General features: G+C 71.4%; 97 protein-coding genes, 1 tRNA gene and 5 pseudogenes (1 of these 103 running past the window's edge). 52 read left to right on the forward strand and 51 right to left on the reverse strand.

The annotated features are described in order from the left end of the window. The 4 genes from ABUL08_RS03680 to ABUL08_RS03695 all read left to right on the forward strand — a co-directional run. Positions 1-1,690, forward strand: the 3' portion of a protein-coding gene (locus ABUL08_RS03680; protein WP_350934516.1) for an MGH1-like glycoside hydrolase domain-containing protein. Its footprint begins 1,013 nt before the window's first position; the window shows 1,690 of its 2,703 coding nt (coding positions 1,014-2,703); its start codon lies beyond the left edge, outside the window; it ends in the stop codon at positions 1,688-1,690. Positions 1,691-1,764: 74 nt separating this feature from the next. Beyond that, the gene (locus ABUL08_RS03685) at positions 1,765-2,463 is read left to right on the forward strand and encodes an HAD family hydrolase (RefSeq protein WP_350934517.1); all 699 of its coding nucleotides are present in this window, start codon (positions 1,765-1,767) and stop codon (positions 2,461-2,463) included. Between the two features lie 22 nt (positions 2,464-2,485). Next, positions 2,486-3,277, forward strand: coding sequence for a DUF4184 family protein (locus ABUL08_RS03690; RefSeq protein ID WP_350934519.1), 792 nt, complete (start codon positions 2,486-2,488; stop codon positions 3,275-3,277). 400 nt (positions 3,278-3,677) lie between these two features. Next, positions 3,678-4,397: an AMIN-like domain-containing (lipo)protein gene (locus ABUL08_RS03695; protein WP_350934520.1), complete on the forward strand. Its 720-nt coding sequence runs from the start codon at positions 3,678-3,680 to the stop codon at positions 4,395-4,397. Between the two features lie 58 nt (positions 4,398-4,455). Here the strand turns inward: ABUL08_RS03695 and ABUL08_RS03700 are convergent, their stop codons facing one another. The 4 genes from ABUL08_RS03700 to ABUL08_RS03715 all read right to left on the reverse strand — a co-directional run bounded on the left by ABUL08_RS03700 (position 4,456) and on the right by ABUL08_RS03715 (position 6,733). Further along, the gene (locus tag ABUL08_RS03700) at positions 4,456-4,731 is read right to left on the reverse strand and encodes a hypothetical protein (protein ID WP_350934523.1); all 276 of its coding nucleotides are present in this window, start codon (positions 4,729-4,731) and stop codon (positions 4,456-4,458) included. A 47-nt stretch (positions 4,732-4,778) separates the two neighbouring features. Then, on the reverse strand, positions 4,779-5,210 hold the full coding sequence (locus ABUL08_RS03705; protein WP_350934525.1) for a RusA family crossover junction endodeoxyribonuclease: 432 nt from the start codon (positions 5,208-5,210) through the stop codon (positions 4,779-4,781). A gap of 185 nt (positions 5,211-5,395) precedes the next feature. After that, complete coding sequence (locus ABUL08_RS03710) at positions 5,396-6,100, reverse strand: VOC family protein (protein ID WP_350934527.1); 705 nt, start codon at positions 6,098-6,100, stop codon at positions 5,396-5,398. 54 nt (positions 6,101-6,154) lie between these two features. Continuing rightward, positions 6,155-6,733, reverse strand: a complete 579-nt coding sequence (locus tag ABUL08_RS03715) for a DsbA family protein (RefSeq protein ID WP_350934528.1) — start codon at positions 6,731-6,733, stop codon at positions 6,155-6,157. Between the two features lie 220 nt (positions 6,734-6,953). Here ABUL08_RS03715 and ABUL08_RS03720 point away from each other — a divergent pair, with 220 nt between their 5' ends. From ABUL08_RS03720 to ABUL08_RS03735, 4 genes are read left to right on the forward strand one after another with little or no spacing between them, the layout of a single operon-like run. Continuing rightward, complete coding sequence (locus ABUL08_RS03720; protein ID WP_350934531.1) at positions 6,954-8,243, forward strand: ABC transporter substrate-binding protein; 1,290 nt, start codon at positions 6,954-6,956, stop codon at positions 8,241-8,243. Beyond that, positions 8,240-9,241 carry a carbohydrate ABC transporter permease gene (locus ABUL08_RS03725; protein ID WP_350934532.1) on the forward strand — a complete coding sequence of 334 codons (1,002 nt, stop codon included), beginning with the start codon at positions 8,240-8,242 and terminating at the stop codon, positions 9,239-9,241. The genes ABUL08_RS03720 and ABUL08_RS03725 overlap by 4 nt, the downstream gene beginning before the upstream one ends. Before the next feature lies 1 nt (position 9,242). Further along, positions 9,243-10,079 carry a carbohydrate ABC transporter permease gene (locus ABUL08_RS03730; RefSeq protein WP_350934534.1) on the forward strand — a complete coding sequence of 279 codons (837 nt, stop codon included), beginning with the start codon at positions 9,243-9,245 and terminating at the stop codon, positions 10,077-10,079. A gap of 9 nt (positions 10,080-10,088) precedes the next feature. Continuing rightward, entirely contained in the window at positions 10,089-11,294 is a 1,206-nt protein-coding gene (locus tag ABUL08_RS03735; RefSeq protein WP_350934536.1) for an ABC transporter ATP-binding protein, read from the forward strand. Between the two features lie 365 nt (positions 11,295-11,659). Here the strand turns inward: ABUL08_RS03735 and ABUL08_RS03740 are convergent, their stop codons facing one another. Beyond that, positions 11,660-12,763: a winged helix DNA-binding domain-containing protein gene (locus ABUL08_RS03740; RefSeq protein ID WP_350934538.1), complete on the reverse strand. Its 1,104-nt coding sequence runs from the start codon at positions 12,761-12,763 to the stop codon at positions 11,660-11,662. A gap of 125 nt (positions 12,764-12,888) precedes the next feature. Then, positions 12,889-13,623 (reverse strand): YsnF/AvaK domain-containing protein, encoded by a 735-nt coding sequence (locus tag ABUL08_RS03745; protein WP_350934540.1) that lies wholly within the window; start codon positions 13,621-13,623, stop codon positions 12,889-12,891. 449 nt (positions 13,624-14,072) lie between these two features. Between ABUL08_RS03745 and wrbA the strand changes: the two genes are divergently transcribed. Beyond that, positions 14,073-14,690, forward strand: coding sequence for an NAD(P)H:quinone oxidoreductase (gene wrbA / locus ABUL08_RS03750; protein ID WP_350934541.1), 618 nt, complete (start codon positions 14,073-14,075; stop codon positions 14,688-14,690). 69 nt (positions 14,691-14,759) lie between these two features. Here wrbA and ABUL08_RS03755 read toward each other — a convergent pair whose 3' ends face one another. Further along, positions 14,760-16,688: a chorismate-binding protein gene (locus ABUL08_RS03755; protein ID WP_350934542.1), complete on the reverse strand. Its 1,929-nt coding sequence runs from the start codon at positions 16,686-16,688 to the stop codon at positions 14,760-14,762. A gap of 260 nt (positions 16,689-16,948) precedes the next feature. On the opposite strand from ABUL08_RS03755, the gene ABUL08_RS03760 reads away from it, so the two are divergent. The 3 genes from ABUL08_RS03760 (at position 16,949) to ABUL08_RS03770 (ending at position 21,556) form a co-directional block, all read left to right on the forward strand. After that, positions 16,949-18,346 carry an FGGY family carbohydrate kinase gene (locus ABUL08_RS03760; RefSeq protein ID WP_350934543.1) on the forward strand — a complete coding sequence of 466 codons (1,398 nt, stop codon included), beginning with the start codon at positions 16,949-16,951 and terminating at the stop codon, positions 18,344-18,346. 106 nt (positions 18,347-18,452) lie between these two features. Further along, positions 18,453-21,137 carry a sensor histidine kinase gene (locus tag ABUL08_RS03765; RefSeq protein ID WP_350934545.1) on the forward strand — a complete coding sequence of 895 codons (2,685 nt, stop codon included), beginning with the start codon at positions 18,453-18,455 and terminating at the stop codon, positions 21,135-21,137. After that, positions 21,134-21,556, forward strand: coding sequence for a roadblock/LC7 domain-containing protein (locus tag ABUL08_RS03770; protein ID WP_449288900.1), 423 nt, complete (start codon positions 21,134-21,136; stop codon positions 21,554-21,556). The genes ABUL08_RS03765 and ABUL08_RS03770 overlap by 4 nt, the downstream gene beginning before the upstream one ends. Before the next feature lie 47 nt (positions 21,557-21,603). Here the strand turns inward: ABUL08_RS03770 and ABUL08_RS03775 are convergent, their stop codons facing one another. Further along, a complete protein-coding gene (locus tag ABUL08_RS03775; RefSeq protein WP_350934546.1) occupies positions 21,604-23,100 on the reverse strand; it encodes a GH1 family beta-glucosidase in 1,497 nt (498 codons plus the stop codon). An 848-nt stretch (positions 23,101-23,948) separates the two neighbouring features. On the opposite strand from ABUL08_RS03775, the gene ABUL08_RS03780 reads away from it, so the two are divergent. Then, entirely contained in the window at positions 23,949-26,846 is a 2,898-nt protein-coding gene (locus ABUL08_RS03780; protein ID WP_350938473.1) for a glycoside hydrolase family 48 protein, read from the forward strand. 285 nt (positions 26,847-27,131) lie between these two features. On the opposite strand, the gene ABUL08_RS03785 is transcribed toward ABUL08_RS03780, so the two are convergent. From ABUL08_RS03785 to ABUL08_RS03795, 4 genes and pseudogenes are all read right to left on the reverse strand, one after another. After that, on the reverse strand, positions 27,132-27,821 hold the full coding sequence (locus ABUL08_RS03785; RefSeq protein WP_350934548.1) for a DUF3159 domain-containing protein: 690 nt from the start codon (positions 27,819-27,821) through the stop codon (positions 27,132-27,134). Between the two features lie 314 nt (positions 27,822-28,135). After that, the gene (locus ABUL08_RS03790; protein WP_377521728.1) at positions 28,136-28,783 is read right to left on the reverse strand and encodes a polysaccharide lyase family 7 protein; all 648 of its coding nucleotides are present in this window, start codon (positions 28,781-28,783) and stop codon (positions 28,136-28,138) included. 60 nt (positions 28,784-28,843) lie between these two features. Further along, a pseudogene (locus ABUL08_RS30585) lies at positions 28,844-29,089 on the reverse strand (discoidin domain-containing protein); the annotation flags it as partial. A gap of 21 nt (positions 29,090-29,110) precedes the next feature. Continuing rightward, on the reverse strand, positions 29,111-29,281 hold the full coding sequence (locus tag ABUL08_RS03795) for a hypothetical protein (protein WP_350934550.1): 171 nt from the start codon (positions 29,279-29,281) through the stop codon (positions 29,111-29,113). Positions 29,282-29,458: 177 nt separating this feature from the next. Between ABUL08_RS03795 and ABUL08_RS03800 the strand changes: the two genes are divergently transcribed. Next, entirely contained in the window at positions 29,459-30,346 is an 888-nt protein-coding gene (locus ABUL08_RS03800) for a phosphatase PAP2 family protein (RefSeq protein WP_350934552.1), read from the forward strand. Between the two features lie 48 nt (positions 30,347-30,394). Here ABUL08_RS03800 and ABUL08_RS03805 read toward each other — a convergent pair whose 3' ends face one another. The 3 genes from ABUL08_RS03805 to ABUL08_RS03815 form a co-directional block, all read right to left on the reverse strand. Beyond that, positions 30,395-30,976 carry a YbhB/YbcL family Raf kinase inhibitor-like protein gene (locus ABUL08_RS03805; protein WP_350934553.1) on the reverse strand — a complete coding sequence of 194 codons (582 nt, stop codon included), beginning with the start codon at positions 30,974-30,976 and terminating at the stop codon, positions 30,395-30,397. A gap of 354 nt (positions 30,977-31,330) precedes the next feature. Then, positions 31,331-32,185, reverse strand: coding sequence for a DUF1028 domain-containing protein (locus tag ABUL08_RS03810; RefSeq protein WP_350934555.1), 855 nt, complete (start codon positions 32,183-32,185; stop codon positions 31,331-31,333). Between the two features lie 142 nt (positions 32,186-32,327). After that, positions 32,328-33,539 (reverse strand): low temperature requirement protein A, encoded by a 1,212-nt coding sequence (locus ABUL08_RS03815; RefSeq protein WP_350934557.1) that lies wholly within the window; start codon positions 33,537-33,539, stop codon positions 32,328-32,330. 159 nt (positions 33,540-33,698) lie between these two features. On the opposite strand from ABUL08_RS03815, the gene ABUL08_RS03820 reads away from it, so the two are divergent. Further along, on the forward strand, positions 33,699-34,685 hold the full coding sequence (locus tag ABUL08_RS03820; RefSeq protein ID WP_350938476.1) for an LLM class F420-dependent oxidoreductase: 987 nt from the start codon (positions 33,699-33,701) through the stop codon (positions 34,683-34,685). 1 nt (position 34,686) lies between these two features. Further along, the gene (locus ABUL08_RS03825) at positions 34,687-35,487 is read left to right on the forward strand and encodes an SDR family oxidoreductase (protein WP_350934559.1); all 801 of its coding nucleotides are present in this window, start codon (positions 34,687-34,689) and stop codon (positions 35,485-35,487) included. Between the two features lie 413 nt (positions 35,488-35,900). Here the strand turns inward: ABUL08_RS03825 and ABUL08_RS03830 are convergent, their stop codons facing one another. The 7 genes from ABUL08_RS03830 to ABUL08_RS03860 form a co-directional block, all read right to left on the reverse strand. After that, positions 35,901-36,260: a hypothetical protein gene (locus ABUL08_RS03830; protein WP_350934562.1), complete on the reverse strand. Its 360-nt coding sequence runs from the start codon at positions 36,258-36,260 to the stop codon at positions 35,901-35,903. Between the two features lie 562 nt (positions 36,261-36,822). Continuing rightward, complete coding sequence (locus tag ABUL08_RS03835; RefSeq protein ID WP_350934564.1) at positions 36,823-37,197, reverse strand: hypothetical protein; 375 nt, start codon at positions 37,195-37,197, stop codon at positions 36,823-36,825. Between the two features lie 333 nt (positions 37,198-37,530). Next, positions 37,531-39,843: a DUF3488 and transglutaminase-like domain-containing protein gene (locus ABUL08_RS03840; RefSeq protein WP_350934566.1), complete on the reverse strand. Its 2,313-nt coding sequence runs from the start codon at positions 39,841-39,843 to the stop codon at positions 37,531-37,533. Continuing rightward, a complete protein-coding gene (locus ABUL08_RS03845; RefSeq protein WP_350934568.1) occupies positions 39,819-40,973 on the reverse strand; it encodes a DUF58 domain-containing protein in 1,155 nt (384 codons plus the stop codon). The genes ABUL08_RS03840 and ABUL08_RS03845 overlap by 25 nt, the downstream gene beginning before the upstream one ends. 3 nt (positions 40,974-40,976) lie before the next feature. Next, complete coding sequence (locus tag ABUL08_RS03850; protein WP_350934570.1) at positions 40,977-41,972, reverse strand: AAA family ATPase; 996 nt, start codon at positions 41,970-41,972, stop codon at positions 40,977-40,979. Positions 41,973-42,007: 35 nt separating this feature from the next. Next, complete coding sequence (locus ABUL08_RS03855; protein ID WP_377521717.1) at positions 42,008-44,641, reverse strand: fibronectin type III domain-containing protein; 2,634 nt, start codon at positions 44,639-44,641, stop codon at positions 42,008-42,010. Between the two features lie 151 nt (positions 44,642-44,792). Further along, entirely contained in the window at positions 44,793-47,039 is a 2,247-nt protein-coding gene (locus ABUL08_RS03860; RefSeq protein ID WP_350934571.1) for a fibronectin type III domain-containing protein, read from the reverse strand. Positions 47,040-47,283: 244 nt separating this feature from the next. Between ABUL08_RS03860 and ABUL08_RS03865 the strand changes: the two genes are divergently transcribed. The 5 genes from ABUL08_RS03865 to ABUL08_RS03885 all read left to right on the forward strand — a co-directional run bounded on the left by ABUL08_RS03865 (position 47,284) and on the right by ABUL08_RS03885 (position 52,519). Next, positions 47,284-47,370: transfer RNA gene (locus ABUL08_RS03865), tRNA-Leu, on the forward strand. Between the two features lie 257 nt (positions 47,371-47,627). Next, on the forward strand, positions 47,628-47,963 hold the full coding sequence (locus ABUL08_RS03870; RefSeq protein ID WP_350938479.1) for an AbrB/MazE/SpoVT family DNA-binding domain-containing protein: 336 nt from the start codon (positions 47,628-47,630) through the stop codon (positions 47,961-47,963). Next, positions 47,960-48,979, forward strand: coding sequence for a tyrosine-type recombinase/integrase (locus ABUL08_RS03875; RefSeq protein ID WP_350934573.1), 1,020 nt, complete (start codon positions 47,960-47,962; stop codon positions 48,977-48,979). Before ABUL08_RS03870 ends, ABUL08_RS03875 begins: the two co-directional genes overlap by 4 nt. A 989-nt stretch (positions 48,980-49,968) precedes the next feature. Further along, a complete protein-coding gene (locus ABUL08_RS03880; RefSeq protein WP_350934575.1) occupies positions 49,969-51,822 on the forward strand; it encodes a hypothetical protein in 1,854 nt (617 codons plus the stop codon). Between the two features lie 562 nt (positions 51,823-52,384). Then, positions 52,385-52,519, forward strand: a complete 135-nt coding sequence (locus ABUL08_RS03885; RefSeq protein WP_350934578.1) for a hypothetical protein — start codon at positions 52,385-52,387, stop codon at positions 52,517-52,519. A 264-nt stretch (positions 52,520-52,783) separates the two neighbouring features. On the opposite strand, the gene ABUL08_RS03890 is transcribed toward ABUL08_RS03885, so the two are convergent. Next, positions 52,784-54,067, reverse strand: coding sequence for an MFS transporter (locus tag ABUL08_RS03890; protein WP_350934579.1), 1,284 nt, complete (start codon positions 54,065-54,067; stop codon positions 52,784-52,786). A gap of 131 nt (positions 54,068-54,198) precedes the next feature. Between ABUL08_RS03890 and ABUL08_RS03895 the strand changes: the two genes are divergently transcribed. From ABUL08_RS03895 to ABUL08_RS03910, 4 genes are all read left to right on the forward strand, one after another. Then, positions 54,199-54,954, forward strand: coding sequence for a DeoR/GlpR family DNA-binding transcription regulator (locus ABUL08_RS03895; RefSeq protein WP_350934581.1), 756 nt, complete (start codon positions 54,199-54,201; stop codon positions 54,952-54,954). Positions 54,955-54,959: 5 nt separating this feature from the next. Further along, a complete protein-coding gene (locus ABUL08_RS03900; protein WP_350934583.1) occupies positions 54,960-55,691 on the forward strand; it encodes an HAD family hydrolase in 732 nt (243 codons plus the stop codon). Beyond that, positions 55,688-56,824: an ROK family transcriptional regulator gene (locus tag ABUL08_RS03905; protein ID WP_350934585.1), complete on the forward strand. Its 1,137-nt coding sequence runs from the start codon at positions 55,688-55,690 to the stop codon at positions 56,822-56,824. The genes ABUL08_RS03900 and ABUL08_RS03905 overlap by 4 nt, the downstream gene beginning before the upstream one ends. Before the next feature lie 653 nt (positions 56,825-57,477). Further along, a complete protein-coding gene (locus tag ABUL08_RS03910) occupies positions 57,478-58,068 on the forward strand; it encodes a hypothetical protein (protein ID WP_350934587.1) in 591 nt (196 codons plus the stop codon). A gap of 97 nt (positions 58,069-58,165) precedes the next feature. Here ABUL08_RS03910 and ABUL08_RS03915 read toward each other — a convergent pair whose 3' ends face one another. After that, positions 58,166-58,687, reverse strand: coding sequence for a phosphatase PAP2 family protein (locus tag ABUL08_RS03915; protein ID WP_350938480.1), 522 nt, complete (start codon positions 58,685-58,687; stop codon positions 58,166-58,168). 971 nt (positions 58,688-59,658) lie between these two features. Here ABUL08_RS03915 and ABUL08_RS03920 point away from each other — a divergent pair. Beyond that, positions 59,659-59,991, forward strand: a complete 333-nt coding sequence (locus ABUL08_RS03920; protein ID WP_350934589.1) for an SbtR family transcriptional regulator — start codon at positions 59,659-59,661, stop codon at positions 59,989-59,991. Positions 59,992-60,174: 183 nt separating this feature from the next. Here the strand turns inward: ABUL08_RS03920 and ABUL08_RS03925 are convergent, their stop codons facing one another. The 5 genes from ABUL08_RS03925 to ABUL08_RS03945 all read right to left on the reverse strand — a co-directional run bounded on the left by ABUL08_RS03925 (position 60,175) and on the right by ABUL08_RS03945 (position 66,705). After that, the gene (locus tag ABUL08_RS03925) at positions 60,175-61,875 is read right to left on the reverse strand and encodes an ABC transporter ATP-binding protein (RefSeq protein WP_350934590.1); all 1,701 of its coding nucleotides are present in this window, start codon (positions 61,873-61,875) and stop codon (positions 60,175-60,177) included. After that, complete coding sequence (locus ABUL08_RS03930; RefSeq protein WP_350934592.1) at positions 61,875-63,542, reverse strand: ABC transporter substrate-binding protein; 1,668 nt, start codon at positions 63,540-63,542, stop codon at positions 61,875-61,877. Before ABUL08_RS03930 ends, ABUL08_RS03925 begins: the two co-directional genes overlap by 1 nt. A 29-nt stretch (positions 63,543-63,571) precedes the next feature. Further along, positions 63,572-64,564 (reverse strand): ABC transporter permease, encoded by a 993-nt coding sequence (locus tag ABUL08_RS03935; RefSeq protein ID WP_350934593.1) that lies wholly within the window; start codon positions 64,562-64,564, stop codon positions 63,572-63,574. Further along, on the reverse strand, positions 64,561-65,493 hold the full coding sequence (locus tag ABUL08_RS03940) for an ABC transporter permease (protein WP_350934596.1): 933 nt from the start codon (positions 65,491-65,493) through the stop codon (positions 64,561-64,563). The genes ABUL08_RS03935 and ABUL08_RS03940 overlap by 4 nt, the downstream gene beginning before the upstream one ends. Positions 65,494-65,700: 207 nt before the next feature. Continuing rightward, the gene (locus ABUL08_RS03945; RefSeq protein WP_350934598.1) at positions 65,701-66,705 is read right to left on the reverse strand and encodes an LLM class flavin-dependent oxidoreductase; all 1,005 of its coding nucleotides are present in this window, start codon (positions 66,703-66,705) and stop codon (positions 65,701-65,703) included. Positions 66,706-67,293: 588 nt separating this feature from the next. Between ABUL08_RS03945 and ABUL08_RS03950 the strand changes: the two genes are divergently transcribed. From ABUL08_RS03950 to ABUL08_RS04030, 17 genes are all read left to right on the forward strand, one after another. After that, the gene (locus ABUL08_RS03950; protein WP_350934600.1) at positions 67,294-68,910 is read left to right on the forward strand and encodes an FAD-binding protein; all 1,617 of its coding nucleotides are present in this window, start codon (positions 67,294-67,296) and stop codon (positions 68,908-68,910) included. Continuing rightward, positions 68,907-69,263, forward strand: a complete 357-nt coding sequence (locus ABUL08_RS03955) for a ferredoxin family protein (protein ID WP_350934602.1) — start codon at positions 68,907-68,909, stop codon at positions 69,261-69,263. The genes ABUL08_RS03950 and ABUL08_RS03955 overlap by 4 nt, the downstream gene beginning before the upstream one ends. A gap of 278 nt (positions 69,264-69,541) precedes the next feature. Further along, positions 69,542-70,360 (forward strand): DUF1684 domain-containing protein, encoded by an 819-nt coding sequence (locus ABUL08_RS03960; protein WP_350934604.1) that lies wholly within the window; start codon positions 69,542-69,544, stop codon positions 70,358-70,360. A 32-nt stretch (positions 70,361-70,392) separates the two neighbouring features. Continuing rightward, a complete protein-coding gene (locus tag ABUL08_RS03965; protein WP_350934606.1) occupies positions 70,393-70,923 on the forward strand; it encodes a flavin reductase family protein in 531 nt (176 codons plus the stop codon). A gap of 483 nt (positions 70,924-71,406) precedes the next feature. After that, entirely contained in the window at positions 71,407-73,050 is a 1,644-nt protein-coding gene (locus tag ABUL08_RS03970) for an ABC transporter substrate-binding protein (protein WP_350934608.1), read from the forward strand. Between the two features lies 1 nt (position 73,051). Beyond that, complete coding sequence (locus ABUL08_RS03975) at positions 73,052-73,987, forward strand: ABC transporter permease (protein ID WP_350934611.1); 936 nt, start codon at positions 73,052-73,054, stop codon at positions 73,985-73,987. Positions 73,988-73,989: 2 nt separating this feature from the next. Next, positions 73,990-74,883 (forward strand): ABC transporter permease, encoded by an 894-nt coding sequence (locus ABUL08_RS03980; protein WP_350934613.1) that lies wholly within the window; start codon positions 73,990-73,992, stop codon positions 74,881-74,883. Beyond that, a complete protein-coding gene (locus ABUL08_RS03985) occupies positions 74,880-76,550 on the forward strand; it encodes an ABC transporter ATP-binding protein (protein WP_350934615.1) in 1,671 nt (556 codons plus the stop codon). Before ABUL08_RS03980 ends, ABUL08_RS03985 begins: the two co-directional genes overlap by 4 nt. Before the next feature lie 12 nt (positions 76,551-76,562). Further along, positions 76,563-77,768, forward strand: a complete 1,206-nt coding sequence (locus ABUL08_RS03990; RefSeq protein WP_350934617.1) for an LLM class flavin-dependent oxidoreductase — start codon at positions 76,563-76,565, stop codon at positions 77,766-77,768. A 14-nt stretch (positions 77,769-77,782) separates the two neighbouring features. Next, positions 77,783-79,141, forward strand: a complete 1,359-nt coding sequence (locus tag ABUL08_RS03995) for an NtaA/DmoA family FMN-dependent monooxygenase (RefSeq protein ID WP_350934619.1) — start codon at positions 77,783-77,785, stop codon at positions 79,139-79,141. Then, positions 79,138-79,680 carry a GNAT family N-acetyltransferase gene (locus ABUL08_RS04000; RefSeq protein ID WP_350934621.1) on the forward strand — a complete coding sequence of 181 codons (543 nt, stop codon included), beginning with the start codon at positions 79,138-79,140 and terminating at the stop codon, positions 79,678-79,680. The genes ABUL08_RS03995 and ABUL08_RS04000 overlap by 4 nt, the downstream gene beginning before the upstream one ends. Beyond that, complete coding sequence (locus tag ABUL08_RS04005; RefSeq protein WP_350934623.1) at positions 79,677-80,741, forward strand: LLM class flavin-dependent oxidoreductase; 1,065 nt, start codon at positions 79,677-79,679, stop codon at positions 80,739-80,741. Before ABUL08_RS04000 ends, ABUL08_RS04005 begins: the two co-directional genes overlap by 4 nt. Positions 80,742-80,763: 22 nt before the next feature. Next, positions 80,764-81,888 (forward strand): LLM class flavin-dependent oxidoreductase, encoded by a 1,125-nt coding sequence (locus tag ABUL08_RS04010; protein WP_350934625.1) that lies wholly within the window; start codon positions 80,764-80,766, stop codon positions 81,886-81,888. Positions 81,889-81,936: 48 nt separating this feature from the next. Next, positions 81,937-82,869 carry an amino acid ABC transporter permease gene (locus tag ABUL08_RS04015; RefSeq protein WP_350934627.1) on the forward strand — a complete coding sequence of 311 codons (933 nt, stop codon included), beginning with the start codon at positions 81,937-81,939 and terminating at the stop codon, positions 82,867-82,869. A 5-nt stretch (positions 82,870-82,874) separates the two neighbouring features. Then, a complete protein-coding gene (locus tag ABUL08_RS04020) occupies positions 82,875-83,630 on the forward strand; it encodes an amino acid ABC transporter ATP-binding protein (protein WP_350938482.1) in 756 nt (251 codons plus the stop codon). A gap of 11 nt (positions 83,631-83,641) precedes the next feature. Beyond that, positions 83,642-84,613 carry an ABC transporter substrate-binding protein gene (locus ABUL08_RS04025; protein WP_350934629.1) on the forward strand — a complete coding sequence of 324 codons (972 nt, stop codon included), beginning with the start codon at positions 83,642-83,644 and terminating at the stop codon, positions 84,611-84,613. Next, positions 84,610-85,326 (forward strand): GNAT family N-acetyltransferase, encoded by a 717-nt coding sequence (locus ABUL08_RS04030; protein ID WP_350934632.1) that lies wholly within the window; start codon positions 84,610-84,612, stop codon positions 85,324-85,326. The genes ABUL08_RS04025 and ABUL08_RS04030 overlap by 4 nt, the downstream gene beginning before the upstream one ends. Positions 85,327-85,367: 41 nt before the next feature. On the opposite strand, the gene ABUL08_RS04035 is transcribed toward ABUL08_RS04030, so the two are convergent. Genes ABUL08_RS04035 through ABUL08_RS04045 form a run of 3 tightly spaced genes read right to left on the reverse strand, consistent with a single transcriptional unit; the run spans position 85,368 to position 86,551 of the window. Continuing rightward, positions 85,368-86,183, reverse strand: a complete 816-nt coding sequence (locus ABUL08_RS04035; protein WP_350934634.1) for a carbohydrate ABC transporter permease — start codon at positions 86,181-86,183, stop codon at positions 85,368-85,370. Between the two features lie 9 nt (positions 86,184-86,192). Continuing rightward, entirely contained in the window at positions 86,193-86,441 is a 249-nt protein-coding gene (locus tag ABUL08_RS04040) for a hypothetical protein (RefSeq protein WP_350934636.1), read from the reverse strand. Next, on the reverse strand, positions 86,372-86,551 hold the full coding sequence (locus tag ABUL08_RS04045) for a hypothetical protein (protein ID WP_350934639.1): 180 nt from the start codon (positions 86,549-86,551) through the stop codon (positions 86,372-86,374). The genes ABUL08_RS04040 and ABUL08_RS04045 overlap by 70 nt, the downstream gene beginning before the upstream one ends. A 90-nt stretch (positions 86,552-86,641) precedes the next feature. Between ABUL08_RS04045 and ABUL08_RS04050 the strand changes: the two genes are divergently transcribed. After that, positions 86,642-87,355 (forward strand): hypothetical protein, encoded by a 714-nt coding sequence (locus ABUL08_RS04050; RefSeq protein ID WP_350934641.1) that lies wholly within the window; start codon positions 86,642-86,644, stop codon positions 87,353-87,355. Positions 87,356-87,449: 94 nt separating this feature from the next. On the opposite strand, the gene ABUL08_RS04055 is transcribed toward ABUL08_RS04050, so the two are convergent. Then, a complete protein-coding gene (locus ABUL08_RS04055) occupies positions 87,450-87,818 on the reverse strand; it encodes a winged helix-turn-helix transcriptional regulator (RefSeq protein ID WP_350934643.1) in 369 nt (122 codons plus the stop codon). Between the two features lie 70 nt (positions 87,819-87,888). Between ABUL08_RS04055 and ABUL08_RS04060 the strand changes: the two genes are divergently transcribed. Then, the gene (locus ABUL08_RS04060; protein WP_350934646.1) at positions 87,889-88,281 is read left to right on the forward strand and encodes a VOC family protein; all 393 of its coding nucleotides are present in this window, start codon (positions 87,889-87,891) and stop codon (positions 88,279-88,281) included. 30 nt (positions 88,282-88,311) lie between these two features. Here the strand turns inward: ABUL08_RS04060 and ABUL08_RS04065 are convergent. Next, positions 88,312-89,555, reverse strand: a pseudogene (locus tag ABUL08_RS04065) (IS256 family transposase). 49 nt (positions 89,556-89,604) lie between these two features. Here ABUL08_RS04065 and ABUL08_RS04070 point away from each other — a divergent pair. Beyond that, positions 89,605-90,156: a zinc ribbon domain-containing protein gene (locus ABUL08_RS04070; protein ID WP_350934648.1), complete on the forward strand. Its 552-nt coding sequence runs from the start codon at positions 89,605-89,607 to the stop codon at positions 90,154-90,156. Here ABUL08_RS04070 and ABUL08_RS04075 read toward each other — a convergent pair. Beyond that, positions 90,153-90,761: a flavodoxin family protein gene (locus ABUL08_RS04075; RefSeq protein WP_350934650.1), complete on the reverse strand. Its 609-nt coding sequence runs from the start codon at positions 90,759-90,761 to the stop codon at positions 90,153-90,155. The two genes, ABUL08_RS04070 and ABUL08_RS04075, sit on opposite strands and share 4 nt — an antisense overlap. An 84-nt stretch (positions 90,762-90,845) precedes the next feature. Here ABUL08_RS04075 and ABUL08_RS04080 point away from each other — a divergent pair. Further along, positions 90,846-91,562, forward strand: a pseudogene (locus ABUL08_RS04080) (SAM-dependent methyltransferase); the annotation flags it as partial. 233 nt (positions 91,563-91,795) lie between these two features. On the opposite strand, the gene ABUL08_RS04085 reads toward ABUL08_RS04080, so the two are convergent. The 9 genes and pseudogenes from ABUL08_RS04085 to ABUL08_RS04125 all read right to left on the reverse strand — a co-directional run. Beyond that, positions 91,796-94,567, reverse strand: a complete 2,772-nt coding sequence (locus tag ABUL08_RS04085; RefSeq protein WP_350934653.1) for a bifunctional YncE family protein/alkaline phosphatase family protein — start codon at positions 94,565-94,567, stop codon at positions 91,796-91,798. 35 nt (positions 94,568-94,602) lie between these two features. Further along, entirely contained in the window at positions 94,603-95,958 is a 1,356-nt protein-coding gene (locus tag ABUL08_RS04090) for an ABC transporter permease (RefSeq protein ID WP_350934655.1), read from the reverse strand. Next, positions 95,955-96,962 (reverse strand): ABC transporter ATP-binding protein, encoded by a 1,008-nt coding sequence (locus tag ABUL08_RS04095; RefSeq protein ID WP_350934657.1) that lies wholly within the window; start codon positions 96,960-96,962, stop codon positions 95,955-95,957. The genes ABUL08_RS04090 and ABUL08_RS04095 overlap by 4 nt, the downstream gene beginning before the upstream one ends. Positions 96,963-97,646: 684 nt before the next feature. Then, on the reverse strand, positions 97,647-99,002 hold the full coding sequence (locus ABUL08_RS04100) for a DUF2252 domain-containing protein (protein WP_350934659.1): 1,356 nt from the start codon (positions 99,000-99,002) through the stop codon (positions 97,647-97,649). A 591-nt stretch (positions 99,003-99,593) separates the two neighbouring features. Then, positions 99,594-99,887, reverse strand: a pseudogene (locus ABUL08_RS04105) (hypothetical protein); the annotation flags it as partial. A 248-nt stretch (positions 99,888-100,135) separates the two neighbouring features. Then, the gene (locus tag ABUL08_RS04110; RefSeq protein WP_350934661.1) at positions 100,136-100,951 is read right to left on the reverse strand and encodes a mechanosensitive ion channel family protein; all 816 of its coding nucleotides are present in this window, start codon (positions 100,949-100,951) and stop codon (positions 100,136-100,138) included. Positions 100,952-101,101: 150 nt separating this feature from the next. After that, entirely contained in the window at positions 101,102-101,908 is an 807-nt protein-coding gene (locus ABUL08_RS04115) for a PRC and DUF2382 domain-containing protein (RefSeq protein ID WP_350934662.1), read from the reverse strand. A 168-nt stretch (positions 101,909-102,076) separates the two neighbouring features. After that, on the reverse strand, positions 102,077-102,463 hold the full coding sequence (locus ABUL08_RS04120) for a ferredoxin reductase domain-containing protein (RefSeq protein WP_350938484.1): 387 nt from the start codon (positions 102,461-102,463) through the stop codon (positions 102,077-102,079). Beyond that, a pseudogene (locus ABUL08_RS04125) lies at positions 102,461-102,616 on the reverse strand (FAD-binding oxidoreductase); the annotation flags it as partial. The pseudogene ABUL08_RS04125 and the gene ABUL08_RS04120, both read right to left, overlap by 3 nt. A 160-nt stretch (positions 102,617-102,776) precedes the next feature. On the opposite strand from ABUL08_RS04125, the gene ABUL08_RS04130 reads away from it, so the two are divergent. After that, on the forward strand, positions 102,777-103,136 hold the full coding sequence (locus tag ABUL08_RS04130) for a hypothetical protein (RefSeq protein ID WP_350934664.1): 360 nt from the start codon (positions 102,777-102,779) through the stop codon (positions 103,134-103,136). Positions 103,137-103,138: 2 nt separating this feature from the next. Here the strand turns inward: ABUL08_RS04130 and ABUL08_RS04135 are convergent, their stop codons facing one another. From ABUL08_RS04135 to ABUL08_RS04150, 4 genes are all read right to left on the reverse strand, one after another. Beyond that, entirely contained in the window at positions 103,139-103,954 is an 816-nt protein-coding gene (locus tag ABUL08_RS04135; RefSeq protein WP_350934665.1) for an N-acetyltransferase, read from the reverse strand. Between the two features lie 29 nt (positions 103,955-103,983). Continuing rightward, on the reverse strand, positions 103,984-104,685 hold the full coding sequence (locus ABUL08_RS04140; protein ID WP_377521721.1) for a GOLPH3/VPS74 family protein: 702 nt from the start codon (positions 104,683-104,685) through the stop codon (positions 103,984-103,986). Further along, positions 104,682-105,626, reverse strand: a complete 945-nt coding sequence (locus ABUL08_RS04145) for an acetamidase/formamidase family protein (RefSeq protein ID WP_377521730.1) — start codon at positions 105,624-105,626, stop codon at positions 104,682-104,684. Before ABUL08_RS04145 ends, ABUL08_RS04140 begins: the two co-directional genes overlap by 4 nt. 65 nt (positions 105,627-105,691) lie before the next feature. Beyond that, positions 105,692-107,098, reverse strand: a complete 1,407-nt coding sequence (locus ABUL08_RS04150; protein WP_350934667.1) for an APC family permease — start codon at positions 107,096-107,098, stop codon at positions 105,692-105,694. Positions 107,099-107,565: 467 nt separating this feature from the next. Here ABUL08_RS04150 and ABUL08_RS04155 point away from each other — a divergent pair, with 467 nt between their 5' ends. Further along, on the forward strand, positions 107,566-108,177 hold the full coding sequence (locus ABUL08_RS04155; RefSeq protein ID WP_350934668.1) for a hypothetical protein: 612 nt from the start codon (positions 107,566-107,568) through the stop codon (positions 108,175-108,177). Here ABUL08_RS04155 and ABUL08_RS04160 read toward each other — a convergent pair. After that, positions 108,167-108,613 carry a hypothetical protein gene (locus tag ABUL08_RS04160; RefSeq protein WP_350934669.1) on the reverse strand — a complete coding sequence of 149 codons (447 nt, stop codon included), beginning with the start codon at positions 108,611-108,613 and terminating at the stop codon, positions 108,167-108,169. The genes ABUL08_RS04155 and ABUL08_RS04160 overlap by 11 nt on opposite strands. An 81-nt stretch (positions 108,614-108,694) precedes the next feature. Between ABUL08_RS04160 and ABUL08_RS04165 the strand changes: the two genes are divergently transcribed. The 3 genes from ABUL08_RS04165 to ABUL08_RS04175 all read left to right on the forward strand — a co-directional run bounded on the left by ABUL08_RS04165 (position 108,695) and on the right by ABUL08_RS04175 (position 111,632). Beyond that, positions 108,695-109,234 carry an HD domain-containing protein gene (locus ABUL08_RS04165; protein WP_350934671.1) on the forward strand — a complete coding sequence of 180 codons (540 nt, stop codon included), beginning with the start codon at positions 108,695-108,697 and terminating at the stop codon, positions 109,232-109,234. After that, positions 109,234-110,280, forward strand: coding sequence for a phosphotransferase family protein (locus tag ABUL08_RS04170; protein ID WP_350934673.1), 1,047 nt, complete (start codon positions 109,234-109,236; stop codon positions 110,278-110,280). The genes ABUL08_RS04165 and ABUL08_RS04170 overlap by 1 nt, the downstream gene beginning before the upstream one ends. 83 nt (positions 110,281-110,363) lie before the next feature. After that, positions 110,364-111,632: a helix-turn-helix domain-containing protein gene (locus tag ABUL08_RS04175; RefSeq protein WP_350934675.1), complete on the forward strand. Its 1,269-nt coding sequence runs from the start codon at positions 110,364-110,366 to the stop codon at positions 111,630-111,632. 11 nt (positions 111,633-111,643) lie between these two features. Here ABUL08_RS04175 and ABUL08_RS04180 read toward each other — a convergent pair whose 3' ends face one another. Both ABUL08_RS04180 and ABUL08_RS04185 read right to left on the reverse strand, forming a co-directional pair. Continuing rightward, positions 111,644-112,363: an HAD family hydrolase gene (locus ABUL08_RS04180; RefSeq protein ID WP_350934677.1), complete on the reverse strand. Its 720-nt coding sequence runs from the start codon at positions 112,361-112,363 to the stop codon at positions 111,644-111,646. Between the two features lie 934 nt (positions 112,364-113,297). Then, the gene (locus ABUL08_RS04185; protein ID WP_350934678.1) at positions 113,298-115,007 is read right to left on the reverse strand and encodes a hypothetical protein; all 1,710 of its coding nucleotides are present in this window, start codon (positions 115,005-115,007) and stop codon (positions 113,298-113,300) included. Positions 115,008-115,343 lie beyond the last annotated feature (336 nt).

Here is a 115,343-nt window from a genome sequence, read left to right on the forward strand (position 1 = left end):
GCTGACCCGGACCGCCCCGCCGCCCGGCAGCGCGCCGCCGCCGGGCGCCGACCTCGGCGACGGCTTCGACGCGGTGCTCTGGGCCCGGCGGGCCGAGGCCAACCGCTTCTTCGCCGGGGTCATCCCGGCCGCCGCCACCGCCGACGAGGCGCTGGTGGCCCGGACGGCGATCGCCGGGCTGATGTGGGGCAAGCAGTTCTACCACTTCGACGTCAAGCGCTGGCTGGAGGGCGATCCGGGCTCCGCGCCGCCGCCGCCCGGGCGCCGGCACGGCCGCAACAGCGCCTGGTGGCACATGACCAGCTTCGACGTGATCTCCATGCCGGACCCCTGGGAATATCCCTGGTACGCGGCCTGGGACCTGGCCTTCCACTGCGTCAGCATCGCCCGGGTCGACCCGGGCTTCGCCAAGGAGCAGCTGCTGCTCCTGCTCCGCGAGTGGTACCTGCACCCCAACGGGCAGATCCCGGCGTACGAGTGGGCGTTCGGCGACGTCAACCCGCCGGTGCACGCCTGGGCCGCGCTGAAGGTCTTCGAGATCGACGGCTCCCGTGACCACGAGTTCCTCGCCCGGGTGATGCACAAGCTGCTGCTCAACTTCACCTGGTGGGTGAACCGCAAGGACACCGGCGGCAACAACGTCTTCGAGGGCGGCTTCCTCGGGCTGGACAACGTCGGCCCGTTCGACCGCTCCGCCGCGCTGCCGGTGGCCGGGGTGCTCGAACAGTCCGACGGCACCGGCTGGATGGCCATGTACGCCCTCAACATGCTGGACATGGCGATCGTGCTGGCCGAGCACGACCGGGCGTACGTGGACACCGCGACGAAGTTCTTCGAGCACTTCGCGTACATCGCCGCCGCCGCGTACGACCAGGGGCTCTGGGACGACGAGGACGCCTTCTTCTACGACGTGCTGCGGCTGGCCGACGGCAGTCAGGTGCCGCTGAAGGTCCGCTCGGTGGTGGGACTGCTGCCGCTCGCGGCGACCACCCGGCTCACCGCGCGGACCCTGCACCGGCTGCCCGAGCTGGGTGCCCGGCTGCGCTGGTTCCTCACCAACCGCCCCGAGTACGCCGACGTGATCGGCGCCCGCCGGCTCGGGCCGGACGGGCGGCAGCAGCGGCTGCTGTCCATGGTCGGCCCCGAGCAGGTGGTCCGGCTGCTCGCCCGGATGCTGGACACCGACGAGTTCCTCTCCGAGTACGGCCTCCGTACGCTCAGCCGCGCGCACCTGGACAAGCCCTTCACGGTGACCCTCGGCGGTCAGGAGTTCAGCGTCGGCTACGAGCCGGCCGAGTCCACCAGCGGACTCTTCGGCGGCAACTCCAACTGGCGTGGACCGATCTGGATGCCCACGAACTTCCTGCTGGTCAGCGCGCTGCGCGACTACGCCGCCTTCTTCGGCGACGACCTCCAGGTCGAGTACCCGACCCGGTCCGGACAGAAGCGGACCCTGGACGAGATCGCCGACGACCTCTCCGCCCGGCTGATCTCGCTCTTCACCCGGGACGGCTGGGGCCGGCGCCCCATCTACGGCGCGGCCCAGCTCTTCCAGACCCACCCGGACTGGCGGGACCTGATCTGCTTCCCGGAGTACTTCCACGGCGACAACGGCGCCGGCCTGGGCGCCTGGCACCAGACCGGCTGGACGGCGCTGGTCGCCGACCTGATCCTGACCCTGCGCCGCTGACGGAAACCCGGATGTCGCCGCCCGCCCGTCGGCGGTAGCGTCTCCGGCGATCGCACGACGGGGAGGGGACCGGGATGGCGCCGCGCCGGGAGGGTCGGGTGCTCGTCTTCGACGCCGACGACACGCTCTGGGAGAACAACGTCCTCTTCGAGCGGGTGATCGACGACTTCCTGGACTGGCTGGCCCACCCCACCCTCGACCGGGCCGAGATCCGGGCCGTGCTGGACGACATCGAACGGGCCAACGCGGTCGCGCACGGCTACGGCAGCAAGGTCTTCCTGCGCAGCCTCGGCGAGTGCCTGGAGAAGCTGCGCGAGCGGCCGGCCACCGAGCGGGAAAGCCGGGAGATCGACGAGCTGGCCGCGGCGCTGGTCGGGCACACCGTCGAGCTGATGCCGGGGGTGGCGGCGACGCTGGACGACCTCGCCACCCGGCACGAGCTGCTGCTGCTGACCAAGGGGGAGCACCAGGAGCAGCAGCGCAAGCTCGACGCCTGCGGGCTGCTGCACCACTTCCGCGCCGCGCACATCGTCCGGGAGAAGGACGTCGACACCTACCGGTGGCTGGCCCGCGAGCACGACTTCGCGCCGGCCGACGCGTGGATGATCGGCAACTCCCCGCGGTCGGACATCCTGCCGGCCCGCGCCGCCGGCATGAACGCGGTCTTCATCCCGAACGAGAACACCTGGGTGCTGGAGCACGACGAGCTGGACCCGGGGGACCGGGGGGTGCTCCGGCTGGCAGCGTTCCCCGATCTGCTCCGGCACTTCTGACCGGCCCGGTAACGTCCGGATCATGCCCCTGACGTTCCCGTCGCACCTCGCGCCGGTGCTGCCGCTGAAGCTGTGGCGACCGCGCTGGTTCGACGGCGTCGCGCTGGTCACCGGGGCGGTCGCGCCGGACGCCGGCTACCTGTTCACCGGCACCCGCCTCGACGTGGGGCTGCGCACCCACACCCTGGCCGGGCTGCTCTGGTGGTGCCTGCCGGTCGCCCTCGGCTACGCCTGGATCGTCCGGCGCACGATGGCCGGCATCGCCGTCCACCTGCCCGGGCAGCGGGCGTTCGGCTGGCCGGACCACGCCGCGCTGGGCGGGGTGCGCCATCCCTGGCAGGTCACCGTCTGCTCGGCGCTGATCGGCGCGTTCAGCCACGTCGCCTGGGACCGGGTCGCGCACAGCCAGCGCTGGTGGCGCATGCTCGGGATCGACAACTTCCACTCGGTGGCCGGCGTGCACTGGCCGATCGTCACCGACCTGGTCAACAGCACGGTCGGCGCGCTGGTCGTGGTGGGGCTGGCGCTCCGCGCGGCCCGCCGGCATGAGATCTTTGACGGGGTACGACCACCCGCGCCGCCGGCCCGGCCCGCCCGGTTCTGGGGGGCGGCGCTGCCGGTCGTCGCCGTCGGGGCGACGGTCCTGCCCGGTCTGCCGGCCAGCACCGTGCCGGCCCCCGCCGGGGTACGACTGCTCCACCTCGGCGCGCTCGCGCTGATCGCCGGGGCAGCCGCGGCGGGCGGCCTCTCCACCGGTCGTCCGAGCGCCGAACGGACCGGTCGCTCCGAGGAGAAACAGCGCCAGCTCGACTGACCGTGTTACGCCGACATGCCGTATTTCAACGTTGGTATCAATCACATTCCCCCGGGCTCGGAAAAGCTTGTCCGAGCTGCGGCGGACTGCCTAACCTGAGCCCGCGTTCACGGCTCTTCGGGGTGAGTCGGAACGCACCGAAGTCCGGTAGTTGGGCACCGTGGAGCTGAGTGCATGCGGGCCGGCTCGCCGTGTTGAGCCCGGCGTGGGCGGCGTGCCACGCCCGCCGCGCTCGCAACGGCGAATTCCGCTACCACGCCGGACGGCTGGGGGTCAGGATCGGGGAGTTGCGGACCCGGTCCTGACCCGCCCCCGGTTCTGCCGACCGGATTCCGACAATGACAGTGAGCAGGGACGATCGCCTCTTTTCCGGGTGGGCGGTCGAGCGCCACACTGAGTCATGACACCTCAGCGCGTACCACTGCTCGCCAGCCTGGTCGTGCTGCTCGCGGCGGCCTGCACCACGACCGACCACGACGGCGCGACGTCAGCGCCCTCGACGGCACCCGCGCCCAGCGCGACCGCCGCCTCCACCCCGTCCCCGACCGCGGTGCCCACCACGGCCCCCGCACCCACCAGCCCCGCACCCACCACCGGCCGGCCGCCGGCCGCCTCCGACTGGCGGGTGACCTACGGCTGGGCGGTCCCCACCGCGCCGGCCCGGGTCAGCCACGCCGTGCGGGTCCCGGTCACCCCGGCACCCGGCGAACCGCTGCCCGTCCTGGTCGACATCCGGATCGGCGACCACCCGAGCGAGGGTTGGACCCGGGTCACCTTCGCCTTCCGCGGCCCGACCCCCGGCTACCAGGTCGCCCTCGTCGACCGCGTCGACTCCGACGGCAGCGGCGACCCGATCGACCTGCCCGGCAACGCGTACCTCTCGGTCCGCTTCGACCCGGCCCAGGGGCACCTCACCAGCGGCCGGATCAGCTTCACCGCGCCGGCCCGGGCCGTCGACCTGCCGACCCTGCGCGGCTGGGCGCCGGCGGGCGACTTCGAGGGACACCTCGGATTCGGCCTCGGGCTGCGCACCACGGGCACCCCGCTGCCGGTCCGGCTGGGCGAGTCCACCCGGCCCGACGGCCTGCACGTGGTCTCGGTCGACGTACGCCGCGGCTGAACCGGCGCGCAGACACGACCGCGCCGGCACGGGGCCGGCGCGGTCGGGTCAGCGTGCCTCAGGAGACCCCGCCCCGGACGATCGCCACGGCCACCCGACAGAACTCGTCCATGTCGGGGTTGAAGCCGGCGGCGATGTCCGGGTGCAGGCCCGCCCGGGTCTCGTCCAGCAGCCGACGACAGACGTCCTCGACCGGTTCGCCCGCGTAACTCGCACGGACCCGCTCGGTGGCCGCCTGCAGGGCCGAGGTCAGCTGATCCTCCAGCGGGCCGCGCAGCTTCTGCTGCACAGGATCGAGCCCGCTCGGGTCGAGCGTGACATGTGGCTCCGACATCGGCGCTCCCTTCGTCGGCGTCCGCGGTACCCCACCGCGGCCGTCGGTCAAACCACGGTGGGTACGGCGGCCACCCTGACCTGGTACGAGAAGTCCTCCGCCGGCTCCTCCGCGTACGACAACCGGCGGATCTGCCGGTCGTCGTCGTAGAGCGCGACGTCGACGAGGACGCCGAGGTGGGCCAGCCCGATGTTGGCCACCCGCTTCTTGTCCTGGAGCACCGCGCACACCCCGCCCAGCAGGGTGCTGGCGTCGGAGGTGCGGTGCCCGGGCGGACAGCGCAGGGTCAGGTCCACCTCGATCGGCCCGGCGAGCGGGGTCCAGCCGGTGCGCTGGGCCGCCGCGCAGGCCGCCTGGAGCAGGGCGCGGACCCTCGTCGCCTGCCGATGCCCGGCGGCGAAGATGGACAGGGCCTCGGTCTTGACCGGGGGCAGGCCGCTCACCTCGAACGTCAGGGCGAGAGCGCGGGTGTCCTGCACGACAACCTCCTCGTTGGGGACGATCCTGCCCAACCGGTGAACCGGCAGAAGGGGGTTCCCGCGATTACCAACCGTTCGGGCGGGCTGGGGGTCGGCCGGAGGCGTATCGACTTCGACGGCGACGCGCTGGCTGCGGAGCTACGGAAACGCTAGACCACCCGACGGACGCTGCACACCCTCGGTGTTCACTGGGTGGGACGCGGCGGGAAGGCGCAGAACTCGTTGCCCTCCGGATCGGCCAGCACCCACCAGGCGGTCCGTTCAGTGGGCTCCCGCAGCAGCGTCGCCCCGGCGGCGATCAGCGCGGTGGCGTCCGGACCGGTGAGGTCGACGTCCCAGTGCACCCGGTTCTTCACCCGCTTGCGCTCCGGCACCGGGTCGAAGACCCAGTGGTCCCAGGGGAACCCGGCCGCCCCGACGATCGAGACGACCCCCTCGTCGGTGGTCTCCACCCGGCCGCCGACCACCCCCGCCCACCAGCGCGCCTGGGCGGCCGGGTCGGCGCTGTCCACCACCAGCTCGAAGACGCCGGGGCGGGCGTCCCTGCGGGGCGCGAAGGCGCAGAAGTGGTTGCCCTCCGGGTCGGCCAGCACCCACCAGGTGATCTCCGCGTCCGGCTCGCGCACCAGCCGGGCCCCGGCCGCCAGCAACGCGGCCGGCTCCGGCCCGGCGAGCCGGAGGTCCAGGTGGACGCGGGTCTTGCCGGTCCGCGGTTCGGGCACCGTGTTCACCCAGATCGACTCGGCGCGCGACCGGGCGGCGCGGGGATCGACCCGGGTGTCGCCGTCCCCGGTGTCGACCAGTTCCCCGTCGAGGATGCCGGCCCAGAAGGCGCCGAGCCGGTGGGCGTCGGCGGCGTCCATGCAGAGGTCCTTGAAGCATGCGATCACCCGGCCATCATGCCGACCCGGTGCGACGGTTCCGGGCGACCACCGCCGGCCCGGTCAGCGGCGACCGCGCTTGATCTCGTGGAAGGTGGTCAGCCGCAGCAGCGGCACCAGCGAGTCCCAGATGGTCAGGGCGTCGTCCGGGTCGGGGACCTCGGTGACGATCGGCCCGTGGATGCCCCGCTCGGCGCCGGGCACCATCAGCACCGGCGAGCCGATGTCCGGGCCCGCCGAGGCGTACGACAGGGCGTGCGACTCGTGCACGGCGCGGTCCCAGCGTTCGTCGTCGAGGGCCGGCGCGGCCTCGGCGAGGCCGGCCGCCTCGACGGCGGCGGTCACCACCTGGTCGGACATCGGGTTGCCGGCGTCGTGGGTGCGGACCCCCAGTTCGGTGTAGAAGCGGCCGGCGTCGTCGTGGCGCCCCTCGGCGCGCAGCGCCTCCACCAGGCGCAGGGCCCGGCCGGACGCGGCCATCGCGTCGGCGTACTCGGGGGCGATCCGACCCTCGTTGAGGATGGCCAGGCTGAACGCCCGCCACTCGACGCCCAGGCCGCGCGCCTCCGCGACGGCGACCAGCCAGCGCGAGGTGCGCCAGGTCCACGGGCAGACGGGATCGAAGAAGAAGGTGGCGTCCATCCGCCGAGCGTACGGCCGGCCGGGCCGGCCCGCAGCGTGGTGGCCTGCCGCTGTCGGGCCGGTCGCAGGGCGGCCAGGTTTCGCGATGTCGCAGGTCGGGCACTGTCTGCGCACGAAACGTCCGGGGTCTCGTCCGACCGCAGCCGGAGGCCCCGACCGTCTCGCCGTGCACCGGGGCGCGGGCGACCTCCCCGGTTCTCGAACACTGAGGGGGAGGGCGATGACGACAGACCCCGACGGGGCCGTGAACCGGCGGCGACCACTGTTCCGCGCGGCGGCGACAGCCGCCGCGTTGACGTTGGTGGCACCGCTGGCCGCCTGCGGCTCCGGCGACACCGGTGGCCCACCGACGATCAACCTGTACTACCCGCCGGAGCAGAACCTGCAGAAGGTGGTCGACGACTGCAACTCGCAGGCCCAGGGACGCTACAAGATCGTCTATCGGGTGCTGCCCCGGCAGGCCGACGACCAGCGGGTGCAGATGGTGCGCCGGCTCGCCGCCCAGGACACCGGGATGGACGTGCTCGGTCTCGACGTCACCTGGACCCAGGAGTTCGCCAGCGCCGACTGGATCCGCGAGTGGACCGGCCAGGACAAGGCGGAGGCCGAGCAGGGCACCCTCGCGGGCCCGCTGGACACCGCCCGCTACGAGGACAAGCTCTACGCCGCGCCGAAGAACACCAACGTCCAGCTGCTCTGGTACCGCACCGACCTGGTCCAGCAGCCGCCGAAGACCTGGGACGAGATGATCTCCGCGGCCGAGCAGCTCAAGCAGCAGGGCAAGCCCTACCAGGTGCTCACCATGGGCGCGCAGTACGAGGGTCTGGTCGTCCTCTACAACACCCTCGCCGAGAGCGCCGGCGGCAAGATCCTCAGCGACGACGGCAAGAAGGCCGTCATGGACGCCGGCACCGTGAAGGCGCTCGACCAGCTCAAGAAGTTCGCCACGTCGGGCGTGACCTCGCCGTCGTTCAGCAACGCCACCGAGGACCCGGTCCGGCTGGAGTTCCAGTCCGGCCAGGGCGCCTTCCAGGTCAACTGGCCGTTCGTCTATCCGGCGATGCAGGAGGCCAACCCGGACCTAGCGAAGAAGGTCAAGTGGGCGCGGGTGCCGGGGATCGACGCGGGCACCCCGAGCAAGGTCACCATCGGTGGCGTCAACATGGCCGTCAGCGCCTACTCGAAGCACCCGACGGAGTCGTTCGAGGCGGCGAAGTGCATCCGTAACGCCGAGCACCAGAAGTTCTCCGCCGTCAACGACGGGGTGCCGCCAACCATCGAGAAGGTCTACGACGACCCGGAGATGGACAAGGCGTACCCGATGAAGGACACCATCCTGGAGGAGCTGAAGGAGCCGGCGGTCCGCCCGCTGACCCCCGCCTACCAGAGCATCTCCACGGTGATGTCGGCGCTGCTGTCGCCGCCGTCCGGGATCCAGCCCGAGCAGACCGCCGACGAGCTGCGCAAGGCCATCGCCGACGCGCTCGAATCGAAGGGGGTGCTCCCGTGAGCATCAACGCCACCCCGACGGGCGCGGACGTCGCCGCCGACGAGACGGCCGCCGCCACCGGACGGCACGCCGCCGTACCGGCCCAGCGGGCCACCCGCCGGTCGGCGAAGGCGCCGCTGAGCGAGAACAAGAAGGCCGAACGGAAGCTCGGCTGGCTGCTCTGCGCGCCGGCCGCACTCGTCATGGTGCTGGTCACCGCGTACCCGATCATCTATTCGATCTGGCTGTCGTTGCAGCGGTTCGACCTGCGCTTCCCCGACGAGCGGAAGTTCATCGGGCTGGAGAACTACGTCACCGTGCTGAGCAACCAGTTCTGGTGGACCGCGTTCGGGGTCACCGCGCTGATCACCGTGGTCACCGTGGCGGTCGAGCTGGTGCTCGGCATGGGGCTCGCGCTGATCATGCACCGGACCCTGGTCGGTCGGGGCATCGTCCGGACCGCGGCGCTGATCCCGTACGGGATCGTCACCGTCGTCGCCGCCTTCTCCTGGCGGTACGCCTGGACGCCCGGCACCGGCTACCTGGCCAACCTCTTCGACGGCAGCGCGCCGTTGACCGAGCGGGCCAGCTCACTGGCGATCATCATGCTGGCGGAGATCTGGAAGACCACCCCGTTCATGGCGCTGCTGCTGATGGCCGGGCTGGCGCTGGTGCCGGAGGACCTGCTCAAGGCCGCCTCCACCGACGGGGCGACCTCGTGGCAGCGGTTCACCAAGGTGATGCTGCCGGTGATGAAGCCGGCGATCCTGGTCGCGCTGCTGTTCCGCACCCTGGACGCGTTCCGGGTCTTCGACAACATCTTCGTGCTCACCAACGGCGGCAACGAGACCTCGTCGGTGTCGATGCTCGCCTACAACAACCTGATCCGAGGTCTGAACCTCGGTATCGGCTCCACGATGTCGGTGCTGATCTTCATCACCGTGGCGATCATCGCCTTCCTCTTCGTGAAGCTGTTCGGCACCGCTGCCCCCGGCAGCGACGACGGGGAGAGGCGCTGACATGGCAGTCGAAACCACCACGCGGGCGAAGCTGCGCTGGGGTCTGCTCGACGTGATCGTCGTCGTGTTCGCGCTGGTCCCGGTGCTCTGGATCGCCTCGCTGTCGTTCAAGACGCCGGGCACCCTCACCGACGGCAAGTTCTGGCCCCGCGAGTGGACGCTGGACAACTACCGGACGATCTTCGACACCGACCAGTTCGTCCGGGCCCTGGTCAACTCGATCGGCATCGCGCTCATCGCCACCCTCATCGCGGTGGTCCTCGGCGCGATGGCCGCGTACGCCATCTCGCGGCTGGACTTCCCGGGCAAGAAGCTGCTGGTCGGTGTCTCCCTGCTGATCGCGATGTTCCCGCAGGTGTCGCTGGTGTCGCCGCTGTTCGAGATCGAGCGGCAGCTCGGGCTCTTCGACACCTGGCCGGGGCTGATCCTGCCGTACATCACCTTCGCGTTGCCGCTGTCGATCTACACGCTGTCGGCGTTCTTCAAGCAGATCCCGTGGGACCTGGAGAAGGCGGCGAAGATGGACGGCGCCACCCAGGGCCAGGCGTTCCGGCGGGTCATCGCCCCGCTGGCCGCGCCGGGGCTGTTCACCACGGCGATCCTGGTCTTCATCTTCTGCTGGAACGACTTCCTCTTCGCCATCACGCTCACCTCGACCGAGCGGGCCCGTACGGTCCCGGTGGCGCTGTCGTTCTTCACCGGCGAGTCGCAGTTCGAGGACCCCACCGGGGCGATCTGCGCCGCCGCCGTGGTGATCACCATTCCGATCATCCTCTTCGTGCTCTTCTTCCAGCGCCGCATCGTGTCCGGTCTGACCTCCGGCGCAGTCAAGGGATAGGTGGTAACAGTGGCTGACATCGTGCTGGACAAGGTGGGCAAGCGGTTCCCGGACGGGACCGTCGCGGTGCAGGACGTCGACCTGGAGATCGCCGACGGCGAGTTCGTGATCCTGGTCGGCCCCTCGGGCTGCGGGAAGTCCACCACCCTGAACATGATCGCCGGGCTGGAGGACATCAGCTCCGGTGAGCTGCGCATCGCGGGGGAGCGGGTCAACGACAAGGCCCCCCGGGACCGGGACATCGCCATGGTGTTCCAGTCGTACGCGCTCTATCCGAACATGACCGTCCGGGAGAACATGGCCTTTCCGCTGCGGCTGGCGAAGCTGGACAAGGCGGAGATCGACCGGAAGGTCGACGAGGCCGCGAAGGTGCTGGAGCTGACCCCGCTGCTGGACCGCAAGCCGGCGAACCTCTCCGGCGGCCAGCGGCAGCGGGTGGCGATGGGGCGGGCGATCGTCCGGCAGCCCAAGGCGTTCCTGATGGACGAGCCGCTGTCCAACCTGGACGCCAAGCTGCGGGTGCAGATGCGCACCGTGGTGTCCCGGCTGCAGAAGCAGCTCGGCACCACCACCGTCTACGTCACCCACGACCAGACCGAGGCGATGACCCTCGGCGACCGTGTGGTGATCATGCGGGGCGGCGCGGTGCAGCAGGTCGGGCCGCCCCAGGAGCTGTACGACCACCCCCGCAACCTCTTCGTCGCCGGGTTCATCGGCTCGCCGTCGATGAACTTCCTGCACGCCGCCGTCGAGGACGGCAAGCTGCGGACCGCGCTCGGTGACGTGCCGGTCGGCGAGCGGATCCGCCGGCAGCTCGAGGCCGGTGACGCGCCGCGCGAGCTGATCCTCGGTGTCCGGCCGGAGCACTTCGAGGACGCGGAACTGATCGACGACGACACCCGCCGCCGGGGCATGGAGTTCGAGGCGCCGGTGGACATCGTCGAGTCGATGGGCTCCGACAAGTACGTCTACTTCACCGTCGAGGGCGAACGGGCCAGCGCCGCCGAGCTGGAGGAGCTGGCCGCCGACGCCGGGGCGGCCGACTTCACCGGCGCCGGGTCGAGCCTGGTCACCCGGCTCTCGGCCGAGTCCCCGGTGCGGGAGGGGGAGAACCGGCGGGTCTGGTTCAACCTGGAGAAGATCCACCTGTTCGACCCGGCCACCGGCCGGAACCTCACCCTGCACGAGGGGCGGGCCGCCGGCGCGCTGGCCTGACCGACACCGGGGACGGGCCGGTGGCGTTTCTCGCCACCGGCCCGTCGCTCTTCCCCGATCGGGCGCCGAGGCGGACGACAAGGATGCCGGCGGTGCAGGATCCGGCCGATCACCAAGCGTGCTGGATCTGTGCCGGGCAGGCGGCACGATGTCGGCCCTTTGCTCTGCAGCCATCCGCGCAGCAGGCACCTTCCGTCACCCGATGCGTCGGTGGCTGCAGAGCAAAGGGGGAGCGGAGGGTGGGTACCAGGCGCGGCGCGGTACCGCGTTTGGGCAGCTCAGGGGAATTCAGCGATGATCGCCGCCAAGACGGGAGCAGCCCCGCATGATCACTCTCCGTTGGCCATGCGGTTGGCCCGAGGCGGTCACCAGGAGTTACGCAGCGGCAGTCCGAGGAAATGTCCGTACCGGGCCAGGCCGGCCTCCACCCGGGTGCGCAGCGCCTCGTCGAAGGGCGTCAGCTGGTGCACGGTGACCGTCACTCGAGCCCTGGTCTGGGCACGCTTCCAGGTGCCGACGACCCGCCCGGCGCGGACCACGGTGGCCTGGAAGACGCCGTTGTTACCGGGGACCACCGCCTGCTGGTGCGCCGGGTCGAGCATCAGCGTGCGGTCCTTGAAGCCGAGCAGGAACTCGTCGAAGCCGGGCAGCAGGTGCAGGTCGTCGACCGGTGCCCGGGGCGCGTCCAGCAGCGCCGCGTCGACCAGGGCCTCCGTGTCGTCCACCCGGACGGTGGCGAGGGCGGCACCGGCCACCGCGACGCCCCGCCGGGCGTCGGTCAGGGTCAGCCCGGTCCAGCCGGCGAAGTCCCGCACGGTGGTGGGGCCGTGACCGCGGAAGTAGCGCGCCGCGAGGATGCCGAGCGCCTCGTCGCGCTCGGGGCGGTGTGGGTCCGGCGCCCACTCGTCCAGCAGGACGAAGGTCTGCTCGGTGCCGACGTGCGGGGCGACGCAGGTGACCCCGCGCAGGCTGGCGTGCCAGAGCAGGTGGTAGCCGCGTTGCCCGGTGGTGTCGATGCCGGCCGCGGCGAGCGTGGCCAGGCACTGCGCGCGGGTGAGCCGCCCACCCCCGGCCAGCGCCGCGCCGAGCACGTCGGCCGCCCGGTCGGCGTCGGCGGCGGTCAGGCCGAGGGCCCGCCAGCGGGCCGCCGCGCCGGCCAGCGCCCGCACGCCCGTCACCGCCAGCATCCAGCGGGCGTCCCGCGAGGGTACGAGGTGGACCGTGCCCCGCATCGGCCAGGTGCGCAACGCCTCCCGCCGTTCCAGCGCCGCCAGCACGTCGGCGAGGGTCCGCCCCGGCAGGCGTACGCCCAGCGACCAGAGACCGCTCGCCACGTCCTGGGCCTGCATGGCCCCGAACCACTCGACCACCCCGGCCACGTCCGTCGGCCGGGCGACCGGGTGCGGGCGCAGCAACAGGCTGGTCATCCGCAGGGCGAGCGCCTCCGCGCCGGTGAGCCGCACGTCCACGCCGCACCCCTCCGTCGGTGATGGACGCCGAGCATAGGCGGCCGATCCGACACTGCGGGCCCGGACGCGACCGGGCGGGTGGGCTCTCGCCCACCCGCCCGGGGTGACCCGCGTCGTGCCGGGGGTCAGCGGTCGCGGCGTGCCCGGTCGGGTACGTCCGCGTCGACCAGCTCCCGCCGGACCTGCGCGTTGACGGGCTGCTCCTCGACCACCTCGTCCTTGTTCAGCCGCACCCGTTCCACGGGCACCTGCTCCTTGACGACCACCGGGTGCTCCGCGCGCAGCTCCATGTCGCGCTGCTCCTCACGGATGTCCGGCCGGGTGTCGCCGCGGTTCGCCGCGGTGATCGGCTCGCGGACCACGGACACCTCGTCGTGCTCGACCGGCACCGTGGTCTGCACGTTCTCGGTCACCACCCGCTTGCGCAGGTGGGCCGTGCCGGCGGGCTCGCTCTCGGTGCCGACCTGGATCCGCTCCTCCGAGCGGACCACCTCGGGGGCGCCCGGCATCCGCTGCGGCGGCTGCTGGGCCGGGCCCTGCTGCTGGAGCTGGTAGTGCTGGTACAGCTGGGCCAGCTGATCCGCGTTGAGGGGCTGGTCGGTGCCCGTCTCGACGCTCGGCGCGCTCCGTACGGTGGCCTTGTCGTACGGCACCTGGAGCCGGCCGTCGTTCTGCATCCGCGCCGCCTGGAGCGGGGCCATCGACTCGTGGTGGCCCATCACCCCGGTCTTCACGCTGACCCAGGTCGGCTCCCCGGCGGCGTCGGCCCAGACCTGGCCGACACTGCCGATCTTCGCGCCCGAGCGGTCCTGGACGTCCTGTCCGTACAGCGAACGGATCTGCTGCTCGGTCAGTCGCATGGTTCGTCCTTCCTCTCGTGGGTCACGACGTGGATCCCCACGGGGGCCGGGGAGCATTCCCCGGATCCGGGACGAACAGGAGGAGCAGGAGCAGCACCGCCGGAAGTGCACCCGCCTCGACGCATGACCATCCGGAGAGGGGGAATGCGAGGATCGGACGCAGGCGGCGGGCACCCCCTGATCGCGCTACGCCAGCGACGATGCCGGCGGAGCGCGATCCCCCGTTCAGGTTCGCCGGTGCGCCGGCGGCGGCAGGACACGCCGGCACCGGTGCGATCAGGATCCTGGGTGGCCGGGGTTCCGACACCGCCCCGGCGCGGAACTTGCGCAAATCTTGAGCCGGGTCGCCCGATCGACCCCGGCCGCTGACCGCCCGCACCAGGGCGGCGTTTGACGCCGCAACTAACGGGTAGTCGCCGGAGCTGACCCGAATCGAGGAGGAACGTCTGATGGATGGCCAGACCAAGGTCGCGGTGATCTACTACAGCGCGACCGGGATCACGTACCAGATGGCCCAGGCGGTGTGCGAGGCGGCGGGGGAGGCCGGGGCCGACGTCCGCCTCCGGAAGGTGCGTGAACTCGCCCCCGAGGAGGCGATCCGGTCCAACTCCGGCTGGCAGGCGCACCGCCTGGAGACCCAGGACGTGATGGAGGTGGAGCTCGACGACCTCTCCTGGGCCGACGTGGTGATCTTCGGGTCGCCCACCCGGTACGGCATGATCGCCGCCCAGCTCAAGCAGTTCATCGACACCACCGGCCCGCTCTGGGCACAGGGCGCGCTGGCCAACAAGGTCTACAGCGGCTTCACCTCGACGGCCACCTCGCACGGCGGCCAGGAGTCGACCCTGCTGTCGCTCTACACGATCTTCTACCACTGGGGCGGCGTCGTGGTCACCCCCGGCTACACCGAGCCGAGCCAGTTCACCGCCGGCAACCCGTACGGCGCCTCGCACACCAGCAACAACGGCGAGACCGCGCCCGACGACATCGCGCTCACCGCGTCCGCGCTGACCGCGAAGCGGGCCGTGCAGATCGGCACCGCCCTGAAGCGGGGCCTGGCCGGCTGACCCCGGACGAGGCGACCGGTGGTCGGGCGGGGGCTCTCGGCCCGCCCGGACCACCGGTCGTCCACAGCCCTACCCCCGTCCGGCCCGCCCATGCCCGGTCAGCGCCGGTCGTTCGAGCAGATGCCCGAGCAGGTCCGCCAGGACGGCCATCCCGTCCCGGCTGAGCACCGACTCCGGATGGAACTGCACCCCGGCGAAGCCCGGCCCGCGCAGCGCGTGCACCGCCCCGTCGCCGGCGTCCCGGGACAGCTCCACCGGCCCGTACGGGGTGGCGACCCGGTCGGCGTCGGCCAGGGCGGTGAAGCTGGCGTAGAAGCCCACCCGGCGGGTCGTGCCGAACACCGGGATGTCCCGCGGCAGGCCCTGGTAGGGCGCCTCGCGGCGGTGCAGCGGCAGCCCGAGCAGCCCGGCGAGCAACTGGTGCCCGAGGCAGACCGCCAGGGTGGGCCGGCCGGTGGCCAGCAGGTCGGCCAGCAGCTCCCGCAGCGCCGCCATCTTCGGGTCGGCGAGGTTGCGCGGGTCACCCGGACCCGGACCCACCACCACCAGGTCGTACGCCGCCACCGGCTCGGGTCGGCGCCAGTCGCAGCGGGCCACGGTCAGGCCGAGCGCGCCGAGCTGGTGGGCCAGCATCCCGGTGAAGGTGTCCTCACCGTCCACGATCAACGCGCGCCGGCCGGTCAGCCCGGGCAGCGCCGTCGCGCCCCGCTGGTCCAGCCAGAACCGGGCCAGCGGCGCGTTGCGGGCGGCCAGCGCGGCGCGTACCTCCGGGTCGTCGGCGAGGGACGGCGCCGGCTCCCGACCGGCGGTGGCGGGGTCGGCCCGTGGGGCGTCGGGGCCGAGGCCCAGCGCGGCCAGCACCCCGGCGGCCTTGGCGTGGGTCTCCGCCACCTCACCCGCGGCCGTCGAGTGCCGGACCAGGGTGGCGCCGACCGGCACCCGCAGCCCGCCGGTGGGGGAGAGTTCCGCGGTACGGATCAGGATCGGCGCGTCCAGGGTCTGCCGGCCGGCGGTGTCGTGCCCCAGCAGGGCCAGCACCCCGGCGTAGTAGCGGCGGCCGGTCCGCTCGTGCCGGGCGATGACCCGGCAGGCGTTCTCCATCGGGCTGCCGGTCACGGTCGGGGCGAACATGGTCTCCCGGAGCACCTCCCGGACGTCCAGCGAGCCGCGCCCGGCGAGCAGGTACTCGGTGTGCGCGAGGTGCGCCATCTCCTTGAGGTACGGCCCGACGACCTGCCCGCCGTGCTCGGCGACGCACGCCATCATCTTCAGTTCCTCGTCCAGCACCATGTACAGCTCCTCGACCTCCTTCGGGTCGCGGAGGAAGCGCAGCAGGGCGTCCCGGTCGGCCGCCGCGCCGGTGTGGCGGAAGGTGCCGCTGATCGGGTTCATGGTGACCAGGCCGTCGTCCACGCTGACGTGCCGCTCCGGGCTGGCGCCGACCAGGATCCGGTCCCCGGTGTGCACCAGGAACGTCCAGTACGCCCCGCGTTCGGCCAGCAGCAGGCGGCGCAGCGCGGTGGCCGCGGCGGCCAGCGGCGGCCCCTGCACGGTGGCGTGCAGGGTGCGGTGGATGACGAAGTTGGCTCCCTCGCCCCGGCCGATCTCCTCGTCGAGCACCCGGCCGACGGTGCGGGCGTACTCGTCGTCGGAGATGTCGAAGCCGGCGTCGCGGGTGACCACCGCGGCGTCCGGCAGCGCGGCGACCGCCTCGGCCAGGCCGATCCGCTGGTGCCCGGCGATCAGCAGGCACTCCAGCGGCACGCGATCGTCGACGTGGGCGAAGCCCCGCTCGCCGATCTGCCGGTACGGCACCAGGGCCAGCGTGCGCGGTCCGGGCGCGTCGTCGGGCAGCGGGATGTCGGCGAGCCGGTCGACGGTGCGTACCGTGCCGGTGAAGAGGTCGAGGTGGTCGGCGCCCTCGCGGCGGACGAGCGCGAAGGGGCCGGGGTCGACGCCGTCGGCGACGGCGGCGAGCAGGTCGAGCGGGCGGGTCATCGGGTCTCCTCGGTGGACCGGGAGCCGCCGTGGGGGCGACCCGGGTGCCGGGGAAGGACCGGCGGCCGCCTCGTCGGGCGGCCGCGTCGGAAAGCTACGCGCGGGGGTGGGCCGCCGGGTCGGCGGGCCACCAGCAGGACAGGTGCGCGAGCATGACGATCACTGTACGCGACCCGCCGCCCCCGCGGGCCCCCGAACGCCGGGCCGGCCCGGGCGGATCTTGGCTTTGCCGACCGTCCCGGCGGGTAGGTTGACCGGCGATGAACATTCTCGCTCTCGACCTGGGCACCTCCTCGGTACGGGCCCTCGTGCTGGACGCGGACGCCAACCCGCTGCCCGGCGCGCTGGCCCGGCGCAAGGTGCGGGTCGCCACCGGGGCCGACGGCAGCGGCACGCTCGACGGCCCCGGCTATCTCGCCTGCCTCGTCGAGTGCCTGGACGAGCTGGCCGCCGGCGGCCGGCTGCGCGACGTGGAACTGGTGGCGGCCTCCGCGCAGTGGCACTCGGTGCTGCCGCTGGACGCCGCCGGGGAGCCGCTCGGGCCGGTGCTGACCTGGCTCGACACCCGCCCGATGCCGGTCGCCTCGGCGGTCGGACCGGCCGACCCGGAGGCCTTCCACCAGCGCACCGGCACCTGGTTCCACCGGTGCTACTGGTCGGTCCGGCTGCCCTGGCTGCGCGCCCGCACCGCCACCCCGGTGGCCCGCTTCGTCGGGCTGGTCGACTACGTGCTGGGCGTGCTGCTCGACGAGGCGCCGATGTCGGTCTCGCTGGCCTCCGGCACCGGCCTGCTCGACCTGCACCGGATGGACTGGGACGCCGAGGCGTGCGAGCTGGCCGGGGTGCGACCGGCCGAGCTGCCGCCGCTGGCACCCACCGGCTGGCGCGGCCGGCTGCGCTCCGCGTACGCCCGGCGGTGGCCGCAGCTGGCGGGGTCGGCGTGGGCCGCGCCGGTGGGCGACGGGGCCGCGTCCAACGTCGGCTCCGGTTGCGTCGACGCCACCCGGGCCGCGGTGACCGTCGGCACCTCCGCCGCCGTCCGGCTGGTCCAGCCCGACGAGGCGGGCCTGGCGCCGCTCGCCGACGAGCTGTGGCGGTACCGGGTGGACCACGAGTACGTGGTGACCGGGGCCGCCTACTCCAGCGGCGGCAACCTCTTCGCCTGGGCCAACCGGGAGCTGCGCCTGCCCGACGGCGCGGAGCTGGAGGCCGCGCTGGCCCGGGTCGGGCCGGCCGGGCACCTCGCGGTGAATCCCCGTTTCGGCGGCGACCGCCCGCCCGGCCTGGTCCCCGCCGGCTCCGGCGAGCTGCGGGGGCTCGGCTTCGGCACCACCGCCGTGGACATCCTGGCCGGCCTGATGACGGCACTCTGCCGCCTGGTCGCCGACGACCTGGCGCTGCTGGAGTCCGGGGTGCGGGCCCCGGCCGAGGTGGTGCTCGGTGGCGGCGCGATGGCCGCCTCGCCGTGGTGGCGGCAGATGTTCGCCGCGACGCTGGCGCCCCGACCGGTCCGCCACCAGCACCACCCGGAGATCGGGGCGATGGGCGCGGCGCTGGTGGCGCTGGGCCGGATCCCCGACGCGGCGCACGTCGCCGGCATCGGCCGGACGGACGAGCCGGAGACACCGAACCCGGCAGCCGACGCCCGGCCGCGCTGACCTTCCTGACCGGCCGGTCGTCCAGGCCGTTGACAGGGCCGCCCGGCCTGGTTGGATGGACTGCGCTCCCCGACCCCGGTGGAGGCGAGGGACCGAGGAGGCATGTGTGGGCGCAGGTCCCGACGCGGGCGACGGCGCGGTCTCGAACCACCGCCGCAGCCGTTTCGACGTCCGGGTCGTACCGCACCGGCGTCGGTCACCGCTGCGGTTGCGGGACTGGCGGATGGGCACCAAGCTCGCCACCGTGCTGGTCATCCCCTCGCTGGCCTTCCTGGTGCTGGCCGGGGTGCAGACCCGGGGCCTGGTGGGCCAGACCACCGCGCTGAGCGACTTCGCCCAGCAGGTCGGCATCGGCCGGCAGATCACCACGGCGGTGGACCGGTTGCAGCAGGAACGGGACCGCACCGCGGGGGAGCTGGCCGCGCTGCGCCGGGCCGGTGGCGCGGCCGACCGGGACGCCGCGATCGCCGCGCTGAAGCCCCTGCACGCCGCCACCGACCAGGCGATGAGCGAGCTGCGCCGGTCCGCCGAACCGCTGGTCGACGCGGACGCCGCCTGGCGGGTCTCCTATTCGCAGGTGCTGGAGTCGTTCGACCAGGTCGTCTACATCCGCGCCACGGTGCCGGCGGCGGTGCTCAGCAACGACACCGTCCTCAGCAACTACCACCGGTCGATCGACGCCCTGCTCACCCTGCTCGCCGAGCCGTCCCCGGGGGACGACCAGCAGGCGCTCAGCGACGCGGTGCTGCGGTACGTCCAGCTCGCCCGGGTCAAGGAGTTCACCTCGCGGATCCGCGCGCAGCTCTACGCCGCCGCCCGCGCCGGTCGCTACGAGGTGAACGACCAGGTCAGCATCACCGACCTGCGGGCCCAGCAGCTCACCGCTCTGGGCGCGTTCCGGGTCGCGGCGACCCCCGAGCAGATCCGCCGCTACGACCGGACCTCGGTCGATCCGGCGTTCGTGGCCGCCACGAAGCTGGAGGAGAAGAGCCTGCCGACCGCCGCCGCCGATCCGGCCGTGCTGCCCGCCCCGCAGTGGTGGGCGGCCAGCGAGCAGCGGCAGGAGCTGCTCCGGCAGCTGGAGGGGGAGGTGCTCGACGACGCGGTGACCCGCGCCGAGGACGCCAGCTCCGCCCAGCTGCGGGACACCCTGCTGGTGGTCGGCGGCATCGTCGCGGTCCTCCTGGTCGCCGTGCTCATCTCGCTGCTCATCGGCCGGTCCATCGCCCGGTCGATGCGGTTGCTGCGCAGCCAGGCCCTGCGGATCGCGCAGGTCGAGCTGCCCGACGCGCTGGACCGGTTGCGGGCGGTGGACAGCCCGGTCACCGACATCGACGTGCCGCCGGCGGTGGTCCGGTCGCTGGACGAGATCGGCGAGCTGGCCGAGGCGTTCGTGGCGGTGCACCGCAGCGCGGTCAGCGTCGCCGTCGAGCAGGCGCTGATGCGCCGCAACGTCAACGCCATGTTCGTGAACCTGGCCCGGCGCAGCCAGGTGCTGGTCGAGCGGCAGCTGGAGCTGCTGGACGACCTGGAACGCGAGGAGAGCGACCCGGACCAGCTGGAGAACCTGTTCCGGTTGGACCATCTGGCCGCCCGGATGCGCCGCAACGACGAGAGCCTGCTGGTGCTGGCCGGTACGGAGTCCACCCGTCGGTGGAACCGGCCGGTCGGCCTGGGTGCGGTGCTGCTCGCGGCGAGCGCCGAGATCGAGCAGTACCAGCGGGTGCGCCACTCCTCGGCGGCGGAACTGCACGTCGTCGGGCACGCGGTCGGCGACCTGGTGCACCTGCTCGCCGAGCTGCTGGAGAACGCGACCGCGTTCTCCCGGCCGGACACGGTCGTCCGGGTGAGCACGCGGGCCGAGGGCTCCGGCGCGCTGGTGGAGATCGCCGACCAGGGGCTCGGGATGAGCCCCTCCGCGCTGGCCGAGGCGAACGCGCTGCTGGCGGAGCCGCCGGCGGCGGACGTGGCGGCCTCCGAGCGGATGGGTCTCTTCGTGGTCAGCCACCTCGGCGCCCGGCATCGCATCCGGGTGCGGCTGCGTGGCCGGCGCGAGGGTCTGGTCGCGGAGGTCCGGCTGCCGGCCGACCTGCTGGCGCCGGCTCCCGCCGCCGAGCTGGACCAGCCCGCCTCGCCGCGGATGCTCACCACCCAGCTCGGTGCGGCGACCGGGCCGGGCACCCCGCCCGTGGCGCCGCGCGGCGCGCTGCCGGTGGCCGGTCGCCGGCCGGCGCCCGCCGATCTGCCCGTCGCCGGCCGCGGGCCCAATACGGCGGAGCTGCCGGTGGCCGGTCGCCCGCCCGAGCCGGCCCCGCTGCCCGTCGCGGGCCGCCCCACGGCGGCGGAACTGCCGGTGGCGGGCCGCCCGCCGCAGCAGCCGACCGTCGACGTACGGGAGCAGCCGGCGCTGCCGCGGCAGGCCCCACCGGGGCCGGCCCGCGCCGGGAACGTGCTCGCCTCGGCGGCCGGACCGCCGTCGGGCAGCGGCTGGTTCTCGCGTCAGGGGCCGTCGTCGTCGACGCTGGGTGTGACACCGGCACCGGCCGCGACGCCGGTCACCGGAGGGACCAACGAGCGGGGCCTGCCGGTGCGGGTGCCGATGGCCCAGCTCGCCGCGGTGACCCAACCCGCCCGTCCGACCGAGCCGATGCCGCGCCACGAGCCGGACCCGGACGCGGTCGGCGGCATGCTCTCCCGTTTCTACGGGGGCGTGCGGCGGGCGGAGGCCGAGGAGACCACGGAGTTCGTCATGCCGCCGCCGGGCGGGCCGACTGAAGGGGGACAACGATGATGACGATGAGTCAGGAGGCCCGGGACCTGAGCTGGCTGGTGAACGCGTTCGCCGAGCGGGTTCCCGGGGTGGCGCACGCGGTGGTGGTCTCCTCCGACGGACTGCTGGTGGCGATCTCGGCCCACCTGCCGCGCGACCACGCCGACAAGCTGGCCGCCGTGACGTCGGGGCTGATGTCCATCACGGCCGGGGCGGCGCAGATGTTCGACGGGGACATCGTCAAGCAGACCGTGGTCGAGATGGGCCGGGGCTACTTCCTGGTGATGCAGATCCGGGACGGCTCGATCCTGGCCACCCTGGCCGGTGCCGATGCGGACATCGGCGTGGTGGGTTACGAGATGGCACGGCTGGCGAAGCAGGCCGGCGAGATGCTCACCCCGGCACTGCGCGCCGAGTTGCAGCAGGCGCTGCCCCGCTGAGGCGTACGGGCCGGCCGGGGTGGGTGTCCCGACCGGCCCGTGCCGGGTCAGAGGCCGTTGTTGCGGATGACGTCGCGGTACCAGTGGGCGCTGCGCTTGAGCACCCGGCGCTGCGTCGGGTAGTCCACGTAGATCAGGCCCCAGCGCTGGTCGTACCCCTCGGCCCACTCGAAGTTGTCCAGCAGCGACCAGACGTGGTAGCTCTCCAGCGGCACCCCGTCGGCGACGGCGCGGTGCGCGGCGGCGAAGTGGTCGCGGAGGAAACTGACCCGGCCGGCGTCGTCGACGGTGCCGTCGGCGCCGAGGGTGTCCGGGCAGGGCAGCCCGTTCTCGGTGATGGTGATCGGGATCCGGCCGTAGTCGCGGGTGACCCGGGTGAGGATGTCGTACATCCCCTCGGGGTGGATCTGCTGCCACTCCGCCTCGGAGGTGGGCCACTTCCGGACGGTGTCGCCCTGGCCGGTGACGTAGATCGGCGTGTAGTACTGCACGGCGAGCAGGTCGACCGGGCTGGCGATGACGTCGAGGTCGCCGTCGCGGATGCCCTTGACCATCCGGCTGTCCGGGCCGAGGTCGGCCAGCACGTCCTGCGGGTAGGCGCCGGTGAGGATCGGGTCGAGATAGAGGCGGTTCTCGTAGCCGTCGTAGAGGCGGGTCGCGGTGGCGGCCTCGGCGCTGTCGTCGGCCGGGTAGCAGGGGTGCAGGTTGAGCGCGGGGCCGATCCGGCCGGCCTGGCCGGTGGCCCGCAGGGCCCGGACGGCGAGGCCGTGGGCGAGCTGGAGGTGGTGGGCGACGAGGTACGCCGCCTGCGGGTCCTGCCGTCCGGGGGCGTGGTGTCCCCACAGGTAGCCGTTCTGCACCACGGTCTTGGGTTCGTTGATGGTGAGCCAGACCGGGACCTGGTCGCCGAGGCCCTGGAAGACCGCGTCGGCGTACTCGGCGAAGCGGTAGGCGGTGTCCCGGGACTCCCAGCCGCCGGCGTCCTGCAACGCCTGCGGCATGTCCCAGTGGAAGAGGGTGGCCATCGGGGCGATGCCGCGTTCGTGCAGCCCGTCGACCAGGCGGCGGTAGAAGTCGAGGCCGCGCTGGTTGGGTCTGCCCGCGCCGTCGGCCTGGATCCGGGGCCAGGAGATGGAGAACCGGTAGCTGCGCAGTCCGAGCTGGGCCATCAGGTCCAGGTCGTCGCGGTACCGGTGGTAGTGGTCGGCCGCGACGTCGCCGGTGTCGCCGTTGCGGGTGCGGCCGGGGGTGTGGCTGAAGGTGTCCCAGATCGACTCGCCCCGGCCGTCCTCCTTGGCCGCGCCCTCGATCTGGTACGCCGACGTGGCCGCGCCCCAGGCGAAGCCCGGCGGGAACCGCAGCGCGCCGTCCGGTTCGGGGCTGCTCTCCCGGTCCGCCTCGGGCGGGTTCTCGCAGCCGCCGAGGGCGGCGGCGCTGGCGACGGCGGCGGCCGTGCTGCCCGTGAGTCCGGCGCGGGCCGCGCCGGCGGCCGAGGCGGAGAGGGCGGCGCGGCGGAGCAGCCGCCGTCGGGTGAGTATCGACATGGGCGTTCTCCTCGGAGGATAGGGGGCCACCCGACGTCCGGGAGCGCTCCCATGATACGGCAGGCGGCGCCGGTCACCTTCCGGCGGGCGGACTGCGGCGGGGCGCGGTGCGACCGTCCCGGCGACCGGGCGGGGGTGGGGGCGTCGACCGGCGGCGCGGCGCGGGCCGCCGGATGGTGCCGATAGCGAGCGAGGCCGGCCGGGTGGCGCGTCGCGCCTGACCCGTCGGCCTCTTTTCCCGTCGACAACGGGGGTTTAGTGTGGGGACGGGGGAGGGCAACCCCCGTCCCCACCTGTGATGCAGACACGCACGTCCGAGATTGGCGTCCGATCGTGCATGTCGCGCGGGAGCCGGGCCACGCGAGTGGCTCTGGTTCCACCTCCCTCCGTGCCGGTGGGCGATGGCTGACGGCGGCGTCCGGGCTGGCCCGTCGTCAGCCTCTGGCTGGCGCGTTCCGGGCGCAGAACGCCTGGAACGATCTTCTTTGTGCATCTCGGTCGATGGAAGCGCTCCCATCGGCGATGCAGCGACTGTAACGCCCGTCACGGCTTTGTGAAAGCCCCTAAACGAGATCGAAACATGGACGTGTCTGAGCGGCGTCCTGCTTGTCGTGGGAGCGCTTCCATGGCACACTGTCGAATCAACGCAGCAGAGCCAGAACGCGCGAGCGTGGGCCGCCCAGGGCAACCGGTTCGTCCGGTGCGGCGCCCCATCCCCGGCACGGCCGGGTCGACCCCTTCCCCGGGCGCTTCCGTCCCCCCGCGTGCCTCGTCGACGCGTGGAGGCGCCCCGCCGGGACCCGTACGGTCCCGGCCTGGTCCGAGGAGACACCGCGCACATGAGACTCCTGGCAAGACGTCGCCGTACGGCGATGCTCGCCGCCACCACCCTCGCCATCGGCGGGATCGCCCTGCCGGCCGGTGCCGCGCAGGCCGCCCCCGCCTGCGACGTGGTGTACGCGACGAACGACTGGGGCGGCGGCTTCACCGCCAACGTCACCGTCAAGAACCTGGGCGACGCCGTGAACGCCTGGACCCTGAAGTTCACCTTCCCCAACAGCACCCAGCGGCTCACCCAGGGCTGGTCGGCCAAGTGGAGCCAGTCCGGCAGCGAGGTGACCGCCACCAACGAGTCGTGGAACGGCAGCCTCGGCACCGGCGCCTCCACCACGATCGGCTTCAACGGCGCCTACACCGGCAGCAACCCGAAGCCCACCGGGTTCACCCTCAACGGCGTGGCGTGCAACGGCACCCCGGCCAACCAGCCGCCGACGGTCTCCCTCGGCCTGCCGACCGGCCCGTTCCAGGCGCCGGCCGACGTGCCGCTGACGGCCACCGCCAGCGACCCGGACGGGACCATCAGCAAGGTCGAGTTCTACCGCAACGGCCTGCTGGTCAACACCGACACCACCGCGCCGTACGCCTACACCCTGCAGGGCCTGCCCGCCGGCAGCTACACCGTGCAGGCGAAGGCGTACGACAACGCCAACGGCGTGGCGGGGGACGAGAAGTCCTTCACCGTCAACCCGGCCTCCGGTCCGGTGCTGGTGGCCACCCCGTCGTCGGTCAGCGTGGCCGAGGGCGGCAGCTCGTCGGTCAACCTGAAGCTCAGCGCCGCGCCGACGGCCAACGTACCGGTGACGCTCACCCGCACCGGTGACACCGACATCACCGTCTCGCCGGCCTCGGTGACGCTCACCCCGACCAACTGGAACACCGGGGTCACCGTCACGGTCGCCGCCGCCGAGGACGCCGACACCCTGGGCGGCACCGCCACCATCACCGCCTCGGCCACCGGCGTCGCCCCGCTCGCGATCACCGCCACGGAGATCGACAACGACACCCCGGGCGGGGACAACGCGTACATCAAGAAGTTCCTCGACCAGTACGGCAAGATCAAGAACTCGGGGTACTTCAGCCCCGAGGGCGTGCCGTACCACTCGGTCGAGACGCTGATCGTCGAGGCCCCCGACCACGGCCACGAGACCACCTCGGAGGCGTTCAGCTTCTGGCTCTGGCTGGAGGCCCAGTACGGCCGGGTCACCCAGAACTGGGGCCCGTTCAACAACGCCTGGACGGTGATGGAGAAGTACATCATCCCGTCGCACGCCGACCAGCCCACCGCCGGCGCCCCGGGCACCGCCCAGTACGCCGCCGAGCACAACCTGCCCAGCCAGTACCCGTCGGCCCTGGAGCCGTCGGTGCCGGTCGGCCAGGACCCGCTGCGCGCCGAGCTCCAGTCCACCTACGGCACCGGCGACATCTACGGCATGCACTGGCTGATGGACGTCGACAACACGTACGGCTTCGGCCACTGCGGCGACGGCACCACCAAGCCGGCGTACATCAACACCTTCCAGCGCGGCACCCAGGAGTCGGTGTGGGAGACCGTGCCGCAGCCGTCCTGCGACACGTTCAAGCACGGCGGCCAGTACGGCTACCTCGACCTGTTCGTCAAGGAGTCCAACGCCCCGGCCAAGCAGTGGAAGTACACCGACGCGCCGGACGCCGACGCCCGCGCCGTGCAGGCCGCGTACTGGGCGCTGACCTGGGCCAAGGCGCAGGGCAAGGAGGCCGACGTCGCGGCGACCGTGGCCAAGGCCGCCAAGATGGGTGACTACCTGCGGTACGCGATGTTCGACAAGTACTTCAAGAAGATCGGCAACTGCGTCGGGCCGACCACCTGCCCGGCCGGCAGCGGCAAGGACTCGGCGCACTACCTGATGTCCTGGTACTACGCCTGGGGTGGCGCGTACGACCCGCAGCAGAACTGGTCGTGGCGGATCGGCTCCAGCCACAACCACTTCGGTTACCAGAACCCGCTCGCGGCCTGGGCGCTGACCAACGTGCCGGAACTCAAGCCCAAGTCGCCGACCGCGGTCGCCGACTGGCAGAAGAGCTTCGACCGGCAGCTGGAGTTCTACACCTGGCTCCAGTCCGCCGAGGGCGGCATCGCCGGTGGCGCCACCAACAGCTGGGACGGCGCGTACGCCCAGCCGCCGGCCGGCACCGCCACCTTCTACGGCATGTACTACGACGTCGACCCGGTCTACAACGACCCGCCGTCGAACCAGTGGTTCGGCATGCAGGCCTGGTCGATGCAGCGGATCGCCGAGCTGTACCTGCAGACCGGCAACGCGAAGGCCAAGGCGCTGCTGGACAAGTGGGTGCCGTGGGCGATCGCCAACACCACCGTCGGCGCCAACTGGTCCATTCCGTCGGACATGAAGTGGACCGGCCAGCCCAACAACTGGAACCCGACCAGCCCGCAGGCCAACACCAACCTGCACGTCGAGGTCACGGTGAAGGGCCAGGACGTCGGCGTCGCCGCCGCCTACGCCCGGACCCTGATCGCGTACGCCGCCAAATCCGGCAACGTGGCGGCCAAGGACACCGCCAAGGGCCTGCTGGACGCGCTCTCCGCGGCCAGCGACGCCAAGGGCGTGTCGACCACCGAGAAGCGCGGCGACTACAAGCGCTTCGACGACGTCTACAACGCCGCCGACGGCCAGGGCCTCTACGTCCCGGCCGGCTGGACCGGGAAGATGCCGAACGGTGACGCCATCGCCGCCGGCAAGAGCTTCCTGGACATCCGGTCCTTCTACAAGAACGACCCGGACTGGCCGAAGGTGGACGCCTACCTGAAGGGCGGCCCGGAGCCGGCCTTCAACTACCACCGGTTCTGGGCCCAGGCCGACGTCGCCATGGCGTACGCCGACTACGGCAACCTCTTCCCCAACGGCTGAGGCGACTCCTCCGGACGGGCGGGTGCCCCCGCCCGTCCGGGAGGCCGACCGGGCCTGGGGGAACGGAGGAGCCCGGTCGGTGGACGGCCTGACGCCCACGGTCAGGCCGGGTGGACCGGCCGTTCCGGCCGACGCAGCGGAACGGTCGGTCCACCACCGAAGTCCAGAATCGAGCGCGGCGCGAAAAAGCCGGGAAAATTTGGCCCGCCACGGGATCACACGTGGGGCGCGGACGGAGTAACGTCATTCACCGGAGAGGCCGCTCCCCCCGTGGCGGCCTCTCTCCTAATTTCCCGGTCCGCCGTCCGATCCGCCGGGCACGACCGGATGCCGCAGCCCCGGATGCCCGGCCGGCAGTGACCGTCGGATGACCAGCCAGCTCACCGCCAGGGCCGCCGCCACCAGCGGCCAGGTGAGCGCCACCCGAGCCACCACCAGCGGGACGACCTGCCCGGCCAGCCAGAGCGGCAGGAAGACCGCCACCCGCAGCAGATAGGTCGCCGCCCACACCCAGCTGCCCCGGGCGTACGCGCGCCGCAGCGCCGGGTCGCGCCGCCAGCGGCCCCGCTGCCCGAGCGCCGTGCCGACGACCACCCCGAGCAGTGGCCAGCGCACCACGATGCTGACGATCCAGGCCAGCGCGCTCGCCGCGTTCGACACCAGTTGCAGCAGGAAGAAGTCGCCGGCCCGGCCGGTGCGCAGGGCGACCAGCGCGGCCACGCAGACCGCGAGGAGGCCGAGCAGCACCGAGCGCGGCCGGTCCCCGCGCCGCAGCCGCCAGCCGGCGACCGCCGCGCCGGTCAGCACCGCCGCCACCACCCCGCCCCAGAGCCCGGCGGCGAGCCAGCCGACGGCGAACGCCACCGGCGGCACGGTCGCGTCGACGGCCCCACGTCTCCCGCCGAGCAGGTCCGCCAGGGACTCCGTGGTCGACTGGTCGGCGGGCGGTGTCCGTTCTGGTGCGGTGCCGGTCACGTCGCCTCCTGCCGATCCGGGAGTGGTCCCGGCTGCACGCTACCGAGCGGCGGCACCGTCGCGGCCGACCGACACCGCCCGCCTCCGGCCCGGGGTCGGCCGTCCGCTCTCCCTCCGCCGCGACGCGGATCAGCGGAGCCCCCCCCCGGAACGCCGGTCGGGCCGCTCCCGGTCTCCCACGGCCCTCCGCTTCCCTTTGCTCTGCAGCCACCGACGCAGCAGGCGACGCATGGTGCCTGCTGCGTGGATGGCTGCAGAGCAAAGGGTCCACAGCGGGGTGCCCGGGCCGGGCCGATCGGGTCGATCGGCTCGGCTCAGGAGTGGGTGACCGAGAGCGCGTAGATCAGCGTCTGGCCGTAGTTGGTCTCGCTGCACGGCGAGGAGTTGGTGCAGTTCGCCTGGGTGTACGCGCCGGCCTTGAAGTAGGCCCCGGAGAAGCTACGGGTGATGGTCGCCTGGAGTACGTCGTTGTAGTAGACCTTGACCTGCCCGCCGCTGACCACGAATTTGCCCCGGTAGCGGGTGCCCAGCTGGTAGCTGCTGGTGACCAGCTTGTAGTGGGCGTTGTCGCCGTTGGTGACGTAGAGGTCCGTGCCCTCCAGCCGGAACACCGTGATGTCGTCGTTGGCGTCGTGGATCTGCGCGCCGACCAGGTGCGGCTTGGTCGCCGGCAGGGCGGTGAACGCCTCCTCGAACGTCATCGTGTGGGTGCCGGAGGTGGAGGACCAACTCGCGTTACTGGCGCCGTTGGCGGTCATCTCGCGCAGCTCGGAGCGGGGGTAGCCGGAGCCGCTGGTGGTGGTGCCGTTGACCGGCGCCCGGAACTGCACGGCCGCGCAGGAGGCCGCGGTGACGAACCAGGGGGAGGAGCGGAAGCCGTCCAGCGTGGGCTGGGTGATCTCGTCCGGGTCCTCAGCCGGCCCGGTGGGCAGGGTGATCTTCCAGTTGGTCAGGTTCAGCACGTCGGCGGGGACGGCGCAGCCGCCGCCGTCCGCCCCGTAGACCCGGGTCTCGGTGATGCTGGTCCAGTCGTTGACCGTGTTGCCGTAGCCGACCACCCGCACGTACCGGGCCGTGCGGTCGGTGAAGTCGTAGGTCTCCAGTTGGAGGCTGGTGCCGCTGCTGTTGCGCTGGCCCACCACGGTGGTCCAGGAGGCGGCGTCGGGCGAGGTCTGCACGGCGAAGCTGCTGGTCCGTTCGTTGCCCTTGTACCAGGCCAGGGCGATCGAGCCGACCGTGGTGCTGGCGCCGAGGTCGTAGCGGATCCAGGAACCGGAGCCCTGGGCCGATCAGCGGGTGGCGAGATCACCGTCGAGGGTGTTCGCCGGGACGTTGCCGTCGTCCGAGCTGGCGATCACGCCGCCGACCGGCAGGCTGGTGGCGGCCGAGGCGGGAGGAGCGGCGGCCAGGCCGGCGGTGAGGAGCGCCAGCGGTACGGCGACTGCGAGGGTACGTCGCATCGGTGTCCTTCGCGGAGAAGTTCCTGTATGTGAGCCAGGTCGCACTGGCGTCGGGTGAACATAAGATCCGCCTTTGTCGCCGTCAATGCCTCGGAGGCAGAAAACATCCTGAGTGGCCGGTCAGTTCGGGAAGACGGCGGCCCGGCCCGAGCGGAACCGGTCGCACCCCGCTACGGTGTGCGGGTGCGGGAGACGGCAAGGGGTTGGACGGCAGTCTGGTTGGTCGTACTGGCCCTGGTCCAGACGGCTGCGTTCCTGGTGGTGTGGCGGTTCGCCCTGCACACCGAGCTGGGCCAGTGGCTCGACACGGTCGCGCTGACCGGCAACCGGATCGGGCAGGACACCATCGACGGGCCGGTGAACACGATCCTCAACGCCATGTCGGTGGTGTCGTTGCTGGTGGCCACCGCCGTGATCGGCTTCATCGCGCTGATCCGGGGTCGCAAGGCCCTCGCGGTCACCGCCACGCTGCTGATCGCCGGTGCCAACGTCAGCACCCAGCTGCTCAAGTACGTCCTCACCCGGCCCGACTTCGGGGTGGACCCGGAACGCGCGGCGGCCGGCAACAGCCTGCCCAGTGGGCACACCGCCATCGCCGCCTCGGTCGCGGTGGCGCTGATCCTCGTCCTGCCCCGCAAGGTGCGGGTGCTCGGCGCCTTCCTCGGCGTGGCGTACGCGGCGGCGGCCGGCGTGGCCACCCTCTCCGCCGGCTGGCACCGGCCCAGCGACGCCGTGGCGGCCTTCCTCGTGGTCGGGGTCTGGGCCGCGCTGGCCGGTCTGGTGCTCCTGGTCTTCCAGCGCGAGCGGGCCCAGTTCTCGTCGGCCGACTCGCACCGGGTCGCGGTCGCCGTGCTGGCCGTCGGCGGCCTGCTCGCCGTGGTCGCCTGCGGGCTCGCCCTGACGTGGCTGCTCGGCTACCGCGACATCGCCGCGGCCGAACTCGGCCGCCGGCCCCTCTTCGTCGGGTACGCGGGCAGCGCGGCCGGCATCGTCGGGACGATGGCGCTGGTGGCCGCGCTGGTCCTCACGTCGGTCCACCGCCTGGTGCCCCGCGTCAAGGGCTGAGCAGCGGTGGCCGGTCGGGTCTGACCGGCGGTGGCCGGTCGGGTCTGATCAGCGGTAGTAGGTGCCGACCGTGGTGCCGCTGGCGATCTCCCGCTCCTTGAGCGCCCGGTGCACGTCGGCCGCCTGCGGGGTCTCCGGCAGCTCCAGCGGCCGGTCCAGCGCATAGAGGCGGAAAAAGTAGCGGTGCGCCTCCTCGCCGCGCGGGGGCTGCGGCCCGCTCCAGCCCCGCTCGCCGAAGCTGTTCGGCCACTCCTGGCTGCCCGGCGGCGTGCTGCCCTCGGGGACCTCACCCGACTCGGGAGAGATGCCGGTGACCAACCAGTGCAGGAACGGTTCCCGGCCGGCGTCCGGGTCCTCGACGAGCAGGACCAGTTCCTCCGCCGAATCCGGTACGTCCGCCCACTGCAACGGCGGTGAGACGTTCCCGCCGTCCCGGGCGAAACGTCCGGGCAGCAGGTCGTGATCGGTGAACGCGGTGCTGCGCAGCATGATGCCCGCCATCTCGGCGCCCCCTTTCGTCGCCGGCCGCGTACCCGGTGCGCCGGCGAGGAAACGACCGGGGCCACCCAGCCGGACGGGCGAGGGCAGCGGAGGCGGCGCGAACGGCGCCATCGCGGAGACCAAGGGCATCAGTCGCGATATGACGCAGAGGCATAAATATGCCTAGGAGTCATATGGCTCCCCGGGCAAGGTGTGCCGCTGCGGCGGCCCGGTCAGGCCGGCTGGCCGACCAGGCCGGCGAGCTCAGGCACGCCGACACGGGCGACCGTGAGGCGTGCCGTGTACTGCCGTGTCACGCCGGGCGACCGTGAGGCGTGCCGTGTACTGCCGTGTCACGCCGGGCGACCGTGAGGCGTGCCTGCACTGCCGTGTCACGCCGGGCGACCGTGAGGCGTGCCGTGCGCTGCCGTGTCACGCCGGGTGGCCGTGAGGCGTGTCGTGCCGTGCCGTGCCGTGCCGAGTAACCGTCGGCCGTGCGCAGGGTCAGTCGCCCGCGCGGGCGGTCGGGGCGGTGCGGCGCAGGTGGTCGAGGACGATCGGGTCGATCCGGCCGGGCACGAGCCGCTCCTCCAGGTTCTCCACGCCGGCCCAGGAGCCGAGCGCGTCGTCCAGCCCGGCGGTCCCGACCGGGTGGCCGGCGGTGCCCAGCAGCGCGGCGACCTCGTCGGCGAGCGGGCCGGTCAGGTCGAGCAGGGCGGCCGGATCCGGCTTGCCGAAGAGCAGGGTGTGCGTGGCGAGCAGCCGGCCCAGCTCGGTCACCGGGTCGGGATGGTCGTCCACCCGCAGGTCGACCAGGGTGTCACCGGTGCCGGCGTACCCGCCGTGCCGCTCCACCACCAGCAGGCCGGCGCTCTGCCGGCCCCGCCGGTCGCCGCCGGCCCGGTCACCGGCGTGCAGCGCGGCCAGCAGCCGCTGCGGGAACGGCAGCTCCCCGCCGCCCAGCCACGCGTCGCGGACCGCGTCGACGACCTGCGGGCCGGCCAGGATGTTGCCCTGCACCGCCCAGCCGTCGCCGGCCTGACCGCCGGCCCACGGGTGGCAGCGCGGCCCGGTCCAGGTCGCGCCGTCGCCGGTCGCCGCGACCACCCCGAGCTGCCGGTCGTCCCGGCCCGGGTCGGCGGCGACCAGACCGGCCACCACGTCGGCGGCGGCAACGCCGGTCCGCAGCAGCGCCAGCCCCTGCGACCGGTACGCCAGGTTGACGTGCGCCTGGGTCGCGACGGCGCCCACCTGTGCCTCGGCGGCCGGGACGAGCGCACCGGCGGCGAGGAACTTGCTGGCCACGGCGACACCGTGCAGGAGCCCGTCCGCTGACCGGGCGACGATCGAGAAGGTCATTCGCGGATGCTAGTCCTGGGGTCGACCGGTCGGCACCCCCGGCGTGGCCCGGGGGTGTGGCCGGCGTGTCGGACCCCGCGTGGTGGCGGCGACGGGCCGGGACGGCGGGTCGACCGGGCCGGCGGGTCGATGGGGCCGGCGGTCAGAACGGTGGGGCGGCGGCCTCGGGCGGGCGGCCCCAGGCGCGGCGGGCGTCGGCCACCGCCACGGCGAGCAGTACCAGGGCGGCCGCCCACGCCGACGCCAGCGGCGCCACGTGGAGCAGCAGCGGAGTCAGCCCCAGCAGCACGAGGAACCCCACCCAGCGCGACGGGGAGACGCGGCCGAACACCTCGTACTCGAAGCGGGCCCGGCCGGCGAGGAAGATCGCCGGGCCGCCGAGGATCATGGCGATCCACGGGATCTCGCCGTGCCCCGTCGGGTGCTCGTTGACCAGTTCGTAGCCGATCGCGGTGGCGACCACGCCGACCACCATCACCAGGTGGGTGTCGGCGGCGGAGCGGCCGATCGTGGCGGGATGGGCGGCCCGGCTGACCGCCTCGCCGAGGATCTGTCCGGCCCGCTGGACGTAGATCCGCCAGAGCAGCACCGAGGTGACGACCGCGGCCGCGAAAGCCGCGGTCCTGGTCAGGCTGGTCGGGTCCCGGCTGTACGACACCCCGGCGACCAGGATGGTCTCGCCGAGGGCGACGAGGAAGAACTGCTGGTACCGCTCGGCCAGGTGCTCACCGTGGATGTCCCAGCGGGAGACGGTCGAGCGGCCCAGCCCCGGCACCGGCCAGCCGAACCGCTGCGCCAGATACTCCAGCACCAGCGCGGTCAGCCAGAGCACGACCCGGGGGTCGGTGGGCAGGAACGCCCCGACGATCCAGAGCACGCCGGTGGCGCAGAAGGTGATCAGCATGCGCTGCTTCAGCCGCCGGTACTGCGGGCGGTGCAGCGCCAGCAGCAGAATCCCCGGCCGGCTCACCTGCGCCACCACGTACGCGACCGCGAAGGGGAGCCCGGTCGCGCTGAACGCACGGGGGATCGCCACCCCCATCACCATGCTGCACACCAGCGCGGTGATCACGATCGTCTGCAACCAGATGTGGTACGGGTCGTAGCGGCTGGTGGTCCAGGCGGTGCCCTGCCAGAGCGCCCAGAGCGCGAGGAGCAGGATCAGGGTCTTGCCGCCGCCGGTGAGCGCCCGCCACACGCTCGCGTGCCCCGGCTCCAGGGCCAGGTCCTCGAAGGCGCGGGCGCCGATCCGGGTCAGCGCGAAGACGTACACCAGGTCGAAGAAGAGTTCCAGGAAGGTGGCCCGGCCCCCCTGGTCCTCGGGCAGCAGGGCGGCCGGCTCGGGGGTCCTCACCGTCGCCTCCCACTCTCGGTCCGGCCCACCTGGCAGTCGTAACACTCTTTCCGGGCGCAGCGGTGCACAACGCCCGGATCGGCGCGACCGGGACCGATCCGGATCTTGCTCCGGGCGGCGGCGAGCGGGCACGATCGACCGGTGACCAACCGATGGGGAATGACGGTGCCGCTGAGCGGGATCCCGCTCGCCGACCACGCCGCGGTCTACGCGGCCCTCGACCGGGCCGGCTTCACCGACGTCTGGTCCTCGGAGGTGGCCGGCACCGACGCGTTCACCCCGCTGACGCTCGCCGCGGCGTGGCAACCGAGACTCCGCCTCGGCACCGCGATCACCCCGGTCTTCACCCGGGGACCCGGGCTGCTGGCGATGACCGCCGCCGCCCTCGCCGAGACCGCCCCGGGCCGGTTCGCCCTCGGCATCGGCGCCTCCTCGCCGGTCGTCGTCCGGGACTGGAACGCGGTCCGCTTCGACGAGCCGTTCCGGCGTACCCGGGACGTGCTGCGGTTCCTCCGCGCGGCGCTGCGCGGCGAGACCGTCGACGAGGTCTACGACACCTTCACCGTGCGCCGGTTCACCCTGGAACGCCCGCCGGCCGTGCCGCCGCCGGTGCTGCTGGCCGCGCTGCGCCCCGGCATGCTCCGGCTGGCCGCCGCCGAGGCCGACGGGGTGATCCTCAACTGGCTCGCCGCGCAGGACGTGCCCCGGGCCGTCGCCGAACTCGGTGACCGCCGACCCGGCTTCGAGGTCGTCGCCCGGATCTTCGTCTGCCCGACCGAGGACGCCGGGCACGCCCGCGCGCTCGGCCGCCGGCTGATCGCCGGCTACCTCACCGTCCCGGCGTACGCCGCCTTCCACCGCTGGCTCGGCCGGGAGGCGTCACTCGGGCCGATGTGGGCCGCGTGGGCGGCCGGGGACCGGCGGGGCGCCGCCGCCGCGGTGCCCGACGAGGTGGTCGACGCGCTGGTGCTGCACGGTTCGCCCGAGCACTGCGCCGCGCAGGTCCGCCGCTACGCCGACGCCGGGGTGGACGTACCCGTGATGGCCCTGCTGCCCACGCCCGAACTGGCCACCGGCGGCGCGGCGGCCCTGGCCGCTCTGCTGCCCCGCCTCGGCGTCGCGGACACGGACGCGGACGGGAGCTGACATGAACCTCACCGACCGGGTGGCGGTGATCACCGGCGGCGCGGGCGGTATCGGCTCCGCCCTGGCCCGCCGGTTCGCCGCCGAGGGCGCCGCCGCCGTCGTGGTGGCCGACCTGGCCGCCGACGCGGCCCGCGCGGTGGCCGAGGGCATCGGACCGGTCGCCCACGGCGTCGGCCTCGATGTCACCGACCCGGAGCAGGTCCGCGCCCTGGTCGCGGAGACCGAGCAGCGGTACGGCCGGATCGACCTCTTCTGCGCCAACGCCGGCGTCGCCACCGGCGGGGGAGTGGACGCGCCCGACGCCGACTGGGAGCGCGCCTGGCAGGTCAACGTCCTCGCCCACGTGCACACCGCCCGGGCGGTGCTCCCCGGCATGCTCCGACGCGGCGCGGGACACCTGCTCTTCACCTGCTCGGCGGCCGGGGTGCTGACCGCCGTCGGCGACGCCCCGTACACCGCCACCAAGCACGCGGCGGTCGGCTTCGCCGAGTGGCTCGCCATCACCTACCGGGACGCCGGCATCCGGGTCAGCGCGCTCTGCCCGCAGGGCGTCGACACCCCGATGCTCGCCGACGGGCTCGCCGCCGGTCATCTGGGGGCGCGGGTGATCGCCGCCTCGGGCGCGGTGCTCACCCCCGACCAGGTCGCCGACGCCACGATCGCCGGGCTCGCCGAGGAGCGCTTCCTGATCCTGCCCCACCCGGAGGTCGCCGCGTACGCGCGCCGACGGGCCGAGGACCCCGACGGGTGGCAGGCTGGCGTGCGCAAACTCGTCCGCAGACTGCGTGCCGCCGGTCAGTAGGAGCTGTCTCCGTGACCGGCCGCGTCGCCGTAGGTGCTGTTCTCCACATCGCGGCGGAGTAGCGGTCGGTCGGATCGGTGCCACGTTCGAAGGTGTCGCGATGCGAACTGGCTGCATCGTGGTCTGGACGGGCTGCTGACTCGCTCGATGAGTACGACTGTCCAATATGCGGTGAGCCGCCTGACATAGTCCGCACGAGATGCTCAGGACCCTTGCGGTCGGCCGCATCCGCCTTCTGAGGCGACATACTGATGCCCCCGCCGGGGACCTACGCATTACGAGATCAAATTGCTCGCCCCACTGACCTGGGTTGCACAGGCCCCTAGCAGCGGAAACACCTCGCGCCGCTCCCTCGCCGTCGGCCAACCTCTGGCGGGCTAGATGCGGATCGCTCGTTGAACTGAAGGTCGGCGCTAGTACTCCGCCGGCAAGTCGTGAAACCACCGCCGAGACGATGCGGGCACCAGCAACAGGCCAACGATGACTGCTGCACCAAGGATCTGCAGCAGCCCTGAAGCATCGGCCTTAGTGATCGCGACAACGCCGTACACGACGCTGGCGGTCGCGAGAACGGTTGTCCAGAACCGGGCCCGCCCGCTACCACGCCACAAGCCGTAAGCCAACGCTAGGAGAAGAAGCACCCCTATTAGCTCGGTGGCGATGGATGGACCACTCCCAAACATCATCGACGCCGACAGCGCGGCTGCCACGAGCAAAATCACTGAGGCGGCGGCGACCGGCACAGGAACGCGTCGCTGACTCTGCTCGATCATCGGCTCATGGTAGGCATCGTTCGCCCGGTCCACTAGGCCACTGATCGTCGGCATCGACCAGGTGGTGAGTCGCGTGCCAACAGCGAGCCTGGCCCGCTTCGGACTTACCGGCTCTGCCGACGGCAGCAGGGGTAGCGGGTTCCGGGTCTTGGCGGATCTCCTCGTCGGGCAGTTGCAGACCGTCCGGGGAGGCTAGTAGCCCTTGCGGGGCCGACGAGGGGATCCGCAGCGGCATCTCTGAGGAGGGCCGAGGTTCGGGGCGGAGCCGCGAGGTCCTCAAAGGTCTTGTCGCCCGTCAGCCTGCCGGCCGGCCCGGCCGATGCCGGCCGAAGGCCGCCAGCAGGCCAGGGCCGGGCCGGCGCCGCCTTGATCTGATGAAGCGCAATTCGGCAACGCACACCGCGAAGGGCCTCTCCTCCGTCGGCTGATGTGCGACTTTCCGTCCGCCAACTGATCTGGGACGCCTCAGAACGCCGACCACGGCGGATCCGGGTCGCGGCCTCGCTCTTGCCAGTCGGGCCGGATCGGGTGCTGTGGTTTCCGGGCCGTTCGGCAGCTCGCGTCAGCGGTGCAGGTCGGGATTGTGCTTGTGCGGGACGGGATCTGGGTGCTCCCGTGCCCACTCCACCACCCGATCTGTCAGCCGGTCGTACGGCGCGTCGTCTGTCTCTGGCATGTCGACGTTCAGCAGTCTGGCGACGTCTCGATCGATCTGCTCAGCGATAGCCGGCGCGAAGAGGCCAGAGGCGACCAGGGTGTCTCGCAGAAAGCGGGCGAGAATCTCGTGACTGTCGTCCCAGTTCACGTTGCCGTTACGGTGTGCTTCGTCGCGCAGCTTCTCCACTGCCCGGATCAGCTCGCCTTGTACGGTCTTCGCCTGTCCACTGCGCGGCACGTACGTCTGCCAAAGATGGCGGGCCTCTTGGAAGTACTGCATGCTGGGAGGCTACTGACAGCGATGCGCCCGTGCGTACGTCGTCCGCTGGCCATTGCCGGGTGTCCTCCGCGTGGTGAATCTCGTAGATCTAGATAGGCGACCCAGCGACCTGCCCGAGTGGGCTCTTAGCAGCGGAAACGCCTCTCGACATCTCTCACCACTCCCCGCCTTCGCCGCCTCCGCCAGCCGTTCCGCACGGGTCACGGGTCGGCGGCGGCGACGGGACCGCGCGACCACGCCGGCCGTGGTCGTCGTCGCGAGGACGAGGGCGGCCAGCGCGGTGAGCAGCCAGCTCCCAATGGACGCCCGCATGGTGGGGGCGGCCAGCGGACGTCAGGGACGCCAGCGCAGTGGACCCGGATGTACCCGCCAGAGCAACCGTCGCCACCACGGGCGGGCCGAGCGCAGCACCGAGACGTACCCCTCGGCCACCGCTGCCGCCCGATCCGCCTGCGCCAAGGCGGCCGTGCCCGGAGCGAAGGCCACCTGGTTGAGCAACCCGGCCAGCTCGCCCACGTCGGCGGCCGGCCCGTCGGCCGGCCGGGTGCCGTCGGCGGCCAGCGTCGCCCGGGCCTCGGCGACGGTCCGGCGGGCCCGCTCGGCCACCTCGGCCGCGGCGAGGTCGTCGCCGACCGGATGGCCGGCCAGCCGGAGCGCGTCGGTGACCTCCCGCCACGCGCCGGCGATGCGCTCGCCGGGGTCACCCCGCTCCAGCCGGGCCCGGGTCAGGTTGCGGCGCAGCGTGCCCAGCACCAGCAGCAGCCCACCCACCACCAGCACCAGCCCACCCACCCCGCCACCCACCAGCACCGGCGTGGCGAGCCCGGCGTCGCGCCGCGTCGGGCCGGACGACGCCCCGGCCGGCGGCGTCGCCGTCGGCTCCACGGTCGGCTCCGGCACCTCCGACGGCGGCGGGTCGTCCGGGGTGGGCCGGAAGTCCTCCTCCACCGGCCGGGGTTCCTCGTCGGGCCGGGGCATCGGGTCGAACGGCACCCAACCGACCCCGTCGAAGAGCACCTCCGGCCAGGCGAACGCGTCCGCCGCCCGGACCGGACCGTCCCCCTTGGGCCGGAAACCCACCACCACCCGGGTCGGCAGGCCGGTGAGCCGGCCCAGCACCGCGAACGCCGCCGCGAACTGCTCCGACGTGCCCCGCTGCCCACCCCCGGCGCGCGGCCCGAACAGGAAGAACGCCAGGTTCGGGTACGCGTGCCCGCTCGGTGCGTCCGCGGTGACCCGGTAGTGCTCGGCGAGGAACTGCTCGATCGCGGCGGCCCGGGCGTACGGGGCGCCGTTGGACTCGGCGAGCTGGGCGGCCAGCCGGCGCAGCGGCTCCGGCACCCCGTCGGCGACCCGCAGCTCCCGGGCCACCGCGTCGCCGGCCGGCACGTTCGCGGTGGCCAGCAGGTTCCCGTCCGGACGTTCCCGCGCCGACGTCACCGCGTACCGCAGCCCCGCAGTGAGCCCCTCCGGTCGGATCAGCGTCCCGGTCGCCGGGTCGTACGCCGCCCGGGCGCCGGTCACCTCGCGCGGGGTGGCCACCGCCGGCAGTAGCCGCCCGGTCAGCTCCGCCACGGTGATCTCCTGCCGGACCGTGTCCACGGTGGTGCCCGGCGCGGGCTCCGACAGCGGCAGCACCCGCCCCGCGTTGCGGTACGTGGCGCCGACCCGCCAGGTCACCCCGTCGTAGTCGCTCAGCACCGCCAGCCGGATCCGGACGTCACCCCCGCCCCCTTCGGTGGTACGCACCTCCAGCAGCTTCTGGTCCGGGTTCAGCGCCCAGCCGGAGATCCGGATCAGCGGGTTCTCGTCCAGCGACTCCACCCGCGGCGGCTCCACGTAGCGGCGGGGATCCACCGGCCGCTCGTCCACCCGACCGGCCAGCGCCGGACCGAGCAGGGCGGCCAGCCCGACCACCACCGCCAGCCCGGCTGCGGTGGCCGCCGCCAGGCGCAGCCGCACCGCGGCGCGTACCGCCGGGGCGAGACCGGCCGTCGGGTCGACCGAGGCCGCGTCCTGCCGGCCCGGCACCGCCAGCCCCACCGCGGCGACCGCGGCGAAGGCCACCGCCGGCCAGACCGCCGGCTCGGCGTTCGGGCCCACCACGTAGAGCGCCCCGGCGAAGAGCAGCGCCGGCGGCAGGTAACCCAGCAGCACCCGGCCCGCCCGCAGTGCCACCTCCGCCCCGGCCAGCCCGGCCAGCCAGGCCGCCACCACCGGCACCAGCACCGTGTCCGGGGCCGGCTCGACCGGGATCATCGCGGTCAGCAGCCGGGGGACCGCGTTGCGCGCCGCGTCCCCGGCCACCCCGGCCAGGCTGCCGGGCAGCTCGGCGTGCGCGGCGGCCAGCCGCAGCGACAGCGCCGTCCACCCGGCCAGGGCGAGCACCGACAGCGGCGCGACCAGCCACGACGGCAGCCGCCGGGCGGCCACCCCGACCAGCACCGAGCCGACCGCCGCGCCGACCATCAGCCGGGTCAGCAGGTCATCGGCGTACACCCGGCCCAGCACCACGCCGGCCAGGGAGATCATCGTGACCAGGGCCAGCGGCACCGGGACCGCGCGCAGCGCGCCGAGGCCCCGCGCCCACGCCGCGCGGCCGGCGTTCGGTGCGGGCCCGGTCACCACCGGCGGATCCCGTCCCACTCGGCGGCGAACTCCGCGCCGTCGGTCGCGTCCAGCAGCACCAGACCCGCCCCGCCCGGCGGCGTCCGGTCGGTCGCGCCGAGGACCGCCACCACCACCGACGGGTACGTCCCCCGCAGCGCGCCCACGTACCCGAGGTCGGCCCGGCCACCCGGCCCGGTCAGGAAGACCAGCGTGTCGCCGAGCCGCTCCTGCCGCCATCGGTTCACCGCCGTCGGCAGCACGTCCTCGCCGCCGTCGGCGAGCCCGACCGCGGCCAGCCGGTCCAGCGGCGGGCCGCCGCCCGCCGGGTCGACCGGGTCCGGCGCCACCAGCAGCAGGGTCACCGGCAGGTCTTCCCGGACGGCGGCGGCGACCACCGAGGCGGCGGCTTCGCAGCCGGCCTCGAAGGACTCCGCCACCCCGGCCGTCCGGCCCGGGTGCGCGGCGGCGCGGTTGTCCAGCACCACCACCAGTCGGGGCAGGCTGGTGTCCACGTTCTCCCGGACCATCAGCTCACCGACGCGGGCGCTGGTCCGCCAGTGCACCCGGCGCAGCTCGTCGCCGACCACGTACTCCCGCAGCGAGTCGAAGGTGATCGACCCGTGCGGCACCGCGTCGGTGCGGCCGTCCAGGCTGCGTCCCGCGCCCGGCGGCACCGCGCCGAGCGGGTGGATGCGCGGATGCACCCAGACCGGCACGGTGTCCCCGTACGGGCGGGCCAGCGCCACCAGCCCGAGCGGGTCGCGCCGGGTGACCCGCAGCGGGCCGATCGGCACCACCCCGCGGCGGCGGGTCGGCACGTCGTAGCGGACCGTGGTGTCCCGGCCCGGCCGCAACCGCAGCAGCGGCACCGGCACGGCGACGGCGCCGCAGCGGTCCTCGGCGACCAGGTTCGCCGCCCGCAGCCGACCGGTGTTCCGCACCGTCAACGTCACCACGGCCGGCTCGCCCCGGGCCACCCGGTCCGGGTCGGCGCTGCGGGTCACCGCCAACCGGGGTCGCCAGGCGGCGGTGACCAGGGCGTATCCGACGGCGACCCCGGCCGCCGCGCCGAGCACGGTCAGCTCCGGGTACGCGAACCGGAACCCCGCGCCGAGCAGCACGACGGCGGCGACGAGCAGCCCGACGCCCCGGGCGGTGATCCTCACGGCTCAGCCGCGCACCGGGGCGGGCTGGCCGGACGGGAGCGGCACCGGCACCGACGCGATCGCCTGGCGCAGCACCTCGACGGCGGTCACCCCGCGCACCTGCGCGTCGGCGGTGAGCAGCAGCCGGTGCGCGAAGACCGGCTCGGCGAGGGCCTTCAGGTCCTCCGGCATGATCCAGCCCCGCCCGTCGATCAGCGCGTACGCGCAGGCCGCCCGGGTCAGCGCGATCACGCCGCGCGGGCTCACCCCGACCCGCACCTGCGGGTGGGTCCGGGTCGCGGCGGCCAGCCGGACCGCGTACGCGTAGAGCGGCTCGGCGATGTGCACCCGCCGGGCCATCTTCACCATCTCCCCGACGGTGGCGGTGTCGGTGACCGGGCTCAGCGAGTCGGGGGAGCGGAGCGTGGCGCCGCGCAGCACCTCCACCTCGACCGCCTCGTCAGGGTAGCCAACCGACAGCTTCACCAGGAACCGGTCGAGCTGGGCCTCCGGCAGGCGGTAGGTGCCGTCCATCTCGACCGGGTTCTGGGTGGCGACCACCAGGAACGGCTGCGGCACCGGGTGTCGTACGCCGTCCACGGTGACGGTCCGTTCCTCCATCACCTCCAGCAGCGCCGACTGGGTCTTCGGCGACGCCCGGTTGATCTCGTCGGCGATGACGATGTTGGCGAAGACCGGGCCGGGGTGAAACTCGAAGCCCCGGGTGGCCTGGTTGAAGATGGTCACCCCGGAGACGTCCGAGGGGAGCAGGTCCGGGGTGAACTGGATGCGCCGCCACTCGCCCTTCACCGTCGACGCGATGGCCCGGGCCAGGGTGGTCTTGCCGACCCCGGGCACGTCCTCCAGCAGCACGTGGCCCTGGGCGAAGAGCGCGGTCAGCGCCAGCCGGACCACCTGCGGCTTGCCCAGCACGACCGCGTTGACGTTCTCGGCCAGCCGGGCGGCGAGGGCGGTGAAGCCCTGCACCTCCGGCTGGGTGAGCGGTTCGTGGGTGTTCACGTGCTCCGGTGCTCCTCGACTGGGGTGGTGCGCCGTCAGCAGGTGGGCAGGACGGTGATGGTGTCGCCGCCCTCCAGGTTGAGCCAGGCCCAGGGGATGTAGTTCCGACCCGAGTACTCCACCCGCACCCACCAGGTGCTCTGCTTCTGATTGTTGTAGATCCAGGAGTCGACGTTCTCGCCCTGGATCCGGCAGTACGCCTTCAGCCGGGTGCCGGGCCTGGCCCAGCCCACCTGCTTCGGGTCGTCCTGCCGGGGCACCGAGAAGATCTCGTTGCCGTTGCGGCCGGAGACGTCCGCGTTGCAGTAGGTGCGCTGGTCGCCCGACGGCCCGTTGTTGCAGGTCGCGATGCCGTACAGCGGGTCGGTCGACTGGGTCCGGTCGGCGGTACCCTTGCCGGCCGCGTTCGTCGCCGTCACCGTCACCGCGTACGCCGTCCCCGGCGTCAGCCCGGTCACCCGCAGGCTCGCACAGCTGCCGGCGACGGTCTTCCCGCCGGCGGTCGCGGAGCAGGTGGCCTTCCCGCCGCCCGCGTCCACGGTGAACGTCACCGTCACCGACGTCGCGTCGGCGGACGAGCCGGTCACCGTCACCCGGGGCGCCGCCACGGTGCGGGCGGTGGTGGTGGCCTCCGGGCCGGGGCCGGCCTCGTTGACCGCCTTCACCTTCACCGCGACGCTCTGCCCGTCGCCGAGCCCGCCGACGGTGGCCCGGGTGTCGGTCACCTCGCTGGTCCGTCCGCCCACGTCGACCAGGTACTTCGTGACCGGGCGGCCGTTCTCCACCGCCGGTGCCCACTGCACCGCGCCGGTGCCCGGCCGGTCGGCCACCGTGGACGCCCGCAGCTCGGTCGGCGCGGCCGGCGGGGCGAACGGCACCACCGTGTTGCTGACCGGGGAGGCCGCCGACCCGGCGCCCTTGTCGTTGACGCTCACCACGGTGAAGGCGTACTGGGTGCCGTACTCCAGCTCGCCGGCGGCCACCACCAGCTCCGTCTTCGTGGACTCGCCGGCCGGGGCGTTGGTGCCGGCGGAGGTGGCGGTCACCGCGTACTTCGCGATGGTGTTGCCCTGGCCGTTGGCGGCCGGCCAGGTCACCCGCACCGTGCCGTCGGGGCGGGCCTCGGCGGTGACGGCGGCCGGCGGGTCGGGCACCGCCGCGGTCGGCGTGACCGGGTTGCTCCGGCGCGCCGGCCCGTCGCCCTTCGCGTTCACCGCGTGCACCGAGAACGTGTACGTTTCCCCGTTGGTCAGCCCGGTGATCTCCACCGCCCGCTGGTTGGCGCCCACCTCGTGCCGCTGGCCGGCGCCCTCCACCACGTACCGGCTGATCTCGGCACCGTTCGCGGCGGCGGGCCGCCAGCTCACCCGGGCCGAGGCGTTGCCCGCGGCGGCGGTGACCGCCCGCGGCGCGCCCGGCTTGCCCACCCGGGGCTTCTTCGGCGGGGGCGACGGGGCGACCGGCGGCGGATCGCCGCCGAGCACGTCGTTGGCGTACTTGTTGACCTCGCGGACCTGGTTGTGGTCGTCCACCACCCGGGCGGTCGCCGCGTTCGGGGCGTTGATGAACAGGTGGTTCTCCCGCACCTCCAGCTCCAGCGGGCCGGCGGAACCGGTGCCGGGGACGGTGTCCACCAGCTTCCCGTCGGCGTCGAACGAGTAGACCGTGCCGGTCGTCTCGTCCCCGCAGTAGAACCGCCCCGCCCAGGCCACCGCCGGGCTGAGCGCGGTGCCGCTGCCCGGCACGGTGAACTGCCGCACCTGGCCGTCCTCCGCGACGACGTGCACCCGCCGCTCACCGGGGACGGTGACCGGCACCCGCGGGCCGCTGGTGCGCGCCGGCAGGGTGCCGGGGCCGCTCATCGTCAGCTTCGCCCGCCGGGTCTGCCCGGCCCGCACCGTGACCAGCGAGGCCGAGGTGCGGTCGAGCACCGCCACGCCGTCGTCCATCGTGGAGAGCACCAGCTCGTGTGCGGGCTCCGCGACGTCGTACGTCTCGACCTGCTTCGGGCTCAGGCCCGCGCCGGGGGACGGCGCCGTGCCCGTCGTCCGGGCCGGGAGCGCGGCGGCGGTGATCGCGGAGACCGTCCCCTCGCTCGGCACCGCGATCCAGAGCCGACCCGCGCCGTCGAACGCGCCGCCGGTGATCCCCGGCGGGTAGCGGACCGGCTCACCCACCGGCGTCAGCGACCGGGGGTCGAGCTGCCGCACGATGCCCTGCACGGCGTCCACCACGAACGCCGTCTCCTCGTGCAGCACGACGTTGACCCCGAGACCGGGCGTGGTCGGCGTGGTCGCGGTGATCTGGAGGGTGGCCAGGTCCAGCGCGCTCACCCGACCGGTGTGCAGGTCCCGCAGGATCAGCAGCCGGTCGGTCTGGGTCACCTGCATCGGGTGCCGACGCGCGCCGGGCACCTCGACCCGGGTGTCGACCCGCGCGGTGACCCCGTTGACCCGGGCCAGCTCGCTGCGGCCGGTGCTCCACAACCAGGACGCGGCGTCGTAGTTGGCGACCGCGTTGTCGGCGGCGCCGAGGCCGAGGACGGTCAACCCCATGGCGGCCAGCAGCGCGGCGACCGTGCCGACGGTGACCATTCCGCCCCGCATCCGGGAGCGGCGGGGCGCGGCCGGCTCCGCGCCGGTGTGCGCGACGTCCTCGATGGTGGCCACAGCCGGCTGCCTCTCCGTCTCGGTGCGGGGAGACGGGCCGGGCGGCCGCGACCCTCCCCAGAGCCGGGAGACATCATATGGGCCGGTCCGGGGCGGGGGAACCCGCACCGTCCGCCTGTGGACACCCAGCGTGTCCGCTGTGGCGCAACGGTCAGCCCGGCGACCGGCGGCCCTCCCGCTGGGTGCAGACCTGTCCGGAGGTGGCGAAGCTGTCCGTGGAATAGACCGCCAGCACCGTGAAGCAGTAGTCCAGCCGGGCGTTCAGCCCGTTCACCGTGTAGCTGGTCTGCCCCGGGTCCACCGTGGCCATCACGCCCAGCCGCTGCCCGGCCCGACCGCCGGCCACCATGAACGGCACCCCGCCGCCGGTCGGGTCCGTCCAGGTGATGGTGATGGTGGTGCTGTCGTCGCGTAGCTTCACCTCGCCCGGGGGCGCGCCGGTCGCCTTCGGCGCCGCGCCGGTCGGTCCGGCCGCCGGGGCGGGCGCCGGGTCGTTCCCGCCCACCACCACCACGCCCGCGCCGACCACGGCGGCCACCGCGGCCACCGCGACACCGGCGGCGATGACCGCCCGGTTGCGGCCGCGCGGCGCGGGCTCCCCCGTCGGGTACGCCGGCTGCTGCGCGACCGTCGACCAGCCCGGGTACGTCGCCGCGCCGTCGAATGGTTCCTGCTGGTCGGACGCCGGCCAGCCGCCGTGCTGCCCGATCGGGCTCGGAGCAGCCCCGCTCCAGCCCGGCGTGGTCGAAGCCCACGACGAGGCCCCGCCGACCGGCGGCGACCCACCTGGCAGCCCGTCACCGAGGTGCGGCGGCACGCCCGGTTCGCCGCCGGGCACTCCGCTGGCCTGGTACGGCGCTGCCGGTGGTCCGCTGGTGGGGTACGGCGTCGCGGGTGGTCCGCTGACCTGGTACGGCGTCGCCGGTGGTCCGCTGGTGGGGTACGGCGTCGCGGGTGGTCCGCTGACGGACTGCGTCGCGGGTGGTCCGCTGGTCGGGTAGGGCGCTGCGGGTGGTCCGCTGGTGGGGTACGGCGTCGCGGGTGGTCCGCTGGTCGGGTAGGGCGCTGCGGGTGGTCCGCTGGTTGGGTACGGCGTCGCGGGTGGTCCGCTGGTGGGGTACGGCGTCGCGGGTGGTCCGCTGGTTGGGTACGGCGTCGCGGGTGGTCCGCTGACGGAGTGCGGCGCTGCCGGTGGTCCGCTGACGGGAGACGGGAAGGGCGGTCCGCTGGTCGGGGCTGCGCTGACGGGTGCCGCGTGTGGGAGCGGGGGCGCTGCCGGCGGCGGAGGGAGCGGCGGGTCCGGGCGTGGGCTGACCGGAGGAGGTGGGGGCAGCGGTGACGCGAGTGGGATCGCCGCCGGGGCGGTTGGTTCCGCCTCCTCCCGCAGCAGCGGGGCGATCTGCTGCACCGGGATCGTGGGCTTCGCCCAGCCCGGTGCGGGCTGACCTCCCTGCCCACCCGGCCTGCCCGGGCTCACCGGCGTCGTGGCCGGGACATCCGCCAAGGGGGCGGTCGTGGGCCCCGCCGCCGGCGGTGGAGGTGCGGTCGGCCGGACCGGCGTCGGCGCGGTGGCACCTGCGGGCGGAGGTGGGGCGGGGCTGACGGGTGGCGGTGCGGTGGGGCCTGCGGGTGACGGTGACGGGCCTGCCGGTGACGCGGATGCGGTGGGGCGGGGTGGGGGAGGGGCAGGGGTCGGCTCGGGGCTGCCGACGGTCGAGGGTGGGATCGTCGTGGCTGGCGGTGCCCAGGGCGACGGGTCGGGGACCGGCGCGGCGACCGGGGTCACCGGTGGTCGGGGCTGCGGCGGGACCGCGTACCCCGGGGGTGCCCATTCCGTGGCCGGCGGCGCGGGCCGGGGGGCGGGGACGACGGGTGAGGGTGGGGCCGGCGGGACGGTGTGCGGGGCACGGGGAGCGGGAACGGCCGGCAGGGACATGGTCGGCCCGGTCAGCTCCGCCTGCGCTCCGGGTGCGCTCTCGCCGAGGAAGTCGCGGGCGTTGCGTACGGCGGGATGCTCGGGACCGAGCACGGCGGGCCCGGCGGTGGCGACGCGGGTGTAGGCGCGGCGGGCCTCGTGCCGGTTGCCCAGTTCCTCCGCCACGACGGCCAGGTCGTAGCTGACCGCCAGCATCACCGGGTCGGCCTCGCCGCGCCGACGCTCCCCGGCGGCGTACGTCTCCTCCAGCACCCGGCGTGCGGCCGTCGGGTCGTCCGCCTCGTGGTGCAGCCGGGCCAGCAGGAGCGCGTTCTCCAACACCTCCTGGTGGTCCTCCCCGTACACCGGGCGGGCCGACTCGACCGCCGCTTCGAGCAGCTGGCGGGCGGTGGTCAGGTCACCGGCGGAGCGCAGGGCGAGCGCTTGCTGTTGGGCGACGCTCAGCGGGAAGGGGTCGGACACGTCAGCAATGCTGCCCGTAGTCGGTGGCCGGACGCTACCCACCGGCTGCGACGCTCCCGCCGGTCCATCGGTCGGTCCTGTCCATCACGCCGCTGACCTGCGGATATGCGCTGCAAGATCGACGCCGGTGCGGCGATGTGCATGATCCATCCGGGCCGTGTACAGTAATGCCCCGTGCGGCCCACCAGGGCGGCCGAGGGGCGGCGAGATCGCCTCCAGGCGACAGGGTAGGCTGGACGAGCAGGTCCGGGTGGCGGAATGGCAGACGCGCTAGCTTGAGGTGCTAGTGCCCGTATAGGGCGTGGGGGTTCAAGTCCCCCCTCGGACACCAAATTGCAGCATCCATGCTGTGTTTCGCGTACTGGTGGTCACGCACGCTTGACCACGCAACTCTCAGCTCAGCGACTCCCTCGATCGACCCTGTCTCGATCGGGGGCGATTGTCGTGGCTGATCGTTCCGTGGCTCCCGTCATCCCTCCCGTGAGACTGTCGGACCGGGAGTAGAGCCCGCATCGGCCACGTGGTGAAGGCGCCCGTCGCCCGCCATTGCCCCTGCCGGTACTACCGACGCCGCGCGCCAACACGTTGGTGTACGGGCTGGCTGCCATCGATAACAGCGGTCGAATCGCCGACCGTACGCTCATCCGGGCCCTCGGATGGGAGCCGGGCACGCGGCTGCACGTCCGCGAGGTCTCCAGCGTCATCGTCGTCCGGCTGGACCGGCAGGGCGTCTTCACCGTCACTGGACAAGGCCATCTCCACCTGCCGGCGGCTGTCCGGCACTGGTGCGGGCTGACCGCCGGTGACCGGGTGCTCCTGGCCGCCAACCCGGCTGACGGCCTACTGACGGTGCATCCTCCCGCCGCCCTGGATGCGATGGTCGTGGCGGCTCACGCAGACCTGCTGGGCGGTGGCCAGGCATGAGTGACACCACCGTTGGCCGGGCGGAACTCGATGCCGCGCGGTTGTTGCTGGCGCGGATGGGGATCTCGCCGGCTGACCTCGTTGATGCGGCGTCGGACCGTCCACCCGCGCCAACGTTCGCCGAGTACGTGCCGGTGGTAGCGGCGGCGGTCAGCGACGGTACGCGGCGGGCGTACGGCTCGTACTGGAAGCGGGTCCTGAAGCAGTGGGGGCAGCGGCGGCTTGATGAACCGACACCGTCGGAGATCGAGCAGCTCGCCGAGTACACCAAGGCGCACGTCGTGGCCCGGCGCAACGCCCGAGGCGGACGAAGCGCCGCGGAGCACCTGATCGCCGCGCTGCGGTGCCTGTGCAGGCGGGCGGTCGCCGATGTGAACGTCGCTGCGGCCGATAACCCTGCTCTCAAGGTGGCCAAGCCGCGGCGTCTGCCCAGCACCAGACGTGCCGTTGCCGACAGCAGCTTGGCGGAGATCAACGCCGTCGCTGCCAGTACGGGCGATGACCCGGCGCTGGACAGTCTGCTGCTGCGGCTGCACACCGAGACGGCGTGCCGCCGGGGCGGTGCGCTGGCTCTGCGGCCGGTCGACCTGGACCCGGACCAGTGCCTCATCCTGCTGCGGGAGAAGGGCGACACGGTGCGGTGGCAGCCGGTGTCACCGACGCTGATGAGGCATCTGCAGCAGCATGCCGAGGAACGTAAGGCGACGGGAACGGGGCAGCTGCTGCGTTACCGGAACAGGCAGCCGATCACCTACCGGCGCTACGACCACCTGTGGGTGCGCATCGGCGAACACCTGCCGTGGGTCTATGTGCAGCAGATCAGCACCCACTGGCTGCGGCACACAACGCTGACGTGGGTCGAGCGGAACTTCGGCTACGCCGTGGCACGCGCGTACGCTGGGCACTCCGACAGTGGCAGCGACGCCGGTACCACCAGTACTTACGTCCGGGCGAGTCTCCAGGAAGTCGCCGGTGCTCTAGCGGCTTTGACCCACGAGCCTCATCCCTTGGCTTGAGCTGGGCCTAGCTGGAGGGTGGGCTCCGGTCGCTGCGATGATCAGCTGCCACTTCCGTACGGCGATAGGCCACTTCGAAGCGGTGTCACGGCATGGATTGCGGAGATGATCGACCCCACCCTTGACCAGAGGTGTCGTCCCAACCCCCGCCGGGAGGCTGTGGGATGTGAGGACTGGCCTCCGCTTCGAGGGGTCGGGAAACCCAATCTCAGCCCAGAACAAGGAGCGTGGGGACGGCCGTCCGTCCCCACGCTTCAGGGTCGATACTGAGAGGCGCTACTGAATCGGCGGATCAGTGCTCGGCCATGGCGAGGTGTGCCGAGTCAGCCGCCCGAGGGCCGAGTAGTCGATTGCTGGGAGTTGACTGGTCCCTGGCCTAGCGATGCGTGGCCCACCACGCGATCGACGAGACGATGAGGCTGCCCGCTGTCGTGGCCATGCCTCTTACCAAACTGAGAGCGATAGTCCGGCCGATCAGTCGGCGAAGAGGGCCGCGTAGTGCGGCGATGGGCGACGGTCCTTGGGTCGAGGGCATCCAGTTGATCCTTCCGTGACGCGATTGCAACCAGGATGGCTTCGTAGGGGGTGCTGCATCGAGTGCAACGCGTTGCAAACTTGCGTGCAACACTATGTGCCTCAGACGAGCGTGCCGGTATAAATGACCGGTGCGTGGTGGTCACAGCAGTCTGCGATCGATCCCTTCAGAGATCGCCGGAGTCAGGCGAGAACTCGCGGAGGAGCTCCGGGTCTGGTTTGCGCTCTCGGGAGCAACCATCCGCGGCTACGCGCGCAAGCAAGGGCTGGCTGCTAGCTCGGTAACCCGCTACCTCAGGGGCCTGAACCTGCCTCCAGACCACTTCGTTGCCGACCTCATTGACGTGGTGGGTCAACTCCCAGACGTCACAGGCGCTCCAGACCCCCGAAGGCTACGGAAGCTTCACCGCGAGGCGCAGAACGCACAACCGGGAAGCTGGGGTCACACCGAGAGGTTGAACCAGCAGATTCGCGATGCCCGGAAGAAGGCACGCGATGCTCAGCTTCGCCGAGAACTTATCGAAGAGGAGTTGGGCCAGACCAGGCAAAGCCTGTCGCAGGCCGCTCGGGCTCTGGACAGCCTTACCTCCGGGTCTAGCAGCGCAGGTCACGTCCGTACTCGCAGTTGGGGCCAGCTCACCGAAGAGCTACTGCGGACGCAAGCCGAGCTCAGCGAGACCAAGCTGCTGCTGGCGCAGGCACGGACTCAGCTAGTTCTGTTGGGAGGCGAGCTGGCGCTGCTGAACGACCGTCTGACAGAGCGCGCTGGTACGGCCACCGCCGGCCAGCCCGAAAGCTGGTACAGGCCGACGGTCGCCAGTCTGCCGCATTGGAATGTGCTGCGTCAGTTGCTATGCGACCGCCAGTGGAGACCGGACCAGATCGCCCGGCTGGACAAGCTCTCCACGGATGTAGTCAGCCGGCTGTCGGACCCTAGGTCAGAAGCAACTGTTCAGCGCAGGGGGTTGATCGTAGGCTATCCCCAGGCTGGCATGACGACTGACATGACTGCCATCGTTGCCAAGGCTATCGACGCTGGCTATCGGTTTGTGATCGTCTTTAGTGGTCCGTATGAGGCAATCAGGAGGCAGCTCCAGTCCCGTTTGGACGATCATCTTGCGGCGCCGGCCGGAACATCAGACGTTTTTCGCCTGACTGATGAGCTGTTCGATTACAAGAGTTTGGCCGCTCAAGTGGGCGGGCTCCGGTTCGAAAAGTCAGTTCATAGTGCCCCACTAAACGATGACCGTAACTTGGCGCAGTCAGGGACTCGCCTCATAGTGGTTAAAAAGAACCTGGCGCTAATAAAGCGGCTGGTTAATGATCTAAAGAAGATCAGTACTCCGCTCGACGAAATTCCAGTGCTAATCGTTGACATGGATGCAGACTCGACGTCGTTCTCGGAGCGTCGAGCGCTCGGGTTGGCCTTGACGAAAATGATAGACATGCTGCCGCGCGCCCAGTATGTCGGGTTGGTCGCATCCCCTTTGAGTGTCGAGCTCTCTCAGGGGGGCAGTGCTGCGACACTCTCCCCCTATGACTTCATCTTGTCGGTGTCGCGGCCAGAAGGATATTTCGGCCTGCGTGAATTGAATAGCCCAGCTCCAATTTCTAGCGGCTTCTATTTAGCTCACGTTCGCACGGTGGATCGCGGTAGCCCCGGCCTCCGGGAGGCAATGGACATGTTCGTCCTATCCGCTGCTGTTAGGGCATACCGCGAAGGGCTGAGTGGGGGCGGGTTTAGCCCTCATAGGATGCTGATAATTGGACCTATGAGGCTAGAACTGCTGGAGGAACTGCGCGGCCAGGTCTTCAATATGTGGAAGGGTAGCAACTTCGACACTTCGGCCGGCCGTGTACGTCTAAGGAATCTTTTCGAGTCAGACATTCGTCCGGTCTCCCGCCACGAGGAGGGCCTTCTACCTGGCTCGTTCGAAGAGCTACTGCCAAGCCTTGACGGGATGCTTGACTGGTTCAGAGGATATCCAATCGAATTTGCTGCAGAAGTGGGATCTTCGCCGTTCGGAACTATCGTGGTGTCGAGCCCACAAAAGGCCGGAAGTCTCAATACGGCTGGTCTGACTGTGGTGTACCTAGATGCTCCTGCGCGATTGTCGGCTCTGCCAGTCATTGCCGCTGCCTCTGGATTCCGCACCGGTTACCAGGATTTAGTTCGTATCTACGTTCCAGACGAGAGCGACGGTGACGGCAATGGCTTCCGCGACCACCTTGCCGCCTATCGGGATGCCGATGAGAAAATAAGAGAAGATTTGGCATCTTATGCGCTGCCTTATCATGGAAATGCGTAGCTGGTAGGCCTTGGTGCTGACGTTGTTTGTCTGGTCAGGTGCCGGTATGGACCAGGCGCGAATCCGGCCGTGCCATGCGGCAAAATAGTCGTCTCCCCGCCTACCTTGAAGCAGTAAGCGATCCCGGGGCAGTGGCTGGGCTTCGGGGGCCGGTCGGGTAAGCCGCTGACCCACCGCCAAGTCGCGCATGACCTTTGATCGTCGCCCTGCCGGCAGAACACTGAGGGCCGACGTGACGGAGCAAGATATGGCCATTGCTTATCGATCTGCGACCGGGCGCGGTCACACGTCGGCAATGGAGGCGCGGCCGCGCCCGCCGCGTCGGCGTACGGGTGCACGTGACCCAGGTAGGTACGGATGAATGAGGCCACCTGAGCCTCCGCCTGGGGCAAGTCGCTGCCGTGAAGGCAGCCGGACAGCCCCTACTACCGCGCCGCTTCCGCTCCTCGCCGCTGCGCGGCTGCGGTGCGGGTCGGCTTGGTCCCGGAATCACTACCGCGGCGTTCGTCGAGAACGGCATCCACGCCGGCAGGTCGTGTGAGCGCCAGCTTGCCACGTCGGCATGTACATCGGTACCGACCGGAGCGGGCGGCAGTACCTCGTTCAAGCGCCCAAGACCGGCGACGTCGTGAAGGTCGTCGCCGTCAACAACTGGAGCCGGACGGTGGCTGCCATCCGCAGGCCGCTGCGGCAATGAGGTGCAGGCGTTATCCGCGATGACGCTCTCCCAGGATGTCGCCGCCTACATTCGCGCGCGAAAGCGTCGGCGCTTCAGCTCCGTGTTGTCTACGCCGCCTCAACCTTTCAGGCCGAGCCGACACGTGTCCTACCTACGAAGCAAGCAGCGCCTTCCTTCGCGTGCTCAGGGCGAGGGCGGCGACGTGGTGTCAACTACCATGCGTGGCAGCATGTGATCCGATCGCATCCGGATCTGCCGATGACAGTGCGCGTAATTGTCGCCTCACTCACCTGTTTCAGCTCCCGTTGTCGCCCTTAGGCCGGATTCGTTGGGACCGGCAGCTCGAGGAGGCTTTGAGCTGCGGGGGTGTGTTGCGGGCAAGGGGCGGACGGTGTCGGCGATGAGTGTGGCCACGCCGAGGAGTGCGGCGACGACGATCAGGGCGCGTAGCACGGTGAGATGGTCGCCGAGGAAGCCGATGGTGGGCGGGCCGGCGAGGAAGGCGCAGTAGCCGATTGACGCGATGACGCTGACGCGGGCGGCGGCGCGGCGTGGGTCGTCGCCGCCGGCACTCATGCCGACGGGGAAACCGAGGGAGGCGCCGAGGCCCCAGAGCAGGGTTCCGGCGAAGGTGTAGATCGGCGTGGGTGCGAAGACGAACAGCGCGACTCCGGCGATGCCGATCAGGGCCAGGATGCGTACGACGGTGGTGCGGCCGTAGCGGCCTAGGAGTGCGGGTCCGAACCAGCGGCCTATGGTCATGGCGGTGAGGAACGCCGCGAAGGCCAGGGTGCCGAGCGCGGCCGGAAGGTGGTGCCCGTCGATCGCGGCGACGCTGATCCAGTCGTTGCCGACGCCCTCGGTGAACGCGAATGCGAGCACGAACACCCCGATGAGCAGGGTGCGCGGTTCCCGCCAGGCGGTCAGCGCGCTGATCCGTGGCACCTCCCTCGCTTCGTCCGGCTCCGTCTCGTCATTGTCGGCGAGGAACCGCCGCGCCTGCCACACCACGCCGGCCACGACGAGCACGGCGGCGGCGGTCAGGTGCACGGCGACCGACACGTGGAGGGCCACCATGGCCGCACCGAGGAGCGCGCCGGCGACGGTGCCGAGGCTGAACCCGGCGTGGAAGCGGGACATGATCGACCGGCCGAGGTGCCGTTCCACGACGGTGCCCTGCACGTTCATCCCCACGTCCCAGGCGCCGTTGGCGAAGCCCAGCACGAACAGGCCGACCACCACCGGTACGACGCCGGCGAGCGAGCCGAGGGCGGCGGTGGTCAGTCCGACGCCGAGCAGGACAGCCATCGCGATGACCGTGCGGGACGAGCCGATCCGGGTCACCACTGGGCCGGACAGCGGGAGCGCCAGCAGGGAACCGGCGGAGATCGCTAGCAGCACCAGGCCGAGTGCTGCCGGGTCGAGGTCGAGGCGGGCGCGGACCTGGGGGATCCGGGAGGCCCAGCTCGCGAACGCGAAGCCTGCGCCGATGAAGGCGGCGTAGGTGGCCGTGGTGGCGGCACGGCGCGCTGTCGGCGTGACGGGCGTGGCGGTGGTCGAGGTCATGGTGTCCTTCAAGCCGAAAGGGGGGATGGGGCCTGGGCCCCGTAAGGATATGAACACCGATCCGAACATAGCAAACAGACCGTGCGTTCGAAACGTTGTGTTGGCGGCGGGCGGCGATGTCTAATGGCGGCATGACGATCGGCGACCGCCACCGGCGGATCCTTGACGCGGTGCGGCAGGCCGGACAGCTCGGCGTCACCCAGCTGGCGGAGCTGACCGGCACCTCCGAGATGACCGTGCGCCGGGACCTGGAGCAGCTGGCCGATCAGGGGATGCTTGAGCGCTACCGCGGCGGCGCGCGCAGCCTGACCCTGCGCGGCGAGGAGCCACCCTTCGGCGTGCGCACGCACGAGGGCCGCGACGCAAAGCGCCGTATCGCCGAAGCGGTTACCGACCTGATCGTCGACGGTGAGTCCATCGTCCTCGACAGCGGCACCACCTGCCTGGAGGTCGCCCGTCTGCTCACCCCGCGCCGGCTCACGGTCATGCCGCTGTCGATGCACGCGGCCAACGCCCTCACCGGCGCTCCCCAGCTTCGGCTGCTGTTGCCCGGCGGTGAAACCCGCCCCGGCGAGCTCGCGTTGACCGGGCCGCTCACCGAGGCGTCGCTGGCCGCCCTCCGCTTCGACACCGCGATCCTCGGCTGCTGCGGGCTGACCGCCGCCGGGCTGACCGCCTACGACCTCGCCGACGCGGCGATCAAGCGCGCGATGATTTCCTCCGCCCACCGAGTCATCGCTGTCGCCGACCCGGCCAAGTTCTCCCGCACGGCCCTGGCGTTCGTGGCGCCCGTCTCCGCGCTCGGCATGGTGATCACTACTGACGACGCCTCCGAGGAAGATACGAGCGCCCTCGCCGCCGCCGGCACCATCGTCCACAAGGTGTGATCGAGATGCCCGATGTCGTCCTGTTCGATCTGTTCGGTGTCATCGCCCGCCCGCAGTCCGCGGCGGCCAAGCACACACTGACCGCGATCGCCGATGCCCCGGCGCCCGCGTTCGGGGACGTCTACTGGCGGCTACGCGCCCCCTACGACCGGGGGCAGGTCACCGGCACCGAGTACTGGCATCAGGTCGCAGGGGAACTGGGAACCGTCTTCGACGAGGACCGGGTCACCGCGCTCATCGCCGCAGACGTCGCGAGCTGGACCGCCGTCGATGACGACATGGTCGCCATGATCGAACAGGCCGCGGCCTCGGGCGTTCGCCTGGCCCTTCTGTCGAACATTCCCGAGGACCTGGCGGCGTACTACGAACGGCAGCACCGGCGATGGCTGCGGCACTTCCAGCTCATCGCCTTCTCCTGCCGCACCGGCCTGGCCAAGCCGGACGCCGAGGCATACCTCTGGTGCTGCCGCCAGCTGGACTTGACACCCGATCGCGTTTTGTTCATCGACGACCGCGCCGAGAACGTGCACGCCGCTGAACACCTCGGGTTGCACACCCACCTGTTCACCGGCCCCGCCGGGACGGCCCAGGCTATCGACGCCGCGCGGCCGCTACCCGAGCCCGGCGCCCGAATCGCCGCGCCCGCGGCAAGACCGTGTCCAACCGACCTGACGCCGGGGCCCAACCAGACCGTCCCAGGGCCATCGAAGCCAGCGCCGGCAGCCCTCCGAAAATGAGCCGATCCCGGCCGAGCCTGGGCACCCTGCTCAAGCACGTGCATCGCAGCGGTCCGATGTCCCGCACCGCCCTGGCGCACCGCATGGGCGTCAATCGCAGCACAATCATGGCCCTGACCAGGGAACTCACCCAGGCGGGCCTACTCGAACAACAGCATGTGGCCACCCACTCGGGGGCTGGACGCCCGTCATTGGTCGTACGCCCGCGAACGGAGCGGGCATACGTCCTCGCCTTCGACGCCGGAGCGGACCGGCCGGCAGCCGCCCGAGTCGGCCTCGGCGGGCACCTGCTGGATCGCCGCGAGGCCGACCGTCCCACGCACGTCTCCGGCCCGGACGTGTGCGAAGTCCTCGCGATGCTCGGCCGACAGGTCCAGCAGTCCGCCGCGCCGGGCTCCGCGTGCGTAGGAGCGGCAGCCGCGCTCGGCGCCCAACCCACGGCCGTCGGCACCGACCTGCAACAAATGCTGGGACGACCGGTCGCCGTCGGCCGCCGGGCCCAGCTGGCCGCCATCGCCGAACGGGAACGAGGCGCCGGTTCGGGTGCCCGCGACGTGGTCTACCTGCAGGGCGGCGACAGTGTGGACGGCGGCATCGTCGTCGACGGCACAATACTCGGACGCCACGACGCACACGCCGTGGCCATCGGGCACATGCTGGTCGACCCACAGCACGGAGGACCATGCCCGTGCGGCTCAAGCGGCTGCCTCGACACCAAACTCGGACGCAACGCCCTGCTCGCCACGGCGGGACGAGACCCCGAGGCCAGCCCTCGCGTCGCCGTCCGGGCGATGCTGTGCGACGCCGTGGCAGGCGACCCCACGGCCGCGAAAGCCATCGCCACCGCCGGCGACTGGCTCGGCATCGCCGTCGTCAACCTGATCACCCTCATCCGCCCACAGGTCGTCATCCTCGACGGCACGCTGCGCGACCTGTACCAGGTCGCCGCAGAACAGGTGCACGCGAGGATCGCCCAGCACACCACGCCTGACAGTCGACGGCTGACCGATCTGCGGCCCGGTGTCCTCGGCCGGAACGCGGCCCTGCTGGGAGCCGCAGAGCTCGGCTTCGCCGCCTTCCTCGACAACCCGTTGCCCTGCCGTGGACGGGCAGCCACACCTAGCGCGCGGTGATGAAGAACCACACGAACGCACTATCCAAGGCGAACTACCCGTCACGCCACAAGATCGCTTGTGCGGATCTGCCGCGTAGCGCGCGCCTGCCGGCCAAGGCGGGCGACGATTGGGCAGACCTGGTTGCCATCGCACGCTGCAGCCAAGAGGCGCGCGCTATGCGGCGTTGGCTACTTTCTCCGCCAGCGGCTCGAAGCCCGACTGAGGAGGTCATACGCGAAGTTGCCTACCACGCCAGCGGCGGCGCTTAGGGCAACCCACAGCAAGATCTCACGTAGGTCCACGGCATACGCACCTTTCGTCGAGTTACGTATGCCTCCGCACCTCGAGCATGTGTCTACCGCAGTGGACGCTCCCAACGTCCGGCGACCATATTAGCCTGCTACATCAAGTCGCCAGCCCCGTTGTGTCGGCGACCGCTGCACGGGTGCACTGATCTGCCGCCGGTCGTGCCCGGCGCTGAGGCTTGGCCTTCATGCTGCGTACGGTCCGCCACGGGTCGCTACGCGCACGTGCCAAGTTGTGTAGGGCTTGGCGCCTTGACTGCCTCACGCGATCGATCGACTGCCACTGCACAGAGGCGATCCGACGCCCGGACTTGCTTGACCGAGTAGAGGATGGAGCTTGCAGTAAATGACTGTAAGTTACAGTAAGTGGACGAAAGGGTTCAAATGAAGGTAGGTGGCCGGGACTTCGACCTTACGAAGCAGGAGGTGGAGGCCCGCATGATGGATGAGGATCCTGAACTAATTCAGAAGCACATGGTCGAGGTCAACGGGCAGATGTTCCCGCCCAAGCAGGTCCTCGGGCACGTCACTGGATGGGACCTCACAACGTTCACAACCATGGAGGCGCAACGCGTACTGACCCGGATCGGGTTCGTGTGCGCGGAGGCACGTGCAGGGCGGATCCGGCAAGCAGGCCAGTTCATCATGGACACCGTCCGCGACTCAGTTCAAGAGACGATGAGCGACCACGGTGACTCAAATTTTGAGCGCGGATTCAGTGCGGCCGCGGGCATCGCGCTGCGGCCAATTCAGAAGAGGCTCGATGACCTGAGGGAGCAGATGAAGGGCAAAGGCCTCAGTCAGGCTGAGCAAGCGTTCTACGCCCACCTTGACGAGCTCAAGTCCGAGATCGAAGCCGACTGCGACCGCTTCTGGCGAGGTAGTGGCGTGGACTGGCGTCCACTCAAGCCCGTGGTCAAGGCTGCCATCCGGCGGACCGACCAGACGGGGTCATAGGTCCGAGGCGCTAGGCTCGCGAGCGATAAGCCCCGCCGGAACGTGGCGATCATCTCGGCGTTGGCACCGTAGTCGACTGGTTGGTGTCCACTTCGCTTCAGGACACGAGCAGGAAAGTCGGCACAGCGACGAGGGTGCCGGCGAGCGAACCTGCGACAACCTGGCCGATCGTGTGATCACGCAACCGTACGCGGGACCAACACACCAGGGCGACTATCGCCAGCGATGGACTCAGCGCCGGCCCGAACACGATGATAAGAACGGACACCGAGCCGGCGGCGACCGCAGAGTGGGCGCTGAGCTTCCACGCCTGGTTGATCGCGGTGACGACGAGCAGAACGGCGAGCATCACCACGACCATTGCGATGAGCGGCTGTGGTGCGCCGGCGAGAATGAGCACGGAGAGACCAACAAGGACGGACAACAGCCCGTAGACCAAAGGCATGCGGCGCTGCTCGCGTACGCCGATGTGGTGGTCGGTGAGGCGTCCCCGTCGTACTCCGACCCAGATGACGGCGTACGGGACGACGGAGCAGAACAGTATGGCGAGCAGTGCCCAGCCGAGGCCGGTCACTACGGCGGGGGCGGTGCTGTGCAGGGCGATGATCAGCGGCATCATGGCCGCGAAGACGGCCGGCGCGCATATCTCGGTGACGACCCGCGCCACTCGGGAGGTGGTGGGGGCAGGCAGATCGACGAGTGCGGGCACGATGACCTTCTACCTCTCGGACTTCTGCGGGGTGGTGGGCAGAGCTTCGGGTGTGGCGTGCGCGATGATCATTGCAGCCATCGGGGATGAGATCGCTCGGGCCACCTGGGCAAGCCATGTCACCTGGTCGGCGGCGCCGAGGTCGCCCGTGGCCGAATCGCGGGGCGGACCCAACGGTAGGGCTGGAGCTTCGGTGGACTCGTCATCGTGGATCTGCGGATCACCCCCGCGTGCGCGGGGAGCAGTTCGTCGTGCCGGACCTCTCCGCGTTCCACCAGGGATCACCCCCGCGTGCGCGGGGAGCAGAGCCGGCGAACGCCGGCGCCGCCGAGCGCCGTGGGATCACCCCCGCGTGCGCGGGGAGCAGGTGGACCTGGATGTCACGAATGGCCATCGGTCCGGATCACCCCCCGCGTGCGCGGGGAGCAGGAGACGGGTACCGCCGGCACCGGCCAGTACCGGGGATCACCCCCGCGTGCGCGGGGAGCAGTTCGGCGCGGCTGGAAGCGGCGCCGGGCGTCGGGATCACCCGCGTGCGCGGGGAGCAGGGCTCGCGCGCGGGGGGGTCTACGGACGGGGATCACCCCCGCGTGCGCGGGGAGCAGGTCCTCCAACCGGCGTTCACGGCGTGGTGGGGCGGATCACCCCCGCGTGCGCGGGGAGCGGGGCACGGTCACGGCCAGCGCCGGCCAGTCCCGCGGATCACCCCCGCGTGCGCGGGGAGCGGGGCACGGTCACGGCCAGCGCCGGCCAGTCCCGCGGATCACCCCCGCGTGCGCGGGGAGCAGTGCAGGGTGGGCAGCCACGCCGTGGCCAGCTCCGGATCACCCCCGCGTGCGCGGGACGCCTGGTGTGGCTTCCGCCTGGTTGTGGAGAAGCTCATGGAGACGCATGCCCTCGACCGGGGATTCGCCCGCGCCTTCATCGCTGAGCTACCCGAGGAAGCCGGCTTCACCGCCGATCGCGTCCGAACGCTGCGCATGCTGGCCGAACTCGTCGGCCGCGCGCGCACGACCGGGGAGCTTCGGGACGACTTCGTGCTGGAGGACCTCATCCTGGCGCTGATGGCGAACGAAGGAATACGAGCCGAGTCGCCCGACAGACGTGTGGCCGCCGCCCGCCGCTTCGCGGCACTCATGATCCAGTCGTTCCAGACGAGCCCGACCCGGTCCCCGCTTCCGCCAGCCGTCCGGCTGCCGTTGTCCCCGACGTAAGCCACCCACATCGTGCGAGTCCACGCACGGCAGTGGTCCGGCGACGGGGCTGCCGCACACTGCGGCGTCCCACTCCGGGGGCCCGCTCGGTCCGCATGGCAGTCCACCTCGGCCCCCCGGGTGAGCGGTGCGTGGTGACCCGCCAGGACCGACCGGCACCACGAACAGCTGGGAACGGGCCGCTCAGGCGGTGACGCCGGTCAGCTTCCGCCAGGTGTCGCGACGGGTGGCCTGCCGTACCGGATCAGCCACCGGCGCCGCCGCCAGCAGCCGCCGGGTGTACGGGTGCTGAGGTGCCCCGAGCACCTGCGCCGCCGGACCCTGCTCCACGACCAGACCGCCGCGCATCACCGCCACCCGGTCGGCGAGTTGCTCCACGACGGCGAGGTCGTGGCTGATGAACAGGCAGGCGAAGCCGAACTCGCCGCGCAGCTCCTGGAGCAGCTCCAGCACCCTGGCCTGTACCGACACGTCCAGGGCACTGGTCGGCTCGTCGGCGACCAGCAGCACCGGGTCGAGTGCCAGAGCCCGGGCGATGCCCACCCGCTGCCGCTGCCCGCCGGACATCTCGTGTGGATACCGGTCCCGCAGCCCGGCTGGCAGTCGCACCGCGTCCAGCAACTCGTCCACCCGGCGCCGCCGCTGCGTGGCGTCGCCGCCGCCGTGCAGCCGCAGCGGCTCCGCGACGCTCTGACCCACCGTCCACCGCGGGTTGAGTGACGAGGCCGGGTCCTGGAACACGAAACCGGTGCGCGAGCGGACCGCCCGCAGTTCCCGGGTGCTGCGGCGACCCGGCCTGCCGGCCCGGGCGACGTCGACCCCGGCCACGACGACCTCACCGGCGACCACCGGGGCGAGGCCGATGAGCGCCCGGCCGACCGTGGACTTGCCGGACCCGGACTCGCCGACCAGGCCGAGCAGCTCACCGGCCTCGATGTGCAGCGACACATGGTTGACGGCCCGGACCGGGTCGACACCGCGGCGGGCGGGATACTCGACGACCACGTCCCGCAGTCGGACTGTCGGCTCCGAGGTCGGTGCCTCGCCGGCCGGACCTGCCCCCGGCTCGACTGGATCCGGCCGGTCCGCGGGCCGGGGCACGGCGTCGAGCAGCACCCGCGTGTACTCGTGCGTCGGCGACCCGAACAGCTCATCGACCGGTGCGTGCTCGACCACCAGTCCGTCGCGCAGGACCACCACCTCGTCGGCGATGTCCGCGACCACGCCCATGTCGTGGGTGATCAGCAGGATCGCCATGTCGAGCCGGTCCCGCAGTTCCCGCAGCAGGTCGAGGATCCCGGCCTGCACCGTGACGTCCAACGCGGTGGTCGGCTCGTCGGCGATCAGCAACGGGGGGTCGCAGCTGATCGCCATCGCGATCATCGCCCGCTGCAACTGGCCGCCGGACAACTCGTGCGGGTACGACCGGATGATCCGCCGTGGATCGTCGAGCCCGACCGACGCGAGCAGCTCGTGCACCCGCTGGTCGGCGGCCCGCCGGCCGACCGGGCGGTGGGTGCGGATCGCCTCGGTGATCTGGTGACCGACGGTCAGCACCGGGTTCAACGCGGTCATCGGCTCCTGGAAGACGGTGCCGATGCGGCCGCCGCGCACCTGCCGCAACAGCTCGGGATCGGCGTCGACGAGCTCGACACCGTCGAGTCGGATGCTGCCCTCGACCCGGGCCGTCGCGGGCAGCAGGCCGAGCGCCGCCATGGCTGTGACGCTCTTGCCGGAGCCGGACTCGCCGACCAGGGCGAGGACGCGCCCGCGACGCAGCTCGAAGGCCACGTCGCGGGTCGCGTCGACGCTCACCCCGTCCGCCGGGAACGAGATGGACAGGCCGTCCACCGCGAGCAGCGGTGTCGAGGTGTGCTCTGTCATCACTGCTTCAGCGAGACCTTCAGGTAGTTGGGGTAGGCGGGGAACGACGCCACGAAGAAGTTGGTCACGTTCGAGCCGTGCAGGAACGAGTTCTTCGTGTAGGTCAGCGGGACGACTGGCGCGTCGGTGAGGATCCGCTTGTCGGCCTGCGCCCAGAGGGCCTGCGCCTTCGCCGGGTCGGTCTCCGCGGTCGCCTGGGCGATCAGCGCGTCCACCTCCGGCTGCGAGTAGCGGGAGAGGTTGTAGCCGCCCCCACCGATCTCGCTGGAGGCGAAGAGCGGCTGGATGTTGCCGTTCGCGCTCGGGAAGTCCGGCTGCCAGCTGCTCAGGGTCAGGTCGTAGTCGCCGGCGTCACCGGTGACCGCGGCGGTCCAAGTCTCCTCGTCCAGCGGCTTGATGGTGACGGTGATGCCGGCCCGCTGCAGGCCCTGCTGGATCGCCTGGGCCTTGCTGAGGGTCTGCGGGTCGTTCTTCACCACGAGGCTCAGCGCAAGGCTGGTCTTGCCGGCCTCGGCCAGCAGCTGCTTGGCCTTGGCCACGTCACCCGACGGGTCGGCCTGGTAGAGGTTGTAGTCGACCCGGCCGGGGATGCCCGGGGTGATCAGCGTGCTGGCGAGGTCCCCGCCGATGGCGCCGCCGGACGCGACCTGGTAGGCCCGCTTGTCCACCGCGTATTGAATCGCCTGGCGCACCTTGACGTCGGTGAGCGGGGCGCGGCGGTTGTTCAGCGCCAGGTACGACAGGGCACCCGCGTCGGAGGTGACCAGCCGCTGCTTGGCGCTCGGGTTCTGCTGGACCTGCGCGAGCTGGGCCGGCGGGACGAAGCCGGCCCCGAAGGCGCTGCGGTCGTCGCCGGAGTCGGCGATCAGCCGCTGCGCCGCAACGGTGTTCTCCTGGCCCAGCTGGAACACGACCTGGTCCGGGCCGGCGGTACGTACCTCGTCGGTCTTGGCGTCCCAGTTAGGGTTGCGGGCCAGCCGCACTGCGCTGCCCTGCTGGTAGGACTGGACCTGGTACGGCCCGGACGCCACCGGGTTGCGGGTGTAGGTCTTCGGGTCGTCCTTCGCCTTCGGCACCGGTGCGAACGCCGGCATGGACGCGATCCAGGGCCAGTCGCCGTACGCCGTCTTCAGCCGGAACACGACTGTCTTCGCGTCCGGGACCTGGACCGAGTCGAGCTGCCCGCCCGCGTACGGGCCCTTGTAGGTGTCACCGCCGGTCAGCAGGCTCTTGTGGTATCCGAGCCCACCGGACAGTTCCGGCGCGAAGGACCGCTCGACGCCGTACTTGACGTCGGCGGCGGTGATCTGCGTGCCGTCGGCGTACTTCAGGCCGTCCTTGAGGTGGTAGGTCCAGGTGCGGCCGCCGTCGCTGCTGGTGCCGGTGTCGGTGGCGAGGTCCGGCACCACCCGGGCCGGCTTGCCCGGCTGGATGTCCCAGGTGGTGAGCCGCCGCAGGACCAGGCCCAGGCTGGTGATGGCCAGGCCCTGGCTCTTCGCCGGATCGAAGTTCATCTCGGTGGCGGAGGTGGGGATGGTCAGCGTGCCGCCCCGGTGGGTGCCTTCGGTGGACGACCCGGCCGTCGGGCTCGTCGGGTTGGCGTTGCAGGCGGTCAGGGTGAGCGCTGCGGCAAGCGCCGCGGCACCGAACGCAAGGGATTTCTTCACGGTGTTCCTTTCCGGATCCACCGGACGCGTCAGCGCCCGATGCGGGGGTCGAGCACCCCGTAGACGAGGTCCACGAGGAAGTTGGCCAGGACGATGAGGAAGGCGGCGAACAGGGTCACGCCGACGATCAGCGGCAGATCGACGTTGCCCACCGCGTCGAGCAGCAGGGAGCCCAGACCGGGCATGCTGAACACCCGCTCGGTGATGACCGCGCCGCCGAGCAGTGAGCCCAGGTCGAGCCCGAAGACCGTGACCACCGGGATGAGCACGTTGCGCAGGGCGTGCCGGCCGACGACCCGCCGCTCCCGCAGACCCTTCGCCCGGGCGGTACGCACGTAGTCCTCGGCCAGCGCCTCCAGCATCTGACCCCGGGTGAGCCGGGCGTAGATCGCCGCCGTGAGCAGCGCGAGCACACACCAGGGCAGGATCAGGTGCCAGAGCCAGCCGACCGGGTCCTCGGTCAGCGGCACGTAGCCGCTGACCGGCACCACGTTCAGCGTGAAGCCGAACAGCAGGATGCCGAGCAGACCGACCAGGTAGCTCGGTGCCGACACGCCGATGGTCGCGCCGGTCATCGCCAGCCGGTCGAGGACGCCGCCGCGGCGCACGGCGGAGACGACGCCGGCGCCGACGCCGAGCAGCAGCCACAGCAGCGCGGCGCCGAGGGCGACGGAGAAGGTCACCGGGGCGCGTTCGACGATGAGCTGGGTGACCGACTCGTTGAGCCGGAACGAGTACCCGAAGCAGGGGGCGGCGCAGTGCACGGCCGCCGGGCCGGCGCCGAAGGTGCGGCCGGCGACGATGCCGGCGAGGAAGTCGAGGTACTGCCGGATCCACGACTCGTCGTAGCCCATGAACGCCCGGGCGTCGGCGAGCCGCTGCGGGGTGCAGGGCTTGCCGCAGGACAGTTGCGCCGGGTCGGCGGGCAGCAGGTAGAACACGGCGTAGGTCAGCACGCTGACGGCCAGCAGCGTCGCCACCATGGCGAGCAGGCGACCGCCGAGGTACCGCAGGTGGTTCATCGGCGTAGCCCGTCCGCACGCGGGTCCAGCGCGTCGCGCAGGCCGTCACCGAGCAGGTTGAAGCCGAGCGTCACCAGGAACAGGGCGGCGCCCGGGAAGATCAGGAACATCGGGTCGGTCTGCACCCAGGCGATTGCGTCGCCGATGGAGCGGCCCCACGCTGGAGTGGGCGGCGGTACCCCGACACCGAGGAAGGACAGCGCGGCTTCGGCCCCGATCATGCCGGGGATCGACGCGGTGGCGTAGACGATGACGGTGGCGGACAGGTTGGGCAGCAGCTGTCGGAACAGGATGTGACCGGACCCGGCCCCGAGCGCGGTGGAGGCGACCACGAAGGTGCGCCGCCGTAGGGACAGGGTCTGCCCACGCACCACCCGGGCCATCGTCGGCCAGCCGAAGAAGCCGATCACCAGGACGAGCAGCAACGGCTTCGGGAAGCCGGCCGGGACGATTGCGCCGAGCGCGATGACGAAGACGAGCCAGGGAAAGCCGATCAGCACGTCGATCGCCCGGCTGACCGCCCGGTCGTACCAACCGCCGTACCAGCCGGCCGTGATCCCGACGAGCAGGCCGAGCAGCACGGAGACCGCGGTCGCGGCCAGGCCGACCAGCAGCGACGTGCGTGCGCCGTGTACGACGATCGCGAATAGGTCCCGGCCGGTCATCGGCTCCACGCCGAACCAGTGGTCGGCGCTGATGCCACCGCCGGTGCCCAGCGGGACACCGCCGTCGGAGAGCGCGTCCAGGTGATAGGTGTACGGGTCCTCGCCGGCGAGGGAGCCGAGCAGCGGCGCGGTGAGGGCGACGGCCAGGAATAGAGCGACGAGCGCGGCGCCGGTCAGTGCCGCTCGCTCGGACAGCAGCCGGCGGGCCGGTGATCGGACGGGGCGGTCCGTGATACCTCTGGGGGCGGGGGTGGTGACGGGCACGGGGCGTTTCCTTGGCGGGGCAGGGCGTCGGGATGATGGACCGGTCAGTGCTCGACCGGGTGACATCGCCGTCGCATGACTGGCTCTCTCACGTCGACGCGCCAGGCGGCGTCCAGCCATTACCCACTAAACCTATAGGGATGGCCGGCAAAAAGGATAGGCCGGGAGAGGTGGAACACAGCGGATCCGTCGGCGCGACCGGGCCGGTCAGCCCCCCGGGTGCCAGCCGAGCAACGGGCCGAGCCGGGTCGAGATGTCGGTGAGCAGTTGCACGTAGTCGTCGTGCTCGAAGGTGAACGGCAGCGCGAAGGCCACCTCGTCGACCTCCCGGAACGCCGCGAGGGAGGTCAGTTCCTCGGCGATGCGCTCCGCCGGACCGACCAGATCGCGGGCGAACATCATCCGGGCCGGCCCCTGGGGCGTCGCCGTGCGGGGGGTGCGCCGGTCGACGTACTCCTGGTAGCGGGCGCGCTGCTCGGAGGTGGCGCTGTCGGTAGGGATGACCACCAGCCCCTGCGACACCCGGGCGGCCGGCCCCTCCGGGTGGTGGGCACGGTACGTCCGGATGTGCGAGAGCTGGATCTCGTCGAAGTCGGTGGCCTCCTCGGCCTTGACCACGCTGCTGGTGAGCAGGTTCATGCCCTGCTCGCCGGCCCACCGGGCGGAACGCAGGCTGCCAGCGCCGTACCACATCCGGGCGGCCAGGCCGGGGGAGTGCGGTTGCACCCGGCGGGAGAAGGCCTCGAAGCCCTCGACGCCGTCGACGTCGCTGGCCGGCTCGCCGCGGACGAGATCGAGAAGTCGACGGACCCGGGCGTAGCCGAAGTCCTCGGCGTCGCCGGTGTCCGGGTACAGGGCGTGCCGCACCCGGTCGTAGTGCATCGGCGGGCCCACGCTCACGCCCGGGTTGAGCCGTCCACCGGAGAGGACGTCGACCGTGGCCAGGTCCTCCGCGAGTCGTAGCGGGTTCTCCCAGCCGAGCGGGGTGACGGCCGTGCCGAGCTCGATGCGCCGGGTGCGCTGGGAGGCCGCCGCGAGGACGGCGACTGGTGAGGAGATGCCGTACTGGAGGTGCCGGTGGCGTACCCAGGCACTGTCGAAGCCGAGCTGCTCGCCCAGCTCGATGAGGGCCAGCGTCGATTCGTGGCCCGTGCGCGGGTCCGTCTCGTCGAACAGCCCGATGGTGAGGAAGCCGAGCTTGCGCAGAGGCACCGGTATCTCCGTCGCTGCTGGTAGGGGTCGGGCCAGGATAACCCTCCTAACCCATGGGAAATATATGAGAGGTGAGTGTGCGGGCCGCTAGTGTCGCCGTATGAACCGGAGCACGCGTCTCACCCGGCGCCGCTTCGTCGACTTCCTCCGGGTGTGCAGCTGCGCCTGTTGAGGCCGACGGCGCCGCTGCCCTGCGGCGCCTCAACCACCGACACCCGCTCTCGGCGACCACGCCGGCCCCCTCGCCGCCGCACCGGCCCGGGCGCCTCCCTGCGCCGACGCGCCACCCGACCGGCGTCGCGTCGGCCCGTGCCGTGCCCGGCGGGCGCCTCAACCACCGACACCCGCTCTCGGCGACCACGCCGGCCCCCTCGCCGCCGCACCGGCCCGGGCGCCTCCCTGCGCCGACGCGCCACCCGACCGGCGTCGCGTCGGCCCGTGCCGTGCCCGGCGTCGGCACCCGCCACCCCGGCACCGGGCACCGGCCCGCCACGTTCGCACGATCCGGCCCTCCTCGACAGAAGGACCCGCCATGACCATGACCCGTACCCGCCCGCAGGCGCGCCGCAGCAGCGCCGGGGCGACCCCGTGACCGCACCGCTCACCCTCGACGCCGACGTGCTCGTCCTCGGCGGCGGACCGGCCGGCACCTGGGCCGCGCTGGGCGCCGCCGCAACCGGCGCGCGGGTGGTCCTCGCCGACAAGGGCTGGTGCGGCACCAGCGGCGCCGCCGCGGCGGGCGGCAACAACCTGTGGTACCTGCCGCCGACCGGGCCCGCCCGGGATCGCGCGGTGGGCCACCGGGAGGCGGCCGGCGGGCACCTCACCGACCGCCGGTGGATGTTCCGTGTGCTGGACGAGACCTGGCAGCGGGTGGCCGATCTCGCCGACTGGGGCTACCCGTTCCCCGTCGACGACACCGGCGTACAACGACGCGGCAGCCTGCAGGGCCCGGAATACCTGCGGCTGATGCGCCGCCGGGTCCGCCGCGCCGGCGTCCGGATCCTCGACCACTGTCCCGCGCTGGAACTGGTCACCGACGGTGCCGGCCAGGTCGTCGGCGCGGCCGGGCGTAGCCGGCACGACGGGTGGCGCGAGTGGCGGACCAGCGCCGGGGCGGTCGTCCTCGCCACCGGAGGCTGCGCCTTCCTCTCCGGGGCGCTCGGCCTCAACGTCGACACCGGCGACGGTCACCTGATGGCCGCCGAAGTCGGTGCCCGACTGTCCGGCATGGAGTTCTCCGCCGCGTACGCGCTCGCGCCCGCGTTCGGCGCCCAGACCAAGGGCCTGATGATGCAGTTCGCCACCTACCTCGACGAGGACGACCGGGAGATCGACGTCGGCGACCCCCTGGCCGGGCGGGACGTGCTCGCCCGGCACGTGCTGGCCGGACGGCGCATCTCGGCCCGGCTGGACAGGGCGCCGGCGCAGTTGCGCGCCGCCGCCCGGCTGGCCCAACCCAACTACTTCCTGCCGCTGGACAAGGCCGGCATCGACCCGTTCACCACCGCGTACCCGATCCGGTTCGTGCTGGAGGGCACCGTGCGCGGCACCGGCGGCCTGCACCTGGTCGACGACGACTGCGCGACCGGAGTGCCGGGGCTCTACGCCGCCGGCGACGCCGCCACCCGCGAGTTCGTCACCGGCGCCGTCAGCGGCGGCGGCAGCCACAACGCGGCCTGGGCGATCGCCTCCGGCAGTTGGGCCGGCGCGGCCGCCGGCCGCCACGCCCGGCGTCGCCGCCCATCCGGACGCGGACTCCCGGCCGGGCGAGCCGGCCTGCGGCCCACCGGCGCCGCGACCGCACGACACCCGGCGGACATCGTCCGAGCGGTGCAGGAACAGGTGATGCCACTGGACCGCAACTACTTCCGTACCGCGGAGGGACTGCAAGACGCGCTGTCGGTGCTGGACGGGCTCTGGTACGAGGCGTCGACGCACCTCGCCGGCGCCGGCCGTGACGCGCTCACCGCCCGGCAGGCCGCCGCCATGGTGGCGCACGCCCGGTGGATGTACCGGGCGGCGCTGGCCCGGCCGGAGTCGCGCGGCCTGCACCGGCGCGACGACCGCCCCGGCCGCGAACCCTGGTGGAGCCGCCGGCTGCTGGTGCACGGTCTCGACGAGGTACGCCTCACCGTGCTGCCCCCGTCGCCGTCGGCGGCTCCGGCCCGCCCGGGCCTGTCGTTGTCGGGAGGGCAGCGGTGATCGAGGTGCTCAGCCGCGACCGGTGTGTCCGGTGCGACGTCTGCATCCGGGTCTGCCCGATGGACGTGTTCGGCGTCGGTGCCGACGGGGTTCCGGTGATCGCCCGCCAGTCCGACTGCCAGACCTGTTTCCTGTGCGAGGCGTACTGCCCGGCGGACGCGCTCTACGTCGCGCCGTTCGCCGGCCCGGCGCCCGAGGGGTCCGGGTGGACGGACGAAGCGGCGTTGGTGCGGGCCGGTGCGTTCGGGGCGTACCGGCGGCAGATCGGGTGGGGCCCCGACCGTACGCCGGGCAGCGCTCAGGACACCAACCATCTCTTCACCGCCCGGATCAACCCGCCGGAAAGGCGATGACGCTCTTGAAATCCTACTTAGTTGGTAGGAAAATCAGCGGCATGTCGGGCGAGCCGCTGCTCACCTCCCGCCGGGTCGTCGACCTGATGCGGGTCGCCTCGCAGCTCTGTTGCGGGCCGCGCTGACCATCCCTGCCGCGCACCCACCCGTCGCCTCCCCGTCTGCCTGCGGCCCCTGGCCGCCCAGGGCGGGGACGACCACCCCCCGAGGAACCCCATGAGCACCGAACCGTCACCCACGGCCGGCGCGGCTTCGCCGTCCGGGCAGGGAGGACCCGAATGACCACCGACACCGACTCCTTCGTCCGGCAGTGGCGGGACTGGCACGACCGACACGAGGAGGCTCGGGCCGACCCGCAGGGCTTCCTCGCCGTCACCGGGCTGCACTGGCTCGGCCCCGCACCACAGCGGTTCCCCGACGCCCCCGGCGCGTGGCACACCGACGTCGACGGCGTGGTCGTCACGCTCGCCCCAGGGGAGGAGATCACCGTCGACGGGCGGCGGGTGACCGGCCGGCACGCGTTCGGGCCGATCGCCGAGCGCGCCTCCGTCGTGGTCGGCGTCGACGGCGGTCTGGTGGAGGTCGCCCGTCGAGGTGGACACGACATCCTGCGACCTCGCCGCCCCGATCACCCGTTGCGCACCGCCTACCGCGGCACCCCGACCTACCCGCCGACGTCGCGGTGGGTGCTCACCGGCCGGTACGTCCCCTTCGACGCGCCCCGAGCCACCACCGTGGGCGCCGCCGTCGAGGGACTCGAGCACGTCTACGACGCACCCGGCCGCATCGAGTTCGAGGTCGACGGGCTGCCGGTGAGCCTCACCGCCTTCGGCGGCGCGACACCGGGTGCGCTGTCGGTACTGTTCACCGACACCACCGCCGGAGTGACCACCTACCCGGCGGTCCGCTCCCTCGCCGTGGAAGCACCCGACGAGCAGGGTCGGGTGCGGCTCGACTTCAACCGGGCCTGCAACCTGCCCTGCGCCTACACCGACTTCGCGACCTGCCCGCTGCCGCCCGCCGAGAACCGGTTGCCGGTGGCCGTCGAGGCCGGCGAGAAGATCCCGTACGAGCGGCTCGCGGCCGTCCGGCCGTAGCCTGCGCTCCGCTGCCCTCGGGGAGGACCGCCATGACCCAGCCCGCCGACAGTTCCTCACCGGCCGACGCCGACGCCCTGCGGACGTTGCTGCGCCACCAGGCCAGCACCGTCACCGTGGTCACCGCGCCCGGCGCGCCGGCGGTCGGCTTCACCGCCACGTCGTTCACCTCGGTGTCGCTGGAGCCACCGATCGTCTCGTTCTGCCTGAACCTCGGCTCGTCGAGCTGGCCCACCGTGTCCCGCAGCCGGTACGTGGGGGTGCACCTGCTCGCCCGCCAGCAGCAGGAGCTGGCCCGGACGTTCGCGACCAGCGGGATCGACCGGTTCGCCGCGCCGACCCGATGGCGGACCGGCCCCGAGCAGGTGCCTCTGCTGGAGGACACTCTGGCCTTCCTGCTGTGTCGGGTGGTCGACCGGGTCACCGTCGGCGACCATGCCATCGTCCTCGCCGAGCCGGAGCTGCTGCGGCACGCCGACGTCGGCTCGCCGCTGCTCTACCACCGGGGCCGGTACGCGGGCCTGGCCGAGCACGTCGAGCCACCCGCCCGGCGCGCGGCCTGACCGGTTGCCGCCGTGGTCGTGGACCGTCCTTCCGCGACCACGGCGGCCGCGTGGCGCCGGTCCGGCACCGCCCGGCGCCCGTCAGATCGTGGTCGGCGTCGCCGCCGCCACCCGGTCATAAGACCCACAAACTCTATAGGTCTAGTAGGTATTAGGTCAACGATGTGGAGGCCCGGCGTGCGAAAGACGACAGCCGTCGGCGTATTCGTTGACATCACCGCGGCCGACGGGTGGACTCGGTCCATGTCCAGCGAGCTGCGGTTGACCACCCGCGGCCACATCGACTTCGGTCGGGTGTGGTCCAGCTCCTGTATGCGCTGACCGGCACCCACACCCGCTGCGCCGTACCGGCCCACCGAGGTGGGGCTCACCGTCGAGCCGACCGCCATCCCCCGCACCGAGCGCCTCTGACCGACCCGCGCCACCGGCCCGGGCGGGGCCTCGGCGTACCCCCTTCCGCCTGTCTGGACAGGAGACCCCCTCATGCCCGCGCACCGCCTGCGCTCCCTGACCGCCGTCGCCCTCACCGCCCTGCTCACCGCCACCGCCGGCTGCTCCACCCGCAGTGCTCCCGCCGCCGAGGCGGCCGGCCAACCCCGCTCCGGGGGCTCGCTCACCTGGGCCGTCGAGACCGAACCGATCACCCTCAACCCGCACCAGTACGCCCAGGCGAAGGCCCGCCTGCTGGTCTGGAACACGTTCGAGTCGCTGCTCACCTACGACAAGCAGGGAAAGCTGGCGCCCTGGCTGGCCACCGGCTGGCAGGCCGCGCCGGACGGCCGTTCCTACACCCTCACCCTGCGGGACAAGGTCACCTTCTCCGACGGCACCCCGTTCGACGCGACCGCCGTCAAGGCCAACATCGACAAGCTCCGCGAGCCCGGGTACGCCCCGGCGGTCGCCGCCGTGCAGCTACGCAACCTCGCCACCGTGCAGGTGCTCGACCCGCGTACGGTCCGACTCACCCTCACCCGCCCCGACGTGCTCATCCTCGACTTCCTGGCCTCCCCGCAGGGCGCGCAGGTCTCCCCGAGGTCGCTGCGCGAGGCGAAGAACCTCAAGGCCGGTGGGGTGGACCTCGCCGGCACCGGCCCGTTCGTCCTGGACCGCTACGTGCCCGGCCAGGAACTGCACTACAAGCGCAACCCCGCCTACGACTGGGCGCCGCCCACCGCCACCCACACCGGACCCGCCCACCTCGACGGCATCACCTACCGGTTTCTCAAGGAGTCCGCCGTGCGCGTCGGTGCCCTCACCTCCGGCCAGGTCCAACTCGTCGAGGGTGTGCCGGCCACCGACCAGCCCCTGGTCACCGGCAACCCGAAGCTGCGGCTAAGCCGGCAGCTCAACTCCGGATCGGCGTACTCATACTACTTCAACACCTCCCACGCCCCCTTCGACGACCTGCGGGTACGCCAGGCCTTCCGGGAGGCCGTCGACGTCGACACCGTGCTCAGGTCCGTCTACCGGGACACCGCCACCCGCGCGTGGAGTGTCGTCAGCCCGTCCAGCCCGCTGTACGACAAGCGCCTCGAGGGCGGCTACGGCGGCGACGCCGCCAAGGCCAACGCCCTGCTCGACCAGGCCGGCTGGACCGGGCGCGACCCCGAGGGCTACCGGGTCAAGGACGGTAAGCGGCTCGCCGTCCGGCTGGTGCAGGCCGCCCCGTTCGTCCGGGACCGCCGCGACGTCCTCGCCCAGGCCGTGCAGGCCGCCGTCAAGCAGAGCGCCGGCATCGACCTCAAGATCTCGCTGGTCGACCAGGGCACCGCCCAGCAGGCCTTCGACACCAACCAGTACGAGGTCTTCGACAACTCCCGCGCCGACACCGACGCCGGCGCCGCCCTGAACCTGCTGCTGCACAGCAAGGGCGGCATCAACCGGACCAAGGTCGACGACCCGCGTGTCGACCAGCTCTTGGACGCCGGCCAGGCCACCGCCGACCCGACCAGGCGGGCCGCGATCTACGCCGAGCTGCAACAGCGCGTCGTCGCCGACCAGGCCCTGCTGCTGCCCCTCTACGCCCCCGCCGACCAGATCGCCGCCAGCACCACCGTCGGCGGGGTCCGCTTCGAACCCACGGCCGGGGTCCCCGCCAGCGCCTACGACCTGTGGATCGGCAACTGACATGAGCCGACCACGCCTACGCGCCGTGACCCGCCGGATCGGCACCGGACTCGTCGTCCTCTGGGCCGCGTCCACCGCCGCCTACCTCGCGCTGCTGGCCGCGCCCGGCGACACCGTCGACGCCATCGTCGGCGACGGCGCCGACACCCCGCAGATCCGCGCCGAGATCACCGCCGAGTGGGGCCTGGACCGCCCCCCGCTCGTGCAGTACCTCGACTACCTGCGCCGCCTCGCCGAAGGCGACCTGGGCCGCTCCTACCTGCTGCACCGTCCCGTGGCAGAGGTGATCGGCGAGCAGCTCGCCCCCACCCTCACCCTCGCCGCGGCGGCCGCCGGGCTCGGCGTGCTGCTGGCCCTCGCACTCGCCACCGCGACCGCCGGAGACCGCCGGCCCTGGCTGCGGCGGGCCAGCTCCGGCACCGAACTGCTGCTGGTCTCCACGCCGACGTTCCTCATCGGCATCGTTCTGCTCACCGTCTTCTCGTTCCGGCTCGGCCTCTTCCCGGTCGCCGGCGACCAGGGCCTCGCGGCCCTGGTGCTCCCCGCGATCACCCTCGCCCTGCCCATCGCCGGACTGCTCGCCCAGGTGCTGCGCGACGCGCTCGACCGGGCCCTGGACGAACCGTTCGTGCTCACCGCCCGCTCGCGCGGGCTGCGGGAGCGGGCCGTGCTGCTGCGGCACGCCCTGCGCCACGCCCTGCTGCCCGCCGTCACCCTCGCCGGCTGGCTCTTCGGCATCCTGCTCGGCGGGGCCGTCATCGTCGAGCAGGTCTTCGGCCGGCCCGGCCTCGGCCAGGTCACGCTGGCCGCCGTGACCGGCAAGGACATACCGACCGTGCTGGCCGTGGTGACCCTCTCCGCCGCCGTCTACGTGGTGGTCAACACCGCCGCCGACCTGGCGTACCTGCTCATCGACCCGCGACTGCGCAGGAGCTGACGATGACCGTGACCCTCGCCGGCGCACCCGCCGGCACCACCGCATCCCTCGACGGTGAGGCCGACCGACAGGTCGTCCGCCCGTGGCGGCGACTCCGCCCGGCCCCTGTGGCCGCCGGGGCGTACCTGCTCCTGCTGCTCGTCGCCGCCGTCCGGCCACGGCTGCTCGCCCCCGGTGACCCCCTCGCCGCCGACCCGCTCACCGTGCTCGCCCCGCCCGGTGCGACGCACTGGTTCGGCACCGACCACCTCGGCCGCGATGTGTGGACCCGGGTGGTGCACGGCGCCGGGCACTCGCTCACCATCGGCGTCGCCGCCACCGCCATCGCGGTCACCGTGGGCGTGCTGCTCGGCCTGCTCGCCGGCCTCGCGCACCGGATCGCCGACGAGACGCTCAGCCGCGCCTTCGACGCGCTGTCCGCGTTCCCCATGCTGCTACTGGCGCTGCTGTTCATCGCCATCGCCGGCCCCGGCACCACCAGCCTGATCGTCGCCATCGGCGTCGCCACCCTGCCCCACCACGCCCGGGTGGTCCGCGCACAGACCCTGCTCGTCCGCCGCGCCGGGTACGTCGAGCACGCCGTCACCTTCGGCCTGACCCGGACCCGGCTGGTGGCCCGCCACGTCCTGCCCAACGTGCTCGGCCCGATCCCGGTGCTCGCCGTGATCGGGCTCGGCGAGGCGGTGCTCGCCGCCTCCGGACTCAGCTTCCTCGGCATGGGACCCCAACCACCGTCACCCGAGTGGGGGGCGATGCTCTCCGAGGGCCGCAACTACCTGCAGGTGGGCTGGTGGATCAGCATCCTGCCGGGTGTCGCGATCACCCTCACCGTGGTGGCGCTGACCGTCCTCGGCCGGCACTGGCAGGCCCGCTTCGACGGGCGGCAGCCCCGATGACCCCGTTGGTCGCCGTCGAGGACCTGCACGTCACCTTCACCACCCCGACCGGTGAGGTGCGGGCCGTGCGAGGTGTCGACCTCACCGTCGAACGTGGCGAGTGCGTCGCCGTCGTCGGCGAGTCCGGCTCGGGCAAGAGCGTCACCGCCCGTACCCTCGTCGGGCTCCCCGGACCCGGTGCCCGCGTGCGGGCCGCCCGCCTCGACCTGGCCGGCCAGGACGTGCGCGGCCACCGGCCCCGCGACTGGCGGCGCATCCGCGGCCGGCTCGCCGGCCTCGTGCTGCAGGACGCGCTGGTCTCGCTGGATCCGCTGCGCACGGTGGGTGCGGAGATCGCCGAGGTCCTCGCCACCCACGGTGTCGTCAACCGCCGGGAACGCGCCGGCCGCGCCGTCCATCTGCTCGACCAGGTGCACGTGCCGGAGCCGGAGCGGCGCGCCCGCCAGTATTCCCACCAGCTCTCCGGTGGCCTGCGGCAACGAGCCCTGATCGCCTCGGCGATCGCAGGGGAACCCGCGCTGCTGATCGCCGACGAGCCCACCACCGCGCTGGACGTCACGGTGCAGGCGCAGATCCTCGAGCTGCTCGCCGAGCGCCTGGCCGCCGGCCTGAGCCTGCTGTTGATCAGCCACGACCTCGCCGTCGTCGGGCAGATCGCCGACCGGATCCTGGTCATGCGCGACGGCGAGATCGTCGAACAGGGACCCGCCGACCGGCTGCTGCGCGCCCCGACCCACCCGTACACCCGGCAGTTGCTCGACGCGGTGCCGTCGGCCTCGTCCCGCGGACGCCGGCTCACCGCGCCCATTCGGCGCGGGGCGGGCGCGGCGCCGGTCCGCGCCGCGCTGCCGGCCCGCCCGCCGGTCCGCGCCGCGCTGCCGGCCCGCCCGCCGGTCCGCGCCGACGACACCGTGCTCGCCGCCGCCGGCCTCACCAAACGGTACGGCGCGCACACCGTCGTGAAGGACGTCTCGTTCACCATCGCCCGCGGTGAGACGCTCGGGCTGGTGGGGGAGTCCGGCTCCGGCAAGAGCACGGTGGCACGGATCGTCGCCGCGCTGCTCGAACCCGGGGCCGGTGACGTCACCTTCGAGCGCGGCCCCTGGTCCACGCTGGCGGAACGGCATCGCCGGCCGCTGCGCCGCCGTCTCCAGGTGATCTCCCAGGATCCGGTCGGCTCCTTCGACCCCCGCTACACCGTCGGCGAGGTGATCGCCGAGAACCTGGATCCCGGGCTGACCCGCGGCGAACGCGCCGACCACGTCGTGGACCTGCTGCGCCGCGTCGACCTCGACCCGCGGCTGCGTGACCGGCACCCCCGGGCACTCTCCGGCGGGCAGCGCCAACGCGTCGCCATCGCCCGCGCCGTCGCCCCCCGCCCCAGCCTCATCGTCTGCGACGAACCGGTCTCCGCCCTCGACGTCTCCGTCCAGGCGCAGGTTCTCGACCTGCTGGCCGACCTGCGGGCCGCCGACGGCACCGCGCTGCTGTTCATCTCCCACGACCTGGGCGTCGTGCACCACCTCGCCGACCGGGTGCTGGTCATGCAGGACGGCGCGGTGGTCGAGCAGGGCCCGGTCGGTGACGTCTTCACCTATCCGCGGCACGACTACACCCGATCGCTGCTCGACGCCCTGCCCACCCTCGTCACCGCCGGCCGACCGTAGGAGGAACCACCGATGCCCGACACCACCCTGCACCTTGCCGCGGCACTCGACGGCCTGGGCTGGCACCCGGCCGCCTGGCGACTCTCCCGCGCCGACCCCACCGCACCACTGTCGTCCCGATGGTGGGCGGCCCTGGCCGGCGAGGCCGAACGCGCCGCGCTGGACCTGGTCACCCTGGAGGACAGCCTTGACCTGCAGTCCACCGCCCCGGACGGCCCGGACGGCCACACGGACCAGCTCCGGGGACGGCTGGACGCGCTGCTGGTCGCCGCCCGCATCGCCCCGCTGACCCAGCACATCGGACTGGTGCCGACCACCAGCGTCACGCACACCGAACCGTTCCACGTCTCCACCGCCGTGGCCACCCTCGACCACGTCAGCGGCGGGCGGGCCGGCTGGCGACCCCGGGTCTCCGCCCGGCGGTCCGAGGCGCGGCACTTCGGCCGCCGGAACCTGCCCGCCCTGGATCCGGCGCACCTCGACGCTCCGGAGACGGTCCGTCTCGTCGGTGACCTGTTCACCGAGGCGGGCGACGCGGTGGAGGTCGTCCGGCGGCTCTGGGACAGCTGGCAGGACGACGCCGAGATCCGCGACGTCGCCACCGGCCGGTTCGTCGACCGGGACCGGTTGCACTACATCGACTTCGCCGGGCGGTGGTTCTCCGTCAAGGGACCGTCCATCGTGCCCCGGCCGCCGCAGGGTCAGCCGGTCGTCGCCGCGCTCGCCCACTCCGCGGTGCCGTACGCGTTCGCCGCCCGGCACGCCGACGTCGTCTTCGTCACCCCCGCCGACGCCGGCCACGCCGCCGCCGTCGTCGCCGAGGTCCGCGCGGTCGAGGAGACCGTCGGCCGGACCGGGCCGCCGCTGCGCATCCTCGCCGACCTGCTCGTCCTGCTCGACGAGACACCGACGCTGGCCCGCCGGCGCCGGGGCCGCCTCGACGACCTGGCGACCACCGACGTCGGCTCCGACGCGGCCGCGTTCACCGGCACCCCCGGGCAGCTCGCCGACCTGATCCAGGAATGGCACCGGGCCGGGGTGGACGGGTTCCGGCTGCGTCCCGCGGTGCTGCCCGACGACCTCACCGCCGTCACCCGGGCGCTGGTGCCGACCCTGCGCGACCGGGGCCTGTTCCGTGCCGGCTACCCCGACGGGACGCTGCGCGCCCTGCTCGGACTGTCCCGCCCGGCCAACCGGTACGCCGCCGCGACCGCCTGACCCTGGAGAACGCCGTGCCCAAGCAGATCATCCTCGCCGCGCACTTCCCCGGCGTGAACAACACGACCGTGTGGAGCGACCCCGCCTCCGGCAGCCAGATCGACTTCGCGTCCTTCGTCCACCTGGCCCGTACCGCCGAGCGGGGTTTGTTCGACTTCTTCTTCCTCGCCGAAGGACTCCGGCTGCGCGAGCAGCGTGGCCGCATCCACGACCTGGACGTGGTGGGCCGCCCCGACACCCTGACCGTGCTGGCCGCCCTGGCCGCCGTCACCACCCACCTCGGCCTGGCCGGCACCCTCAACGCGACCTTCCGGGAGCCGTACGAGCTGGCCCGGCAACTCGCCACCCTGGACCACCTCTCCGGCGGGCGGGCCGCCTGGAACGTGGTCACCACCTCCGACTCGTTCACCGGGGAGAACTTCCGCCGGGGCGGCTTCATGGACCGTTCGCTGCGCTACGAGCGGGCCGCCGAGTTCGTGCGTACGGCCCGCGAGCTGTGGGAGTCCTGGGCAGCCGACGCCCTGGCCGGCGACCGCGACAGCGGCCGCTATCTCACCGCCCCCGACCCCGGCGCGTTCATCCACCACGGCGACCAGTTCGACATCGCCGGCCACTTCACCGTGCCGCGCAGTCCGCAACTGCATCCGGTGATCCTGCAGGCCGGCGACTCGCCCGACGGGCGGGAGTTCGCCGCCTCCAGCGCCGACGCCATCTTCTCCCGCCACGGGACCCTCGAGGCGGGGCAGGAGTTCTACCGGGACGTGAAGTCCCGGCTGGCCCGCCACGGCCGCGAGCCGGACGACCTGAAGATCATCCCAGGGGTGACCGTCGTGCTCGGCGACACCGACGCCGAGGCTCAGGAGAAGGCCCACCACATCCGGCGCCAGCAGGTCAGCCCACAGACCGCGATCCTGCTGCTCGAACAACTGTGGAACCGGGACCTGTCCGGACACGACCCGGAGGGACCCCTGCCCGCCACCGACCCGGACGTCTCCGCCGACGCGATCAGCCGGGGCCGCGCCGGCATGTATCCCGACCCGGTCGCCACGGCCCGCCAGTGGCGCGCCCTGGCCGAGGAGAAGGGGCTCGGCATCCGTGACCTGATCATCGAGGTGACCGGTCGGCAGTCCTTCATCGGCACCCCGCGGCAGGTCGCCGAGCGGATGAACCACTTCGTGCAGGCCGACGCCGCCGACGGCTTCATCCTCGTGCCCCACCTGACCCCCGGCGGCCTCGACGAGTTCGTCGACCGGGTGGTCCCCCTGCTGCAGGAACGCGGCGTCTTCCGCACCCGCTACGCCGGCACCACCCTGCGGGAGCACCTCGGCCTCGGCGCCGCCCGTCCGGTCTCGGCTGTGGCGGCCCCGCGATGAGCACGCCCACCCGGACGCGGCTCGCCCAGGTGGTGGTCTGCCGGCGACGCTGGCAGGACCCGGACGCCGTACGGCTGCGCGCGGCCCTGACGAGCGAACTGCGCAACCGCTACGCCGACCGGCCCACCGACCCGATCCACCTGCCACCGGACGAGGCGGTCGCCGCGGCCTCCGTCGCCTGGACCGGCGTCGCCTACACCCCGGCCGCCAACCCGGTCGGGCACGCCGCGCTGCGCTGGCACGGCGACGACCTGGAACTCAAACGGATGTACGTCGTGCCGGAGCACCGGGGCCACGGCGTGGCCGACGCGCTGCTCACGGCCGCCGAGGACGCCGCGGCGCGACTCGGCGCCGCGCGGATCGTGCTGCAGACCGGCGACCGCCAACCCGACGCCGTCCGCCGCTACGAGCAGGCCGGCTACCACCGGCTCCCGGTCTTCCCGCCGTACGACGGGTTGCCCTGGTCGCTCTGCTTCGCCCGGACGCTCACCCCGCCGCAGGCGGCCACGAACCGGCCAGGAAGGACGGCCCCGGCATGAAATTCCTGCTCATCACCCTCATCACCCATCTGCCCGACCCGGTCACCGGGCGGCGCAGGAGCACCACCGAACGGTTCCGCGAGGTCGTCGACACCGCGGTGCTCGCCGAGGAACTCGGCTTCGACGGGTACGGCGTGGGCGAACGCCACGAGCGGCCCTTCATCTCCTCCGCACCACCGGTGGTGCTCAGCCACATCGCCGCCCGCACCTCCACCATCCGGCTGTTCACCGCGGTCACCACGCTGAGCCTGCTCGACCCGGTACGCGCCTACGAGGACTACGCCACCCTGGACCACCTCTCCTGCGGGCGGCTGGAGCTGATCATCGGCAAGGGCAACGGCGCCGCCCAGGCACAGCTGTTCCACGTCACCCCCGAGGACCAGTGGGAACGCAACCGGGAGGGCTACGAGCTGTTCCGCCGGCTCTGGCGCGAGGACAAGGTCACCTGGTCGGGCCGGTTCCGGCCACCACTGGTCGACGCCGAGACCTGGCCCCGGCCCCTGCAACAGCCCATCCGGGTCTGGCATGGCAGCGCCACCAGCCGCGACTCGGTGGACCTGGCCGCCCGCCACGGCGATCCACTCTTCTCGGCCAACGTCACCAACCCCATCGAGCCGTACGCGGAGCTGATCCGCTACTACCGCGAACGCTGGCTGCACTACGGTCACGACCCGGCCGACGCGCTGGTGGGCGCCGGGACCGCCGGCTTCTACGCGGCACGGACCTCGCAGGAAGCGGTCGAGACGTACCGACCGACCTTCGACGCGCGGATCGCGGCGTTTCGGAAGGTCGGCGTGCAGCCGGTCTTCGAGACGATCGAGGACGCCATCGAGCGCAGCTCGATCCTGGTTGGCAGCCCCCAGCAGATCGTCGACAAGGTGCTGCGCTACCACGAGCGGTTCGGCCACGAGGTGATGCACCTGTCGGCCGACTCCGACGGCCTCACCGACAAGCAGCACCGGCAGAGCCTCGAACTGTTCCAGAGCGAGATCGCCCCCGCGCTGCGTCGGGCCATCCCCAGCCGTCCCCTGCACCGACCGTCGTCCGCCGTCACCACCTGAGCCGAAATCGGGGAACAACACCATGCCATCGACCCCACTGTCCGTGCTCGACCTGTCCCCGGTGCCCGCCGGTGGCACCGTGGGCGACGCCCTACGGAACACCATCGACCTCGCCCGCCACGTCGAGCAGTTCGGCTACCGGCGGTACTGGCTCGCCGAACACCACTTCGCCCCCGGCGTCGCCAGCGCCGCCCCGGCGGTGCTCATCGGGCAGGTCGCCGCCGCCACCAGCCACATCCGGGTCGGCTCGGGCGCCGTGCAGCTCGGTCACCAGACCGCGCTGTCCGTGCTGGAGCAGTTCGGCACCCTGGCCGCCCTCCACCCGGACCGGATCGACCTCGGCCTCGGCCGCTCCGGTCAACGCCGCGCCGAGGCCGCGAAGGAACTCGCCACCGCACCGCCCCCGCCTGGCGAAGCTCGGGTGGTCGACGGACTCCTCATCCCGCCGCCCTTCTCGTTCGCGAAGATCCTCACCTCACCGCGCGCCGCGCTGCACACCGCGCTGCTGCACCAGCCCGGTGCCCAGCCGCCGGACTTCGCCGAGCAGCTCGACGACCTCCTCGCCCTGCTGCGCGGCGACTACCGCGACACCACCGGCCTCGACGCGCACGCGACCCCCGGGGAGGGCGCCGACCTTCAGGTCTGGCTGCTCGGCAGCAGCGGGGGAGAGAGTGCCCGACTCGCCGGTGCGCTCGGCCTGCCGTTCGCCGCCAACTACCACGTCAGCCCGGCCACCGTGCTCGACGCCGTCGCGGCGTACCGGGCGGCTTTCCGGCCCTCGGCGACGCTCGCCGAGCCGTACGTCGTGGTCTCCGCCGACGTGGTCGTCGCACCCGACGACGCGACCGCCCGCCGCCTCGCTGCCCCCTACGGCCTGTGGGTACGCAGCATCCGCAGTGGACAGGGTGCGATCCCGTTCCCAAGCCCCGAGCAGGCCGCCGCACACCGCTGGACGCAGGAGGACCGGGACCTGGTGGCGGACCGGCTCGACACCCAGTTCGTCGGCTCGCCCGAGACGGTGGCGGCCCTGTTGCGGACCCTGCGGGACGTGACGGCCGCCGACGAGCTGCTCGTCACCACCATCACGCACGCTCACGCCGACCGGGTCCGCTCGTTCGAGCTGCTCGCCAAGGAATGGCATGGCTGACCCGCGCCGCCTTGGCCGTCGGCGACCCGTGAGCGTCCGGAGGTTGCGATGAGTCTGCTGTTCACGCCGGCCGCGACGCCCGGCACGGCCGATTCGCCCACCCTGACGGTGGTGCCCGCCCGGCATCCGTGGCGGTGGGTGCTCTCCGTCGCCGCGCTGGTGCTCGCGGCGCAGTTCGTCCACGGTCTCGTCACCAACCCGGGTTGGGACTGGCCGACGTTCGTCGGCTACTTTCTCGAACGCTCGGTGCTCCTGGCGCTGCTGACCACCTTGCAGCTCACCCTCGCCGGCGCGGTGCTGGGGTTCCTCGGCGGGGTGGCGCTGGCCGCCATGCGCCTGTCGCACAGCCCCGTCCTGCAGGCACTCAGCTGGACCTACATCTGGGTGTTCCGCTCGGTGCCCCTCATCGTGCAACTGCTCTTCTGGGCCAACCTCGGCTACCTCTACGACACCCTGCAACTCGGTGTGCCGTTCGGACCGGGCTTCGTCGAGGTGTCGACGGCGAACCTGATCGGGCCGTTCGGGGCCGCGCTGCTGGGACTCACCCTGCACCAGGCGGCGTATGCGGCGGAGATCGTCCGCTCCGGCATCCTCTCGGTCGACCAAGGGCAGCTGGAAGCCGCCGCCGCGCTGGGCATTCCCCGGCCCCGCCAGTTCCGCCGGATCGTGCTGCCGCAGGCCATGCGCGCGATCCTGCCCAGCGCCGCCAACGAGCTGATCAACCTGCTCAAGAGCACCTCGGTGGTCTACGTGCTGGCCATCGGGGAGCTGTTCTACCAGGTGCAGGTGGTCTACGGACGCAACGGCCGGGTGGTCCCGCTGCTCATGGTCGCCACGGTCTGGTACGTGGTGCTCACCGCGCTGCTGTCGATCCTGCAGTTCTACGTCGAACGGCGCTTCGCCCGGGGAGCGGTACGCACCCTGCCCCCGACCCCGTGGCAACGCCTCCGGGCCGGCCTGGGCCGGGCGGTGGCGCGGTGACGGCCATGCTCGAGGTGCGCGGCGTGCACAAGACGTACGGCACCCACGAGGTGCTGCACGGCGTCGACCTGACCGTGCCGGCGGGCAGCGTGACCGTCGTCCTTGGACCCTCCGGCTCGGGCAAGTCGACGCTGCTGCGGGCGATCAACCACCTGGAGAAGGTGGACCGGGGCACCATCACGGTCGACGGCGAACTCATCGGCTACCGCCGGGTCGGCGACCGGCTGCACGAGCTGGGCGAACGGCAGATCCTGCGGCAACGAGCCGACATCGGCTTCGTGTTCCAGAGCTTCAACCTCTTCCCCCACCTGACCGCGCTCGACAACGTCGCGGAGGCGCCGATCGCCACCGGGCGCCGACGGCGCGCCGAGGCACTGGCGTACGCCCGGCAGCTGCTCGAGCGGGTCGGCCTGGCCGACAAGGCGGACGCCTACCCGCGGCAGCTCTCCGGCGGCCAGCAGCAGCGGGTCGCGATCGCCCGCGCCCTGGCCCTCGATCCGAAGCTCGTCCTCTTCGACGAACCCACCTCCGCGCTCGATCCCGAGCTGGTCGGTGAGGTGCTCGACGTGCTGCGGGCGCTGGCCCGCGCTGGCACCACGATGATCGTGGTCACCCACGAGATCGGGTTCGCCCGGGAGGCCGCCGACACAATCGTGTTCCTCGACGCCGGACGCGTCGTCGAACAGGGTCCGCCGGCGCAGGTACTGGACCACCCCACCCACGAACGCACCAGGGCATTCCTGTCCGCGGTCCTGATCTGAGGAGACACCCGATGCACACCCGCCCCCTCCTGCTCGCCGTCGTGCTGGCCCTGGGCCTGACCGCCTGCGCCGCCCCCGAGGAGAGCCCCCGCGCCGCGGCCGCCACCCCCGGTGCCAGCCCGTTCACCGTCAACGACGGCCCCGACCAGAAACGGATCGTCCCGGCGAAGGTCGACGCCGTCGCCGCGCTCCTGCCGCCGGAGATCCGCGACGGTGGCACCCTCACCATCGGCGTGGGCGCGGCCGGCGCCGGCTTTCCGCCGCTGGCCTTCACCGCCACCGACAACAAGACTTTGATCGGCAGCGAGCCCGACATCGCGGTGGCCGTGGCCGGGATCCTCGGCCTGGAACCGAAGCTGGAGAACACCTCCTGGGAGAACCTCTTCGTCGGTCTGGACAGCGGCAAGTACGCCGTCGGCGCCTCCAACATCACCGTGACCGAGGAACGCAAGCAGAAGTACGACTTCGCCACGTACCGGCTGGACAACCTGGCCTTCGAGGCGAAGAAGGGGGCGGCCTGGAAGGTGACCGGCCCGAAGGACGTCGCGGGCAAGCGGATCGCGGTAGGTTCCGGCACCAACCAGGAGAAGATCCTGGTCGAGTGGAGCGCGGAGGCGAAGCGGCAGGGCCTGGCGCCGGTGGACATCAAGTACTACCAGACGAACCAGGCCACCTACCTGGCGTTGGGCTCCGGTCAGATCGACGCGTACCTCGGGCCCAATCCCAGTGTCGCCTACCACGTCGCCGTCGCCGGGCAGACCGGGATCATCGGTACCTACTCCGGCGCCGGGGGCGCCCTGCAGGGCAAGATCGCACTGACCACCAAGAAGGACAGCGGCCTGGTCCGGGCCCTCGCGGCGGCCATCGACGAGCTGATCCGCTCCGGTGACTACGGCAGGATCCTCGCCCGCTGGAACCTCGGCAACGAGGCGACCGGGAAGTCGGAGATCAACCCGCCGGGTCTGCCGATCGAGGGCAAGTGACCGACACCGCCACCGACGCGGTCCTGGACAACCCGGTGTGGGCCGCGCTGACCGGCCCGCACCGGGGGTTCGCCGAGACGCACGGACTGGCCGCCCGCTACCAGCCGGACGTCGCCCCGTTCACCTGCGTACGCGGCGGTGACGACCCGGGCGTCTGGCACGACCTGGCCGCGCTGGTGGGACCCGGCGTCACGGTCGCCGTGACCGGGACGGCCGCGCCGCTGCCGACCGGCTGGACCGTCGAGGGGGAGGTGGCCGGGGTGCAGCTCGTCGACGTCGGCGTCGGCGCGGCCAGCGACCCGGAGGCGGTGCGCCTGACCGGCGCCGACGTGCCCGAGATGCTCTCCCTGGTCGCCCGTACCCGGCCCGGACCGTTCCTGCCCCGGACCGTGGAACTCGGCACCTACCTGGGCATCCGGCGCCGGGGCGAGCTGGTGGCCATGGCCGGCGAGCGGCTGCACCCGCCGGGGTGGACCGAGATCAGCGCGGTGTGCACCGCCCCCGAGGCGCGCGGCCAGGGCCTGGCGACCCGGCTGGTACGCGCCGTGGCAGCCGGCATCCGCGCCCGTGGTGAGCGGCCGTTCCTGCACGCCGCGGCCAGCAACGTCACGGCGATCCGGCTGTACGAGTCGATCGGCTTCACCCTGCGCCGGCACACCCTGTTCCGGGCGGTCCGGACACCCGCGTTCGCGAAGCCCGAGCAGTCTGCGTGAAGCCGTCGCGGCGGACCCGCGTCACGGTCGAGCCGGGTCGGTCATCCCTTGACGGCTCCCGCGGTGATGCCGGCGATGAAGTGGCGCTGTAGGAGGGCGTACGCGACGACCATGGGGGTGGAGGCGACGACCACGCCGGTGAAGAGCAGCGGGTAGTCGGTGAGGTATTCGCCGGTGAAGTCCAGCAGTGCCAGCGGCAGGGTGCGTTTGGCCGGGTCGTCGATGAACAGCAGGGGGTAGAGCAGGTCGTTCCAGTGCATGACGAACAGGTAGATCGCGGTGGCGGCGAGCGACGGGGCGGGCAGTGGCACCGCGACCCGGCGGAATGCGGTCCAGGGGCCGGCGCCGTCGAGTTCGGCGGCCTCGTACAGCTCGGTGGGGAGGGTGCGCAGGAAGCCGGCGAGGATGAACACCGCCACGGGCAGGGTGACCACCACGTTGACGAGCATCAGCCCGGCCAGGCTGTCGCGGAGGCCGAGCCGGTCGAACTGCACGTACTGCGGGATCATCACCGCCTGCGCGGGCACCGCCAGCCCGGCCGCGAACACCGCGAACAGCACCCGGCCGGGCCAGCCCGGCAGGCGGGCGATCGCGTAGGCGACCAGGCTGGCGAGCACCAGCGTGGTGGGCACGGAGACCGCCACGACGAACGCGCTGTTGCCGAGCACCCGCAACAGGTTCTGCGTGGTGAGCACCTCGACGTAGTTCTGGAGTCGGGGGTTCGTGGGCGGTCCGAACGGCGAGTCGAACAGTTCGGCGGTGGTCTTGAGGCTGCCGCCGAGGACGACGAGCAGCGGCACCGTCACCAGTAGCGCGTAGACCGCGAGCACGGCGCGGCGGCCCAGTCTGGCGAGCACGGGTGGCTCCTATCCGTGGGTGAGCCGGGCGGCCCGGTTCTGCAACCAGGTGACCAGCGCGATGGCCAGCATGAACACGATCGACTCGGCGGCGGCGTAGCCGAGTTGGGAGTTGGCGAAGGTGGTGTAGATCCGGGTGGAGAGGATGTCCAGCGAGGCTCGGGGCGGATTGCCCGCCAGGCCGAGGATCAGGTCGAACGCCTTGAACGACTGGATCGTGGTGTAGGCGACGACCAGGGCCGTGGCGGGGGCGACCATCGGCCAGGTGACGTGCCGGAAGAGCTGCCCCGGCCGGCGCCGTCCGTCCTGGCCGCCTCGTACAGCTCGGCGGGGATCTGGTTGAGTCCGGCGATGTAGATGACCATCATCTGCCCGGCGTGGAACCAGATCTGAGCGATCGCGACCCAGCCGACGCCCTAGCATTGCCGCCGTCCGAGTGCCTGCTGAAACGAGGCGAGATGCGTTGGCTGCGGCGGTTGCTGGGTGGCAACCCGGTCCAGCTCGATTCGGCGCGGCAGCAGGCGCTGCTGCGGGAGCTCCGGCAGCGCTACGGCGCGCACGCGCAGGTCCGCTTCTCCGACCAGGTCGACGCGGCGGCCCGGCTGCTCGACGGGGACGACGGCCTGGTGGTGGCCGTCCGGGTCGTGAGCGAGGCCGCCGACGAGGCGTACGCGGATCTGCGGGCCCAGGCCCACGACGTGCAGCTGCGGACCGGTCGGCGACTGGTGGTGCACCGGCGCAACTACCGGCCGCTGTGGAAGGAGGCCGGCCCGGCACTGCGGTGGCCGCTGTTCACGCTGCCGGGCGGCTTCCATCCGTACGTGCAGGTCGCCGCCGCGGTCGTGGTGGTCGGCGGCGGTGCCTCGCGGCTCGATAAGGTGACCGATCCGAGGCCGCTGGTGACCCGTCTGTTCGAGCTGCTCGACCTGACCACCGCCGGCTGGGAGTACGGCCGGGTGCGGGTCGACACCGACGCTGCCGCCCTGGTCGAGCGGCTGAACACGACCGTCGGGCGGGTCCTCGCGGCGATGGACGACCCGCCTCGGCTGCCCCCGCCGGTCCGCGAGCTGATGCGCCGCAACAATGCCCTCGACGTGCACGACCCGAGTCGTCCCCGGGTGGTCGGCACGATCAACCTCGGGGCGCGCATGCGGGAGGTCCTGCTGGCCTGAGTCACCGTGACGGGTGGGCAGCGGAGGCCGGACAGGGACAGTGCGCGGTCGGCGGGGCGTTCGCCAACCTAGGGGTGAGCGTGAACTGGGCCGCTCACCTGGGGGCGTGCGCGAAGCGGTCACGGCTGGCCAGTACCTCGGTCAGGTGCTGTCGGCTCCAGTCGCACAGTTGGTAGACCGTGTGGCGGGCGGCCCGGCCGGCGTCGGTGAGCGCGTAGTCGACCTGCGGCGGCACGGTCGGATGCACGTGCCGGGTGAGCAGTCCTTCCCGTTCCAGGGCGCGCAGCGTCTGCGCCAGTACTTTGTGGCTGACGCCCGGCACGGCGGTCTGGACGGCCGTGAAGCGCAGGGTGCGCTCGCCCAGCGCGTCGAGCACCGGCAGTACCCACTTGCCGCCGAGCGTGGTGAACACCTCACGGGCCACCGCGTGTACGCGGGCCATCGCGTCGGGCTGCTCGGTCACCTTGAGGTACCTCCCGATCCTTCAAGTGCGTTCTTACGCTAGCCCGAGACGCTGGCTAACGTCGTCGGGCGTGACCATTCTCAAGACCTACGCTCGGCTCTGGGCCGACGACCTCGACGCCACCCTTCCGCTCCTGCGCCGGCTGACCGGCACCGAACCGGACCTGCTTTTCGCGTTCGCGTCGCTCGAGCTGGCCGCGATCGGCGACTTCTTGGTGATCGCCGGGCCGCTGGCCGCCCGGGAACCGTTCACCCACGCCTCGACGACCGTGGTGGTCGACGATCTGGACGAGACCCGCCGGCTGGTGCTGGCCGACGGCGGCACGATCACCACGCCGGAGGCGACCAGCGAGACCGGCCGGTTCCTCTACGCCAGGCACGCCGGCGGCGCCGAGGTGGAGTACGTCGAGTGGCGCCCGGAGGTACGCATCCGGGTGCTCGGCCGTCGAGCGCGAGAGGTGTAAGAGACGGCCATCGCGGGATCCGGTTTGATGTTAGGCGGCGATCGGGTTCGGGTCGGACTGCTGGGTGTCGTGTTGGGCGGTGTCGACGGTGATCAGGCGGGCTTTGGCCAGTAGCTCCAGGCTCATGTAGCGGCGTCCTTCGGTCCACTCGTCGGTTTGCTCGGCGAGGACCGCGCCGACGAGGCGGATGATCGCGGCTCGGTTGGGGAAGATCCCGACGACGTCGGTGCGGCGGCGGATCTCCTTGTTCAGCCGCTCCTGCGGGTTGTTCGACCAGATCTGACGCCAGATCTCGCGGGGGAAGCCGGTGAAGGCGAGGAGGTCGTCGCGGGCGGCGTCGAGGTGTTGCGCGGCGGCGGGGAACTTGGCTTCGATCGTGGTCACGACGCGCTGGAATTGGGCGTGGACGGCGTCGGTGTCGGGCTGGTCGAAGATCGTTCGCACCAGGGTGGCTATCCACGGCTGCGCAGACTTCGGCACCTTCGTCAGCAGGTTGCGCAGGTAGTGGGTCCGGCACCGTTGCCAGGAGGCTCCCGGCAGAGCCGCCCCGATGGCCTGCACGAGTCTGGCGTGGGCGTCGGAGATGACCAGGCGGACACCGGTCAGGCCGCGGGCGGTCAGCGACCGTAGAAACGCCAGCCAGCCGGCGCCGTCTTCGTCGGAGGCGACGTCGAGGCCGAGGACTTCGCGTTGGCCGTCGGCGTTGACGCCGACCGCGATCAGGGCGTGGACGTTGACGGTGCGGCCGTGTTCGCGGACCTTCATCGTCAGGGCGTCCATCCACACGAACGTGTAGTGCCCTGAGTCGAGGGGCCGGTTGCGGAACGCCTCGACCTGGGCGTCGAGGTGGGCGGCCATCTCCAGACCTGCGACTTGGACAGCTGCCGGATCCCGAGCTGCTCGACGAGCTTCTCCACCCGCCGGGTCGACACCCCGAGCAGATACGACGTCGCCACCACTGACACCAGAGCCTGCTCCGCCCGCCGGCGGTGCGTCGGCAGCCAGTCGGGAAAGTAGCTGCCCTGGCGCAGCTTGGGGATCGCCAGGTCGATCGTGCCGGCCCGGGTGTCCCACTCCCGCTGCCGGTAGCCGTTGCGGGAGTTGACCCGATCGTCGCTGCGCTGCCCGTAGCCGGCGCCGCAGATCGCGTCGGCCTCGGCGGACATCACCGCCTGCGCGAACGTTTTGATCATCGCCTGCAACATGTCCGGCGACGCGCCCTCGATCTGCTCGCGCAGCAGGTCAACAGGGTTCACACTCTCTGAAGCGGCCATCGCGTCCTCTCTTCCTTCTCTGACTTGGTCGTCTTGAAGGATCGACGCGATGGCCGTCTCTTATCTACGTAACACGCCCATCACGGGCAAGTCGTACACCACACCCGTGGACGCAACTCGGCGGCACAACCTGAGGCAGTGGCAGATCGGCCGTCCGCTACAAATCCTGCCAGACAAGGATCACCCTGGGGTTATCACCGTCAACCTGGTCAACGAACGCGGCACCTCGTCCAGCTGTCCCGCCTATTTGCGGCGGGTACCGAAATCCCGCGGCCGGACCCTGTCCTGCCCGTACTGCCAGCATGTCGGGCACCGCGACCTGGTCACGGCCCTCACCATCGCCACCTGCACCCCGGGCGGTGGACCCACCACCCCGGTAGCCGTTGTGCTGCCGGAGGCGGTCACGCACCGCCGAGCCGGCCGGCACCTGCCCGGTGCCGGCCAGTCCCGGCGTGACCCCGCCGCCCATCACAGGCGGCGAGAGGATCAGTTGGCCCGCGGAGGCCCGCTGCACCACCAAGTGGGAGTCGCTCGCCTACACGGCGAGGATCCACAACAGCCCACCGGAAACCCGGTAAACGTGAAGTCGACACCGCACTAGCTGGCAGGGTACGGACGCTCGACCAGAAGGGATGCGATATGAGCAGCATTGGCGGCGAGGGTCTTGGTGGCTGCGCCGGTGGTGTCCGGCTTCGGTCCGGCGTCGCTGTAGTCGGTCTTACCCATCGCTTCGCCGACCCAGTACGTCGAGGCGGACGCGGAGGCGGTGAAGCCGACGTCGTTGAGCGCTTGAAGCACCTCGGCGGTGACGTGGTGAGCGCCGTCCTCGTTGCCCACGACCGCGACCGCGGCGACCTTGCCGAACGTGAGCAGCCTGCCCTCCTCGTCAGTCTCGGATAGCTCGGCGTCGAGACGCTCAAGCACCATCTTGCAGACGCTCGACGGCTGTCCGAGCCAGATCGGCGTCGCGATGATCACGATCTGAGAGTTCAGCAGCTTCGCGCGGATGCTCGGCCACTCGTCCCCTTGGCCTTCGTCGGTCGACACCCCGAAGCGGATGTGCTGATCGACGACGCGGATGAGCTCACCGCTGACGTTGTGCTCGCCGAGCGCGGCCAGCACCTCACGGCCCAACTGTTCGGCGCTGGACGGGGCGGGAGACGGTTTGAGAGTGCAGCACAAGACGAGCGCGCGTATGGAGGTCACAGACGTTCTCCTCACAGGGACCGGGGTGATCCGATTTCCGTACCCCGCCGCTGATTCTCCAACCCGAATGGGCTCGACCGGCAGGTCGCCCAGCACGCCCTGCGGATCACTCCGGACGGACCGGCCGCCGGCCAGGCGAACCGGGCCTTCCTGCGCCGGGTGGTCCGGTTCCTCGCCATCGAGGCCGGTATCGACCAGTTCCTCGACATCGGGTCGGGGCTGCCCACCCAGGGCAACGTGCACGAGGTCGCCACCGAGCACAACCCGAGCGCCCGGGTGGTGTACGTCGACAACTACCCGATCGTCCTGACGCACGGACGGGCCCTGCTCGCCGCGGAGGGCACCGCCACGGTGATCCAGGCCGACATTCGGCGACCGCAGGAGATCCTCGCCGACCCGGACGTCCGCCAGTTCCTCGACTTCGACCGGCCGGTCGGATTGTTGCTCTTCGCGATCCTGCACCACCTCGGCGACGAGGAGGAGCCGCGAGCAGTGTCGGCAGAGTTGATCGACGCGCTGCCGTCGGGTAGTTACGTGGCAATCTCGCACTTCCGCGATCCGGGTGAGCGGGACCCGGAAGGCTCCCGTAAGGCCCGCGAGGTCGAGCGGATCTTCAACGAGTCGCTGGGCACCGGTCGCTGGCGTACCGACGAGGAGATCCTCTCCTTCGCCGTCGGGCTGACGCTGCTGGAGCCGGGGTTGGTGCCGCTGGCCGAGTGGCGCCCGGACCCCGGCACACCCGCACCGAAGCAGACCGACACCTACCACACCTTCGTCGGGCTACTTGCCCGTAAACCGTAGGCCGTCGCGACGTAGTCGCCGATCGTCATCGTCGCCAACGACGCCGGATGGTCTGTCGTGCCAGGCACGTCCACCGACCGGCGGCAGCAGACCGTGACGGTCAGGTGGTCCCCACGCGCTTCCGGGCGCCTAGCCGGCCGGGGGCGGTAGCCGGCGTGCGGAACGGCGGCCCACCGGGGATCTCCCGGTGGGCCGCCCGAATCCCCGTCACCGAATCCGTGTGTGACGCAAGGTCAGTCGACGTCGGTGCCGGGCAGGGCTTCCCCCGGCACCTCCTTCGGCAGGTAGATCCTGGCGTCACCCGGGTAGGGCAGGTCCCAGTTGTGGGCGCCGTACCACGTGTACCGGTTCATCAGCTCCGGGTTCGCGTAGTCGGCCTGCGCCCCCTTGCCGGTGAGGCGCTGCTTCGACGCCCACTGGTCCCACTCCTCCGAGTAGGAGACGAAACCCGCCGGGACGGGACCCTGGAGGGCGGCCGCCTTCGCGCCGGTCGGCGTGTCGAGGCCGCACGCGGGTGCGGTCTTGATGTTCTCGGTCAGCGAGATGTTGTTGGCCTTCGCCGTGTACGGCGTGAACACGGGCTTGGGCTGGAAGGCGTCGTACATCGGGGTGGCCGCGGCGACCTTCTGGTTGAGCGGCTCCGCACCGAGGATCTGCTCGATGGTGCGGACCATGTTGATCTGGGAGTAGTAGGTCGAGACCGTCTTGCCGTGGACGGCGTACGGGCTGATGACCTGGATCGGGGCCCGGTGGCCGTCGACGTGGTCAGGGCCGGCCTGGCTGTCGTCCTCGACCACGAAGATCGCGGAGTCCTTCCAGTACGGGCTGTGCGAGATCGTCTCGACGATCTTGCCCAGCGCGAGGTCGCCACCGGCGACGTTCGACCGCTGGGACACCGGACCACCGGTGTGGTCGTCGGAGAGCCACACCATGTTGAACTCGGCCGGACCGTTCTTCTGGAAGTCGTCCTTCCAGATCTGGTAGCGGTACAGGTCGGGGATCTGCATCTCGAACGGGGGTGCGGTCGGCACAGTGATCTTGTTGAGCGAGGGAATCGGCGAGCCGTAGTCGCCCTTGAGCGCGGGGCTGGTCAGCTGCGCCGGGTCGCCGCCCTGGTCGACGCTCTGCGCGGCGCAGTAGTACTGCTGCCACGTCGAGCCGGCCGGCTTGCCGCTGGAGGAGTAGACGAACTCGCCGAAGTTCTTGGCGGTGTGGCCCGCGGCCATGACGGCGGTCCACAGGAAGCCCGAGCGCTGGTGGCCCAGCACGTCCTCCTCGGTGTCGTAGCTGCGGACGTACTCGCCGGCGCTGGACTCGGTGTACTCCGGGTTGTCACCCTGCATGATCCAATTGTGGCCCTCGGCGGAGTTGGTGCCGATGTCGTAGGTGTTGTCGTAGAGACCGAACTGTCGCGAGAGCGCGTGGATGTTGGGCGTGACCTGCTCGCCGAACTGGGCCAGCGACGGGTCGCCGTTGCCCTCGGGCATGTCGCCGTGGATCTGGTCGTAGGTGCGGTTCTCCTTGACCAGCATGAAGACGTGCTTGATGGGCGAGGGGTCGCCGATGCGCCGGGGCACGGGCAGGGGCGCCACGTCGCTGCCGCGGACGGCGCGCTTGACGTCGCTGTCCGCGCCGCCCCAGCCGTTCTGCTTGAAGACCTGCGGGGTGTAGGTGTCCCTGATCTCGCTGTCGGAGGGGAGGGCGAAGCGGGTCAGCGAGGCGGTCGTGGCGTGGGTGCCGTGGCCGGTCGCCGGGGTGGTGCCGAAGCCCTGGTTGTAGGTGATGGCCGGGCCCCGGGCGTCGATGCCGCGGCGGTTGGCCACGACGATCCGGTCGCCGACCGCGAAGACGTCCTCGGGGTAGTAGTCGGTCGGGACGAGGCCGACGTAACTGACCGGGTCGAGCGCGCTCTCGCCGAGCCTGTAGACGGCGATCGCGTTGACGCGGCCGAGGCTGACGAGCAGACGGCCGTTGTACACGGCGATCGCGTCGGGCCCGTAGCCGACCTCCGAGCTCTGCCAGGGCTTGGTCTCGATCGTCTGGACGACCTTGTCCATGCCGGTGTCGACCACCGAGATGGTGTCGTCGTTGGTGTTGGTCACGTAGAGCGCGCCGCCCTCGAGGTGCATGTCGGTCGGGTGGCGACCGACCTCGATCTGGCCGATGGGCGCCGCGGCGTTGGCCGTGTCGATGACGCTGAGGACACCGGTGGTCGAGGTGCCGAGCACCGGGTCCGCCGGGACGTTGGAGCCGTAGGAGTCGATGGTGTCCTCACCCGGCTGGGCCGGGCGGCCGCCCTCGTCGCTGACGTAGAGCTTGGTGCCGACGAACCTCAGCTGACGCGGCGCGATGCCGACGGGGTAGGTCGCCTTGACGGCGCCGGCAACCGGGTCGATCGCGACGACGGTGTTCTGACCGTTGACGGCGGCGTACAGCGTGCTGCCATCGGGCGAGAACGTCATGCCGGCGGTGAGCGCCTGACGGGTGGGGCCGGTCAGGTCGGGGATGGCGATCTTGGTGCCGGCCGCCAGGGTGCCGTCGGCCTTGACCGGGAACCGGGTGAGGCCGGTCGCGTTCGGCATGAAGAGGAACTTGCCGTCGGGGGAGTAGAGGGGGCTCTCCTGGCCGACGCTGTTGTCGGAGGGGCGCAGGTTGGCGCCGGAGGCGGTGCCCGCCCGGAAGATCAGCTGGTAGGTCTCCAGGTCGAAGATCTGCAGCGAGATCGACCGGTCGTTGGCGGTCGCGGCCAGGAAGCGGCCGTCGGGGCTGATCGTGGAGCCCATGAACTTGCCGTAGTTGGTCACGAGCCGTTCGCCGAGCGGCTTGATGATCTGGTTGGCGGAGATCTGCAGACCGTCGGTGTACTCCTCGCCGACCAGGTTCTCGCCGAAACCCCTGGTGGAACCGGCGGCGACACCACCCGTCACCGCGACCGCGAGGGCCACGCCGCCGGCCACCAGGCCGGTGGGCAACGAGCGCAGGAAGCGACGACGAGGCGGCCTCACGACGCGGTTGCGCCTTACATTCATCTGGTTTCCCTTCACTTCGTAGTTGCCAGCAGGTCGACGACTCCGTCGAACTGCCACAGCGGGTTAGGCCGGTCGCCCAGGGGGGTGGCGACCTGGAAGAACCCGTTGACCTCCTTCGGCCCGTCGCCGTCGGCGACGTACCGCCCGTCCGCGGTCACGTCGAGCTGGTAGATCGCGTTGCCGGTCGCGGTCGCACCAGGCAGGGTCCACGTCACGACGCACCGCCAGTCGGCGCCCGGACCCTGGTCCTCGACGCGCTCCCCGGCTTTGTCGCGCGTGGCCGTGGCGTGGAGCTGCTCCTCGGTGACCGCCTGCCGGTTGAGCTGCGCGGTCTGCAGGACGTACAGGTGCGAGAACGACGTCGCCAGCGACGCCTCGAGTTTGGGCCGTTCGATACCCGTGCCGTCGACGCCGGTGGTCACGGCGACGACCATGGTCGTGACCGCGGCCAGGCCCGCCAGCGGGGCCAGACCCGCGACCAGGAAGCGGCGGCCCATGCCGTCGTAGCCCAGATCGGTGAAGTCGCGACGCACGAAGAGCCGATAGGTCAGGTAGGTGGCCAGCGCCGTCCAGGCCAGGCTGACGGCGAGCCCGATCCACAGCGACCCGAGCTGCCCCGGGGCCGTGAAGAGGCCGCGGTAGGTGATGAAGGCGTTCATCGGCGTCGCCATCCGCAGCGCCACCGGGACCGGCATCAGCTGGACACCTTCGAGGATGAGCGCGATGACCACCGGCATCAGGAGGCCCAGCGGGGAGCGCCCCAGCGCGACCGACCCGAGCAGCCCGACCCCGGAGAAGGCGAGCGTGGGCGGGACGATGGTCAGCCAGGCGAGGAGGACCGTCCGGGCGAGCTCACCGGAGTCCATGAGGTGCCCGTCCAGTCCCGGCATCGGCTGGGAGCCGAGCGCCAGCAGGCCGCCGGCCAGCGACGACACGAGGAGTGCGGCGAGAAGCGCCACGGTGACGGTGAGCGCGGCCATCGCCTTGGCCACGAAGATCCGGCGCGGCGAGCGCACCGCGACCATCAGGTGCCGCCACGTGCCGAGCCGCTCCTCGACGGCGAAGACGTCGCCGGCCACCAGACAGGTGAGCAGGGGCAGCACCAACGTGCCCATGAATTCGAGGATGACCAGGGAGCCCGCCCAGCCGGACTGGTTCATCCAGCGGCCGTAGACCGCGTCGGCGGGAAGGGAGGTCTGCTGGCTGATCACCGCCGTGTAGACGGCCGGGGCAAGCAGGCAGGCCAGGAAGACCAGCCGGACGCGCCACTGCGACACCAGCTTGACCAGCTCGAACGGGTAGCAGCGGCTCAGCGCCACGGGCTGTGGCTGCGTGCGGACGGGGGCATCGACGATGGCCGCGGTCATCGGGAGGTCTCCTGGAGAGCAGGGGTCGAGCCAGGGCGGATGTCGGCGTCTCGGCCGGGGCCGGTGCCGGCGTCGGCGCCGGTGAGCGCCAGGAAAGCGGCCTCCAGCGGGGGCACGACGGGGCCGAGCTCGCGGATCGCGATGCCCGCGCCGACGAGCCGGGCAATCAGGTCGTCGAGGGCCGGCTCCGGGCCCCGTACGACGACCGACTGGTCGTCGTACTGCGACTGCGACTTTCGGCCCGCGACCCGGCTCAGGCCCGGGACGTCGTCGGCGAACCGGCGTGCGCCCTCGGCGTCGGTCGTGACGAGCCGGTAGTCGAGCTCGCCGCTCTCCGAGGCCAGCTTGTGCACCGGGCCCGAGAAGACAACCCGGCCGGTGGACAGCAGGGTGACGTCGTCACAGAGCGCTGCGAGGTCGTCCATGCGGTGGCTGGAAAGGACCACGGTGCCGCCGGCCTCGGCGAGGTCGGTGAGGACCCGGTGGACCTGTCGCTTGCCGCCGGGGTCGAGGCCGTTGGCCGGCTCGTCGAGGACCAGCAGACGCGGCTCGCCGAGCAGGGCGGCGGCCAGCCCGAGGCGCTGCCGCATACCGAGCGAGAAGCCGCGGACGCGGTCACCCGCCACCTCGATGAGCCCGACCCGGTCGAGCAGCTCGTCAACCTCGGCGGAGCGGCCGGCGCCGCCCCGCAGGGAGACCAGGGCCGCAAGGTTCTGGCGCGCCGTGAGCTCCGGATACAGACCGGGACCGTCCACGAAGCCCGTGACGCCGTCGGGCACCGACAGGATGCGCCCGACCGGTGAGCCGAGGATCTCCAGAGAGCCGCCGTCGGCCACCGACAGGCCCAGCAGCATGCCCAGGAGAGTGGTCTTGCCGGCGCCGTTGGGTCCGACGAGGCCGTGGATCTGCCCCTCGGCGAGGTCGAGATCGACCCCGTCGAGGGCGATGACGTCGCCGAAGGTCTTGGTGATGCCGCACGCACGAACGGCAGCAGCTGGTTGCATCCGGGTCTCGTCCCATCTGGCCGCGAGCAGCCGAAAGCCATCGCCAACTCCAACTTCCTTCGACGGCGAAGCTAAGGAGCCCAGATGACCTGACCCGATCGATTTGCTGAACGTATTGCCAACGTTCCAAACAAATGGCTCATGCCCCGCGTGTACCGCAAAGGACTCGAACGTCTCTGCGGCGCCATTGTGGCCAGTGCGCGGCGTGGCGTATCACGGCGTGTCCGCCTCGGGCGAGGCGGGCCAGGCGGCGGATCTCGTTGCTGCTGACCAGCGGACCGCGTCAAGCTGCTGCTGAGCGTGGTGTGGGTGCCCGACGGCCATGGCCGTCGGGCACCCACACCTGAACGGCGCACTCGTGGCGGAGGCGACGGACCTGCCCCCGGGCTGCCGCTCGACGTCGGCGCGAGGGAGGAAGCCGTCGCGCTCTGGCTGACCGAACGAGGCTGGCAGGTGACCGCCTCCGACGCCGACGACCCGGCCGCGTACGCGCGGGCTGCGCAACCTGCTCGACGCCGTGGGCCGTAGGTGGAACGCTGCTAATCGTCGGCCACGACCCGACCTGGCTTCAGCAGCCGGTGGCCGACCCGTTGTCACGACCGCGTCGCCCCGGCTCGTCGAGAGGTCGAGAGAACTCGATCGCGGCGGGTAGGGCGAAGAAGAAGCTGCCGAGTATCGCCAGGGTCAGTAGAGCGGGCGTCCGCTGTTCTTGGCGGCCACGTACGCCTGCCAGTCGAGGGCGACCTGGTCGGCGAAGCTGGTGGCGAATGCCCGGGTCTCGGCCTGCAGTCCCGACACCGACGTGATGGCGTTGTCGATCGCCGCGTCGGCCGAGTACGCCAGCCCGGTGCCGGACAGGTCCTGGTCGGCGCGCGAGTGCGCGGCGGCGAGCAGCCTGCCGATGTCGCGCACCGAGTCGTCCCAGGTCGTCGAGCTGCTCAGGTCGGCGATGGTCAGGTCCTCGGCGAACGGCGACTTCTCCCGCACCGACACCGGTACCGTGCCGACGCTTGCCCAGCCGGTGAGCGGGTCGGATTCGTTGACCAGCCAGCGCAGCGCCAGCGCGGGTCGCTGCCCGCCGGTGAGGGTCGTCGCGGTGGGGGCGAGTTGCTTGGGGGCCGGGTCGACGGCCTGCTTCAGTTCGAGGATGCGGTCGTCGCCGGTGGCGGTGGTGTCGCCCTCGACGAGGACGTACCAGCGCCAGCGGCCGAGGCTGCCGGTGCCCGCGTTCAGACGTCGGCGTACGTCCTTGACCACGGCCTCGGAGCTGCTCAGCGGGCCGCTGGCGGTGGTCCGGTACGCCGCGATGGCGCTGATCAGGTTGGTCCGGGTCGCCGCCGGGACGGTCTGCAGGGTGGGGTCGGCCTTGAACACCCGGCCGGACGTGCCGACCACGGTCCGCCGGTCGAGCAGCCCCTTGCGGCTGTCGGCCGCGGAGTCGGCGATGAGGGCGGCGCTGAGGTCGGAGGTGTTGCTCGCGGTCAGCCGCCAGTCGAGTTCGTTGTCGGTGCCGTGGAACTTGTCGATCCACTGGGCGTACTCGGCGACGAAGGTGTCGACGTCGGCGTTGATGCTGCTCGCGCTACGGCCGTTGGCGCGCCCGGCGAGCACGATCGAGACGGCTTCGCGGCGTAGCTCCCACGTCCAGGAGCCGCGCCAGGCGTCGTCGGTGTCGGTGAGCTGGTACTGCTCGGTGTTGTCGGCGCCCCGGTCGGCGCCGGTGTTCTCCAGGTGCGCGTCGCCGGTGATCCACACGTCGCCGCCGCCGCCGGCGTACGCGGACGGCGAGAGTTCGCCGAGGTCGCGGTAGTACAGCGAGGAGGTGCCGCGGAAGAAGGCCCAGGCGTTGGAGGCGAGCTTGGTGGTGCGCGCTGCCAGTTCGTCGTCGGTGGCCCCACCGTTGAGCAGGTGCAGCGCGTGGTCCTGGTTGTAGACCACGGCGACGGGGTCGCGGGTGAGCGCGGCGACGGCCGGGGTGGCCGGGACGGTGAGCGCTGTGGCGGCGAGCAGCACGGCGGCGGTGTAGGCAACGGGACGCATGCATTGATTGATATCGAACGAAGGTGACGGGAGGGCGGCCGGTAGGTGACCGGCTGCCACCTCCGCGGGGCCAGCAGGTGGCCCGGCGTCGCGGAAAGACGGTACGACCGACAGGTTGAGTGATAGTGCAACCGACAGCGGCAGGTAGGGCCGGATCACCAACGCGTGGACGGCGATGGGTGAGCAGGTGACCGAGCGACGCGGCGTGCTCAGGACCGCCCCCGGGGCCTCGGCGGACCGGGGCACCTGACTCGGGCGTAACCAAGACCCCGACTCGACCTGCCCGGCGAACCTGCCACGCACGGAACCGGATTGCCCGCTATCCGCAGTGCGTCGCCGCCCCGCTTGGCACAGTGGCCCTGATGGGCGGGCTCGGTCGTATCCAGCTGGCCGGCGACGCGGGCGGCGTGAGCCGGCTGGTGCTGTTCGTCGACCTGATCTTCGTGTTCGCCTTTCTCAACGTGACCGCGGTGAGTGATTTTCGATCTGCGAGGACTTCGTCTTTCGATTTGCGGCATCAGTCGTGTTCGTTATGCGGCTATCTGGTGTTAGATCTGCGGCCATTGGTCGTGACGTTCGGGGGTCCCCCAGCTATGCCGCGTTGCTGCGGGTCGCACCGAGTTCAGGGAAGGCGTCCTCCCAGCGTTGGCGGAGCTGGGGTGGCAGCCAGAGGGTGGGCCAGAGTCGCCGGAGGAGGTCGGCGTCGAGCCAGGTGTTCAGGTCCTCAACCTTGCTGGCTTCGGTGAGTACCACCTTGTACATGATGGCCAGGCGTGCGGCCCGGTTCAGGTCGTACTCGGCGTGCCCGGACCAGTCGAGATGACGCGAAAGCGTCACCGTCCCTTCGGTCGGGCCGTGCAGTTCGGCAAGGGCTTCGGCCACAACGCGGCTCCATCGTGACCGAAAAGAACTGGGAGATTGGCTGGGACGTTTGGCAGTTTCGAGGGTCCGGACCGTGCCTTGCTTCTTCGGATGTCGACCGACGTGCGGGCCCATGCCGACCGTTGGTTGCTCTCCGCCGTCCGAGCCGTGACGGGCGTTGGCGGAGTGCTACCGGGTCCGTTGAGCCGCGCGACGCTGCAGGCAGGCAAGGGGTGGGACCCGTCGCCCGGATCCCACCCCTTGGAGGTCGGTCAGCGGTAGCTGCGGCCGCTGCCGTCGGGGATGACCATGGTGGCCTCGTTGTCGGCGCTCCGCCCGCCGGGCTGAGCGGGCGCCGGCATGGTCGGCATGGCGGTGTCAGCGTCGCGGCGTCCGGCCTGGTAGGCGCGGGCGTGCGCGGCGATGGCCTGCGACTCTTCCTGGGCGCGGGTCAGCCAGGTCTCCCACCGGTTCTGCATGGGGCGGACGAGGCCGCCGCCGACGCCGACGATGAGCACACCGGCGATGGTCGCCAGGACGGCGACCAGGACGGGCGTGGTGACGGTGGTGGCCACGCCGATCTGGTTGAGCGCGGCGATCACGCCGAGGGCGAGGATGAACACCGAGGCGATGTTCGCCAGGACCCGGCCGTAGGACAGGCCGCCCAGCGCGGAGGAGATGAGGTCCTTGACGGCCTTGGCGATGGCGGCGGCGACCACGACGATGATGATGGCGACGAACGCCTTCGGCAGCCAGGCCACGACGCCCCGGATCAGGTCCGAGATCGGGTTGGGGCCCCAGATCCCGAAGGCCAGCTGCAGGGTCACCAGCAGCACCGCGTAGTAGGCCAGCTTCGCGACGATGTCACTGGCGTCGTACTTCGACCGGGCCAGCGCGGTGCGGATGCCACCGCGCTCGACGGCGCGGTCGAAGTGCACCCGCTCCAGCACCTTGTCGACGATCTTCAGCACGGCCTTGGCGATCAGCCACCCCACCAGCAGGATGGCCAGGAACGCTACGGCTTTGGGCAGGAACAGCATCACCGCACGAAGGGCGTCACCCACCGCGTCCGTGACGTTACTTTTCATAGTGACCAACTCCAAGGAATACGGGAACAGTTCTGCACCGCCCTGTACCCCGTGAGTGACAGCGTAAAACGAGCGTCGATTCGACACCCTTCAATCAGAATGAGGCGCCGCCCGAGTTGCCTCGGACCGCGCCCTCATCGCAACTGCTCGTCAGTTCAGGTCGCGGCGGCCTTCGTCGGGCAGGTCCGCCTCGATGCGTTCCTTGCGGACCTCACCGCCGACGGTCTCGGTGTCGGTGACGGTCTCCTTGCCCAGGCGCACCCGCTCCACCGGAACCGTCTCGGTGTCCACGACGGGACGTTCGGCGTGCAGGGTGACCTCGTGCTCCTCCTCGCTGATCGCCGGCCCATCGAGGGCCTTGCCGATGTTGGCGTCGGTGATCGGCTCCCGCTCCAGGCGCACCTCTTCGCGCTGCACGGGGACCGTCACCTGCTCGTGCTCGGTGACCACATATTTGCGCAGCCGCGCCGTGCCCGCCTGCTGGCGTTCCGTGCCCACGTTGAGCCGCTCCTCCGAGCGGGTCATCGCGTCGTCGGTGTTCGGACCGGACGTATCGTGTCCAGCGCTGGCCTGGTAGGCCGTGTCGCCGTACGAAGCAGTGGCGTCGCCGTAGCCCCCGTGCTGACCGCGCTCGGTGTCCTCCCAGCTCAGCCCGTAGTGCCGGTAGAGGTCCGCAACCTCGGCGCTGCTCAACGGCTCGTCAACGTCTGCGTCCACGTTCGGGGCGTCCTTCACCGTGCCCTTGTCGAACGGCACCGTCAGCCGGTCACCCTGCATCCGCGCCACCTGCAATGGCACCAGCGACTCGTTCACCCCGAAGAAGCCCGTACGGACGCTTGCCCACGCCGGGCGGCCCGCCGCGTCAGCCCACACCTGACCCACCGTGCCGATCTTGTCGCCGTCGCTGTCATAGACTTCGCGGCCGATCACGCCGGTCGCCTGCTCCTGGCCAATCATGGTGTCGCCTCTCCTTTCGTCGGTGCCGGCACCAGTACCCCCGTCATCCGTCGGAAATCACCACCGCGGCAATTTCCCCTGCCTCTCGCAGAAGAAGCTGTGCAACAGCGGACACGCTTATCCATAGGTGTTCCTGGTTAAGCAGAGTCCCATGAGCGGGATCGGACATCAGTTGTAATCATCGCTCTCGGGCGTGTAGCGAAGAGGCCGCCTGGCCGGCGCTCGGATACAACCCAAGCGCCTCTCGCTCGGGCTTGCCGAGCACCGCGCCGGGCAATGTCCGCCCCACGGCACCAGGGTCGCCGCAACCACCGTCGGCGTGAGCCATTCGTGGCGGGTGTCGAGCTTGTCGAGTGCGATCGGGTCGTGAAGCTCGGGCAGGGTGCGGGCACCGACGACCAGGGTGACGTGGCGTCCGGTGGGGGATTCCCCGAGGTGTTCGACGACGGCGCGCAGGGGTGTTAGTCCGGTGCCGCCGGCGGCTAGGAGCAGCGGCGCCGAAGAGTGAGGGTCGAGGGTGAGGCCGGTGGTGGTGGGTGGGCCGAGCCACAGCAGGTCACCGGGGTGGACGTGGTTGACGAGGGTGGAGGAGAGCGGTCCGTGGGGGACAGTGCGGATGTGCAGTTCGATGGTGCCGTCGACGCGTGGTGTGTTGGCGGGGCAGTACCAGCGCCACGGCCCGGGCCGGTGGGTGGTGAAGACAGGTAGGGCTTGGCCGGGGGTGGTAGTGCAGGCGCCGCCACGGTCGGATGGTGAGGATCGTGATCGTCGGGGTGGCGTGGTCCCGGTCGATTAACTGCGCGGGTGTCCAGGGCGGCCCGTCGGCGGGGAGGGCGGTGGCGGCGGCGCAGGTAAGGTCCAGCGCCTGGTGGCATCGGTACGCCCACTCGATGGCTGCCACGTCGTCTCGTCCGGTGCTCGTGTCGTTGACGGCGGTGCGGAGTGCCGCGCTGATGGTGTCGTGGTGGTAGGTCTGCGTGCGGTGGTGGCGGTAGGCGTGGGCCAGGACGGTGAGGAGCGCGGCCCGGCCAGCGAGGTCGTCGTGGCCGCTGATCAATTGTGTGAGGGCGGCGAGGAACAGGGGTGCGTCGCGTTCTGGGATGAGGCGGGGCCACTGGTCTTCCAGCCTGCACCAGAAGCGGTCGGCGGCCGGCCGGAGTTCTTCCGGGCTGGTGTGCCACGGCGGGACGAGGTTCGACGGGGGCAGCTCGCCGGCGTGATGGGCTAGGTTCACCGCCTGTCCTGCCGTTCGGTGCCTGGTGCTTTACCGGTACGCGGGGGAGAGACCGGTGAGGTGCGGTGGTGGCGCGAGGTGGGGCGCCACTGTTGCTGGGAGTTGGTGTTCGCCGTCCCTGGGTGTGCGGCGGTCGGGGGTGGGGGAGTGTGCTGTGCCGGGTTGGGGTGCCTGAGTGGTGTGGGCGGTGCGTCGACGGCCGTGCGGTGTGCCGGTCGTGGTCTCGTGTGGTGAGGGCCGAGGTGCATGGCGGTCAGGACGGGGCCGTCGGGTAGCGGCAGGTCGACGTGTCGGGTGTAGCCGTGGTGGGTGAACAGGCGTTTGCTGTCGGCGGTGGTGACGGTCCAGCCGGGAAGGTTGAGCCGGTCGAGGCGGTGGCGGTGATGTTCCAGCATCGCGGTGGCCAGACCGGTGCGGTGCCGGGTGGGGGCGGTGGCGAGGAACGCGAGGTGGTAGTGGGGTTCGACGGGCACGTTGTCGTCGATGAACCGGTCGACGAGCAGGAACCGTTCCCGGTAGGGGCCGCTGGCCGCGATGAGTCGGGGCTGGTAGTTCGCCGGTGGTGGTAGGGGGCGGAAGCGGTGTAGGCCGACGGCTGCGGCGGTCAGGTCGTCGGTGACGCGGGTGTCGCCGTAGAAGAGGGAGTGCTCCACCCAGAGCTCGAGGACGTCTGCGAGAACCCGTTGCCGGTGCGCCTTGTGGGGGACCAGCCAGTGGCCGAGGGCGGTGGTGGCGAGGGCGTCGGCGATGAGGGTGGCGATGGGACGTCGGTCGGCCCAGCGGGCAGGCCGGATACGGGGCAGGTCGCCCATGTCAGGTTCCTTGGAATGTCAGGTTGGGGTTAGCGGTAGGTGGCGGTGGCGAGGTCACCGATGGCGGCGTCGACGGCCGTGGTGATGGCCTGCACCGTGGGGTGGTGTCGGGCGGCGACCGCGCGGAGGCGGGCGGCGAGGGTGGCGGTGTCGGCGTCGAGGTACAGGTGTGGGGTGAGGCCGAGGACGGCGACGAGCCCGGCGAGGGCCGCGGTGTGGTTGGTGGGTGGTTCGCGGCCGGCGGCGAGGTAGCAGAGGCGGGCGCGGGGGACGACCGCCCATCGGGTGTGGGTGATGAGCCAAGTGTCGATGCGGAAAAGCCCGCCGAGGCGGCGGTGGTGGTGCTGCCGCAGGATTCCGGCGGTGACGAGTCCGGCGCGGGTGCGTTCATACAGGTCGTCGGTGAATCCGCGCAGCCAGGTCTTCAGCGGTGGCGCGCCGAGTGTGTGGCGCAGTGTGGTGAGGGCGGCGTCGGCGATCAAATCGCCGACGGGTTGGTGGGTGTGGAGGTAGAGGCGCTGCTCAGGTGCGGGCAGGTCGGTGTCGGTGGGATCGAGGCGGACTCTGCCGGTGAGGAACAGGTCGATGAGGGTTGCGCCGGCCAGGCCGGCGGCGAGGGCTTGTCGGTGGAGGTGGGGGCGGCCGGTGTCGTCGTCGTGGCCGATGAGGAACAGTTCGTCGCGCAGCGGCAGGACGGGGAGGCGGGTGTTCACCACAGGGGTCTCCCTCATTCCAGCCCGGTGGCGGTGCGGCGTAGCCGTGTGTGCACGCCGGTGTAGGGGAGCGCGGCTGCCGGGAGGTGGGTTTTGTTGACGGCGGCGACGATGGTGTAGTTCGGGTCGCACACGTTCCCGACGGGTGCCCGCCCGGCCTGGGAGATCAGCTGGTAGGCGTCCAAGAGGTCGAGGCCGGTCAGGTGGCTGGTCCAGCCGACGAGGTCGTGGTGCGCGATGCGGTACGCGTCCTCCAGGGGCCGGGCGGCGCCGACCGACATGATCGTGTGATCGGTTTCCAACCGCGGCCACGGCGTGTTGACGCCCTTGATGAGCTCGACGATGAGGGTGGTGGTGGTCGCGATTTCCACGCCCGCGCCGCAGGCCTCACCGTCGCCTTGGCGGGCGTGCCCGTCACCGAGGGCGAGCATCGCGCCGTGCAGGTTCACCGGCAGGTAGACGGTGGTACCGGCCCGCATCTGTGGGCAGTCGAGGTTCCCGCCATGCGTGTCGGGCACGATCGTGGAGCGGGCTTCGAACCCGGCGGGGGCGACGCCGATCGTGCCGATCATCGGCTCCAACGGCAGGTCCACCGTGTGGTCGCTGGCGGTGGCGTGGAACCGCACCAGGCGGGCCTGCCGGTCGACCTCGTACATCCACACCCGCTCGTCGAGGGCCGGTTGGAGGGTGGCGGTGTGTGCGGTGGAGGTGAGGGCACCGAAGTGCGGGAACGTCGTCGAGACACCCCAGTCCCGCGTCGGCTCGACCGACACGAGGTGCACGGCGAGGGTGTCGCCGGGCTCGGCGTCCTCGACGAAGAACGGCCCGGACACCGGGTTCAGATACGGCATCCGACACACCCGCGACGGCAGATCCGCGGGTCCGCGGACCAGACCCCCGAAACAGTCCTCCGTGACGACCTCCAGAACGTCACCGGAGCGGATGTGCGCGACGGGCATCCGACCGCCGAAGGTGTAGGCGAACTCGTCCCGGACCGGCCGGTACACGATCTTGTCCACGGTGCTCACACCCGCTCCACGTCACGCCGCTGCGGCTCGGCGGGCGCTAGACCGGACAGCACCGGCCGGCGACCCGACAGGTAGAGGCCGGCGAGGACCAGCACACCCACCGCCAGCCACCCCATGCCGAGCCGCTGCGCCGCGATGTTCGCGTGCACCACCACGAAGGCGAGGACCACGAACCCCACCGTCGGCATCACCAGATGCGCCCACCAGTTCCGGCTACGCCGGCGAATCAGGTGATGCACCACGACGGACACGTGCAGCACCAGGAACGCCACCATCGCCCCGAAATTGATCAACGACGACAGCAGGGTGATCCCATCCGCCCGGCTCGCCATGTACAGGCCGAGCAGCAGCGACACCCCACCGGTCAACAACGTCGCGTTGATCGGCACGCTGCGCCGCACCGACACCCGCGCCAAGAAGCCGGGCAGCTGCCGGTCCCGAGCCATCGCATACAACAGACGCGACGTGGCCACCTGCGCCACCATGCTGTTCGGCAACCCCCACGCAATCGCCGTCGCCACTGCGCACAGCGTCGCCAGCCACCCGCCACCGGCCACCTGGGCGGCGTCGTAGAACGCGGTGCCGGCCGGATCCCCGTCCGTCAGCAACGATGCCGGGTTCGGCACTAGCATCGCCGCCAGCCATGTCTGCACGATGAACAACACCCCCGCCAGCACCAGCACGGCGGCCATGGCGCGGCCGATCTGCCGGGCACCGTCCCGGGTCTCCTCCGCCAGCATGCTGATCCCGTCGAAGCCCAGGAACGACAGCACCGCGATTGACACCGCCCCCGCCACCAGGGACCAGGTGAACGTGCCCGGGTTGTAGAACGCCTCCCAACCGAACCGGCCCTTCCCCGTGGCCAGGGCCCAGCCGCCGACGGCGAGGAACACCGCCAGGACGAGCAGCTCACCGACCAGCATCACCCGGGTCACGACCGCCGTCATACGGATCCCGACCGAGTTGACGACCGTGTTGACCACGACGAACCCGACCAGCCACCCCCACACCGGCACCCCGGGCACCGTCGCGTGCATCGCCACCGACGCCACCAGATACAGCAAGCCCGGCACGAGGACGTAGTCGAGGAGGATTACCCAGCCGGCGAGGAAACCGACCGGTGGGCTGATGCCCCGACCGGCGTAGTTGTAGACGCTGCCTGACATGGGAAACGCCTTCACCATCTGCGCGTAGGAGAACGCCGTGAACACCAAGGCGACCACACCGATCGCGTAGGCGAGGGCCACCATGCCACCGGAGCCGGCGTACACGCTGCCGAAGATCGCCATCGGCGCGATCGGCACCATGTACACCAGCCCATAAGCCATGAGGTCCCGGAACCGCAGTTGGCGGGCCAGCTCCTGTCGGTAGCCGTAACGCTCCAGTTCATGCTGATCCAGCATTCGGGCCCTCTCACACTTGATCATGAGTCGTCTGTACTCGCCCCGTCGGAAACGCCGCCTGTCCCGGCTTGGCCGGGACGGATTCGGGCTGGGGGATGGCACCCGCCATCGGCGACGAAAGCTAATTAAGGCGAAGGCGGTTGATGTCGGTAAGCCTTGCGGTCCACATCTGACAATCCGCCGACAAGATGCCACTTCGTCGGCGGCTGTATCGCAGAGCGAGCCGTTGAGCACCGGATCCAGCAGCACAAAGATCGCGGCTGGCGATCGTAAAAGGCTCAGCTGGGTCGATCGATGTCGGAGCTTTGTCGGAGGTCGACGCGGCAGGTTATCGACATGCACAGGCCCAACCGCTAATGGGGACATCACCGTGAGCGCCGACGGCGCGACAACAGCGGTGACGGGCGATCCGGCCGCCGGCTGGTGTCGCCCGCCTGTGCCCAACGCTCCCGTAGGAGGGATGTGCCATGGCCCCACGAACCATGCCCGAACCGGCCGCGGTCGGTCGCCGAGCCGCCGAGATCCTCGACCTGATCACGCAGCACCCGTCGTCCGAGCGGCTCCGCAGCTCGTCGATGAAGTACTCCAGTTGCTGGGCGACGTTCACCGGGTACCCGGCGATCAGCCGGTGGTCCCTGGACCGGGACTCAGGTCCGTTGCTGACCGAGGCGATGCGTGTCCTGGCGCTGAAGGCCGCGGTGTTCGAGTTCTCCGGCGGTGACGAGGAAGCCGCGGAGCTGCTGGTGCCGGCGCCGGTCGACGAGATGATCCACGCCGTGCTGGCCCAGTTCACCCTGATGTCCCGGATGCAGCGCGACCTCAGGGTCACGTTCCCGCACGCCACGGAGTTGGAGGAGTTCACCTACACCCGCGGCTGCGTGACCGACGAGTATTACGCCGCCGCCGGCTGGGGGCCGCAGCCGCTGCGGTACTGGCTGGACTCCGCCGAGGTGACCCGCCGCCTGAACCAGCTCAACGCCCACTACCAGGCCGCGGGCCTGGGACGCGACGGACGCAGCCACAACTTCGACTTCGACATGCCGGAACCGGCGACCGCGCCGGTCAGGGTCAGCGGTTAGTCAGCTCCACCGACAGCACCCGCCGCATGGCCGCCACCACCTGCTTAGGGTCGAACCTCTCCGCAGCGATGCGCTCAGCGCGGGCGACGGCACCGAAGATCTGCTCCGACGGGGCGTCGCGCAGCACAGCGACGAGCCAGCCTTCCAGATCCACCAGGTCGGCAGGCAGCACCAGAGAGGCAGGCGTCGGCGCCGGTCGTGACGCCTGGGCGGGAACAGGCTCGCCGCGCGAGGCGTAGCGGCCCGGTGGCAGTCCGACCCGGTACGGGTGCACACACACCGCGACACCTTCGACGGTGACTCGCCATCCGATGTCCGGGCTGTAGGCGAACTCGGGTCCGGGCCGGTCGACTACGTCGAACTGGCCCGGCCCGAGCTGCTGGGCGGGACACACCACGCACGTCTGCTTACACCACTGCGGTAGCGGCCCGGACATGGCGCTGATGCTACGGCAAATAGGAGGTATCAGGCTATGACCGTCTTATCCCCTCCCAGGCCGGCCATCGTCGACCGCGCCGTGCGCGACGCCCAGCGATGGTGCGCCGGCCACACGATCGACGACCACCCCGCGCTGGCTCACGCGGTCCGAGTCGCGGTGACCATCGGCGAGTATGTGCCGAACCCCTCGCCGGAGCTGATAGCGGCAGCGCTGCTGCACGACGTCCCGGACTTCGTGCCGCGCACACCGGACATCTACCAAGTCCTCGCCGACGCCTACGGCCCGCAGGTACCACGGATCATCGCCGCCCTACACGCCGAGCACCAAGCCCTCGACATGCCGAACCCGCCCATCCGTGTGAGCGACCCGCCGGTGCTGCTCGCCTCGACCGCCGACAAGATCGTCGCGCTGAGATCGCTGCTGAGGCGGGCACATGCCAGCGGCAACGTCACCAACTTCCTGAGGGCGCGCCCGGCGCTGCTCACGCTGCTGCCGCACTTCCGGGCCTTTCAGCAGGCGGCCCACCCTCGGGTGCCCGCGGGGATGTCAGCACGCCTCGACACCGCGCTGACGCTGCTCGAGCGAGCCGCCGCCAGCATCCCGACGGTGAGCGAGTGATGATCACTATCGGTGCCGCGCTGGCGGACCAACTACGCCTCGACCTGCTCACCGCCGCCGTCCATCAACAGACCGCCGCGCAGGTCATCCAGGAGTGGGAACTGTCGACGGTGCAGCGGCTGTACCTCAGCGACGGCAGCAGCGTGATCTGCAAGCTCGCCACATCGCCGTTCACCAGTGAAGCTGCCGTGCTGCGATCCCTTAACGAATACGGCGCCGCCGTGCCCCACCTGCACGGCTATACGCTGCGGCCGCATGCGCTGGGCATGCTGATGGACGACCTCGGCACCCCCATCCGACTACCCACCATCGCCGAGGCCGCAGCCGCAGCCCGCGCGGCACACACCATCCCTCCAATGCCCACCCTGCCCGTGTTCGACCAGCAGACGCTGGCGCGCCTTCCTGAGCAGGCGCTCACCGCACTGGACGCGCTACACCGCCAAAGGCGCTTCCTCAACACCGGCACTATCGAGGAACTACTGCGGCGGCTGGCAGCCGTAGCGGACAGGCGCGTCGATGGCGCCGAACGAGAACCCTTCGGGCTGTGCCACGGCGAGTTCCACCGTAGCTCGCTGCACGTCAGCAGCACCGGATGCCGCCTTGTCGACTGGGCGAAAGCTTTTACCGGACCTGGGCTGCTCGACCTCGCCACCTGGTTCGGCACCCGCAACGCCGCAGACCCCGACCAACTCACCCGCCTGATCCACGCCTACGTCGCGGCCGGCGGCAGTCCCGACGCACACTCGCAACGCGGCGGCCTACCGGCAGCCCAGTGGGCCCTGGGGTGGCACCGCGTATGGGCAGCCTGGTGGTTCCTGACCACAGCCGCCGCAGGCCACCACCAGCCCCACACAGACAGCCACCACACCCGTGTCGTACACCGTCAACTGCAGGGTGCCGCAGAACTGCTTGCGTCGGCACCGCGCGCCACAGCAGCGCGGGCTAACGGGACGGAGCATCCGAGAATCGCCGACCCCGCGGGTTGGACTCCGAGAAGGGGATGTCGGAGCTCTGTCGGAACAATGTTGGAAGAAGCCGCGGAGTAGCCGACGCATCACAGGCCTGCACTACAGTGCTCCCACGCCCACCGAGCCTCGCGCGCAAGCGTTCGTACCCATTGGGAGCTGCTATGCCGAGCTTTCCACCGCAGGACGTAGCCAACGAATGGGTCGCCCTGGGGCAGATGCTTGCCCGCAGCCGTAAGGCCGCCGGCTACACGCAAGAGACGTTCGCGCCTCGGGTGAGCTATGGAAGAAGCACGATCGCGAACGTGGAGACCGGCCGGCAGCGCGCCGGGCGTGACTTCTGGACCCGAAGCGACGACCTGCTGGGGACCGGCGGCAGACTGTCCCGAGAATACGACCGTATCCGGCTCGCTAGCACCCAGCATCTGCCCAGCGGCATGGCTGCCGCTCAGGCGTTCCAGGTCGTTGCGGAGCCGTTCTCCTCCACCGCAGTGGAGACGTTCGCCCGCGCGCCCGGGACGGACTACCTGGTGGGCGAGTGGAACAGTTTCTCTAAACTAACCAGTATGCTGGCCGAGCAGCGCCAGGCCGTGTCGCCCGACGCGCTACTGGGTCTGATCGAGGCCCACCGTGATTGCCTGTCAACGCTATACCGCAAAGCCGGTCGTGCACCCATCCGTGCTGATATCGGAACGATGCTCGCTGAAGCCTCGATCGTCGCCAGCCGGCTGTGGAGCGCGCAGGGCAACCGTGCCCTCGCGCTCGCTCACTGTGCCTACGCTCGCCAGCTCGGCGACATGCTGGGCAGCCGCAGGATCAGTGCGACGGCACGCATTTTCGAGAGCAACCTCCACTCGGAAGCCGCCACACTGATCGACGCAGATGGTGACATTATGATCGGCCTGCGGCTACTCGATGAGGCCGCCCGGGCGTCCACTGATCTCAGTGCCGCCGCACGAGCTCGAGTAGCTGCCGAGCAGGCCCAAGCCTATGCTGCTCTGCGACTTCCACGCGAGGCAACGGCGGCCCTGAAGCGGGCAGAAGAAGCGGTCAACGACTTGTCACCCGTTGACTGTGTGGGCCTCTACAGCGACTGGAGCAGCGCCCGCCTTGACGTCTATGCGGGCACATGCCATCTTCTTCTCGGTCAGCCCCGCCAGGCTGTGACCGTGCTCGAAAATGCAGTACGGATGCTGGAACGCGATCACGCCAACGTCAACGTCGCCCTGGCAGCAGCCGTAGACCTTGCCAGCGCCTACGCCGAGGCTGGTGAACTTGAGCAATCCTGCACGCTGCTTGGCGACACCTACGATCAGCTGAGAGCAGGTGGAAACCACCGAGGCATCGCTCGAGCTCAACGAGCCCGTCAGCGGCTGGTCCGGTGGCGCCACGAGTCAGTTGTGCTCGAACTTCAGGAGAAGATGGCCGCCTGACGGGTGGCTGGCTACCCGCCAGAGCTCAACAGCGAGCTGACGGCGGCCACCACCGTCGTGGGGTCGAGACTGTCGAGCACCAGATCAGGTCCGTAGGACGCCAAGTCTTGGCGTCCAATCCGGTGAGCGACGACAGCGACACGAAAGTCGGCATGACGTGCGCAAGCGATATCGTTGGGCGCATCCCCGATGACGATCACTCGCGCGGAATCGAGCGGATCGCCGTAGATCGCGGAGTAGCGCTGAGCTACAACTGCCGGAAGCTCAAAGCGATCTTGAGCGTCCGACCCGAACGCGCCAATCCGAAGATCAAGAAACTCATCCAAGCCCGCCACCTTTAGCTTCACCTCGGCGGCCACACGCAGGTTGCCAGTCAGCACGGTTTGGATGAAACCACGGTCGTGTAGCTCGGCGATGCTCGCTACAGCACCTGGATACGGCGGCTGGACTTCAGCGAACTCCTGCCGGCCCTCTTGCATGACCGCAGCAATGGCCTGCCGGAAGGCGGATAGGCCCGCCTCCGCAGCTGACGGGTCCACGCCCGAAGCAATCGCCGCGTCGACGGCGATCGACTCGTCCGTATACCCATGCACCTTCTTGTCAGGGAAAACGACCTCGGACTGCGAGATACCGTACGCACGAGCGATCGCGCGCGTCAGCCAACGCAAGTCCGCTGGGATAAGCGTCCCGTCCACGTCCCAGACGACCAAGCCGGCGCTGCTGTGGTTCATAGAAGCATCGTCGCACGGGCACAGGAACCCAACTCTGTCGAGCATGTCGCGTTTCGCGGCCGGACCGAGACGGCCCGACGGCGGACGGTCGCGCCAGCCATCGCTCTACCCAGTTGGGCGACGTGGCGGCCGAGCGCGCCATGATCTGGGCGGTGATCGGTCCGGCGACAGGATCCGGACGGCCACGGCGCGTGGGCCGGGTGCGGTTAGTGGCGAGCCGGTCCCGCGGCAGACGCAGGCTGTCTCGCTAGCCGGGGCCAGGATGTCGGCGTGCAGCTCAGCTGTCTAGGGACGCTGTCGGTCAGTCGTTCCCGGAGGTAGGGATAAGACGGGCCAGGACGCTGGGGCACGTGCTGCCTTCGGTTCGATCAATGTCTCGACTGGTTGAGTGGGCCTACTTAACGGACAGTTCCGACATTGATGCCGGAGACGGCGGCCGGTCCCATGATCGACAGCCTTTCGGGAAGCTGACGGATGCGCTGAACAGCGCCCAGCAGCGCCTAGCGGCACCCAACGACGTCCTGGTTCACACCGAAGAGGTCACTGGTTCGATCCCAGTATCGCCCACCATAGATCCATGCAGGTAGGAAGCCCGTCACCGGTTCGGTCGGTAACGGGCTTCCGCGCTGTTGCCCCTTAAATTGGGAGCAGATTGGGAGCAGGGCGTTCGGCTCTGGTGTCCGATCGCCATGGGGTCGCCCGGCAGCGGCCTCGGGTTACCGGTCCGACCGGGCTGGCCGGCTAATGGAGGACTTGGAGCTACGGGTACCAGGTCTCACGTGACGAGGGAGCCTCCCGCTATCGTTCACCTGCCTGACTTGATGGTCGTTGGTCTGGTGTGCCGCCCACTCACCGGTCCACGTCGCCAAGTCGTGTACCCAGCTTTCGGTGCTCTGCCGGGACTTGGCCGACCACTTCGATGCGTTCTATCGCATCAGGACCCGGTGACGCCGTCTTGATAACCGGTCATCCGGTCCAGGAGCTCGTCTGTGAGACGCTCGAACGTCTCGACTTCCCGCCGAGGCCGCCGCAGTGGCATTCCACGGGTGTGCAGGAATCTCTGCAGCGGCACCTCCGGGCCTTCGGAGCGCCACCGGCTTAGCAGGTCGCCCGCGTTCGCGCCGTCCTCGACGGCACGCTCCACCAAACCAAGATCGTCCACGGTGATGACGCCCAGCGGCGTGGCGCGACTGGTTTGCAGCGTCCCGGACGCTGCCAAGATCTCCTGGACCCTGCGGTGCACCGCAGGGTTCCAGGGCAGGCCATCTTCCGGGATAACGATCAGCGGCACGAATCGGGTGCCTGGTAGCAGGTTCCGTGAGGTCAGTTGCGGCAGCTGCGCGGTGAGATGTCGGATGGTAGAGGCGATTTGGGAAGCCTTGTGGTGGGCCAGAACGGCGTTGACCTCGCGGTCCAGCTCTGTGGGATCAGCCAACCCTCCGGCGACGGGCTGGGACAGGCGCCGGTTGGTCGCATCCAGGCAGAGCCACATGTGGCCGCAGTCCACGACCCAGTCACACACTTTCGGCTTACGGCTCGGGGTACCCCAGGCACTCCACATGTCGTGCTCGGTGTAGAGGCGCCCGAGCCTGCCGGTGGCGGGGAAGATGCGCCGTAGGACGTCACCGACGCTGTGCTCGAACTGCGTGTTCAGGGCCGACCGGAAGGCTTCTTCACGGCCGCCCTTAACGGTCAGGTTCGTGCCGCCGTCGAGGGTGCGCAGGTGGTCCCGTACGTCGAATTCGGGAACTTGCCCGAAGGCGCGCTCGAGCACGTAGCCAAGGCGGATGACCTGCACCGAGCCGTTCGGAAGCCGGACGATCGGCCGACGGCGCAGCTCGTTGAAGTCCCACGGATGCTGGATGGCGTCGTGTCCTGCGGCGTACTCCCGCAGGTCGTCCAACGCCACCGAGGTGGCGCTGAGGAAGCGGTCGACGGCCGCCGGCGCGATACCGATCCGACGGAAGAACTCGGGCGGGAAGGTGAGGTATCGGTGCTGCTGAGCCTGCACCCACAAATGAAGGGCCACGCCGAGGAAGTCGTCGAGGCTGCACCTGGTCGCCTGGGCAAACAGCTCGGCCGGCTGTCCACCGGCACGAGCCTGAAGCTGCGGTTTCACCGACCGCGCCCAACCGCTGCGCCACACGGCATGTGTCCGCGCGATCAGCGGCAACGGATAGGCGGTGATGTTGAAGTAGCTGTTCGCCATCAGCTCGGCGGCCAGGGATGCTTTGAGTCCACCCCACCGGGGTTCGCCCGCGTCGCGGAACTGCCCCAGCTCGTCGGCGATGCTCCACACCGCCTGTAGGACGAGGTCAAGGCCTACTAGGTCGTCGCGTGCGTTGCCGGTCGGGCAGAAACGCAGCGCTTCCTTCAGAGCGACGAGGAGCAGCTGCGGCGGCAGCAGCCGACGACCGGAGCGGATCGCGGCCCGGGCGCGAGCGCCTGCGGGTTCTGGAAGGGAGGACGCCCAGCCCGCCTCGACCGCCTCGGTCGGCGGGTCACCCAAATCCAGGTCGCGGAGCATGCCGCTGAGCAGGCCCATGGCGTGAACGACCGGGATCCGTTTCCACAGCTGTTCTCTCGATGCGCGGCCGATGACCTCAGAGAAGATATCTTTCCCGGTGCAGTAGGGGCGACCCATGCTCCTCCAGGAGTTCCCGACGGCTGCACCGCTTCCCGGGATCCATAAATCGCCCATGACGACACGCTAGGTCGAGACCTCTGGCGGCGGCAAACGTGATTGGGGAGCTGGACGTATACCGTCGCCCCTACTGCTGCGGCGACCGCCCCTGTCGGGCAGCCTCTGGACCTTGTCCGTGCCGCCTCCTATGTGGCCGGTCAGCTGTGATGCCCTCACATAGGTAATGCGGGTGGCCCGGCTTGCGCCGCTCCCATGATCGGCGGAGACAGGGTCACCATCATCAACAGTCCGCCCATCCAGCGGGAGGGTCAGTGAGCATCGCCCCGTCCGGTGAGC

The organism is Micromonospora sp. CCTCC AA 2012012, from assembly GCF_040499845.1.
Lineage (GTDB): Bacteria > Actinomycetota > Actinomycetes > Mycobacteriales > Micromonosporaceae > Micromonospora > Micromonospora mangrovi.

Coding starts and splice junctions, on each gene's coding strand:
- ABUL08_RS03685 (WP_350934517.1), top strand. CDS start 1,765: ATGGCGCCGCGCCGGGAGGGTCGGGTGCTCGTCTTCGACGCCGACGAC.
- ABUL08_RS03690 (WP_350934519.1), top strand. CDS start 2,486: ATGCCCCTGACGTTCCCGTCGCACCTCGCGCCGGTGCTGCCGCTGAAG.
- ABUL08_RS03695 (WP_350934520.1), top strand. CDS start 3,678: ATGACACCTCAGCGCGTACCACTGCTCGCCAGCCTGGTCGTGCTGCTC.
- ABUL08_RS03700 (WP_350934523.1), bottom strand. CDS start 4,731: ATGTCGGAGCCACATGTCACGCTCGACCCGAGCGGGCTCGATCCTGTG.
- ABUL08_RS03715 (WP_350934528.1), bottom strand. CDS start 6,733: ATGGACGCCACCTTCTTCTTCGATCCCGTCTGCCCGTGGACCTGGCGC.
- ABUL08_RS03720 (WP_350934531.1), top strand. CDS start 6,954: ATGACGACAGACCCCGACGGGGCCGTGAACCGGCGGCGACCACTGTTC.
- ABUL08_RS03730 (WP_350934534.1), top strand. CDS start 9,243: ATGGCAGTCGAAACCACCACGCGGGCGAAGCTGCGCTGGGGTCTGCTC.
- ABUL08_RS03745 (WP_350934540.1), bottom strand. CDS start 13,623: ATGCGACTGACCGAGCAGCAGATCCGTTCGCTGTACGGACAGGACGTC.
- wrbA (WP_350934541.1), top strand. CDS start 14,073: ATGGATGGCCAGACCAAGGTCGCGGTGATCTACTACAGCGCGACCGGG.
- ABUL08_RS03755 (WP_350934542.1), bottom strand. CDS start 16,688: ATGACCCGCCCGCTCGACCTGCTCGCCGCCGTCGCCGACGGCGTCGAC.
- ABUL08_RS03760 (WP_350934543.1), top strand. CDS start 16,949: ATGAACATTCTCGCTCTCGACCTGGGCACCTCCTCGGTACGGGCCCTC.
- ABUL08_RS03770 (WP_449288900.1), top strand. CDS start 21,134: ATGATGACGATGAGTCAGGAGGCCCGGGACCTGAGCTGGCTGGTGAAC.
- ABUL08_RS03775 (WP_350934546.1), bottom strand. CDS start 23,100: ATGTCGATACTCACCCGACGGCGGCTGCTCCGCCGCGCCGCCCTCTCC.
- ABUL08_RS03795 (WP_350934550.1), bottom strand. CDS start 29,281: ATGCGACGTACCCTCGCAGTCGCCGTACCGCTGGCGCTCCTCACCGCC.
- ABUL08_RS03805 (WP_350934553.1), bottom strand. CDS start 30,976: ATGCCCTTGGTCTCCGCGATGGCGCCGTTCGCGCCGCCTCCGCTGCCC.
- ABUL08_RS03810 (WP_350934555.1), bottom strand. CDS start 32,185: ATGACCTTCTCGATCGTCGCCCGGTCAGCGGACGGGCTCCTGCACGGT.
- ABUL08_RS03820 (WP_350938476.1), top strand. CDS start 33,699: ATGACGGTGCCGCTGAGCGGGATCCCGCTCGCCGACCACGCCGCGGTC.
- ABUL08_RS03825 (WP_350934559.1), top strand. CDS start 34,687: ATGAACCTCACCGACCGGGTGGCGGTGATCACCGGCGGCGCGGGCGGT.
- ABUL08_RS03830 (WP_350934562.1), bottom strand. CDS start 36,260: ATGATCGAGCAGAGTCAGCGACGCGTTCCTGTGCCGGTCGCCGCCGCC.
- ABUL08_RS03835 (WP_350934564.1), bottom strand. CDS start 37,197: ATGCAGTACTTCCAAGAGGCCCGCCATCTTTGGCAGACGTACGTGCCG.
- ABUL08_RS03875 (WP_350934573.1), top strand. CDS start 47,960: ATGAGTGACACCACCGTTGGCCGGGCGGAACTCGATGCCGCGCGGTTG.
- ABUL08_RS03885 (WP_350934578.1), top strand. CDS start 52,385: ATGTACATCGGTACCGACCGGAGCGGGCGGCAGTACCTCGTTCAAGCG.
- ABUL08_RS03890 (WP_350934579.1), bottom strand. CDS start 54,067: ATGACCTCGACCACCGCCACGCCCGTCACGCCGACAGCGCGCCGTGCC.
- ABUL08_RS03895 (WP_350934581.1), top strand. CDS start 54,199: ATGACGATCGGCGACCGCCACCGGCGGATCCTTGACGCGGTGCGGCAG.
- ABUL08_RS03900 (WP_350934583.1), top strand. CDS start 54,960: ATGCCCGATGTCGTCCTGTTCGATCTGTTCGGTGTCATCGCCCGCCCG.
- ABUL08_RS03905 (WP_350934585.1), top strand. CDS start 55,688: ATGAGCCGATCCCGGCCGAGCCTGGGCACCCTGCTCAAGCACGTGCAT.
- ABUL08_RS03915 (WP_350938480.1), bottom strand. CDS start 58,687: ATGATGCCGCTGATCATCGCCCTGCACAGCACCGCCCCCGCCGTAGTG.
- ABUL08_RS03920 (WP_350934589.1), top strand. CDS start 59,659: ATGGAGACGCATGCCCTCGACCGGGGATTCGCCCGCGCCTTCATCGCT.
- ABUL08_RS03925 (WP_350934590.1), bottom strand. CDS start 61,875: ATGACAGAGCACACCTCGACACCGCTGCTCGCGGTGGACGGCCTGTCC.
- ABUL08_RS03935 (WP_350934593.1), bottom strand. CDS start 64,564: ATGAACCACCTGCGGTACCTCGGCGGTCGCCTGCTCGCCATGGTGGCG.
- ABUL08_RS03960 (WP_350934604.1), top strand. CDS start 69,542: ATGACCACCGACACCGACTCCTTCGTCCGGCAGTGGCGGGACTGGCAC.
- ABUL08_RS03965 (WP_350934606.1), top strand. CDS start 70,393: ATGACCCAGCCCGCCGACAGTTCCTCACCGGCCGACGCCGACGCCCTG.
- ABUL08_RS03970 (WP_350934608.1), top strand. CDS start 71,407: ATGCCCGCGCACCGCCTGCGCTCCCTGACCGCCGTCGCCCTCACCGCC.
- ABUL08_RS03975 (WP_350934611.1), top strand. CDS start 73,052: ATGAGCCGACCACGCCTACGCGCCGTGACCCGCCGGATCGGCACCGGA.
- ABUL08_RS03980 (WP_350934613.1), top strand. CDS start 73,990: ATGACCGTGACCCTCGCCGGCGCACCCGCCGGCACCACCGCATCCCTC.
- ABUL08_RS03985 (WP_350934615.1), top strand. CDS start 74,880: ATGACCCCGTTGGTCGCCGTCGAGGACCTGCACGTCACCTTCACCACC.
- ABUL08_RS03990 (WP_350934617.1), top strand. CDS start 76,563: ATGCCCGACACCACCCTGCACCTTGCCGCGGCACTCGACGGCCTGGGC.
- ABUL08_RS04000 (WP_350934621.1), top strand. CDS start 79,138: ATGAGCACGCCCACCCGGACGCGGCTCGCCCAGGTGGTGGTCTGCCGG.
- ABUL08_RS04005 (WP_350934623.1), top strand. CDS start 79,677: ATGAAATTCCTGCTCATCACCCTCATCACCCATCTGCCCGACCCGGTC.
- ABUL08_RS04010 (WP_350934625.1), top strand. CDS start 80,764: ATGCCATCGACCCCACTGTCCGTGCTCGACCTGTCCCCGGTGCCCGCC.
- ABUL08_RS04015 (WP_350934627.1), top strand. CDS start 81,937: ATGAGTCTGCTGTTCACGCCGGCCGCGACGCCCGGCACGGCCGATTCG.
- ABUL08_RS04020 (WP_350938482.1), top strand. CDS start 82,875: ATGCTCGAGGTGCGCGGCGTGCACAAGACGTACGGCACCCACGAGGTG.
- ABUL08_RS04025 (WP_350934629.1), top strand. CDS start 83,642: ATGCACACCCGCCCCCTCCTGCTCGCCGTCGTGCTGGCCCTGGGCCTG.
- ABUL08_RS04040 (WP_350934636.1), bottom strand. CDS start 86,441: ATGGTCGCCCCCGCCACGGCCCTGGTCGTCGCCTACACCACGATCCAG.
- ABUL08_RS04045 (WP_350934639.1), bottom strand. CDS start 86,551: ATGATGGTCATCTACATCGCCGGACTCAACCAGATCCCCGCCGAGCTG.
- ABUL08_RS04050 (WP_350934641.1), top strand. CDS start 86,642: ATGCGTTGGCTGCGGCGGTTGCTGGGTGGCAACCCGGTCCAGCTCGAT.
- ABUL08_RS04070 (WP_350934648.1), top strand. CDS start 89,605: ATGGCCGTCTCTTATCTACGTAACACGCCCATCACGGGCAAGTCGTAC.
- ABUL08_RS04090 (WP_350934655.1), bottom strand. CDS start 95,958: ATGACCGCGGCCATCGTCGATGCCCCCGTCCGCACGCAGCCACAGCCC.
- ABUL08_RS04095 (WP_350934657.1), bottom strand. CDS start 96,962: ATGCAACCAGCTGCTGCCGTTCGTGCGTGCGGCATCACCAAGACCTTC.
- ABUL08_RS04100 (WP_350934659.1), bottom strand. CDS start 99,002: ATGCGTCCCGTTGCCTACACCGCCGCCGTGCTGCTCGCCGCCACAGCG.
- ABUL08_RS04110 (WP_350934661.1), bottom strand. CDS start 100,951: ATGAAAAGTAACGTCACGGACGCGGTGGGTGACGCCCTTCGTGCGGTG.
- ABUL08_RS04115 (WP_350934662.1), bottom strand. CDS start 101,908: ATGATTGGCCAGGAGCAGGCGACCGGCGTGATCGGCCGCGAAGTCTAT.
- ABUL08_RS04135 (WP_350934665.1), bottom strand. CDS start 103,954: ATGGGCGACCTGCCCCGTATCCGGCCTGCCCGCTGGGCCGACCGACGT.
- ABUL08_RS04140 (WP_377521721.1), bottom strand. CDS start 104,685: ATGAGGGAGACCCCTGTGGTGAACACCCGCCTCCCCGTCCTGCCGCTG.
- ABUL08_RS04145 (WP_377521730.1), bottom strand. CDS start 105,626: ATGCCCGTCGCGCACATCCGCTCCGGTGACGTTCTGGAGGTCGTCACG.
- ABUL08_RS04150 (WP_350934667.1), bottom strand. CDS start 107,098: ATGCTGGATCAGCATGAACTGGAGCGTTACGGCTACCGACAGGAGCTG.
- ABUL08_RS04155 (WP_350934668.1), top strand. CDS start 107,566: ATGGCCCCACGAACCATGCCCGAACCGGCCGCGGTCGGTCGCCGAGCC.
- ABUL08_RS04160 (WP_350934669.1), bottom strand. CDS start 108,613: ATGTCCGGGCCGCTACCGCAGTGGTGTAAGCAGACGTGCGTGGTGTGT.
- ABUL08_RS04170 (WP_350934673.1), top strand. CDS start 109,234: ATGATCACTATCGGTGCCGCGCTGGCGGACCAACTACGCCTCGACCTG.
- ABUL08_RS04175 (WP_350934675.1), top strand. CDS start 110,364: ATGCCGAGCTTTCCACCGCAGGACGTAGCCAACGAATGGGTCGCCCTG.
- ABUL08_RS04180 (WP_350934677.1), bottom strand. CDS start 112,363: ATGAACCACAGCAGCGCCGGCTTGGTCGTCTGGGACGTGGACGGGACG.
- ABUL08_RS04185 (WP_350934678.1), bottom strand. CDS start 115,007: ATGGGTCGCCCCTACTGCACCGGGAAAGATATCTTCTCTGAGGTCATC.